This is a genomic window from Janthinobacterium sp. NFX145, assembly GCF_049810325.1.
Lineage (GTDB): Bacteria > Pseudomonadota > Gammaproteobacteria > Burkholderiales > Burkholderiaceae_D > Janthinobacterium > Janthinobacterium rivuli.
Window position 1 is genome coordinate 1,593,687 of the sequence record NZ_CP187360.1, and the last position, 115,343, is coordinate 1,709,029.

At 63.4% G+C, this 115,343-nt stretch carries 90 protein-coding genes and 1 tRNA gene (2 of these 91 cut by a window edge); 56 read left to right on the forward strand and 35 right to left on the reverse strand.

Translation table 11 applies throughout. The annotated features are described in order from the left end of the window. The 3 genes in view from ACPJXG_RS07125 to ACPJXG_RS07135 are tightly spaced (at most 21 nt apart) and all read left to right on the forward strand, a layout consistent with a single transcriptional unit that may run on beyond the window. Window positions 1–2,371 carry the 3' portion of a heavy metal translocating P-type ATPase gene (locus ACPJXG_RS07125; protein ID WP_425253798.1) on the forward strand. It extends 71 nt beyond the left edge of the window, so only the last 2,371 of its 2,442 coding nucleotides appear in the window; the start codon falls outside the window, past its left edge; it ends in the stop codon at window positions 2,369–2,371. A 1-nt stretch (window position 2,372) separates the two neighbouring features. After that, a complete protein-coding gene (gene cueR / locus ACPJXG_RS07130) occupies window positions 2,373–2,792 on the forward strand; it encodes a Cu(I)-responsive transcriptional regulator (protein WP_034750463.1) in 420 nt (139 codons plus the stop codon). 21 nt (window positions 2,793–2,813) lie between these two features. Next, entirely contained in the window at window positions 2,814–3,536 is a 723-nt protein-coding gene (locus tag ACPJXG_RS07135) for a glutathione S-transferase (protein WP_425253799.1), read from the forward strand. A 47-nt stretch (window positions 3,537–3,583) separates the two neighbouring features. Here ACPJXG_RS07135 and ACPJXG_RS07140 read toward each other — a convergent pair whose 3' ends face one another. From ACPJXG_RS07140 to ACPJXG_RS07155, 4 genes are all read right to left on the reverse strand, one after another. Continuing rightward, window positions 3,584–3,784 carry a heavy-metal-associated domain-containing protein gene (locus ACPJXG_RS07140; protein ID WP_034750458.1) on the reverse strand — a complete coding sequence of 67 codons (201 nt, stop codon included), beginning with the start codon at window positions 3,782–3,784 and terminating at the stop codon, window positions 3,584–3,586. Window positions 3,785–3,849: 65 nt separating this feature from the next. Further along, window positions 3,850–4,791: a bestrophin family protein gene (locus tag ACPJXG_RS07145; RefSeq protein WP_425253800.1), complete on the reverse strand. Its 942-nt coding sequence runs from the start codon at window positions 4,789–4,791 to the stop codon at window positions 3,850–3,852. Between the two features lie 256 nt (window positions 4,792–5,047). Next, on the reverse strand, window positions 5,048–5,506 hold the full coding sequence (gene yidD / locus ACPJXG_RS07150; protein WP_425254722.1) for a membrane protein insertion efficiency factor YidD: 459 nt from the start codon (window positions 5,504–5,506) through the stop codon (window positions 5,048–5,050). Window positions 5,507–5,518: 12 nt separating this feature from the next. After that, window positions 5,519–6,151 (reverse strand): site-2 protease family protein, encoded by a 633-nt coding sequence (locus ACPJXG_RS07155; protein ID WP_425253801.1) that lies wholly within the window; start codon window positions 6,149–6,151, stop codon window positions 5,519–5,521. A 340-nt stretch (window positions 6,152–6,491) separates the two neighbouring features. Here ACPJXG_RS07155 and ACPJXG_RS07160 point away from each other — a divergent pair, with 340 nt between their 5' ends. Beyond that, window positions 6,492–12,026: a DUF3320 domain-containing protein gene (locus ACPJXG_RS07160; protein WP_425253802.1), complete on the forward strand. Its 5,535-nt coding sequence runs from the start codon at window positions 6,492–6,494 to the stop codon at window positions 12,024–12,026. 95 nt (window positions 12,027–12,121) lie between these two features. Here the strand turns inward: ACPJXG_RS07160 and ACPJXG_RS07165 are convergent, their stop codons facing one another. From ACPJXG_RS07165 to ACPJXG_RS07205, 9 genes are all read right to left on the reverse strand, one after another. After that, complete coding sequence (locus ACPJXG_RS07165; protein WP_219307327.1) at window positions 12,122–13,939, reverse strand: PhoH family protein; 1,818 nt, start codon at window positions 13,937–13,939, stop codon at window positions 12,122–12,124. Window positions 13,940–14,228: 289 nt separating this feature from the next. After that, window positions 14,229–14,699, reverse strand: a complete 471-nt coding sequence (locus ACPJXG_RS07170) for a peroxiredoxin (protein WP_034785468.1) — start codon at window positions 14,697–14,699, stop codon at window positions 14,229–14,231. Window positions 14,700–14,774: 75 nt separating this feature from the next. Next, window positions 14,775–15,734, reverse strand: a complete 960-nt coding sequence (locus tag ACPJXG_RS07175; protein WP_035820990.1) for a polysaccharide deacetylase family protein — start codon at window positions 15,732–15,734, stop codon at window positions 14,775–14,777. Beyond that, window positions 15,734–16,786 (reverse strand): bifunctional UDP-4-keto-pentose/UDP-xylose synthase, encoded by a 1,053-nt coding sequence (locus ACPJXG_RS07180; RefSeq protein WP_035820989.1) that lies wholly within the window; start codon window positions 16,784–16,786, stop codon window positions 15,734–15,736. Before ACPJXG_RS07180 ends, ACPJXG_RS07175 begins: the two co-directional genes overlap by 1 nt. A 21-nt stretch (window positions 16,787–16,807) precedes the next feature. Next, a complete protein-coding gene (locus ACPJXG_RS07185) occupies window positions 16,808–17,725 on the reverse strand; it encodes a formyltransferase (protein WP_425253803.1) in 918 nt (305 codons plus the stop codon). Then, window positions 17,725–18,720 carry a glycosyltransferase gene (locus ACPJXG_RS07190; protein WP_425253804.1) on the reverse strand — a complete coding sequence of 332 codons (996 nt, stop codon included), beginning with the start codon at window positions 18,718–18,720 and terminating at the stop codon, window positions 17,725–17,727. Before ACPJXG_RS07190 ends, ACPJXG_RS07185 begins: the two co-directional genes overlap by 1 nt. An 11-nt stretch (window positions 18,721–18,731) precedes the next feature. Further along, a complete protein-coding gene (locus ACPJXG_RS07195) occupies window positions 18,732–19,868 on the reverse strand; it encodes a DegT/DnrJ/EryC1/StrS family aminotransferase (RefSeq protein ID WP_425253805.1) in 1,137 nt (378 codons plus the stop codon). A 205-nt stretch (window positions 19,869–20,073) separates the two neighbouring features. Next, window positions 20,074–21,747, reverse strand: a complete 1,674-nt coding sequence (locus ACPJXG_RS07200) for a glycosyltransferase family 39 protein (protein WP_425253806.1) — start codon at window positions 21,745–21,747, stop codon at window positions 20,074–20,076. Beyond that, the gene (locus ACPJXG_RS07205) at window positions 21,744–22,136 is read right to left on the reverse strand and encodes an Mth938-like domain-containing protein (RefSeq protein ID WP_176389577.1); all 393 of its coding nucleotides are present in this window, start codon (window positions 22,134–22,136) and stop codon (window positions 21,744–21,746) included. Before ACPJXG_RS07205 ends, ACPJXG_RS07200 begins: the two co-directional genes overlap by 4 nt. Window positions 22,137–22,559: 423 nt before the next feature. Between ACPJXG_RS07205 and ACPJXG_RS07210 the strand changes: the two genes are divergently transcribed. After that, complete coding sequence (locus tag ACPJXG_RS07210) at window positions 22,560–23,789, forward strand: pyridoxal phosphate-dependent aminotransferase (protein WP_034750427.1); 1,230 nt, start codon at window positions 22,560–22,562, stop codon at window positions 23,787–23,789. Window positions 23,790–23,862: 73 nt separating this feature from the next. Further along, window positions 23,863–25,185 (forward strand): homoserine dehydrogenase, encoded by a 1,323-nt coding sequence (locus ACPJXG_RS07215; protein WP_035820979.1) that lies wholly within the window; start codon window positions 23,863–23,865, stop codon window positions 25,183–25,185. A gap of 213 nt (window positions 25,186–25,398) precedes the next feature. Here ACPJXG_RS07215 and ACPJXG_RS07220 read toward each other — a convergent pair whose 3' ends face one another. Genes ACPJXG_RS07220 through ACPJXG_RS07230 form a run of 3 tightly spaced genes read right to left on the reverse strand, consistent with a single transcriptional unit; the run spans window position 25,399 to window position 28,004 of the window. After that, complete coding sequence (locus tag ACPJXG_RS07220) at window positions 25,399–25,749, reverse strand: ribonuclease E inhibitor RraB (protein WP_051958944.1); 351 nt, start codon at window positions 25,747–25,749, stop codon at window positions 25,399–25,401. A gap of 21 nt (window positions 25,750–25,770) precedes the next feature. After that, a complete protein-coding gene (locus ACPJXG_RS07225) occupies window positions 25,771–27,285 on the reverse strand; it encodes a sensor histidine kinase N-terminal domain-containing protein (RefSeq protein WP_425253807.1) in 1,515 nt (504 codons plus the stop codon). After that, on the reverse strand, window positions 27,282–28,004 hold the full coding sequence (locus ACPJXG_RS07230; protein WP_035827948.1) for a response regulator: 723 nt from the start codon (window positions 28,002–28,004) through the stop codon (window positions 27,282–27,284). Before ACPJXG_RS07230 ends, ACPJXG_RS07225 begins: the two co-directional genes overlap by 4 nt. A 214-nt stretch (window positions 28,005–28,218) precedes the next feature. Between ACPJXG_RS07230 and ACPJXG_RS07235 the strand changes: the two genes are divergently transcribed. The 27 genes from ACPJXG_RS07235 to ACPJXG_RS07365 all read left to right on the forward strand — a co-directional run bounded on the left by ACPJXG_RS07235 (window position 28,219) and on the right by ACPJXG_RS07365 (window position 53,709). Then, window positions 28,219–29,280 (forward strand): porin, encoded by a 1,062-nt coding sequence (locus ACPJXG_RS07235; protein WP_035820978.1) that lies wholly within the window; start codon window positions 28,219–28,221, stop codon window positions 29,278–29,280. A gap of 3 nt (window positions 29,281–29,283) precedes the next feature. After that, the gene (locus ACPJXG_RS07240; RefSeq protein WP_425253808.1) at window positions 29,284–30,279 is read left to right on the forward strand and encodes a tripartite tricarboxylate transporter substrate binding protein; all 996 of its coding nucleotides are present in this window, start codon (window positions 29,284–29,286) and stop codon (window positions 30,277–30,279) included. Between the two features lie 43 nt (window positions 30,280–30,322). Further along, a complete protein-coding gene (locus tag ACPJXG_RS07245) occupies window positions 30,323–31,420 on the forward strand; it encodes an ABC transporter substrate-binding protein (protein WP_176389579.1) in 1,098 nt (365 codons plus the stop codon). Window positions 31,421–31,489: 69 nt separating this feature from the next. Continuing rightward, window positions 31,490–33,280 (forward strand): ABC transporter permease, encoded by a 1,791-nt coding sequence (locus ACPJXG_RS07250; protein ID WP_035820976.1) that lies wholly within the window; start codon window positions 31,490–31,492, stop codon window positions 33,278–33,280. 33 nt (window positions 33,281–33,313) lie between these two features. Further along, on the forward strand, window positions 33,314–34,387 hold the full coding sequence (locus ACPJXG_RS07255) for an ABC transporter ATP-binding protein (protein ID WP_425253809.1): 1,074 nt from the start codon (window positions 33,314–33,316) through the stop codon (window positions 34,385–34,387). A 235-nt stretch (window positions 34,388–34,622) separates the two neighbouring features. Next, a complete protein-coding gene (locus tag ACPJXG_RS07260) occupies window positions 34,623–34,781 on the forward strand; it encodes an AbrB family transcriptional regulator (protein ID WP_081922538.1) in 159 nt (52 codons plus the stop codon). A 529-nt stretch (window positions 34,782–35,310) separates the two neighbouring features. Further along, window positions 35,311–36,072 carry a beta-ketoacyl synthase chain length factor gene (locus ACPJXG_RS07265; RefSeq protein ID WP_425253810.1) on the forward strand — a complete coding sequence of 254 codons (762 nt, stop codon included), beginning with the start codon at window positions 35,311–35,313 and terminating at the stop codon, window positions 36,070–36,072. Then, window positions 36,065–36,856, forward strand: coding sequence for a lysophospholipid acyltransferase family protein (locus ACPJXG_RS07270; RefSeq protein ID WP_425253811.1), 792 nt, complete (start codon window positions 36,065–36,067; stop codon window positions 36,854–36,856). The genes ACPJXG_RS07265 and ACPJXG_RS07270 overlap by 8 nt, the downstream gene beginning before the upstream one ends. Then, window positions 36,849–37,103, forward strand: a complete 255-nt coding sequence (locus ACPJXG_RS07275) for a phosphopantetheine-binding protein (protein ID WP_034750401.1) — start codon at window positions 36,849–36,851, stop codon at window positions 37,101–37,103. The genes ACPJXG_RS07270 and ACPJXG_RS07275 overlap by 8 nt, the downstream gene beginning before the upstream one ends. A gap of 20 nt (window positions 37,104–37,123) precedes the next feature. Continuing rightward, window positions 37,124–37,390, forward strand: a complete 267-nt coding sequence (locus ACPJXG_RS07280; protein ID WP_374106831.1) for an acyl carrier protein — start codon at window positions 37,124–37,126, stop codon at window positions 37,388–37,390. A gap of 3 nt (window positions 37,391–37,393) precedes the next feature. Continuing rightward, window positions 37,394–37,939: a hypothetical protein gene (locus tag ACPJXG_RS07285; RefSeq protein ID WP_425253812.1), complete on the forward strand. Its 546-nt coding sequence runs from the start codon at window positions 37,394–37,396 to the stop codon at window positions 37,937–37,939. Further along, a complete protein-coding gene (locus ACPJXG_RS07290) occupies window positions 37,932–39,764 on the forward strand; it encodes an AMP-binding protein (protein ID WP_425253813.1) in 1,833 nt (610 codons plus the stop codon). Before ACPJXG_RS07285 ends, ACPJXG_RS07290 begins: the two co-directional genes overlap by 8 nt. Further along, on the forward strand, window positions 39,758–40,846 hold the full coding sequence (locus ACPJXG_RS07295; RefSeq protein WP_035820965.1) for a class I SAM-dependent methyltransferase: 1,089 nt from the start codon (window positions 39,758–39,760) through the stop codon (window positions 40,844–40,846). Before ACPJXG_RS07290 ends, ACPJXG_RS07295 begins: the two co-directional genes overlap by 7 nt. Then, the gene (locus ACPJXG_RS07300; protein WP_278316648.1) at window positions 40,839–41,594 is read left to right on the forward strand and encodes a glycosyltransferase family 2 protein; all 756 of its coding nucleotides are present in this window, start codon (window positions 40,839–40,841) and stop codon (window positions 41,592–41,594) included. The genes ACPJXG_RS07295 and ACPJXG_RS07300 overlap by 8 nt, the downstream gene beginning before the upstream one ends. After that, window positions 41,591–42,562, forward strand: a complete 972-nt coding sequence (locus ACPJXG_RS07305) for an acyltransferase (RefSeq protein ID WP_425253814.1) — start codon at window positions 41,591–41,593, stop codon at window positions 42,560–42,562. Before ACPJXG_RS07300 ends, ACPJXG_RS07305 begins: the two co-directional genes overlap by 4 nt. Further along, on the forward strand, window positions 42,549–44,117 hold the full coding sequence (locus ACPJXG_RS07310) for an HAL/PAL/TAL family ammonia-lyase (protein WP_425253815.1): 1,569 nt from the start codon (window positions 42,549–42,551) through the stop codon (window positions 44,115–44,117). The genes ACPJXG_RS07305 and ACPJXG_RS07310 overlap by 14 nt, the downstream gene beginning before the upstream one ends. Continuing rightward, window positions 44,110–44,565 (forward strand): acyl-CoA thioesterase, encoded by a 456-nt coding sequence (locus ACPJXG_RS07315; RefSeq protein WP_035820961.1) that lies wholly within the window; start codon window positions 44,110–44,112, stop codon window positions 44,563–44,565. The genes ACPJXG_RS07310 and ACPJXG_RS07315 overlap by 8 nt, the downstream gene beginning before the upstream one ends. Continuing rightward, entirely contained in the window at window positions 44,562–45,173 is a 612-nt protein-coding gene (locus ACPJXG_RS07320) for a LolA family protein (protein WP_425253816.1), read from the forward strand. Before ACPJXG_RS07315 ends, ACPJXG_RS07320 begins: the two co-directional genes overlap by 4 nt. Before the next feature lie 5 nt (window positions 45,174–45,178). Further along, complete coding sequence (locus ACPJXG_RS07325; protein WP_425254723.1) at window positions 45,179–47,563, forward strand: MMPL family transporter; 2,385 nt, start codon at window positions 45,179–45,181, stop codon at window positions 47,561–47,563. Continuing rightward, window positions 47,563–48,117, forward strand: coding sequence for a DUF3261 domain-containing protein (locus ACPJXG_RS07330; RefSeq protein ID WP_402719032.1), 555 nt, complete (start codon window positions 47,563–47,565; stop codon window positions 48,115–48,117). The genes ACPJXG_RS07325 and ACPJXG_RS07330 overlap by 1 nt, the downstream gene beginning before the upstream one ends. After that, complete coding sequence (locus tag ACPJXG_RS07335) at window positions 48,118–49,308, forward strand: beta-ketoacyl-ACP synthase (RefSeq protein ID WP_425253817.1); 1,191 nt, start codon at window positions 48,118–48,120, stop codon at window positions 49,306–49,308. Then, window positions 49,305–49,778, forward strand: a complete 474-nt coding sequence (locus tag ACPJXG_RS07340; protein ID WP_035820954.1) for a hotdog family protein — start codon at window positions 49,305–49,307, stop codon at window positions 49,776–49,778. The genes ACPJXG_RS07335 and ACPJXG_RS07340 overlap by 4 nt, the downstream gene beginning before the upstream one ends. Then, complete coding sequence (gene fabG, locus ACPJXG_RS07345) at window positions 49,771–50,496, forward strand: 3-oxoacyl-ACP reductase FabG (RefSeq protein ID WP_425253818.1); 726 nt, start codon at window positions 49,771–49,773, stop codon at window positions 50,494–50,496. The genes ACPJXG_RS07340 and fabG overlap by 8 nt, the downstream gene beginning before the upstream one ends. After that, the gene (locus tag ACPJXG_RS07350) at window positions 50,493–51,725 is read left to right on the forward strand and encodes a beta-ketoacyl-ACP synthase (protein WP_425253819.1); all 1,233 of its coding nucleotides are present in this window, start codon (window positions 50,493–50,495) and stop codon (window positions 51,723–51,725) included. The genes fabG and ACPJXG_RS07350 overlap by 4 nt, the downstream gene beginning before the upstream one ends. 73 nt (window positions 51,726–51,798) lie before the next feature. Further along, the gene (locus tag ACPJXG_RS07355; protein ID WP_425253820.1) at window positions 51,799–52,248 is read left to right on the forward strand and encodes an excinuclease ATPase subunit; all 450 of its coding nucleotides are present in this window, start codon (window positions 51,799–51,801) and stop codon (window positions 52,246–52,248) included. Window positions 52,249–52,356: 108 nt separating this feature from the next. Then, window positions 52,357–52,953 (forward strand): hypothetical protein, encoded by a 597-nt coding sequence (locus ACPJXG_RS07360; RefSeq protein ID WP_425253821.1) that lies wholly within the window; start codon window positions 52,357–52,359, stop codon window positions 52,951–52,953. A gap of 132 nt (window positions 52,954–53,085) precedes the next feature. Then, window positions 53,086–53,709 (forward strand): 4'-phosphopantetheinyl transferase family protein, encoded by a 624-nt coding sequence (locus ACPJXG_RS07365; protein WP_425253822.1) that lies wholly within the window; start codon window positions 53,086–53,088, stop codon window positions 53,707–53,709. Here ACPJXG_RS07365 and ACPJXG_RS07370 read toward each other — a convergent pair. From ACPJXG_RS07370 to ACPJXG_RS07380, 3 genes are read right to left on the reverse strand one after another with little or no spacing between them, the layout of a single operon-like run. Then, on the reverse strand, window positions 53,706–54,491 hold the full coding sequence (locus ACPJXG_RS07370) for a DUF2145 domain-containing protein (protein WP_099403683.1): 786 nt from the start codon (window positions 54,489–54,491) through the stop codon (window positions 53,706–53,708). The genes ACPJXG_RS07365 and ACPJXG_RS07370 overlap by 4 nt on opposite strands. A 4-nt stretch (window positions 54,492–54,495) precedes the next feature. Beyond that, a complete protein-coding gene (locus tag ACPJXG_RS07375) occupies window positions 54,496–54,906 on the reverse strand; it encodes a hypothetical protein (protein WP_425253823.1) in 411 nt (136 codons plus the stop codon). 27 nt (window positions 54,907–54,933) lie between these two features. Continuing rightward, a complete protein-coding gene (locus ACPJXG_RS07380) occupies window positions 54,934–55,350 on the reverse strand; it encodes a hypothetical protein (RefSeq protein ID WP_051958932.1) in 417 nt (138 codons plus the stop codon). Window positions 55,351–55,500: 150 nt separating this feature from the next. Between ACPJXG_RS07380 and ACPJXG_RS07385 the strand changes: the two genes are divergently transcribed. Beyond that, window positions 55,501–56,244, forward strand: a complete 744-nt coding sequence (locus ACPJXG_RS07385) for a helix-turn-helix domain-containing protein (protein ID WP_425253824.1) — start codon at window positions 55,501–55,503, stop codon at window positions 56,242–56,244. A 37-nt stretch (window positions 56,245–56,281) separates the two neighbouring features. On the opposite strand, the gene ACPJXG_RS07390 is transcribed toward ACPJXG_RS07385, so the two are convergent. Next, window positions 56,282–57,742, reverse strand: a complete 1,461-nt coding sequence (locus ACPJXG_RS07390; RefSeq protein WP_425253825.1) for a DUF3999 family protein — start codon at window positions 57,740–57,742, stop codon at window positions 56,282–56,284. After that, complete coding sequence (locus ACPJXG_RS07395; RefSeq protein WP_425253826.1) at window positions 57,739–60,915, reverse strand: DUF2339 domain-containing protein; 3,177 nt, start codon at window positions 60,913–60,915, stop codon at window positions 57,739–57,741. The genes ACPJXG_RS07390 and ACPJXG_RS07395 overlap by 4 nt, the downstream gene beginning before the upstream one ends. Window positions 60,916–61,147: 232 nt before the next feature. Here ACPJXG_RS07395 and ACPJXG_RS07400 point away from each other — a divergent pair, with 232 nt between their 5' ends. Continuing rightward, window positions 61,148–63,034, forward strand: a complete 1,887-nt coding sequence (locus ACPJXG_RS07400; RefSeq protein ID WP_425253827.1) for an MFS transporter — start codon at window positions 61,148–61,150, stop codon at window positions 63,032–63,034. A gap of 3 nt (window positions 63,035–63,037) precedes the next feature. On the opposite strand, the gene ACPJXG_RS07405 is transcribed toward ACPJXG_RS07400, so the two are convergent. Both ACPJXG_RS07405 and ACPJXG_RS07410 read right to left on the reverse strand, forming a co-directional pair. Further along, on the reverse strand, window positions 63,038–64,579 hold the full coding sequence (locus ACPJXG_RS07405) for a hybrid sensor histidine kinase/response regulator (protein WP_425253828.1): 1,542 nt from the start codon (window positions 64,577–64,579) through the stop codon (window positions 63,038–63,040). Between the two features lie 8 nt (window positions 64,580–64,587). After that, complete coding sequence (locus ACPJXG_RS07410) at window positions 64,588–66,099, reverse strand: ATPase domain-containing protein (RefSeq protein WP_425253829.1); 1,512 nt, start codon at window positions 66,097–66,099, stop codon at window positions 64,588–64,590. Between the two features lie 445 nt (window positions 66,100–66,544). Between ACPJXG_RS07410 and ACPJXG_RS07415 the strand changes: the two genes are divergently transcribed. The 6 genes from ACPJXG_RS07415 to ACPJXG_RS07440 all read left to right on the forward strand — a co-directional run bounded on the left by ACPJXG_RS07415 (window position 66,545) and on the right by ACPJXG_RS07440 (window position 74,170). Further along, entirely contained in the window at window positions 66,545–67,771 is a 1,227-nt protein-coding gene (locus tag ACPJXG_RS07415) for an efflux RND transporter periplasmic adaptor subunit (protein WP_425253830.1), read from the forward strand. Between the two features lie 15 nt (window positions 67,772–67,786). After that, window positions 67,787–70,951, forward strand: a complete 3,165-nt coding sequence (locus ACPJXG_RS07420; protein WP_099380373.1) for an efflux RND transporter permease subunit — start codon at window positions 67,787–67,789, stop codon at window positions 70,949–70,951. A 1-nt stretch (window position 70,952) separates the two neighbouring features. Further along, window positions 70,953–72,401, forward strand: coding sequence for an AdeC/AdeK/OprM family multidrug efflux complex outer membrane factor (adeC, locus tag ACPJXG_RS07425; RefSeq protein ID WP_035820929.1), 1,449 nt, complete (start codon window positions 70,953–70,955; stop codon window positions 72,399–72,401). A 68-nt stretch (window positions 72,402–72,469) separates the two neighbouring features. After that, the gene (locus ACPJXG_RS07430) at window positions 72,470–73,084 is read left to right on the forward strand and encodes a TetR/AcrR family transcriptional regulator (RefSeq protein WP_035820927.1); all 615 of its coding nucleotides are present in this window, start codon (window positions 72,470–72,472) and stop codon (window positions 73,082–73,084) included. 102 nt (window positions 73,085–73,186) lie between these two features. Next, window positions 73,187–73,263: transfer RNA gene (locus ACPJXG_RS07435), tRNA-Pro, on the forward strand. Between the two features lie 373 nt (window positions 73,264–73,636). Beyond that, entirely contained in the window at window positions 73,637–74,170 is a 534-nt protein-coding gene (locus tag ACPJXG_RS07440) for a hypothetical protein (protein WP_425253831.1), read from the forward strand. A gap of 70 nt (window positions 74,171–74,240) precedes the next feature. Here ACPJXG_RS07440 and ACPJXG_RS07445 read toward each other — a convergent pair whose 3' ends face one another. Beyond that, window positions 74,241–74,411 (reverse strand): helix-turn-helix transcriptional regulator, encoded by a 171-nt coding sequence (locus ACPJXG_RS07445; protein ID WP_425253832.1) that lies wholly within the window; start codon window positions 74,409–74,411, stop codon window positions 74,241–74,243. Between the two features lie 212 nt (window positions 74,412–74,623). Here ACPJXG_RS07445 and ACPJXG_RS07450 point away from each other — a divergent pair, with 212 nt between their 5' ends. The 9 genes from ACPJXG_RS07450 to ACPJXG_RS07490 all read left to right on the forward strand — a co-directional run bounded on the left by ACPJXG_RS07450 (window position 74,624) and on the right by ACPJXG_RS07490 (window position 92,783). Continuing rightward, entirely contained in the window at window positions 74,624–75,094 is a 471-nt protein-coding gene (locus ACPJXG_RS07450; RefSeq protein ID WP_425253833.1) for a hypothetical protein, read from the forward strand. Between the two features lie 124 nt (window positions 75,095–75,218). Then, window positions 75,219–75,425 (forward strand): hypothetical protein, encoded by a 207-nt coding sequence (locus ACPJXG_RS07455; RefSeq protein ID WP_425253834.1) that lies wholly within the window; start codon window positions 75,219–75,221, stop codon window positions 75,423–75,425. A gap of 380 nt (window positions 75,426–75,805) precedes the next feature. Further along, window positions 75,806–76,972 (forward strand): efflux RND transporter periplasmic adaptor subunit, encoded by a 1,167-nt coding sequence (locus ACPJXG_RS07460; protein WP_425253835.1) that lies wholly within the window; start codon window positions 75,806–75,808, stop codon window positions 76,970–76,972. After that, complete coding sequence (locus ACPJXG_RS07465) at window positions 76,972–80,154, forward strand: efflux RND transporter permease subunit (RefSeq protein WP_425253836.1); 3,183 nt, start codon at window positions 76,972–76,974, stop codon at window positions 80,152–80,154. The genes ACPJXG_RS07460 and ACPJXG_RS07465 overlap by 1 nt, the downstream gene beginning before the upstream one ends. Further along, window positions 80,151–81,644 (forward strand): efflux transporter outer membrane subunit, encoded by a 1,494-nt coding sequence (locus tag ACPJXG_RS07470; RefSeq protein WP_425253837.1) that lies wholly within the window; start codon window positions 80,151–80,153, stop codon window positions 81,642–81,644. Before ACPJXG_RS07465 ends, ACPJXG_RS07470 begins: the two co-directional genes overlap by 4 nt. A gap of 147 nt (window positions 81,645–81,791) precedes the next feature. Continuing rightward, on the forward strand, window positions 81,792–83,201 hold the full coding sequence (locus tag ACPJXG_RS07475) for an MFS transporter (RefSeq protein WP_425253838.1): 1,410 nt from the start codon (window positions 81,792–81,794) through the stop codon (window positions 83,199–83,201). 190 nt (window positions 83,202–83,391) lie between these two features. Continuing rightward, window positions 83,392–85,404 (forward strand): S9 family peptidase, encoded by a 2,013-nt coding sequence (locus ACPJXG_RS07480; RefSeq protein ID WP_425253839.1) that lies wholly within the window; start codon window positions 83,392–83,394, stop codon window positions 85,402–85,404. A gap of 762 nt (window positions 85,405–86,166) precedes the next feature. Continuing rightward, window positions 86,167–92,322: a putative Ig domain-containing protein gene (locus ACPJXG_RS07485; protein ID WP_425253840.1), complete on the forward strand. Its 6,156-nt coding sequence runs from the start codon at window positions 86,167–86,169 to the stop codon at window positions 92,320–92,322. A 167-nt stretch (window positions 92,323–92,489) separates the two neighbouring features. Then, window positions 92,490–92,783 (forward strand): DUF6916 family protein, encoded by a 294-nt coding sequence (locus ACPJXG_RS07490; protein ID WP_425253841.1) that lies wholly within the window; start codon window positions 92,490–92,492, stop codon window positions 92,781–92,783. Window positions 92,784–92,853: 70 nt separating this feature from the next. On the opposite strand, the gene ACPJXG_RS07495 is transcribed toward ACPJXG_RS07490, so the two are convergent. From ACPJXG_RS07495 to ACPJXG_RS07505, 3 genes are read right to left on the reverse strand one after another with little or no spacing between them, the layout of a single operon-like run. After that, window positions 92,854–93,387 (reverse strand): phage tail protein, encoded by a 534-nt coding sequence (locus ACPJXG_RS07495; protein ID WP_425253842.1) that lies wholly within the window; start codon window positions 93,385–93,387, stop codon window positions 92,854–92,856. Between the two features lie 48 nt (window positions 93,388–93,435). Next, entirely contained in the window at window positions 93,436–93,969 is a 534-nt protein-coding gene (locus tag ACPJXG_RS07500; RefSeq protein WP_035820813.1) for a phage tail protein, read from the reverse strand. 30 nt (window positions 93,970–93,999) lie between these two features. Then, a complete protein-coding gene (locus ACPJXG_RS07505) occupies window positions 94,000–94,503 on the reverse strand; it encodes a phage tail protein (protein WP_235211714.1) in 504 nt (167 codons plus the stop codon). A gap of 544 nt (window positions 94,504–95,047) precedes the next feature. Between ACPJXG_RS07505 and ACPJXG_RS07510 the strand changes: the two genes are divergently transcribed. Continuing rightward, window positions 95,048–101,812, forward strand: a complete 6,765-nt coding sequence (locus ACPJXG_RS07510) for an IPT/TIG domain-containing protein (protein WP_425253843.1) — start codon at window positions 95,048–95,050, stop codon at window positions 101,810–101,812. Window positions 101,813–101,966: 154 nt separating this feature from the next. Further along, window positions 101,967–102,935 carry an IS1595 family transposase gene (locus tag ACPJXG_RS07515; RefSeq protein WP_035823467.1) on the forward strand — a complete coding sequence of 323 codons (969 nt, stop codon included), beginning with the start codon at window positions 101,967–101,969 and terminating at the stop codon, window positions 102,933–102,935. 276 nt (window positions 102,936–103,211) lie between these two features. Here ACPJXG_RS07515 and ACPJXG_RS07520 read toward each other — a convergent pair whose 3' ends face one another. The 8 genes from ACPJXG_RS07520 to ACPJXG_RS07555 all read right to left on the reverse strand — a co-directional run bounded on the left by ACPJXG_RS07520 (window position 103,212) and on the right by ACPJXG_RS07555 (window position 111,572). Further along, entirely contained in the window at window positions 103,212–103,832 is a 621-nt protein-coding gene (locus ACPJXG_RS07520) for a hypothetical protein (RefSeq protein ID WP_425253844.1), read from the reverse strand. A gap of 217 nt (window positions 103,833–104,049) precedes the next feature. Then, window positions 104,050–104,724: a hypothetical protein gene (locus ACPJXG_RS07525; protein ID WP_425253845.1), complete on the reverse strand. Its 675-nt coding sequence runs from the start codon at window positions 104,722–104,724 to the stop codon at window positions 104,050–104,052. A 273-nt stretch (window positions 104,725–104,997) separates the two neighbouring features. Beyond that, the gene (locus ACPJXG_RS07530) at window positions 104,998–107,076 is read right to left on the reverse strand and encodes a methyl-accepting chemotaxis protein (protein WP_425253846.1); all 2,079 of its coding nucleotides are present in this window, start codon (window positions 107,074–107,076) and stop codon (window positions 104,998–105,000) included. Between the two features lie 57 nt (window positions 107,077–107,133). Beyond that, window positions 107,134–107,928 (reverse strand): TorF family putative porin, encoded by a 795-nt coding sequence (locus ACPJXG_RS07535; protein ID WP_425253847.1) that lies wholly within the window; start codon window positions 107,926–107,928, stop codon window positions 107,134–107,136. A 239-nt stretch (window positions 107,929–108,167) separates the two neighbouring features. Beyond that, window positions 108,168–108,581 (reverse strand): hypothetical protein, encoded by a 414-nt coding sequence (locus ACPJXG_RS07540; RefSeq protein ID WP_425253848.1) that lies wholly within the window; start codon window positions 108,579–108,581, stop codon window positions 108,168–108,170. A 63-nt stretch (window positions 108,582–108,644) separates the two neighbouring features. Beyond that, window positions 108,645–109,664 carry a helix-turn-helix transcriptional regulator gene (locus tag ACPJXG_RS07545; protein ID WP_051958896.1) on the reverse strand — a complete coding sequence of 340 codons (1,020 nt, stop codon included), beginning with the start codon at window positions 109,662–109,664 and terminating at the stop codon, window positions 108,645–108,647. 81 nt (window positions 109,665–109,745) lie between these two features. After that, on the reverse strand, window positions 109,746–110,765 hold the full coding sequence (locus tag ACPJXG_RS07550) for a GGDEF domain-containing protein (protein ID WP_425253849.1): 1,020 nt from the start codon (window positions 110,763–110,765) through the stop codon (window positions 109,746–109,748). Between the two features lie 108 nt (window positions 110,766–110,873). Continuing rightward, a complete protein-coding gene (locus tag ACPJXG_RS07555; protein WP_402718997.1) occupies window positions 110,874–111,572 on the reverse strand; it encodes a FadR/GntR family transcriptional regulator in 699 nt (232 codons plus the stop codon). 152 nt (window positions 111,573–111,724) lie between these two features. Here ACPJXG_RS07555 and ACPJXG_RS07560 point away from each other — a divergent pair, with 152 nt between their 5' ends. From ACPJXG_RS07560 to ACPJXG_RS07575, 4 genes are all read left to right on the forward strand, one after another. Next, entirely contained in the window at window positions 111,725–112,516 is a 792-nt protein-coding gene (locus ACPJXG_RS07560) for a (Fe-S)-binding protein (RefSeq protein WP_425253850.1), read from the forward strand. Then, window positions 112,513–113,229, forward strand: a complete 717-nt coding sequence (locus ACPJXG_RS07565) for a LutC/YkgG family protein (protein WP_425253851.1) — start codon at window positions 112,513–112,515, stop codon at window positions 113,227–113,229. The genes ACPJXG_RS07560 and ACPJXG_RS07565 overlap by 4 nt, the downstream gene beginning before the upstream one ends. Then, the gene (locus tag ACPJXG_RS07570; RefSeq protein WP_425253852.1) at window positions 113,226–114,671 is read left to right on the forward strand and encodes a LutB/LldF family L-lactate oxidation iron-sulfur protein; all 1,446 of its coding nucleotides are present in this window, start codon (window positions 113,226–113,228) and stop codon (window positions 114,669–114,671) included. The genes ACPJXG_RS07565 and ACPJXG_RS07570 overlap by 4 nt, the downstream gene beginning before the upstream one ends. A gap of 93 nt (window positions 114,672–114,764) precedes the next feature. Further along, window positions 114,765–115,343 carry the 5' portion of a lactate permease LctP family transporter gene (locus tag ACPJXG_RS07575; RefSeq protein WP_425253853.1) on the forward strand. 1,128 nt of this gene lie beyond the right edge of the window, so the window shows 579 of its 1,707 coding nt (coding positions 1–579); the start codon lies at window positions 114,765–114,767; the stop codon falls past the right edge of the window.

Consider the following 115,343-nt stretch of genomic DNA (forward strand, 5'->3'; position numbering starts at 1 on the left):
GGCCATCGAAGGCATGACTTGTGGCTCGTGCGTGGGCCGCGTGGAAAAGGCCCTGGCCGCCGTGCCCGGCGTGACCCAGGCCAGCGTCAACCTGGCCACGGAAGTGGCCAAAATCACATCCGATACGCCGATTCCCCTGGCCACCTTGCAGGCGGCCGTGGAAAAGGCCGGCTACACGGTGGCGCAGCGCGAGATCGACTTGAACATCGCCGGCATGACGTGTGCCTCTTGCGTGGGCCGGGTGGAAAAAGCCTTGCTGAAAGTGCCAGGCGTGCTGGCGGCCAGCGTCAACCTGGCCACGGAAAGCGCGCGCATCAAGGTGACGGGCGGCCTGGAAGCAGGCACCCTGATCGCCGCCATCGACAAGGCCGGCTATGCAGCCACGGTGCCCGCTGCCAGCGCGGCCAGCGCGGCCAGCGCGCCCGCTGCCGCACCGAACCGCGACGGCATGAAAGTGGCGTTCGCGGCCGTGCTGGCTTTCCCCTTGATGCTGCCGATGCTGCTCGAGTGGGCCGGCATCCATTTGATGCTGCCCGGCTGGCTGCAATTCGCCCTGGCCACGCCGGTGCAGTTTTACTTTGGCGCGCGTTTCTACAAGGCAGGCTGGAAGGCGGCCCGCGCCGGCAGCGGCAATATGGATCTGCTGGTGGCCTTAGGCACGAGCGCCGCGTATGGCTTGTCCGTCTACCAATGGCTGACGGCGGGCGAAATGCTGCCGCACTTGTATTTCGAGGCATCGGCCGTCGTCATCACCCTGGTGCTGCTGGGAAAATGGCTGGAAAGCCGCGCCAAACGCCAGACGGCCTCGGCCATCCGCGCCCTGCAAGTCTTGCGTCCGGAATCGGCCCGCGTGCGCCGCGACGGCGTCGAAATCGACTTGCCCGTGGAACAAGTAAAAGTGGGCGACCTGGTGGTCATCCGTCCCGGCGAGCGGGTAGCCGTCGATGGCGTGGTGGTGGAAGGCGCCAGCCAGATCAATGAGTCCTTGATCACGGGCGAAAGCTTGCCGGTCGATAAGCATCCGGGCGACAAGGTCACGGGCGGCGCCATCAATGCTGACGGCTTGTTGCTGGTGCGCACGCAAGCCGTGGGCGGCGAGACGACCTTGTCGCGCATCATCCGTCTGGTGGAAGATGCGCAGGCGGCCAAGGCGCCGATCCAGCACCTGGTCGACAAGGTCAGCGCGATCTTTGTGCCCGTGGTGCTAGTGCTGGCGCTGCTGACCATGCTGGGCTGGTGGTTCGCCACTGGCGAACTGGAGAACGCCATTATCAATGCCGTGGCCGTGCTCGTCATCGCCTGCCCCTGCGCGCTGGGCCTGGCCACGCCGACGGCCATCATGGCCGGCACGGGCGTGGCTGCCCGCTACGGCATCCTGATCAAGGATGCGGAAGCGCTGGAAGTGGCGCACGCCGTCAATACCGTCGTGTTCGACAAGACGGGCACCCTGACGGTGGGCAAACCCGCGCTGGCGGCCCTGCATGCGCACGGCATCGACGATGCACGGCTGTTGCAGCTGGCCGCCAGCATCCAGCGTGGGAGCGAGCACAGCCTGGCGACGGCCGTGCTGGACGCGGCGGCCGCGCGCCACATCGAACCGTTGCCAGCCACGGGCCTGTCGGCCTTGCCGGGCCGCGGCTTGGCGGCCCACGTCGATGGCCTGGAATTGAAACTGGGCAGCACGCGCCTGATGCAGGAGTTGCACGTGGACATGACGCCGCTGGCGGCACAGGCCTTGTCGCTGGAAAACACGGGCAACACGATTTCGTGGCTGGCGTCGGGGTCGGAACTGCTGGGCTTGTTCGCCTTTTCCGACCAGGTCAAGCCGAACGCGCAGGCGGCCATTGCCCACTTGCACAGCCTCGGCATCCAGACGGTGATGTTGACCGGGGACAACCAGGGCAGCGCGGACGCCGTCGGCAAGCTGCTGGGCATCGACACGGTGGCGGCGAAAATGCTGCCGGCCGATAAAACCGCTAAAATTGTTGCGCTGAAAGGCGAGGGCGCGAAAGTGGCCATGGTGGGCGACGGCATCAACGATGCGCCCGCGCTGGCGGCCGCCGACGTGGGCATCGCCATGTCGACGGGCACGGACGTGGCCATGCATGCGGCCGGCATCACTCTGATGCGCGGCGATCCGGCCCTGGTGGCGGACGCCATCGATATCTCGCGCCGCACCTACAGCAAGATACGGCAGAATCTGTTCTGGGCATTCATTTATAACCTGATCGGCATTCCCTTGGCTGCCTTCGGCCTGCTCAACCCCATGGTGGCGGGCGCGGCGATGGCCTTCAGCTCCGTCAGCGTGATCAGTAATGCCCTGTTGCTGCGCCGCTGGAAAGCCCGCAGCGCGCATACCAAGGAGTCATAGGATGAATATCGGCCAGGCGGCAAGCGAGACGGGCGTATCGGCAAAAATGATACGCTACTATGAAAGCATTACTTTGTTAAAACCCAGCGCGCGCAGCGACGCCGGTTACCGCATCTACACGCCGAACGACTTGCACGCCCTGCGTTTCATCAAGCGCGGGCGGGGCCTGGGCTTTTCGCTGGAGCAGATCCGCGAGCTGCTGTCGCTGTGGCAAAACGACCAGCGCGCCAGCGCGGACGTGAAAGGCATCGCGCTGGCGCATGTCGCCGATTTGAATCAGCGCATCGCCGAACTGACGGAAATGCGCGATACCCTGGCGCACCTGGCGCAATCGTGCCATGGTGATGATAAGCCCGATTGCCCCATCCTGCAAAGCCTGGGGTTGGCCGGTGACAAGGAAGCGAAAGCATGTTGCCCTTGATGTAAGTCAACGGAGGTGCCTATGGCGTATGAACTGTACTATTGGCCCGCGATACAGGGGCGTGGCGAATTCATCCGTCTGGCCCTGGAAGAGGCGGGCGCCGACTACCGCGACGTCGCCCGCTTGCCTGAGCGCGAGGGGCAAGGCGTTCCCGCCATGCTGGCCTGCCTCGATGGCGGCAGCACGCCACAGGCCGCCTACGCGCCGCCCGTGCTGCGCGATGGCGATGTGCTGATCGGCCAGACGACGAATATCCTGTTGTATCTGGGCCGGCGCCTGGGCCTGGCGCCACGCGCGGAAAGCGGCCGTTTGTGGCTGAACCAGCTGCAACTGACGATGGCCGACTGGCTGACGGAAGTGCACGACACGCACCATCCGCTGTCGATGAATCAATATTACGAAGAGCAAAAACAGGCCGCTACGCTGCGCAGCGCGGATTTCCGCCAAACACGTTTACCCAAGTTTCTCGATTATTTCACGCAAGTGTTGCTGAACAGCCGCGGCCAGTATCTGGTGGGGGCCAGACTCACGTATGGCGACCTGTCGCTGTTCCAGATGCTGGCGGGCCTGCAGTATGCATTTCCGCAAGCCATGGCGCGTCTGGCGCCGCAGTATCCCGCCTTGTTTGCGCTGCACGATATGGTGGCGGCGCGGCCGAACATTGCCCGCTACCTGAAGTCAAAGCGCAGGATACCCTTCAACGAGGAAGGCATCTTCCGCCATTATCCCGAACTGGACGGATAAAAAAACAGCCGGCGCAAGGGCCGGCTGTCTTGTCGAAGCGACTGCTGTTATTGCGCGCTGGTAACGGGAAATCCCGCCTCCACGATGGCGGCGCTGATGGCGCCCAGTTCGGCCGGTGATTCCACCGTGACGCGCTTGCTGGCCAGGTCGATTTGCACTTGGGCTTGCGGATCGATGGCTTGCACCGCTTTCGTGACCGAGCCGACGCAATGGCCGCAGCTCATGTTTTCAACTTGTAACTGGTACATGGCAAGCACTCCTTGAATGGTTAAGTGTGTCCACTGTAATCCTTACCCCAATGGTAAGGTCAAGCTTAGTGCAGCAGAAAATCGTCAGCCTGCATGGGTGGCGGTATGTTCTCGTCCTGCAGGGATTCGCGCAAGCTGATGTCGATGGCGCGGCACATGGCCGACAGCGGCAGATCGTTGGCGTCTTCGCCGAACGGTTCCTCGATCTCGTCGCCCAGCGCATCGAGGCCAAAGAAGGTGTAGGCGACGATGGCGACGACGAAGGGCGTCATGAAACCGAGCGAATCGACGAGGCCGAAAGGCAGCAGGAAGCAGTACAGGTAGGCCGTGCGGTGCAGCAGCAGCGAATACGAAAACGGAATCGGCGTGCTGCGGATGCGTTCGCACGAAGCGCCCGCGCCCACCATGGCCGAGACCGTGTTATCGATCTGCGTGGCGAGGATGCTGTCGATGCGGCCTTGCCGGACGCAGTCGGCCAGGTCGTGGCCCATCTGCAGCATCAGGTAGTCGGACGGATTTGATGCCTTGCAGGCCGCGTCCCATTCGGCCGGACGCAGCAGCGGCTGCAGGTCGGCCGGCCCGCGCGTGTCGCGCAGCTGGTGGCGCAGGGCGTGGCAAAAGGCGATGGTGCGGTAAATCATGCGCACGCGCACGTCTTCCAGGCCCAGCCTGGCGTGGGCCGGCGTGTCGCTGCGTATCATCGTCTGGCACTGGCGCGAGAAATTCCGGCTGCGCAAGACCAGTTCGCCCCACAGCTTGCGCGCTTCCCAGTAGCGGTCGTAGGCGGCCGTGTTGCGAAAGCCCAGGAAGATGGCTAGCGGCAAGCCGATCAGGGTGAACGGGATGGTCGTGAGGATCACCTTGTGGTCGAACAGGGTGCCGTGGCACCAGGTGACGAGGGTGGCGATCAGGGTATTGACGATCAGCGTGGTGCGGATGCGCGGCAGGACGGAACCGCGCACCACGAGGAACAAGCGCAGCGCCGAAGGACGCTCGCGCACGATCATGCGGTGCTCCCTGTGGGGAGCTGGGTTGGCGGGGAACGGCGCGCCCGGTGATCGTTAAAAGGGGTAAGGCGGAGTGGCAATGGCCGGGAACAAAAAGCCCGCGAGGTATGCGGGCTGAGCAGGGTGAGCATGGGAAGCAGTGTAGGGGAGACGGCTTGAGTATAGGCCGCGGACCCGTTTCCAGCCAATTCACAGTGATAATGGGTATTATTCATTTCATGAATGAATATTTCATTTGTAATTTAAATTCATATAACTACTGAAATGACTGTTTCTTTTTTCGTCTGGGCCAGTCGCAATCGAGCAAGTCGCAAGGGGTGCAGGAGCAATGATGGCAGTCCGGCGTCGGGATGTCGCAATCGCAAAATCCCGCTTGGGCCAGATGTCTGCCGCTACGCCGTGCCTGCGGATGCAGCGCGCGATACTGGCGATGCCGTTCGCCGCAGGCGCGCAAGCGGCGCTGTAACAAGGGCAAGCCTGTACGCAAGCCGTGGCGCGCGATGACCTTGTAGCCATAGGCGGAACAGCTGTCGCGCCCCGTCAGCACGCGGTAGGCGCAGGAAAAACCTTTCCATGGCGACAGGTAGCGCTGGTAGGCGCGAATGGCCCACAGGGCCAGGCGTGTGCCGCAAGTGTCGAACGAGAAAATGCCAGCTCCTTTGCCGAGGGCGTCAAGACGGTGGTGCGAGCATACGACAAGTGTCCAAAAAATAATAGCGCCAGCGGCCTAGGCTGCCATGATTTTCCAGCCATACCAGCCGAATGCCGCCACCCACGCCAGCAAGATCGCCAGCCCCGGCAGCAGCAGCCACTTCACCGCCGCCTCTTCCCACGCCGCATACGGCTTGCCGCCGCGCATGATGGCCAGCAGCGCCTGTCCCCCGTTCAAGCCGGCAAACGGCAGCAGGTTGAAGGCGCACAGTTTCAACGAGAACAGGGCGAACACCAGTGCAAAGCCGTGCGTGCGCGCAAACGTTTCCCCATCACCCAGCAATTCCTGCGCCGTCGACAACGGCGCCAGCGCACCGTGGACGATCTGCCCGAAGGCAGCGACAAAGCGCTCCCAGCCCGACGCCCCCATGATACCCAGCGACAAGGCCAGCAGCACCCCCACGCCGCTCAATGGCAGCAGCACCTGCTTCCACAGCGGCTGGAAGTTATAGGCGTCAAGACAGGGATCGTCGTCATACAAAGTTTCCTCGCGCGTATCCTTCAGCACCACGTTGCCGGCCAGGGGCAGCAGCTTGACCTGGACCTTTCCCACGGCCAGCAGGGTAGGTCCCACGCCGTAGCTGATGCTGCGCACGGTAATGCCGAATGCGCGAGCGCACGCGGCCATGACGGAAATGTGGATGAGCATGAAGAGGGCCGTAGCTAGGAAGAATGGAATGGCTGGTGACATTGCTGATATTTTGAAGGGCAGGGCAGACATTAGAACATGCAAAAATAAATCAATACGCCCGATAGTCCGAAATTTATCCTTTGATGGATGTTGAAAATAACTTTAACCGTATCTGGTTGGCAACTATCTTTATTGACTTGACACAAATTCAGTACTATTCCGGCTGCTTTAAGCTTGTCTATGACCTTTAGGGAGTAAAGTTGTACGTGAAAATTCAGTAGTCCCAGATTAATGATGAAGTAGCGAGGCAATAATGAATGACTCGGATATAGTATCTCCAGCTTTTGCATCAGATTTTATGCAAGGCAGTCTGTCTGCAGACGCAAAACTTGAGCGCGCCCGTACGGAGTTGCTGGACCTGACTGCACGTAACCGCTTGCTGAATATTCCACGCTCATCTACTACCGCACGCACCATTGATGTGGTTGATGAGAAGTCGAGCGAGATATTTCGATTGATGGTATCCGAAAGTCGTCCATTTAACTTTTTGCCTGGGAGGGCTGCAAGCAAGATTGACCTTGATAATACGGATGCTAACGCTGATGAAATCGCGGAATTGGCGCCAGCCCATGATGACAGTGTCGACGCGCGCGGTGTTTTGAACCGGCATGCCGATACGCGCCTGCAAACCAGACTCACTGCCAAGGGGCTGCAGAAGCGCCTGCTTGACATGTATCTCGATGCACGTACCTTGGAGGAGGAGCAGGGCGTCAATATCTTGTTCTTGGCGCTCGGTACCTTGAAATGGCTCGATCCGTTGAATGCGAAGAATGTGCGATACGCGCCGCTGATCCTGATTCCCGTCAGCTTGGAAAGGGGCAACGCCGCAGAGCAATTCAAATTGAAATGGCGCCAGGAAGAGCATTCATCGAATCTGTCGCTGGAAGCCTTTCTGGAGCGCGTGCACCATTTAAAAATGCCCACATATGAAGCTGGCGATGAATTCGACCCCATGGCCTACATCGACGCCGTCAGGGATGCTGTGCAGTCGAAAGAGGGCTGGGTAGTAGATGCCGACGATATCGTGCTCGGTTTCTTTTCATTTTCCAAATTCCTGATGTACCGCGACCTCGACCCCGCCATGTGGCCGGAAGGCGGGCTGACGAATCAACCTTTGATGCGTGGTTTGTTATCCGATGGTTTTGCTGCGGGTGCATCAACCATTCCAGAAGACGCTAACCTGGACGATTATATTGCGCCGGCCGAGTTGTTGCATATCGTCGATTGCGACAGTTCGCAAACGCTGGCCGTGCACGATGTGCGCGCTGGCCGTAACTTGGTGATCCAAGGACCGCCGGGTACTGGCAAATCTCAAACCATTGCTAATGTCATCGCGTCGGCGATTGCCGATGGCAAGACGGTACTGTTCGTAGCGGAGAAAATGGCCGCCCTCGAGGTGGTCAAGCGGCGACTGGATCAAGCTGGCGTTGGCGATGCCTGTATTGAATTGCACAGTAATAAAGCTAACAAGAAAATGTTTCTCGATGAGCTGCGCCGTACGTCTGAACTAGGCTCACCCAAGGGGGATGCGGCCACCACCTTGAACAACCGATTGCTGCTGGCGCGCGATCAGCTCAACGCACACAGTGCACGCTTGCACCTGCGGCACTCGGTCGCTAAGCTCACGCCCTATCAAGTGATCGGCGAATTGAGCAAATTACGTCTGGAACATGTCAAGCCGGTGGACATCCGTTTACAGCAGCCTGAAAGCTGGTCGCCCGACGAGGTGCAGCAGCGCCTGGCAGTGGTTGAAGAGTTGGCGCAGCGCATCGTTGACATTGGCGAGCCGGGCGACCATCCATGGCGCGGCGTGGCGCTCAAAATGATACTTCCCAATGACGTGGAGCGCCTGGTGTCGCGTATCACGGCCATGCGTGCGCGCTGCAAGGAGCTTGCTGAACAACAGGCAGAGCTGGCCATGTCGCTCGATACGGTGGCACCGGCTGTGCTGCGCGACTTTACCTATTTGGTGGCGCTGGCGCGCGACGTTGCTGCGGCGCCCACGCTTGCCAACGAAGCCCTGCGGGCGCCAGAATGGAGCGAGCAGTCGAATGCCCTGATGGCTTTGATCGACGATGGCATCCAATTGCAACGTTTGCAGGCTGCTCTTGCGGGCGAAATCCATGCCGACGCGTGGGAGATTGAAGTGCTTGACTTGCGCCAGCAACTGGCCGGCTTGCCGCAGTACGCGAACGCACAGGCCTTCGAACGGGCGGTGGCCTTGCAAACGCTGTTTAGTAGGCTCGATGGCGAAGTTGCTTTGCTAAGCCGATTGCTCGGTGTCGATGCCGGCAGCCAAATGGCAAGCTACAGTGAGATCAACCGTTTGGTATTGACGGCACAGAAAGTGGCGACGGCACCTGATGTCAGTCCCGAGGTGTTTGTTTCGACAGTATGGGATCAAGGCGTGGAACAGGCTGCCGATCTGGCGCAATGCGTGGTGGCGCTGGAAGGCTTACAGGCGCGGCTGGAAGGAAAAATTAGCAGCGATGCCTGGCAGCTTGATCTGTCTGGGGCGCGCCAGACGTTGGCCGTCCACGGTGACAGCCTGCTGCGTTTCGTCAGCAGCGAGTGGCGCGCGGCTAGCAAGCAGGTCAAGGGCCTGTTGCGCAATCCGGACACAGCGCTGCCCGAACAGCTGGAAATTCTCGACCATCTGGGCGAAGCGAGAAAACTGCTGGAGCGGATTGAGTTAAGCAATACATTTGGCAGCGGTGCGTTTGGTGCCGACTGGAAGGGTGGCCAATCGCGCTCGGCGCCTTTGCTGGCGCTGGTGGAATGGATGCGCAGCTTGCGTGGCTTGGGAGCTCAGCCGCGAATTATTGCCAGCAAGTTGCCTGACCGCTCGGAAATTAGCCGTCGGGCTGCACTGCTGGAGAGCCTGCTGCAGCAAATCCGGCCTCTGTTAGACGCGATGTGGTTCAACGGCTGGAAAGACGAACCCGCTTTTCGTGAATGGGCTAGCGTGGAGGCCTCCGCCCTTGAGACTGTGGCCGGGCAAGTGTCTCGGCTTGCGTTTTGTCAGACCGGCTGCCAGGCTGTGATGCCACATGTACCGCTAGACCTTTCAGACAAGATTGCGCGCCTTGACTTGTTGATCGAAGCGCAGCAACTACACCGAGATATTGATGCGGGTAGCGAACTGGGCCGAGCTGCGTTTGGGGCGCATTGGCAGGGTTCATTGTCCGACTGGGAGAGTTTGCGCATCAGCACGGTGTGGATGGCGTCCAAGTCTAGACTGCGCCATATGGTTGCGCGCCACGATAATCGCGCCGCGCCGCTACATCGTGCGTTAGAGCTTGAAGCTGCGCAGGACAAGTTCGTGAGTGAACTCGACGAACTCTATAGCGAGTTATGTACCAATAACGACAAGCTGTTTCAGGTGCCGGCTATCTTGGATTTGCCCGCCTTTGCCTTGCTTGGACGTATGGCGGTGTGGATTGAATTTTCCGAAGAGTTGTCGAAGTGGGTGATCTACCGCGACCGCTGTTCCAAGGCGCGCCAGTTGGGTATCGGTGAAATTGTCACGCAACTGGAAGCTGGCACGCTGATTCCTAGGGATGCCATGCGCACGTTCACAATGGCGTATTTTGAAGCGCTTTTTGCTGATCAAGTACGCAGCGACGAGGCGCTAGCCCATTTTGACGGGCACCTCCATAGCCGCCTGGCGGCAGATTTTACGCAGATGGACCGCCAGCGCATTGCAGCATCCAGTCTGGAAGTGGTGCAAGCACACCACCGTCGCATCCCGCAGGGAGGCGGTGCGATCGGCCCCTTAGGGGTGCTGCGCGGCGAAATGGCCAAACGTAAGGGGCATATGCCGATACGCCGCTTGATGCAGCGCGCTGCACCCGCAATCCAGGCGCTCAAGCCGGTATTTATGATGAGTCCGCTATCGGTAGCCCAGTTCCTGCCTCCCGGGCAACTCAGTTTTGATTTGCTGGTGATGGACGAGGCCAGCCAGATCCAGCCTGTGGATGCGCTGGGGGCCATTGCACGCTCGCGTCAAGTGGTTGTGGTGGGTGACGAGCGGCAATTGCCACCAACCAAGTTCTTTTCCAAGATGACCAGCGCCGAGCCCGATGAAGACGGTGACGATGATGCACAAGTCTCCGATATTGAGAGCATCCTGGGGCTGTTTACTGCACGCGGCTTGCCGCAACGCATGCTGCGCTGGCATTACCGTAGCCGACATCAGTCCTTGATCGCTGTATCGAACAGCCAGTTCTATGAAAACAAGCTGTTTATCGTGCCCAGTCCCTACACCCAAGAGGCGGGCATGGGCTTGCAGTTTCATCACGTAGCTAACGGCGTATTTGATTCCGGCAACACTGGCACCAATGCGGAAGAGGCTAGGGTCATTGCCGGGGCTATTATCGATCATGCGCGCAACTCACCGGAACATTCGTTGGGCGTGGCGACTTTTTCGGTCAAGCAGCGGCGAGCCATCCAGGATGAACTGGAGTTATTACGCCGCGAGCATCAGGACGTGGAGCCCTTTTTTCAGCAGCATGCCAGCGAGCCGTTTTTCATCAAGAACCTGGAAAACGTGCAGGGCGACGAACGTGATGTGATTTTTATCTCGGTTGGCTACGGTCGCAACAAGCTTGGCTACATGGCCATGCGCTTCGGCCCACTGAGTGCAGAAGGTGGTGAGCGGCGCCTCAATGTGCTGATCAGTCGTGCCAAGCGCCGCTGCGAAGTGTTTGCCTCGATTACCGATGAAGATATCGATCTTGAACGTGCCAAAGGGCGGGGTGTAGTGGCTTTCAAGCTGTTCCTGCATTTCGCGCGCACAGGCAGGCTGGGCTTGTCGCGCGTATCTGGGCGCGAATATGACAGTCCGTTTGAAATACAGGTGGCCGATGCCGTTAAGGCCTGCGGGTACGAAGTCCATCCACAAGTCGGCATCGCCGGGTTTTTTATCGACCTGGGTATTGCCGACGCCCAGCATCCGGGCCGCTATCTGCTGGGCATCGAGTGCGATGGTGAGTCCTACCATAGCTCGCGCTCGGCGCGTGATCGCGATCGCTTGCGTCAGGCCGTGCTGGAAGACCATGGTTGGATCATCCACCGTATTTGGGGACTCGACTGGTTCCAGAGGCCCAATAATGAGTTGCAGCGCCTGCTGATGGCCATTGATGCAGCCAAGACCGAGCTGGCAGCGCGCGCTGAACTCCATGCGAAGCAGGAGCGCAAGCCGGGCGTGTCGGTAGTGACCGTGGAGCGAGAAGATCATGCCGAGATTGGATTGGAAAGGAATGGACAAAACAGGCCGGCGGCCTATGTCGAAGCGATCCCTGCCAAACCTGCCTATGCCGACGACTTGCATGAGATGCCGGTAGCGGCCTTGAGCGACTTAGTCAAGCAGATCGTTAGCCTGGAAGGTCCGGTGCATGTCGATGAAGTCGTGGTGCGCCTGCGTGCTGCGTGGGGCTTGAAACGGACCGGCGCGCGCATCCAGGCAGCGGTGGAGCGCGCCATTCATGCTGCTATACGCTTCGATGGCATGATCATGACGGAGCGTTTTTTGAGCATGGCCGATACCATCATCAGCATCCGTGACCGCGGCGCCGTTGTTTCCGACACCCTTCGTAAACCCGACATGTTGCCGCCGCAGGAAATCGACGTTGCAATCCTTGATACGCTACAGAAAAACTATGGCGCAGGATTGGTCGAAATTGCTCAGTACGTGGCGCGCCTGTTTGGTTTTAAGGCCACCAGCCCGCAGTTGCGCGACACCATCCGTGCTCGCATCGATGATCTACTGCTGCGCGGCTTGCTGCAGAAAAATGGTGAGGTGTTCGAGCTAAGACAGCAAGACAGCATATAAGCCTGTCAGTAAGAAAAAAGCCCCGCCTGCATTGCTGCAGCCGGGGCTTTCGAATGAATGGGCAGCTTGCGCCGCCCGCTATAAGTTACAGCACGTTACAGCACTTCGCTGGCGTGATCGGCCAGGCGCGAACGCTCGCCGCGGGCCAGGGTGACGTGGCCGCTGTGGGTCCAGCCCTTGAAGCGGTCGACCACGTAAGTCAGGCCGCTCGAGCCTTCCGTCAGGTACGGCGTGTCGATCTGCGCGATGTTGCCCAGGCACAGGATCTTCGTGCCGGGACCGGCGCGCGTGACGAGGGTCTTGACTTGTTTCGGCGTCAAGTTCTGGGCTTCATCAATGATGAGGAACTTGTTCACAAACGTGCGGCCGCGCATGAAGTTGAGCGACTTGATCTTGATGCGCGAGCGGATCAGGTCTTGCGTTGCCGCACGGCCCCATTCGCCGCCATCCGAGTCGGACTTGTTCAGCACTTCCAGGTTGTCGTCGAAGGCGCCCATCCATGGCGACATCTTTTCTTCTTCCGTGCCTGGCAGGAAACCGATGTCTTCGCCCACCGGCACCGTCACGCGGGTGACGATGATTTCATTGTAGAGCTTGGTTTCCAGCACTTGCGCCAGGCCGGCGGCCAGGGCCAGCAGGGTCTTGCCGGTACCGGCCTGGCCCAGCAGGGTGACGAAGTCGCATTCCGGATTCATCAGCAAGTTCAGCGCGAAGTTCTGCTCGCGGTTGCGCGCCGTCACGCCCCACACATTGTTCTTCGTGTGGCTGAAGTCGCGCAGGGTTTGCAGCACGGCCGTCTTGCCGTTGATCTGTTTTACCTGGCCGTAGAATGGCGTTTCGCCGTTTTTCGGTTCCAGGTAGATGAACTGGTTGACCAGCAAGGATGGGATGAACGGACCCGTCACGCGGTAGAACGTCGAGCTGTAGCCGTTCTTGCTTTCCTGCCAGGATTCCATGTCCTTGCCGTGCTTGTTCCAGAAGTCGTCCGGCAATTGCACGATGCCCGAGTACAGCAAGTCCGTGTCTTCCAGCACATGGTCGTTGAAGTAGTCTTCGGCCGGCAAGCCCAGGGCGCGCGCCTTGATGCGCATGTTGATGTCTTTCGACACCAGCACGACGGGACGGCCTTCCTGTTCCGCTTCCAGCGAACGCACGACGGCCAGGATCTGGTTGTCGGCCTTGCCCACTGGCAAGCCTGCCGGCAGGTCGGCGCTTTGCAGACGCGTCTGGAAGAACAAGCGGCCCTTGGCGTCTTTGTTGCCCAGCTTGGACAGCAGGATGCCGTGTTCGATGGCGTCGTCGTCCGTGTTGCTGATCAGGGCGTCGAGCGTGCGCGAAACCTGGCGTGCATTGCGCGCCACTTCCGTCATGCCCTTTTTATGGTTGTCCAGCTCTTCCAGGGTCATCATCGGCAGGTACACATCGTGTTCCTCGAAGCGGAACAGCGACGATGGGTCGTGCATCAGCACGTTCGTGTCGAGCACGAACAGTTTGCTGATGCCGCGCTGGTCGGCGGCGCGGCTGGCGGACGACTTGAGCTGCACTTCCACCGCCTTGTGCTTGGCCGGATGTGGCTGCTCGGCTTGCTTGACGGGCTTGATCGGCGTGACCTTGCCTTTTGCCGCCGGCCTGGCTTTCGCCCCAGGCGCGGCAACGACGGCAGGAGCGGCCGCAGGCACAGCAACGGCTGGCGCAGGCGCCGGCTTGGCGACCATCAGGGCCGCCACTTGCTTGATCTTCGTGGCCGCATTGCGGACCGGCTTGGCAACTTCGGCGATCGCCGCTTCAATGATCGGTGCAGCCACTTTCTTGGCTGCCGGGGTTTTGGTGGCCGGGCGCGCTGCGCCTGCGGTTGGGTAATCTTGGGTGGCCAGGATGGTGGCTGGCTTGCTCGGTAATTTTGGCAGTGGCATCAGGATCTCAATCAAAAAATTTCTGGAATGAATCGCCCATGGGCAGCCAGCTTCTGGCGGCACTTCTCATGGGGTGGATGCGGGGGAACAACAATGCTACAGGACGAGTAACTGCCGGAAGGCCGGCAGCATGGCCGGTCATGGACGCCATAGTCGGGCTGCAGGCCCGCCTGGCGGAGTGGATGGAGGCGCTTCGTTGACTCAAAATGGCGATAGGTACCGTGAACTGAACTGCGGTTGAACCAGGCTCGCTGGAAGCCGACAACGCGCATTGGATCAATATGGACGATCAATTCAGATGCGCTACGAATTCCAGCACTTCTTCCACGTGAGTTGCGACCTTCACGCCTCTCCATTCTTTCACCAATCGGCCCTGGGCGTCAATCACAAACGTGCTGCGCTCGACGCCACGAACCGTCTTGCCGTACATCTGTTTCATCTTCATGACGTTAAACAGCAGGCAAACGGCTTCGTCCGGGTCGGAAATGAGCTCGAATGGCAGCTCCAGCTTGGCTTTGAAGCTTTCGTGTGAGCGCAGGGAATCGCGGCTGATGCCGTAGATTTCCACGCCGGCAGCGACGAATTGCGAATACGCATCGCGGAAGGCGATGTTTTCCGTGGTGCAGCCAGGAGTGTTGTCCTTCGGATAGAAAAACAGCACCGTGGCCTTGGCCGGACGGCCCAGCAACTGAAAGGTCTTGCCGCTGGTCATGGCGGCGCTAAAGTCGGGTATGCTAACGAGGGATTGGCTATCAGCCACAGGTTCTCTCCTGAACGGTGATCATCAGCGCTGGTTTTTAATCTGGCAACGCATCCAGGTGCAACAATACAGCATTCAGGCCGCTTTGCCCTGCACAATCAGGCGTCCCGAACGGCCTGGCAACTCATCCCAGGTGACGGGACAAACGGGCAAGTCCGTATTTTTTATCTTTTCATAATAATCGCCCATCGCTGCAAACTGGTAGCCCTGGGTTTTCCAGCCAGCCAGCAGTTGTTCGAAAATGGGGGCGAGTTTCTGTCCTTCAAGTTCCGCATGCAAGGTATACACGTGATCGCGGGGATTATCCGCCGTCAGCGACAATATATGCGCGGCAACATTGCCGGTCGTGATCAGCTTGCCGTCGATTTCGCAGCCCAGCAATTCATCCAGGGTGGGCAGGGTGGTGGGCAATTGTACGCATTGCAGGATGGTGTTGCCGTTGCGCACGCGGTGCGGGCCATTGCTGGCATGCACCATGGCGCCGCGCGCGTCGAGCATGGCGCGGCCGTCGGAGGCAAAGCGGTAGCCGGCCGTGTCGTGTTCGACAAAGGCGCTGACATTCATTTGCCAGCCGGCCGCGCCGTGCGTGTGTGGCTTGGCGCCAAACACTTGCTCGTAGCGGTTGGCGGCCTTGCGCATCATGTTGATGGTCCAGGCGGCGTTGCGCTTGGCCACGTTGTCTTGCCACAGGGTGTGATCCCAGGTGTGGATGCCGCACTCGAAACCGGCATCGCGCACGGCGCGCAATTGCGCCGCGCATTGCTTGCCGATATCGGGTCCCGGCAGCAAAGTGCCGTACATCAATGTTTTCAAGCCGTAGTGTTCGACCACCGAGGTGCGCGAGACCTTGCTGAAAAAGCCCGGCTTCAAGGCGCGCCGCAGGGCCCAGCCCGTATGGTCGGGGCCCAGCGAGAACAGAAAAGTGGCCTTGGCCTGGTGCGCGGCCAGCATGCGCACCAGATTGCCCATGCCTTCACGGGTGCCGCGATAGGTATCGACGTCGATTTTCAGGGTCAGGAACGGCTTGCTCAACATTAATCCATCAGTGCTTTGGCTTGGGCTACCTGGCTGCGGTAGGCGTCGAAAATATTGCGCAGGGAATCGGCCATGGTGGTGGTCGGCGCCCAGCCCAGCTCTTCGCAGGTATTCGTGATTTTCGGCACGCGGTTTTGCACGTCCTGGTAGCCGGCGCCGTAGTAGGCGCCCGAGGTCGTTTCCACGATGTTCACGTGTTTCGCGCCTTCGGCGTATTCCGGATATTCGGCGGCCAGGGTCAGCATCATGCCGGCCAGGTCGCGGATCGAATAGTTATTGATCGGATTGCCAATGTTGTAAATCTTGCCGCTGGCGATGCCGTTCTTGTTGGCGATGATGCGCATCAGCGCATCGATGCCGTCGTCGATGTAGGTGAACGCGCGTTTCTGCGCGCCGCCGTCGACCAGCGAGATGTTTTCGCCGCGCACGATGTGGCCGAAGAATTGCGTCACCACGCGCGAGGAACCTTCTTTCGGCGTGTGGATCGAGTCCAGGCCCGCGCCGATCCAGTTGAACGGACGGAACAGGGTGAAGTTCAAACCTTCCATGCCGTAGCCCCAGATCACGCGGTCCATGAGTTGCTTGGCGTTCGAATAAATCCAGCGCGGCTTGTTGATCGGGCCGCAGATCAGTTCCGAGTTTTCCGGGTCGAATTCCTCGTCATGGCACATGCCATACACTTCCGAGGTCGACGGGAAGACCAGGTGCTTGCCGTACTTGGCGGCCGAGCGGACGATGGGCAGGTTGGCTTCGAAGTCCAGTTCGAAGACGCGCAGCGGCTGCTTGACGTAGGTCGACGGCGTGGCGATGGCCACCAGCGGCAGGATCACGTCGCACTTCTTGACGTGGTACTCGACCCATTCCTTGTTGATCGTGATGTCGCCTTCGAAGAAGTGCATGCGCGACTTGTAGTTGTCATCTTCCAGCAATTCCGTGATGCGGTCCGTGTTCATGTCCATGCCGTAGACATGCCAGTCGGTGGTTTCCAGGATGCGCTTGGACAGGTGGTGGCCGATGAAGCCGTTGACGCCTAAGATGAGGACTTTTTTCATGTGAGATTCTCTTGTGTGATATCAGTGTGTGCTGACGCGGGTGGTCAGACTTGCTTGCAATTGCTGAGCCGAAACCGGCTCCCCGGCAGCCCTCAGCGCGGAAATGGCCAGCATGCGGCCGTCTCCGCAGACGCCAAAGATGCAATTATCCACTACCGCCAAGCCAGGTGGCAAACTTCCTGCTGAAAGCTTGCTTAAACGGGCTTTTTCGATGATGTAAATGACATCGTTGACTTCGGTGAACGCGCCGGGATAGGGGGGCGCGACGGCCCGGTGCAGGTTGTATACCTGCTGCGCCGGTAACTTCCAGTCGATGCGGCCGTCTTCCGGCGTGCGTCCGCCAAAGTAGCCGCCCTGGCGCAAATCGTTGAGCTGGCGCGGCGCCGTGCCGTCCAGTAAGGCCGGCAGCACGTGCCACAAGGTTTGTTCCGCCGCCACGGTGACCTTGCCGAAGACTTCGAAGGCCGTGTCGTCGGGCAGGATGGGCACGGCCGTTTGCGCGACGATGGCGCCGGCATCGGGCTTGACCGTCATTTCATGCAGGGTGGCGCCCGTTTGCGGGGCGCCATGCAGCACGGCCCAGTTGACGGGCGCGCGGCCGCGGAACTGCGGCAGCAGCGAGCCGTGCATATTGTAGGCGGGCGCGACTTCCAGGATGCTGGCCGGCAGCATGTGGCGGTAGTAAAAGCTGAACAGCATGTCCGGTGCCGCTGCCTGCACCTGCGCCAGCAATTCGGGCGCGCGCGCGTCCGAAGGCGTGATGTACGGAATGCCTTCGGCCTGGCACAGGCTGGCGACGGATTCGAACCACAGGTTTTCCGTGGGGCTGTCTTCGTGCGTGACGACGAGGGCGATGTCGACGCCGCCGGCCAGCAGCACCTTGATGCAGCGCACGCCGACATTGTGGTAGCCGAAGACGACGGCGCGTGGGGCGCCCATCAGCGGCCCACCTGGCGCTTTTCCAGGCGCACATACGATGCCGCCTCGGCTTCCGCCTGGACCATGCCGTCCTGCAAGATGGTTTGCACCACGTAGCGGGGACGGGCGCGCACTTGCTGGAAGATGCGTCCCACGTATTCGCCCACCAGGCCGATGCCGAACAGGATCACGCCCATCAGGAAGAAGGCGATGGCGAACAGGGTAAACACGCCTTGCGCCTCGGCGCCGAACAGGAAGCGGCGCGCCAGCAGATAGATCACCAGCACGGCCGAACTGAAGGACAGCAGCATGCCCAGCATCGAAAAGATTTGCAGGGGTATCAGCGAAAAGCCCGTGACCAGGTCGAAATTGAGGCGGATCAGGCTATACAGCGAATATTTCGACTCGCCGGCCGAGCGTTCCTCGTGCTCGACGGTAATTTCCGTGGGCTTGCGGGCGAACGTGTAGGCCAGGGCGGGCACGAAGGTGTTGACCTCGGCGCACTGGTTGACCAGGTCGATCACGTTGCGGCCATACGCGCGCAGCATGTTGCCCTGATCGGTAATCTTGATATTCGTGATCTTTTCACGCAGACGATTCATCATCTTCGAGGCCAGGGTGCGCCAGGCGGAATCTTGCCGCTTGCGCCGGATCGAGCCCACGTAATCGTAGCCTTCGCGCATCTTCGCCACCAGGTTGCCGATTTCTTCGGGCGGGTTTTGCAGGTCGGCGTCGAGCGTGACCATGATCTGCCCGCGCGACGCTTCAAAACCGGCCAGGATGGCCATGTGCTGGCCATAATTACCGTTGAACAGGACGACGCGCGTGACGTCGGGGCGCTGGCGGAACTGTTCCGCCAGGATGGCCACCGAATTGTCGCGGCTGCCGTCGTTGATGAAGATGATCTCGTAGCTCGTCTGCAGGGCGTCGAGGGCCGGATACAGGCGGGCGAACAGGCTGGCCAGGCCATCCTGCTCGTTGTAGATTGGAATGATAATGGACAGTTCAGGTTTCATCGGCGCGCTGCTCATTTGATGAGTATGGATTTGACGGTGGCGACGGCGCGTTCCACGTCCTGTGTCGTCATGGCGTAGAACATCGGCAAGGTCACGGTCAGGCGGCCGATCTTTTCCGAGACGGGGAACATGCCCTCGGTAAAGCCGCGTTCGCGGTACATGGTAAACAGGTGGATCGGTGCGTAATGATAGCCCGTTCCCACGTTTTGCTGCGCCATTTGCTGCATGAAGTCAGCGCGCGTGCCGGGGCCATTATCGGGCAGGATGATCTGGAACAAATGCCAATTGCTGTTCTCAAAATCCTGCACCGGCAGCTGGGCGCCGCTCAGGGCTTCGAAGTCGCTGCCGAATTGCTCAAAGTAATGGCGCGCCAGCGCGCGGCGGTGGGCCGTGATCGCATCGACATTGGCGAACTGGCCCAGGCCGATGGCGGCCATGATGTCGCTCATGTTGTATTTGCCGCCCAGCACGTCGACGTCGATACCGTCGACGCCGCTGCGCGTGACGCCCTGCAGCCGGTATTTCTCGGCCAGCTTGGCTTCTTCCAGGTTGTTCAGGACCAGCGCACCGCCTTCGCCCGTGGTGATGTTCTTGTTGGCCTGGAAGCTGAACGAGACGAAGTCGCCAAACGCGCCGATGCGCTTGCCCTTCCAGGTGGAGCCGAACGCTTGCGCCGCGTCTTCCACGACGCGCAGCTTGTACTTGTCGGCAATCGCGTACAGGCGGTCCATGTCGACGGGCAAGCCGGACAGGTAGACGGGGATGATGGCTTTCGTGCGCGGGGTGATGGCCGCTTCCAGCTTGTCGAGGTCGATATTGCGCGTGACGGGGTCGATGTCGGCAAACACGGGCGTGGCGCCCACTTCGATGATGACGTTGGCCGTCGCTACCCACGACACGGGCGTGGTGATGACTTCGTCGCCGGGGCCTATGCCGGCGATGCGCAGCGCGATTTCCATGGTGCACGTGCCCGAATTGAAGGTGCGCACGGGACGCCCGCCGAAATACTCGGACAGCTGGGCTTCGAAGGCCTGCACTTTCGGGCCGCTGGTGATCCAGCCCGAGCGCAGCACGTCGCCGACGGCGGCGATGGTCGCTTCATCGATGGTGGGTTTGGAAAAGGGCAAAAAGGGCAGGGTAGAGGTCATGGGCGCAATTCTTGAATCTGTGTTGGGTCAGGGTATCGGCATCGCCGAGGCTGCCAGTGCCGTTAAAGGCGGCTGGCAGGCATGGCTATTTTATATCGTCAGTATGGCGGCACAGCCAGTTCAGCGGTGAAAAATCCAGCTGATGCGGGGGCGGGGCAGGCTGGCCGGGGGCGCGGTCCGTGCTGCCTCGCGCCCCGGTTAAACATTATTTGTTGGCAATGACCATGCGGCGCGCATCTTCGGCAATCACGCGCATGGGCACGCCACGCGCTTGCAATTCCTTGTAACGGTTCAGGCTGATAATGGCCATGCCCCGCACGCCGGCATGGGCATCGTTCGTCCATTGCGTGATGAAAGTCTCGATGTCCGGAATGGACAGCTCGGGCTGCTGTTTCAGGCCAAACGTGAACTCATCCCAGTAATCGACGAGGATCACGGGCCGCTGCAGGTAATACGTCAGCGACTGCTCATAGATGCCGACCGAATAGAGCTTGGTATCGGCCGTCAGTTCGGCCTGAATCTGCGGCAGCATGTCGGTGCCCGCGCGGTTCTGGCCATACAGTTCCGAGCCGGCCAGGATGCAGTGCGTGGCCAGGAAGCCGGCGCCGGCGATGGTCAGCACGGTCATGTCGCGGCGCAGCTGGCGCGCATGCAGCAAGGCCAGGGCGCCGCCGGCCAGGGCGAAGAAGCCGGCCGCCATCAGCCATGGCTGGTAACCCTTGAGCGCGACCAGGGCTTCCGCGTCGCGTGCGCTGGCCTTGCCGAAGGCGATCGGTCCGCCGATCAGGATGGCCGCGCCCAGCACGCACAGCAGGCCGGCGGCGAACAGGCGCTGGCGGCGCGAGGCCGATTCCAGATACAGCGCCACCAGCAGGGCCAGCGCCGGGAAGACGGGCACGATGTAGCCAGGCAGCTTCGAGGTTGAATAGCTGAAGAAGAAGAAAATGAAGACGGCCCAGATCAGCAGCATCAAGCGGGGCTGGAAGGCGCCATCCTGGCGCTTGAATGCGGCGGCCAGGCTTTGCGGCAGCACGCCTATCCAGGGCAGGATGCCGGGAATGAGCAGCACCAGGAAGTAGTACCAGGCGCCTTCGCGCTTGTGGCCCTTCATCAGGAAGCGCTGGAAGTGCTCATGGATGAAGAAGAAATGCGGCTGTTCCGGATTGCGCAGGGCGACCAGCACGAACCACGGCGTGGCGATGGCGAAGAACACCAGCAAGCCCTTGACCAGATGCAAGCGCGTCCAGATGCGCCAGTCGCGCGCGCACAGCGAATACAGCACCAGCACGCCGCCCGGCAGCACGATGCCGATCAGGCCCTTGGCCAGCACGGCCAGCGCCATGGCGGCCCAGCAGGCCAGCATCCAGTTGCGCCGCTCGTTCGCCGTGGCGTCGTCGCGCTGGGCGATCAGCAGGCTGCCCAGGGTGAGGGTCATCATGCCCGACAGGCCCATGTCCAGCGAATTGATCTGGCCGGAAGCGAGCCAGAACAGGCTCGACGCCAGCACCAGGCCAGCATACAGGCCCACGCGCGGGCCGAACACTTTTTTGCCCGCATACGCCGTCATGCACACGCCGATGATGCCGCACAGGCCAGTCCACAAACGCGCCTGCCATTCGCCCAGGCCGAAGGCGGCGAAGGTCAGCGCATTCATCCACGTTTGCAGCGGTGGCTTTTCAAAGTACTTGATGCCGTTCAGGCGCGTGGTGATCCAGTCGCCCGTGACGAACATTTCGCGCGCCATCTCGGCGTAGCGGCCCTCGTCGGGCGGTACCAGGGTACGGATACCCAGCGCATACAGGGTGACGACGATGAAGATGCCCAGCAGCGACCACATCAGCACCCGCGACGAGTGCAGCTCGTTGACGTTGATTTTCATGCGGCCTTGCCTGCGGCCGGGGCCAGGATCAGGGCCAGGGTGACCTTGCGGCCTTCGCCCATGAGGATATTGTAGGTGCGGCAGGCAGCCTGGCTATCCATGCATTCGACGCCGATGCGGCGCATGGTCAGCGCGGCCGTCAGTTTCGGATGCACGAAGCGCTGGCGCTCGCCCGTGCCGAGGATGACCACGTCGGGTGCGTCGGCCAGGATTTGCGCGAAATGCGCCTCCGTCAATTCTTCGAAACTGGTGACTTCCCACGCCCGCGGCGGTGTTTCCGGCATCACGATCAGGCTGTAGTTGTAGGGCTGGGCATTGATCTCGACGCCGTTTTCGTCATAGCCGGTGACAGTCTGGTATTGTTGGGTGCTGCTGGCGTGGAGTTTCATGGCGATATCGGGGCTGGTCGTGTCGGTTGATCGGTGCGCGCGCGGCCAAACTGCGTGCCGCGGCCAAGGGCGTAAGCATGCCATAAATGACAGAAAAGAGCGACTGAAAAGCAATATCCTTTCCAAATTGCAATGTTCGGCGCCACAGTGGCAATGCCTGCCTGCGCCATGGTAATGCTGCAAGATTAAGGGAAGATGAAGATGGCGCCCGCCCGATTGCCGTGCGGAGGCGCCGGCGTGGCAGAATCGGCGTCAAATGCTGGGGTTCGCCATGTTTAATTTGATAAAATGGCCTGTTTTCGGCGAGAATGGTTGTTTTCGCCTTGCAGTCTTTCGCAACGCAGTTTCACGGGTTCATAGTTCTGGCGCGGCTATCATGCTGCAAGTTCTGGTCACCGCGCCGCATCACGACAGGGATTTATTTTGCGACCGATTCAGAAATCGAATAAATTGGCGGACGTCTGCTACGACATCCGCGGCCCGGTCCTGGAAAAATCCAGGCAAATGGAAGAAGAAGGCCACAAGATCACCAAGCTCAATATCGGCAATCTGGCCGTATTCGGCTTCGATCCGCCCGACGAGATCGTGCGCGACATGATGCTCAATCTGCAGAACGCGGCCGGCTATACGGATTCGAAAGGCATGTTCGCGCCGCGCAAGGCCGTCATGCACTACACGCAGGGCAAGAATATCGCCGGCGTGACCATCGATGACATTTACCTGGGCAATGGCGCTTCCGAACTGATCGTCATGTCGATGAACGCGCTGCTCAACAGTGGCGACGAAGTGCTGGTGCCGGCGCCCGATTACCCGCTGTGGACGGCCGCCGTCAGCCTGTCGGGCGGCAATCCCGTGCACTATGTGTGCGACGAGCAGAACGAGTGGTATCCCGACATTGAGGACATGCGCCGCAAGATCACGCCGCAAACGAAAGCCATCGTCGTCATCAACCCGAACAATCCCACGGGCGCGCTGTATCCGGTTTCCGTGCTGCTGCAGATCGTCGAACTGGCGCGCCAGCACCAATTGATCATTTTCGCCGACGAGATCTACGACAAGGTGCTGTACGACGAAGCCGAGCACGTGTCGATCGCCTCGCTGGCCGACGACGTGCTGTTCATCACCATGAACGGCCTGTCGAAGAATTACCGCTCCTGCGGCTACCGTTCCGGCTGGATGGTGGTCTCGGGTGAAAAGCGCCACGCAAAAGATTACATCGAAGGCCTCAACATGCTGGCCTCGATGCGGCTATGCGCCAACGCGCCGGGGCAGTTTGCCATCCAGACGGCGCTTGGCGGCTACCAGAGCATACAAGACCTGGTGGGGCCCGGCGGGCGCCTGTTGAAACAGCGCGACCTGGCGCACAAGCTGCTGACCGATATTCCGGGCGTCACCTGTGTCAAGCCAAAGGCCGCGCTGTACATGTTCCCGCGCCTGGACCCGGAGATCTATCCGATCGCCGACGACCAGCAGTTTGCCTATGAATTACTGGCCGAAGCGAAGGTCTTGATCGTGCAGGGCACGGGCTTCAACTGGATCGCGCCCGACCATTTCCGCGTCGTCTTCCTGCCCAACTCCGATGACCTGACCGAGGCCATGGGGCGCATTGCGCGCTTCCTCGAAGGCTATCGCAAGCGTCACGGCCGGGGCTGAATCAGCCAGCAGCAATCTCGATCAACCTGGCGCCGCCCAAGGGGGCGCCACTTATGAGCAGTCAAGCACAACTATGAAATCCATCAAGATCGGCCTGCTGGGCCTGGGCAACGTCGGTTACGGCACGTTCAGCGTCCTGAAACGCAACCAGGAAGAAATCAAGCGCCGCGCGGGCCGCGGCATTGAAGTCGTCGCCGTCGCCGTGCGCGACGTGGCGCGCGCCGAAGCGCTCGTCGCCGGCGGCTGCAAGGTCGTCAACGACCCCTACCAGATCGTCAACGATCCCGAGATCGACATCGTCGTCGAACTGATCGGTGGCTACGACCTGTCGAAAACCCTGGTGATGCAGGCGATTGCCAACGGCAAGCACGTGGTCACGGCCAACAAGGCCCTGCTGGCCGTGCACGGCAACGAAATCTTCGCCGCCGCCCAGGACAAGGGCGTGATGGTGGCCTTCGAGGCGGCCGTCGCCGGCGGCATCCCCATCATCAAGGCGCTGCGCGAAGGCTTGACGGCCAACCGCATCGAATGGATCGCCGGCATCATCAACGGCACCACCAATTTCATCCTGTCCGAGATGCGCGACAAGGGCCTGGACTTTGCCACCGTGCTGAAACAGGCGCAGGAACTCGGTTACGCGGAAGCCGACCCCACCTTCGACATCGAGGGCGTCGACGCCGCGCACAAGGCCACCATCATGTCGGCCATCGCCTTCGGCATCCCGGTGCAGTTCGACAAGGCTTACGTGGAAGGCATCAGCAACCTCAATGCCGTCGACATCCGCTACGCCGAGCAGCTGGGCTACCGCATCAAGCTGCTCGGCATCACCAAGCGCGCCACCGTCAACGGCGTGGAAGGCATCGAGCTGCGCGTGCATCCGACCCTGATCCCGGCCAAGCGCCTGATCGCCAACGTGGAAGGCGCCATGAACGCGGTGCTCGTGCATGGCGACGCCGTCGGCGCCAGCCTGTATTCGGGCCGCGGCGCGGGCGCCGAGCCGACCGCTTCGTCGGTGATCGCCGACCTGGTCGACATCACGCGCCTGGCCACGGCCGACCCGGAACACCGCGTGCCGCACCTGGCGTTCCAGCCGAACGCGATGACCGATATCGCGATTCTGCCGATGTCGGAAATCACCACCAGCTACTACCTGCGCATGCACGTGGCCGACCAGCCGGGCGTGCTGGCCGACCTGACGCGCATCCTGGCCGAACGCGGCATCTCGATCGACGCCATGCTGCAAAAAGAGCCGGCCGAAGGCGAGACGCATACGGACATCATCATGCTGACGCACCAGACGCAGGAAAAGAACGTCACGGCCGCCATCGAGAAGATGGAAGCCCTCAACAGCGTGGTGGGCACGGTCACCAAGATCCGCCTGGAAAACCTCAGCTGAGCGTTTGCAGCGATCCATGCAAAACGGCGCCCGCGGGCGCCGTTTTTTTATGCGTGATGTTGCCGGATGACGGCGCCCACGTCCATGTGGTCATGGCAAGTAGGTCGGATTAGTGCGGCAAGGCCGCACGTAATCCGACAACATTGTTGGCATGGCCGATGGTGCTGTCGGATTACGGCCCTTCGGACCTAATCCGACCTACGCCTACACCGCTCAAGGTGCGGCGACGGGGCCCACGTCCATGCCGTCATAGCTGGCCAGCTGGTTTTCCTGCGCAAACACCATCAGTTCGCCATTGCGCGCGTGCAGGCTGTCGACGCCATGCACTTCGGCCTTTTCCACGTGCAGTACCCACACTGGCGGTGCCGCCGGATCGTCGAGTTCCGGCTGATACAGCTCCACCGGGCGGTAGCCCTGCAGCGCCAGCAGGGTAGCGGCCTGCTCCAGCGGTTCGGAGGTCGGGTTGGTGAAGTAATAGCCCCACAGCAGCGGCTGGGACAGGTCCCACGGCGCGTTCTCGGCGATATTGGCAAACAGTTCGGTTACATCTTCTTTGGTCATCATGGCGCTGCCTTCCTTAAAATCTCAGGACGCGATCTTAGCATCGACTGGCGCCGGGGCGAAATACACGCCGACTTTCAGTCCATGTCCATTCGCCGCCGTCGCCAGTTCCAGGCGCGCGCCGTGCAGGGCCGCGATGTCGCGCACGATGGCCAGGCCCAGGCCGGCGCCGCCCGGATTGCTCTCCAGCGCCGAGCCGACCCGGTAGAACGGCGTGAACACGCGTTCGCGTTCCGCGGGCGGGATGCCGGCGCCGCTGTCTTCCACTTCCAGCAGCGTTTCGTCTCCACGGCCGCCCGCGCGCACGCGCAGGATCACGCTGCCGCCCTGCGGCGTGTAGCGCAGGGCGTTGTCGACCAGGTTGGCCACCAGTTCATGCAGCAGCAGGGCCTGGCCATGCACGGGCGCTTCGTCGGGCGCTTCCAGCGACAGGTCGATATTTTTGCCGACGGCGGCCATGGCCATCTCCAGCCCAACCTGCTGCGCCACATCGCGCAAGGACACCGTGTCCATCGCCAGGTTCTCGCCGCCATGCTCGATGCGCGCCAGGGTCAGCAGGCGGTTGGCCAGCAGCACGGTCGAATCGGTGGTGACGGCGATCGAGCGCACGATGTCGCGTAGGGCTGCGATGTCCGGCGGCGCGCCCGCCTGGCGGTCGCATTCGCGCATGGCCAGTTCGGCCTGGGTTTTCAGCACAGTCAACGGCGTGCGCAGCTGGTGCGAGGCATCGGCGATGAAGCGGCGCTGGCTGGCGATCAGCTGCTGCAGGCGCGACATGGAGCCGTTCATGGCGCTTACCAGCGGACGCATTTCCTTGTGCACCAGCGTGGGATCGACGTCGGACAGGTCGGACAGGGTGCGCGTCTCGACTTCCGTTTTCAATCGCATCAGCGGGCGCAGCACCAGGCGCACGGCAAACCACACGAGGGCGCCCATCACCAGTATCATTGCGGCCTGCCAGATCAGGGTATCGAACAGGATCTGGTTCGACAGGCCGCGCCGCGCGTCCAGGGTCTCGGCCACCTGGATCAGAGCGATGCCGCGCATCGAGTCGTCATACACGGGCTGCAGCAGGGCGGCGATGCGGATCGGCTTGCCGTGGTAGTCGGCGTGGTAGAAGCGCACCAGGGCCGGATAATTCTGCGAGCGGGGCACGTTTTTCGGCACGGGCGGCAAGTCGCCATAGCCCGACACCAGCTCGCCATTGATGCCCGTCACCTTGTAGTAGATGCGGCCCAGGGTGTCGGTCTCGAAGCTGTCGAGCGCCACGTAGGGTACTTCGGCCACCACTTTGCCGTTGACGATGGAGACTCTTTCGGCCAGCGCCCGCGTCGACGCCAGCAGGGAGCGGTCGTAGGCCATGTCGGCCGCGTCGAGCGCATTGCGGTAGACAAAAACGGCATCGAGCAGCACCAGCATCACCAGCGGGATGAGCAGCCAGCGCAGCAGCTGGCTGCGCAGACTGCCCAGCGGCCGGCCCTGCGCCCGGCGCCGGCGCAGGCGTTCCAGCAGGGGCGGGCGTGGGGCGCGCTCGGTCATTTTGGCGCGGCCGGCGCCATCGCGCTGCGCGGCTGCAGCAGGTAGCCGATGCCGCGCAGGGTGGTGATGACGGCGCCGTCGGGCGATCCGCTTTCCACGCCGTTCTCGAGTTTCTTGCGCACGCGGTGGATGTACAGTTCGATGGCGTCGAGGTTGGCGTCGTCGGCCAGCGCGAAGACTTCGTCGAACAGCTTTTCCTTCGACACGGCGCGCCCCGAGCGCGTGATCAGCGCTTCGAGCACCGCGTGTTCGCGCGGCGTCAGCGCCAGCGCCGCGCCGCCATAGCTGAACATGCGCGTGACGGTGTCGAAACTGAGGGCGCCGCAGGTGTGCACAAGGGCTTCGTTGCCCTGGCTGCGTCGCAGCAGGGCTTTTACGCGCGCTTCCAGTTCGGCCAGTTCGAACGGTTTGGCCATGTAGTCGTCCGCGCCCAGGTTCAGGCCCTGTACTTTTTCATCGAGGCCGCCGCGCGCCGTGAGTATCATGACGGGAGTCTTGCCGCGCGTGCCGCCGCGCGCGCGCAGGCGGCGCAGCACGTCCAGGCCATCCATCTTCGGCAGGGTCAGGTCGAGCAGCACCAAAGAATATTCCTGCGTATGCAGCAGGGCGTCGGCATCGGCGCCGTTGTGGGCGGTCTCCACCGTCAGGTGCGCGTCGCGCAGGGCCTTTGCCAGCCAGTGCGACAGCTCCAGATGGTCTTCCACTAGTAATATGCGCATGGTCTCCGCCATTCGTTTGAAACGATACAGTGTAAGCCTGCTGGCGCCGCGCCGACAGGGGCGGCGATGAATAAGTTTGTCCTCCTTGTGGCTGGCGGACGACACCTGTCAGTCTGAAAGCGAATTGAAAGGATCACGATCATATAGTGTGATCCTGATTCATGAAATTGATCAGGCATATCACCAATAACTATATCTAAGGGAGACACTTTACATGAAGAAAACCGCATTCTCGCTGGCCGCCATGGCGGTACTCGCCGCAGCCGGCAGCGCCCACGCCCAGTCGAACGTCACCCTGTACGGCCGCCTGGATGCCGGCATCAGCAACACCAGCAACGCCGGTCCGAACAAAAGCTCGATGACGCAAGTGAGCTCCGGCGGCATGAACACCTCGCGCTGGGGCATCCTGGGCAGCGAAGACCTGGGTGGCGGCCTGAAAGCCGTCTTCAATCTGGAAGGCGGCATCCTGGTCGACACGGGCGCGGCCGACGGCGCGCTGTTCAAGCGCCAGGCCAACGTGGGCCTGGAAGGCGCGTTTGGCCGCGTCGTGCTGGGCCGCTCGTTCACCACCGTGTACGATTTCGTGCTGCCGTTCGATCCGATGGCGTATGCGCCGTTCTACTCGTGGGCCACCTCGGCCAACGCGACGGGGCCGAGCAAATACGGCATGACGACGGCCTTCGACAACATGGTCAAGTACTCGGGCAAGACGGGCGGCTTCAGCTACGGCGCATCGTACGGTTTCGGTGAACAGTCGACGGGCAATTCGGACAGCGCCAAACTGTCCACGGCCGTCACCTACAAGACCGGTCCGGTCAGCCTGCTGGCCACGTATGAACAGGTCAACGGCAACACCATCGCCGGCGGCGCGCGCGACAAGACCACCGTCTACCACCTGGGCGCCATGTATGACGACGGCCCGTGGAAAGTGCAGGCGGCGGCGCGCGACTACAAGCTCGATCCTGCGGCAGCCGGCAAGGCCGACGTGCGCGGCACCCTGTACTGGGGCGGCGTCAGCTACAAGACCACGCCGGTCGTCACCCTGACGGGCGTGATCTACTACCAGGACGTGAAAAACGTGGCCGCCAACCTCAATGCCGATCCGATCATGTACGTGGCGCGCGTGCGCTATGCCCTGTCCAAGCGCACCGACCTGTACGTGGCCGGCGCCTATGCCAAGGCCAAGCACAACCAGCTGGTCAGCCTGTCGCGTGACGACGCCGGTTTCGGCGACACGCAGCGCGGCCTGATCGCCGGCATCCAGCACCGCTTTTAAGGCATGAGCATGCTGCGCACCGTGTTCCTGTCGTTGCTGCTGTCGTCCGCGCCGCTGCCCGCGCTGGCGGCAACGGCCGCGCCTGAAGTCGACTGCGTGGTGCCGTCCAAGCCGGGCGGCGCCATGGACCTGACCTGCAAGCTGGCGCAGAAAGGGCTGCTGCAGCCCGATCCGGCGGCGGCAGCGCCGTTCGCGTCGTCGGTGCGCATCAGCTATCTGCCGGGCGGCATCGGCGCGGTGGCGTGGCGCTCGATGGGGTCGCAGCGCCGGCGTGCCGAAGCCAACACCCTGGTGGTGTTTTCGGGCGGCTCGCTGCTGAACCTGGCGCAAGGCAAGTTCGGCAACGCCAAGACGGGCGATGTGCGCTGGGTGGCGGCGCTGGGCGCCGACTACGGCATGATCGCCGTGCGCAGCGACTCGCCCTACAAGAGCCTGGCCGACCTGATCGCCGCGCTCAAGCGCCACCCCGAGAAGGTGCTGATCGGCGTGTCCGGCACCATCGGCAGCCAGGACTGGGTGAAGATGGCGCTGGTGGCGCGCCGGGCCGGCATCGACCCGAAAGTGCTGCGCTTCGTGGCGCTGGAAGGCGGCGGCGAGATCTTCACGGCGATGCAGGCCAACTACGTGCAGGTGATGTCGGGCGACACGTCGGAAGCGACCCTGAACGCGGGCGACAGCCATGCGCGCGTGCTGGCGGTGCTGTCGGAAAAGCGCTTGCCCGGCGTGCTGGCCAGCGTGCCGACGGCGCGTGAGCAGGGCGTCGACGTGGTCTGGCCCATCATCCGCGGCCTGTGGATGGGGCCGCAAGTGCCGGAGCAGGATTACCAGCGCTGGGTGGCCACGTTCGACCGTGCGATGGCCACGCCGCAGTTTGCCCAGTGGCGCACGCAATCGGGCATGTATCCGTTCGCGCTGACGGGCGACAAATTGACGCAGTACGTAAACCAGGCAGTCGAACGCTACTCCAGGCAGGCGGCCGAACTGGGCCTGATGCGCTGAGTCCCATAGCAAACCATACAACAATCACAGACGGAGACAAACCATGCAAACCAAAACCATTCTCGCCATCGCCCTGGCCGCCGCTTTCGCGGGTAGCACCGGCGCCGCTTTCGCGCAGGTGCCGGCAGGTTATCCGGCCGATTACCAGAAGATCATCGACGCGGCCAAGAAGGAAGGCAAGGTGGTGATCTACAGCGCCACCGACAGCAAGGCCGCCGCACCGCTGATCAAGGATTTCAGCGCCCTGTATCCCGGCATCTCGGTCGAATACAACGACATGAATTCGACGGAAGTGTACAACCGCTTCATTTCCGAAGTGGCCGCCGGCGGCAACACGGCCGACGTGATGTGGTCGTCGGCGATGGACTTGCAGATGCGCCTGGCCTCCGATGGCTACGCCCTGAAATACAAGTCGGTCGAAGCGGGCAAGATTCCCGGCTGGGCCATGTGGGACGACCAGGCTTACGGCACCACGTTCGAGCCTGCCGCCATCGTCTACAACAAGCGTTTGCTCGATCCGAAGGAAGTGCCGAAGAACCACGACGACTTCGTCAAGCTGATCGCCACGCCGAAATTCAAGGACAAGGTCACCACCTACGACATCGAAAAGTCGGGCGTGGGCTTCATGTTCATGTCGCAGGACGCGAAGGAATATCCGCAGTTCCTGGCGCTGCAAAACGCGTTTGGCACGGCCAAGGTGCGCGTGCAGTCGTCGACGGGCACCATGATGGAGCGCATTTCGTCGGGCGAAAACCTGATCGGCTACAACGTGCTGGGCTCCTACGCCCTGGTGCGCGCCAAGACCGATCCGTCGATTGGCGTGGTGCTGCCCAAGGATTACACCCTGATCCTGTCGCGCGTGCAGTTCATCAACAAGAACGCGAAGAACGTCAACGCCAGCAAGCTGTGGCTCGACTACATCCTGTCGCACCGCGGCCAGACCATCATCGCGAACGGCGCCAAGCTGTTCGCCATCCGCGCCGACGTCACGGGCGAGACCACCTCGGCGGACCTGATCAAGGAAATCGGCGCGGCCAATGTCAAGCCGGTGCCCGTGCATCCGATCATCCTGCAATTCCTGGGACCAGCCAAGCGCATGGCCTTCTTGAAGCAATGGAAAGAAACAGCCGGCAAAAAATAACGCCGTCCTGGCCGTCCGCAGGCGCGTGCCCGCGGACGGATGCCGTACCCTTCATTCATTGGATTCATCATGCAAACTGCTATCTTGCCGCTGCCTGCACGGTCGCGCTCTCCCTTGTCGCGCCTGAACTGGCCGCGCGGCGTGGTCGTGGCGATCACCATGGTCGCCATTTTCCTGCCGCTGTTCCTGATTTTTTACCAGAGCTTTTTGAACGCGCCGTTTTTCATGCCGGTGCGCGAATTCGGCTTTGATTCCTATCGTTTCATCTTCGATGATCCCGATTTCTCGATGGCCTTCAAGAATGGCCTGATGCTTGCCTGCGGCCTGACCGTGATCGCCGTGCCGCTGGGCGGCATGCTGGCCTTCCTGATGGTGCGCACGGATTTGCCTGGCCGCGGCTGGGTGGCGCCGATGCTGCTGGTGCCGATCTTTGTCTCGCCGATGGTGATGGGCTTTGGCTACGTCGTGTCGATGGGACCCGTGGGCTTTTACTCGGTCTGGGCCAAGGAGCTGTTCGGCTTCGTGCCCTGGAATATTTATTCCTTCACCAGCATCGTCATCATCGCCGGCCTGACGCACGTGCCGCACGTCTACCTGTATGCCTCGTCAGCCCTGAAAAGCCTGGGTTCGGACGTGGAAGAGGCGGCCCGCGTGGCCGGCGCTTCGCCGGTGCAGGTCATGCTCAACGTGTCGCTGCCGATGATCATGCCGGCGCTGGCGTATGCGGGCGTGCTGGTGTTCTTCCTCGGCTTCGAAGTATTCGGCCTGGTGCTGGTGCTCGGCGATCCGGAAGGCCATCTGGTGCTGCCGACCTATCTGTACAAGCTGACGAATAAACTCGGCACGCCGTCGTACCACCTGATGGCCGCCGTCGCCGTCTGCCTGGTGATGGTGACCATGCCGCTGGTGATGATACAGCGCTGGCTGCTCAAGTCCGCCAACAAATATGTGTCGATCAAGGGCAAGGGCGCGCGCAGCAAGGCCATGCCGCTGGGCCGCTGGAAGTGGCTGGCGTTTGCCTTGCTGGCCGGCTGGCTGATCTTCACCATCATCCTGCCTTTGAGCGGCATCGTGCTGCGCTCCTTCGTGCAGTACTGGGGCGAAGGCGTGCACCTGGCCGACGTATTGACCCTGCAGCACTTCCGCGACATTTTCGACCAGCCATCGCTGGTGCGCGGCATCGTCAACACCATCCTGATCGGCGTCGTCGGCGGCGCGCTGGCCGTGGGCTGCTACAGCTTCATCGCGCTGGCCATGCACCGCAAACAGGACGGCATCACGCGCCTGCTCGATTACAGCGTGCTGGTGCCGCGCGCCGTGCCGGGTTTGCTGGCCGGCTTGTCGTTCCTGTGGGTGTTCCTGTTCGTGCCGGCCTGGCTCGACGGCATATTGAAAGGCATGGACAACGGCGTGGCCCTGTGGCTGAGCGGTCATGTGATCCCCGTGCTGCGCGAAGTGCGCTCGACGATCTTCGCCCTATGGCTCGCGTATTCGGTGGTGTGGATGGCCTACGGCATGCGTTTGATTTCCACGGCGCTGCTGCAAGTGGGACCGGAGCTGGAAGAGGCGGCGCGCGCCGTCGGCGCCAACCGTGGCCAGGTGACACGCGACGTGACCCTGCCGCTGATCAAATACGGCTTGCTGGGCGCCTGGCTGATGGTGTTCCTGATCTTCGAACGCGAATATTCGACGGGCGTGTACCTGCTCTCGCCGGGCACGGAAGTGATCGGCGCCATGCTGGTGTCGCTGTGGGCGGGAGGCTCGACCGACCTGGTGGCGGCGCTGTCCTTCATCAATATCACCCTGGTGGCCATCGGCCTGGGCATCGCGCTGCGCTTCGGCGTCAAGTTACACAACTGAGTTGCATAACTAAGAATAGACTGAGACCACATCATGAATGAATTGACCGTCAATGAGCTGTACCTGGACTACGGCACCGGCGCTTCCGCCAACCAGATACTGAAGGGTGTCTCGATGCACCTGAAAAAAGGCGAAGTGGTCGCCCTGCTGGGGCCTTCGGGCAGCGGCAAGACCACCTTGCTGCGCGCCGTCGCCGGCCTGGAAAGCCCGAAGGCGGGCACCATCCAGATCGGCGAGCGCAATGTTTTCGATGGCGCGAAGCATTTCGAGATGGCGGCCGAGCACCGCAACCTGGGACTGGTGTTCCAGTCGTACGCGCTGTGGCCGCACAAGACCGTCTTCGACAACGTCGCCTACGGCCTCAAATTGCGCAAGATGGGCAGCACGGAAATCGCCGCGCGCATCAAGGAAGTGCTGACGCAACTGGGCCTGGGTCACCTGGGCGAACGCTATCCGCACCAGCTGTCCGGCGGCCAGCAGCAGCGCGTGGCGATCGCCCGCGCGCTGGTGTACAACCCGCCCGTGATCCTGCTCGACGAACCGCTGTCGAACCTGGATGCCAAGCTGCGCGAGGAAGCACGCGCCTTCCTGCGCGAACTGATCGTGCGCCTGGGCCTGTCCGCGCTGATGGTGACGCATGACCAGGGCGAGGCGATGGCGATCTCGGACCGCATCCTGCTGCTGAATAACGGCAAGATCGAGCAGCAGGGCACGCCGCAAAGCATGTATGAAACGCCGGACACCCTGTTCACGGCCGAATTCATGGGCAGTAACAACCGCCTGCCCGGCAAGGTGGTGCAGCGCGAAGGCAATCAGGTGCGCCTGCTGGTCGATGGCGCCTCCATGCAGGGCGTGGCGCGCGGCGCCAACGTGGGCACGGAGGTGACCACCATGATCCGCGTCGAGGAAGTCAAGATCAGTGCCACGCAGGTCGACAACGCCATCGAGTTGCCGCTGCTGACGTGCATGTACCTGGGCGACCGCTGGGAATGCCTGTTCGAGCGCGGCGGCGCCGAAAACATCAGCCTGCGCGCCTATTCGCGCCACAAGCTCGAAGCGGGCAAGTACTGGCTGCACATGCCGGCCGATAAGCTCTGGGTGTTTTAACGTTGGCGAGGTGGCCATGCTGGCGCACAGTATATTGCCCTTCCTGTGCGGCACTGGTCACCGGATTGGCGGGCGCCACCATCTGTTGCGCCTGCCCGGATTGATGATCGCACGGACTCCCTGTTCATCGTCATCGCCCTGGCCCTGGATACATGCTTTGGCCTCGCCTTCCTGCATACTGCTCCCCGCTACATGGCCGGCGCGGCTCGGTGCAGCTTCTTGATGCTGCTGGTCGCTGCCCTTCGGGTTGGCCTTGTCGCACTGGCAGGGCATCCATCCCTGCAAGGCCATCCTGGCCACCTCGTCCGATGGCGTCGCCAATATGTCGCTGACAGCCAAGACCCTGCATATGGGCGCGCCCATCGTCACGGCGTTTCATGTTTTTTCATGCTGATATGCAAAGCCGCCAGAGTTGAATCGGCCGGCTGGAACTGGCATAAAGCAAACGCTCTGTATCGTCCTTGCCGCGTACCCGCTTTAAGCCATGCGTGGGTAATATGTGGCTGCCCGTTTTTCCAGGGCATTTCATCCTGGCGGCGCACTGGCCAGTCATGCCCGGCGACCGTATTTTCCGCGCCATTGCGCCATGTTGAGTGTGTTATCTAAAAACAACGCTCCACTTTGTGGTATGCGCACCTTGTTTTGATCATGGATAAAAAAACACCCGTTCCGAGAATGCCGGCGGTTTGCCGGAGAATGCTTATTCTCCCATTGAAAATAATCGATGTGAGTGTTGCAAATAGTAACTAAAGTGAGGTCAAACTTTAAAAGATGGATTTTGTATTTGCATTTAAAAAGTTGCTCCACGGCCATTTATTTTAGTTATTTTTACTTCCTTCGTTTATAATTTGAAAAGAACGCCGGCGAGGCTTTTTGCGCAGTTTTGACGTGAGTTCGCCTTTTTTGAGCTCAGGGATATGCATATGCGCACCGACGGTGTCCGTTTTTCAATTGTCAGACATGCCGCATGGGCGCCAGGCCTGGAAACGCCGCAGCAATGGCGCGCGTGGGCGCAAAGCATCTTGCCCGTCGCACCGATTGCTGCTGCTGGCGAGCCGGGCGTGCGTGCGATGACGCCGATGCTGCGCCGCCGCGCCGGTCAGCTGGGCAAGATGGCGCTCGAAGTGGCGTACGCCTGCCTCGGCGAACAGCGTGATATTCCGCTTGTCTTTTGTTCCCGCCATGGCGAGGTGGCGCGCGCCGTCGAACTGTTGTCGGCGCTGGCCCAGGGCGAACCCCTGTCGCCGACGGCATTTGGCATGGCCGTGCACAATGCCAGCGCAGGCCTGTTTTCCATCGCCCGCGCCGATACGGCGAATCAGCTGGCCATCGCTGCCGGTGCGGCCAGCCTCGAAGCCGCGGTGATCGAGGCGTGCGGCTTGCTGGCCGATGGCGCGGCACAGGTATTGCTGGTGCTGGCGGAGTGTCCCTTGCCGGTGCCATTCGAAGCTTTTGAAGACTGCCATGAGCAGTCGCATGCGTTTGCCTGGCTGCTGCAGGCCGAGGCTACCCCTGGCACCGCTTTCAGCCTGATGTGGCGCGTCCGCGGCAGTGATGACGCGTTGGCGGTGGCCGACGGCGCCATGCCGGGCAGCCTGGCCGTATTGCGATTCATGCTCGGCGAGGCTCGCACGTTCGAGCATGCGGCCAACCGCCAGGCATGGTGCTGGAGCCGTCATGCATAGGCTGAAGGCTGTCCGTACCGGCCTATCGATAGGCTGGCGTACCATCGCGACCGCGCTCAGTTTTGCCGCCTTCGGCCTCGGTGGCTTGCTGCTGCGCGTGCTGGTGTTTCCCGTGCTGCAGATGCTGGTGTGGCGGCGCGAGACGCGCATTGCCTGCGCGCGCACCATCATCCGCTGGAGTTTTCGCTTGTACATCGGACTGATGCGTTTTCTCGGTGTACTGCGCTACGACTTGCACGGTCTCGACAAGCTGGAACGCGGCGGCTTGCTGATCCTGGCCAATCATCCGACCCTGATCGACACGATTTTCCTGATGGCGTATGTCAAGCAGGCCGATTGCATCGTCAAGTCCGATTTGTGGAATAACCCGTTTACGGGCGGTCCCGTGCGCGCGGCAGGCTATATCAATAACACGGGCGGCGCCGAACTGGTGGACGCCTGCCTGGCATCGCTGGAGCGCGGCAATAACCTGATCATTTTCCCGGAAGGCACGCGCACGCCATGCAGTGGCGAGGTCGTGCTGAAGCGGGGCGCGGCGAATATCGCCGTGCGCGGCCGCCGCGACGTGACGCCCGTGCTGATCCGTTGCCTGCCCAGGACTCTGGGCAAGGGCGAAGCATGGTGGCGCGTGCCGGCCCGCCGTGCGCATTTCGAGATCGCCGTGCAGGACGATCTGGCGATCGGCGAGTTTACCGGCGGTGGGGCCAGCGACGTGATGGCGGCGCGTACCTTGACCACTCATTTGCAACATTACTTTAGCGGGAAACAGGAACAACATGCTTGAACAAGAAGTGAAGGAACTGATCATCGAGGCGCTGCAACTGGAAGACGTGAGCGCTGCCGATATCGATACGGATGCGCCCCTGTTTGTCGAGGGCCTGGGACTCGATTCGATCGATGCGCTGGAACTGGGCGTCGCCCTGCAAAAAAAATACGGCATTTCCCTGTCGGCCGATTCGGCCGATACGCGCCGCCACTTTGCCTCGGTACGGGCGCTGGCGGCCATGGTTGACACTCACAGAAAGAAGTAAGGAGCAGCAAAATGGTAGATATGAGCGCAATGAGCCGCGATGAATTGTACGCATGGGTGGTGCAGCTGCTGGCCGAAATGTTTGAGCTCGACCCGGCGGCGCTGACGCCGCAGTCGAATCTGTATGCCGAACTCGATATCGACAGCATCGACGCGGTCGACCTGGCGGTCAAGCTGAAGCAGCTGACGGGCAAGCGCCTGCAGCCGGAAGTGTTCAAGACCATCCGCACGATCGACGATGTGGTCGAGGCGCTGCGCGCGATGTCGGTGTCGGAACAGGCGGCATAACGCGTGCTGCTCAATGCCGTCGCGTTGCTGCTGACCGTACTGTATCCGTTGGCGATCTGGTTCGGTCACGGCCAGGTCGAGCCGCGCTGGCTGGCGCTGTTGCTGTTGCTGGCCGCCGCCTGCCGCCTGCCCGCGCTGAAGCTGCAGCGCGCCGCGCGCTGGTCGGTGGCCGCCGCGCTGCTGCTGGCCGCCATCTCCCTGTGGAGCAACCTGCTGCTGCCGCTGAAACTGTATCCGGTACTGGTCAACGTCGTCTTGCTGGCCACCTTCGGCTACAGCTTGTGGGCGCCACCGTCGGTGGTGGAACGCCTGGCGCGCTTGCGCGAGAAGGATTTTCCGCCCGCCGCCGTGCGCTATACGCGCCGCGTGACGCAAGTCTGGTGCGTTTTTTTTATCGTCAATGGCACTATCGCGCTGGGTACGGCACTGTGGGCCAGCGAAGCCGTCTGGTCACTGTACACGGGCGTCATCGCCTATGTCCTGATGGCCCTGTTATTTGGCGGCGAGTATCTCGTCCGTCTGCGTTTTAAGCGTTTGCACCATGCCTGAATCTTCCCTGCCACAAGCTACTCTGCCTGACGCACATCCGCCGATTTCCCCGCTGGCGCGCCTTGCGCTGTTCATGCATGGCCGCCCGCCGGCCATGCCCGTGGGCTGGCGCGATGGCGCGGTGCTCGATTACGCGCACTTTGCGGCGCGCATGTCCGCCTGGGCCGGCTTGCTGGAAGGCCAGGCAGGCCGCCATTTCGCCCTGTACCTGGACGACAGCATCGAGTTTGGCGCCGCCTTGCTGGGCGCCTGGCAAGCGGGCAAGACCGTCTGGCTGCCGGCCGATACGCTGCCGGCCAGCTGCGCTTCGCTGGCTACGTCCGTCGATGGTTTCCTGGGGCAGTTCCCGGCAGCGCATGCGCCGCTGCCGCCGCCATCAGACAGCCTGGCCGAGCGTGCGTGGACGCAACTCGCCGACGATTTCCCGGCGCTGGTGGTGTACACCTCGGGCAGTACGGGCGCGGCGCAAGCTATCCCGAAAAAGCTCTCGCAGCTGGCCAGCGAGGTGGCCACGCTGGAGCAGCTGTTTGGTGTACACGCCGATGGTGCGGCCGTCGTCGCCACCGTCTCGCACCAGCATATCTACGGCTTGCTGTTCAAGGTCCTGTGGCCGCTGGCGGCCGGGCGTGCCGTGCATGCGCACAGCTTGGACTACCCGGAACAGCTGGCTGCCTTGCTGGCGCGCGGTCCGTGCGTGCTGGCCGCCAGCCCCGCGCACCTGAAACGCCTGCCGGAACACATCGACTGGTCCGGCGCCCGCGCGCAGTTGCGGGCCGTGTTTTCTTCGGGCGGGCCGCTGGCCCTGGACAGCGCGCTGGCTGCGGGACATTTGCTGGGCCGCGTGCCGCGCGAAATCTTTGGCAGCTCGGAGACCGGCGGCGTAGCCTGGCGCCAGCGCATGCCGGAGCGCCCTGACGACGAGAGCTGGCAGGGTTTTCCCGGCGTCGACTGGCGCCTGATGGCTGACGGCGCGCTGGAAGTGCGTTCGGCGCACCTGGCCGACGATGGCTGGCTATGTTTGGCCGACCGCGCGCGCGAAACGGCGCCAGGACGCTTCCAGCTGCTGGGACGCAGCGACCGCATCGTGAAGATCGAAGAAAAACGCATTTCCCTCAATGCCATCGAAGCGGCATTGCTGGCCACGCCGCTGGTGCTGGACGCGCGCGTGCTGCTGTGCGATGCGCCGGCCGGCGAGCGTCAGAAGGTGGCCGCCTTTGTCGTCTGCAGCGCCGCTGGCCGGGCGCTGCTCGATGCCGAAGGCAAGCTGGCCCTGAACCGCCGGCTACAAACGGCGCTGGGCGGGCAGGTCGACGCCATTGCCATGCCGCGCCGCTGGCGCTACCTGGAACAATTGCCCATCAATGCGCAGGGCAAGACGACGCAGGCGCTGTTGCTGGCATTGCTCGAGAAACCCCGCTTGCCGCATGCGCGGCTGATCGAGCGCTCGGCCGACGGCGAAACGCCACGGTTGCTGTTCCAGCTGCGCGTGCCGGCGAATCTGTTCTATTTTGACGGCCATTTCACGGGCGCGCCCTTGCTGCCCGGCGTGGTGCAAGTGGAGTGGGCGCTGCACTTCGCGCGCCAGCACCTGGACCTGCCCGCGCGGTTCCGCGCCATGCATGCGCTGAAATTCCAGCAGCCGGTGCTGCCGGACCGGCCGGTGCGGCTGGCGCTGGAATACGACGCGCTCAAGGCCAGCCTGCAATTTCGTTATCTGTCGGACGCCGGCCAGCATGCCAGCGGCCGCATCCTGTTTCACCCGAATGCCGCTGCCGTTCCCGATGGCGGCACCGATACACCCACTCCAGCAGCGAGCGCATGTTAGATAAAAAATTCTCACCCGAACGCCAGACCGCCTTTGCCGCCCGTTTCGAGGCGCAAAAAATCGCTTTCGGTCCCGTCGTCTTTCAATGCGTGCGCTATGCCTGGAAGCGCGGCATGCTGCAGGCATTGGCCGACACAGGCCACAGCGGCTTGAGCGTGGCCGAGATGGCCGCCAGCGGCCGCTGGACGGAATATGCGCTGAAGGTGGCGCTCGAATCGTGCCTGTCGGCCGGCGTCGTCTCGCTGCGTGACGGCGCGTATGTGCTCGATAAAGTCGGTTTTTGCATGCTGACCGACAGCATCACCCAGGTCAACCTCGACTTCATGCATGACGTTTGCTACCAGGGCTTGTTCGACCTGGACCGTTCGCTCGACGCCGAGCAGCCGCTGGGACTGGCCGCGCTGGGCGAATGGCCTACCCTGTACCAGGGCCTGTCTGCCCTGTCGGAGCCGGCCAAGGGCAGCTGGTTCGCCTTTGACCACCATTATTCGGATACCTCGTTCCCCGAGATATTCCCGGACGTCTTTGCCACGGCGCCGCGCCGCATCATGGACATCGGCGCCAATACGGGCAAGTTCGCCAGTGCGGCGCTGGCCTACCATGCGGGCGTGGAACTGCACCTGGTCGACCTGGAGCGCCAGTTGGCGGTGGCCGACCAGACTCTCACCGATGCCGGCGTGCGCGAGCGGGCGCATTTGCACGCCTGCGACCTGCTCGACGACGCGGCGCCCCTCCCGGCCGGCATGGACCTGATATGGATGAGCCAATTTCTCAGCTGTTTCAGCGAGCCTGCCATCGCCAGCATCCTGCGCCGCGTGGCGCTGGCGCTGGGGCCGAACGGGCAGGTGCTGATCATGGATACCTTCTGGGATCGCCAGCAGTACGATATCGCCGCCTACTGCCTGATTAACACTTCGCCATACTTCACGGCCATGGCCAGCGGTAACAGCAAGATTTACCAGAGCACCGATTACATCCGCCTGGCGCAAGCTGCCGGCCTGGAGTTGTTGACCACGCGCGACGGTATTGGCTATTGCCATTCGCTGCTGCGCTTTGGCCGCGCCGGAGCGCACAGTGACTGAAGTGCGTTTTCAACCGTGCATCGTGATTCCCGTGTTCAATCATGAACACGCGATCGGCGCTGTGGTGCAGCGCCTGCTGCCGCATGGCGTGCCGCTGATCCTTGTCGACGACGGCAGCTTTGACGCCGGCGCGCGCACCCTGGATGCGCTGGCCGCCGCGCATCCTTCGCGCGTGACCCTGCTGCGCCATGCGCACAACCAGGGCAAGGGTGGGGCGGTGCTGACGGGCTGCCGCCACGCGCATGCGCACGGCTACAGCCATGCGCTGCAGATCGATGCCGACGGCCAGCATGAAACGGACGATGTGCCGCGCTTCCTGGCGCAGGCGCAAGCCACGCCGGCGGCCGTGGTGGTTGGCTACCCCGTGTACGACGCTTCGGTACCCAGGGCGCGCTACTACGGCCGCTATGCGACGCACGTCTGGGTATGGATCAATACCCTGTCGCTGCAGATTCGCGACTCCATGTGCGGCTTTCGCGTCTATCCGCTGGCGTCTTTCATGGCGTTGGCAGAGAAGTGCCAGCTGGGACAGCGCATGAATTTCGACACCGATGTGCTGGTGCGCCTGTACTGGGATGGTTTGTCGATGGCGAATCTGCCCACGCGCGTCGGTTACCCCAGCGACGGCGTCTCGCATTTTGAGCTGTGGCGCGACAACGTGCTCATTTCGCGCATGCACGCGCGTCTGTTTTTCGGCATGCTGTGGCGCGCACCGCGCCTGCTGGCCCGCCACTGGCGCGCGCGATGACGGCGGCACCGCAGCCGTCGCGCGGACACTGGTCCGGCTTCAATGAAGTCAGCTTCGTGGCCGGCATGCGCCTGCTGTTCTGGATCTGCCGCGTCTTCGGCCGCTGGCCTTTTCGCATCGTGCTGTACCCGGTGCTGGCGTGGTACGTGCTGACCAAACCGCGTGCGCGCCGCGTGTCGCGCAGCTACTTGCGCCGCGTCGCGGCCTGCGGCGGCCCGGCAAACCTGAGCGTGCTGCGGCACTTCGCCACGTTTGCCGAAACCATCCTCGACAAGATGCTGCTATGGGGCGGCTTGTACGACACGCGCAGCGTGAGCCTGCACGGCGTCGATGGCGACGATGGCGTCAACCGCTGCCTGGACGAGGGGCGCGGCGCCTTGCTGATCTGCGCCCACCTGGGCAACCTGGATTTGTGCCGCGTGCTCTCGCAGCGCAATGCGCGCCTGAAACTGACGGTGCTCGTGCACACGCGCCATGCGCAGGCGTTCAACCGCATGCTCGAGCGCCTCAATCCGGACAGCCAGCTCAATCTGATGCAGGTGACGGAAATCACGCCTGCCACGGCCATGCTGCTGGCGGAAAAGGTGGCGCAAGGCGAGTTCGTGGTGATCGCCGGCGACCGCGTTCCCGTCTCGCCGCAGCCGCGCGTGGCGGTGGCGCCGTTCCTGGGCCAGCCGGCCGCCTTTCCGATCGGCCCGTATGTGCTGGCCAGCGTGCTGCAATGCCCGGTGTATCTGCTGTTTTCCATGCGCATCGGCCAACGCTCGGAAGTGCATTTCGAACTGTTCCGCGAGTCGCTGCACCTGCCGCGCAAGGCACGCGAGGCGATGCTGGCCGAACTGGCGGCCGCCTATGCGGTGCGCCTGCAATACCACTGCCTGCGCGCGCCGCTCGAATGGTTCAATTTCTACGATTTTTGGCAACTCCCCGATACTTCAAGACTGGATACTCCCGATGCAACTCGCTGACCTGAAAAACACCCGGCGCGCCGTCCGCTTCGACCGCGAGCGGTTGCGCATCGAAGACATTACCGATATCGCGCATGGCCGGGCCAGCGCCGAACTGTCCAGCGACCCCGTCTTTCTGGCGGCGATCGCGCGCGGCGCCGACTTTCTCGACCGCCTGCTGCGCGAGGATGGCACGATCTATGGCGTGACCACTGGTTACGGCGATTCGTGCACGGTGACCGTGCCGCCGGAACTGGTGGCCGAACTGCCGCACCACCTGTACACCTATCACGGCTGCGGCCTGGGCGAATTCTTCACGCCGGCGCAGACGCGCGCCATCATGGCCACGCGCCTGGCGTCGCTCTCCAAGGGGTACTCCGGCGTCAGCGTGGAACTGCTGGCGCAGATCGCGCGCCTGCTCGATGCGGGCCTGCTGCCGCTGATCCCGTCCGAAGGCTCGGTCGGCGCCAGCGGCGACCTGACGCCGCTGTCGTATCTGGCGGCCGTATTGTGCGGCGAACGCGAAGTGTGGCGCGACGGGGTACAGGTGGCGGCCGAACAGGCGCTGCGCGAAGCGGGCATCACGCCGCTGCGCCTGCGTCCTAAGGAAGGCCTGGCGATCATGAACGGTACGGCCGTCATGACGGCGCTGGCCTGTCTCGCGTATGAGCGCGCCGAATACCTGACGCGCCTGACGACACGCATCACGGCCATGGCCTCGTTTGCGCTCGACGGCAACGCGCACCATTTCGATGAAACCCTGTTCTCCGTCAAGCCGCATCCCGGCATGCAGCAGGTGGCGGCCTGGCTGCGCGCCGATTTGCCCACCGATTCCTGGGAGCGTAATGGCAAACGGCTGCAGGACCGCTACTCGATCCGCTGTGCGCCGCACGTGATCGGCGTGCTGGCCGACGCCTTGCCGTGGCTGCGTTCGTCGATCGAGAATGAACTCAATAGCGCCAACGACAACCCGATCATCGACGCCGAAGGCGAGCGCGTGCTGCATGGCGGCCATTTCTACGGCGGCCATATCGCCTTCGCCATGGACAGCATGAAAAATACGGTGGCCAACCTGGCCGACTTGCTGGACCGCCAGATGGCTTTGCTGGTCGACAGCCGCTACAACCAGGGCTTGCCGGCCAACCTGTCTGGCGCCACAGGGCCGCGCGCGGCCATCAACCACGGCCTGAAGGCGCTGCAGATCAGCGCCTCCGCCTGGACGGCCGAAGCACTGAAGCTGACCATGCCGGCGTCCGTGTTTTCACGCTCGACGGAATGCCACAACCAGGACAAGGTCAGCATGGGCACCATCGCCGCGCGCGACTGCCTGCGCGTGCTGGAACTGTGCGAGCAGGTGGCCGCGGCCTTGCTGATTACCGTGCGCCAGGGCGTCTGGCTGCGCTGCAAGGTCAATCCCGACGTGCCGCCGCAAGCGGCGCTGGCGGCGATGCTGGAGGCGCTGGCCGCCGATATCGCGCCCGTCGAGGAAGACCGCCGCCTCGATCCGGAACTGCGCGTGCTGCTCGAACGTATGCGCGCCCAGGCGTGGCCGTTGTACGGAGCCGGGCATGACTGAGACGCATAAAGTGCGCGGCAAGAAGGCCACGCCCAGCCGCTGGCACGCCGAGGTGGAGATGCAGGTGCAGTTCTTCGACCTGGACCCGATGGAGATCGTCTGGCATGGCCGCTACGTGAAATACCTGGAAGTGGTGCGCTGCGCGCTGCTCGACAGCATCGGCTACAACTACGTCGACATGAAAGCCTCCGGCTATGCCTGGCCCGTGATCGACATGCACTTGCGCTATGTGGCGCCAGCCACCTTCGGCCAGCGCCTGACCTTGCGCGCCGACCTGGTGGAGTGGGAAGACCGCTTGAAGATCGAGTACCTGGTCAGCGACAGCGTGACGGGCAAGCGCCTGAACCGCGCCAGCACGACGCAGGTGGCCGTCGATATCGCCAGCGGCGAGATGTGCTTTGCCTCGCCGCCGATACTGTTTGAAAAATTGGGATTGAAGGCCGTATGAAAAGACAATTCAAAGTTCTGCTGGCAGGCCTGTGCCTGATGGCGATGGTGCCGCTGCACGCGGCCGCGCCCGTGGCAAAGATCGAGGCCATGCTGGCCAAGCCGCAGCAGCTATGCGGCCGCTTCGACCAGAGCAAGCAGCTGGCCGGCATGAAGAAGGCACTGGCGTCGAATGGCCGCTTTTGCGTGGTGGCCGGTAAAGGCGTCTTGTGGCGCACCTTGCAGCCGTTTCCGAATACCCTGCGCCTGACGCGTGACGAGATCGTGCATTTCCAGGGCGAGCGCGTGGCCATGCGCCTGGATGCGAAGACGGAGCCCGTGGTCAAGATGATCAACAGCGTGCTGTTTTCGCTGCTGGCCGGCGACCTGGCGCAACTCGATACGCTGTTTGAAGTGGACGGCAGCATCGATGGCGGCTCCTGGCAGGTGGCACTGAAGGCGCGCCAGCCGGCGCTGGCCAAGGCCATCGGCAGCATCCGCCTCGATGGCGGCGCCTTCGTGAAAAACATCAGCATCAGCGAAGCGAGCGGCGACCGCACGAGCATCGTGTTTTCAGCGATAGAAACGGGACCGTCCGCCATCACGGCGCAAGAGGCGGCCCTGTTTTGAACGCATTGACGAAGCGTGGCCGCAACGCCGGGCGCCTGCTGGCCATCGCCTGGGCGCTGGTGGTGGCGCTGCTGCTCGCGCATAACGCCTATCTGTGGCTGGGCAAGCGCATCGCGCCCGAAACCGACATTCTTGCCTTGCTGCCGGTGCAGGAGCGCGACCCTGTGCTGCAGGCATCGTTTACGCACATGGTCGACGCGGCGCAGCAGCGCGTGGCGGTGCTGGTCGGCGCGGCCGAATGGAGCGATGCGAAGCGCGCGGCTGACGCCTACGGCGCCGTGCTGGCGCGCCACGCGGGCCTGTTCCAGTCCACGCCGCTCGACGAGCAGACGCAGAACGACTGGCTGGCCCTGTTCCAGCAGCACCGATTGACCCTGCTGACGGCGCCGCAGGAAACGCAGCTGCGCCAGGAAACGCCCGCATTCTGGCGCGATTCGGCGTTGAGTCAGCTCTACAGTCCTTTCGGCGGGCCGAAGCTGGGCGCCTGGCAGGATGATCCTTTCGGCCTGTTCAGCGGCTGGGTGCAGGAACGCGCGCAGGAAACCCCCGTGCGGCCGCGCGACGGCCATTTGTTCGTCGCTGACGGCGAACGCCAGTATGTGCTGCTGCCGCTGACCTTGCGCCTGCCCGCCTTTTCGCTGGGCGCGCAGGAAAGCGCGCTGCCCGTGCTGGCACAAGCCGAGGCGGCGGCGCGGCAAGCCGTGGCCGGCGCGGACATCATCAGCGCCGGCGTGATCCTGCATGCGGCTGCCGCCAGCAGCCAGGCGGCGGGCGAGATGTCGACCATCGGCCTGGGCTCTTTGGCCGGCATCATCCTGCTGACGTGGCTGACCTTCCGCTCGGTCAAGCCGATTGCGCTGATCCTGCTGTCGATCGGCATCGGCTGCCTGGGTTCCCTGTCCGTGTGCTGGCTGCTGTTCGGTAAAGTCCACCTGATGACCCTGGTGTTTGGCGCCAGTCTGATCGGCGTGGCGCAGGATTACGGCATTTACTTTCTATGCAACCGCCTGGGCGCCGATCCGGCGCTCGATTCGCGCGCCTTGCTGCGCCGTTTGCTGCCGGGCCTGTGCCTGACCCTGCTGGCGGCCGTCATCGGCTACATGGGCCTGGCGCTGACGCCATTCCCCGGCCTGCGCCACATGGCCGTGTTTTCTGCCCTGGGGCTGGTGTTTGCCTGGCTGACGGTGGTGTTCTGGTTCCCCGCGCTGATAGGCGGCGGCACCCTGAAAAGCGGCGTCCTGGTCGCGCGCTATGGCGCGGCGCGCGCGCGCTGGCCGCTGTTGCGGGCCAACCGCGCCACCCTGGCTGGCGGCGTGCTGTTCGCCGTGTTTGCCGTCTTCGGCATCAGCCGCCTGGGCGTCAACGACGATATCCGCCTGCTGCAAACGCCGCCCGCGCACCTGATACGCGACCAGATCAAATTGAGCAAGCTGCTGGACGGACCCACGCCGGTGCAGTTCTACCTGGTGCGCGGCGGCAGCGCGGAAGTGGTACTGCAGCGCGAGGAAGCGTTGAAACAGCGGCTCCTGCCGCTGATCGCGCAAAAGCACATCAGCGGCGTCCAGGCCATGTCGAACTGGGTGCCATCGCTGCGGACGCAGGCGGCGCGCCGGGCCTTGCTCGACACGGCCATCCTGCGGCCGGGCGCAGCGCTCGACTTGCTGGCGCAGTCCGTCGATGAAGGTCCCAAGTGGGCCGGCAAGGTACGCGCGCAGTTGGCGCAAGCCGGTGCGCCGCTGTCGATCGATGCCTTCCTGAAGGTGCCGGCCAGCGAGCCGTGGCGCCATCTGTGGCTGGGCAAGGTCGAAGGCGGCTATGCCTCCATCGTCGCCTTGCGCGGCATGCAGTATGCGGCCATTCCCCTGCTGGCGAAGGCGGGCGAGGGCATGTCTGGGGTGCAGTGGGTCGACAAAGTCAGTGAAATTTCTTCGGTGCTGGGCCGCTACCGCGTCTACATGGGCGCCGTGGTGCTGGGTGCCTATCTGGTGGTGTTCGGCTTGCTGCTGCCCCGTTACCGGCGCCGCACCTGGCGCGTGCTGGCGCCGACGGCGCTGGCCAGCGTGGCGGCCCTGGCCTTGCTCGGTTATTTGAACCTGCCGCTGCAGCTGTTCCACGTGCTGGCGCTGATGCTGTTGCTGGGCGTGGGCGTCGATTACGGCATCTTCATGCAGGAGCATCCGGATCGCCGCAACAATACGCCGTGGCTGGCCGTGGGCTTGTCGGCGGCCAACACCATTCTGTCTTTCGGCTTGCTGGCCCTGAGCAAGACGGCCGCCTTGCAGGCATTCGGCCTGACCATGCTGATCGGCACGGCGCTGGTATGGCTGCTGTCGCCGTGCTTTGCCACAGCCGATCCTCGTAGCGCGGCCGATGCCGCAGGAGAAATCTGATGTTTTTGCGTTGTCAACGATGGGCGCCGGCACTGCTGCTGGCACTGGCCGGCTGCGCCAGCACGCCTCCTTCGGCACCGGCGCGCCTGGGCCTGAAACTGGCGCCGGCCGCGCTGGGCGCCACGGTCAGCGTGCAGCAGCACCTGGTCGTCGAACGGGCAGGGCGCATCGACGAACTCGATGCGGCGCTGGAAGTGGAACCGTCGCACCTGGATCTGGTGGGACTGGCGTTCGGCCAGCGCGTGCTGTCGCTGCATTACGACGGCAAGGAGATGACGTCGTGGCGCCACCTGATGCTGCCGGCACAGGTGCGCGCGGAAGACGTGCTGGAAGACATGCAGCTGACCCTGTGGCCGCGCGAAGCCATCGCGCAAGCCTTGCCCGCCGGCTGGCGCATCGAGGACAGCGGCTTGCGCCGCACCCTGTTCCTGCATGACGAGGCGGTGACGGTGATCGACTACAGCGCCATGCCGCGCTGGAGCGGCACGGTGGTGCTCGACAACCTGCGCTACCGCTATCGCCTGACGATACAGAACGCCCCGGAAGGAAGCTGAATGACTGGCTTGACCGTGTATTTGAATGACTGCGGCATCGTCTGCGCGCTGGGTGCCAGCCGCGACGAGGTGCGCGCGCGCCTGTTTGCCGCGCACAGCGGCGTGCTGCCCGTAGATACCTACACGCCGGGGCGCATGCTGCCCTTGGGCGTGGTCGATGCGGCCCTGCCATCGGTGGCGCAGCACGGCATCGCCGCGCGCAGCCGCAACAACCGGATGGCGCTGGCGGCGCTGGCGCAGATCCGCCCGGCCGTGGAACAGGCCATCGCCTGCTACGGCGCGGACCGCGTGGCCGTGGTGCTCGGCACCAGCACGTCGGGCATCGCCGAGACGGAAGGCGCGATCGGACAGCATGTGGCGGGCGACGGCTTGCCGGACGCCTTTCATTATGGGCAGCAGGAGATGGCGTCGCCGGCCCTGATGCTGGCCGAGGAACTGGGCATCGACGGCCCGGCGCTCGTGCATTCGAGCGCCTGTTCATCGAGCGCCAAGGCGATGGTCAGCGCGGCGCGCCTGATCCGCATGGGCTTGTGCGACGCCGTTCTGACGGGCGGCGTCGATACCCTGTGCGGCTTTACCGTGGCCGGTTTTTCCGCGCTGGCATCCGTCAGCGAACGGCGCTGCAATCCGCTGGGCGCGGGCCGCGACGGCATCAATATCGGCGAGGGCGCGGCCCTGTTCCTGATGACGGCGCAGCCGGCCGCAGTGGCCTTGCGCGGCTGGGGCGAATCGTCCGATGGCCACCATATGTCGGCGCCCGATCCCGCAGGCGGCGGCGCGCGTCTGGCTATTGGCCAGGCCCTGGCGCGCGCGGGCATCACGGCGGCGCAAGTCGACTACGTGAATTTGCACGGTACGGCCACGCCGCAGAACGATGCGATGGAAGCGCGCGTGGTGTCCGACCTGTTCGGCGCCACGGCGATGGTCAGTTCCACCAAGCCGCTGACGGGCCATGCGCTGGGCGCGGCGGCCGCCATCGAGGCCGCCCTGTGCTGGCTGGCGATGCAGGACGATAACGCCGAGGGCCTGCTGCCGCCGCACCTGTGGGATGGCGTGCGGGATGAATCCCTGCCGCCGCTGCGCCTGGCTTTGCCCGGTGCGCGCCTGGGGCGTCCGCTCGACTGGGCGCTGAGCAACTCGTTTGCCTTCGGTGGCTCGAACGCCGCTCTGCTGTTCGGGAGGGGAGCATGAGTTTTCCTCCTATCCGCGAGCTGGTGCCCCATTCCGGCGCCATGGTGCTGCTCGACCGGGTGTTGTCGGCCGATGCGGAAAACCTGTGCGCCGAAGTCACCATCCATGCCGGCAGCGTGTTGTATGACGCGACGTCGGCCGGTGTGGGCAGCTGGGTCGGCATCGAATACATGGCGCAGGCGATCGCCGCGCACGCGGGCTACCTGGCGCGGCTGGCCGGCGCGCCCGTGAAGATCGGTTTTTTGCTGGGGGCGCGGCGCTACGAAGCGCAGCTGCCCCTGTTTGTGGATGGCAGCGTGCTGCAGGTGCATGTGCAGCAGGCCTTGCAGGGCGAGAATGGACTGGGCGCGTTCGAGTGCCGTATCGAGATGGCGGGCGCCGTGCTGGCGCAGGCGACGATCACGGTATTTCAGCCCGAGGATGCAAAGCAATTTCTGCAGGAGAGTATGAATGGAGCGCAGCATGAGTAAAAGTATATTGGTGACGGGCTCGTCGCGCGGCATCGGCAAGGCCATCGCCTTGCGGCTGGCGCGCGACGGTTTTGACGTGGTGCTGCATTGCCGCAGCGCGCGCGGCGAAGCCGACGCGGTGGCGCAGCAGGTGCGGGCGCTTGGGCGCGCGGCGCGCGTGCTGCAATTCGATATCGGCGACCGTGCCGCGGCAGCTGCCGCGCTGGAAGCGGACATCGCCGAACATGGTTGCTATTACGGCGTTGTGTGCAACGCCGGCGTGGCGCGCGACAATGCGTTTCCCGCCATGTCGGGCGAGGACTGGGACATCGTCCTGCAAACCAACCTCGATGGTTTCTACAATGTGCTTAACCCGCTGGTGATGCCGATGGTACAGCGCCGCAAGCCGGGGCGCATCGTCACCATGGCGTCCGTTTCTGGCCTGATCGGCAACCGCGGGCAAGTCAATTACAGCGCCGCCAAGGCCGGCATCATCGGCGCGACCAAGGCGCTGGCGCTGGAACTGGCCAAGCGCGCCATCACGGTCAATTGCGTGGCGCCGGGCCTGATCGAGACGGACATGATCAGCGAGGTGCCGCTCGACGAAGCGCTGAAGATGATCCCCGCGCGCCGCGTCGGCACGCCGGAAGAAGTGGCCGCCGCCGTGAGTTTCCTCGTCGGCGAGGAAGCGGGCTACATCACGCGCCAGGTCATTTCCGTAAATGGGGGCATGGCATGAGCCGTCGGGTAGTCGTCACCGGCATGGCCGGCATCAGCCCGATCGGCAATGACTGGCCAGCCATCCGCCAGCGCCTGGGCGAGTACCGCAATGCCATCGTGCGCATGGGGGAATGGGCCGATTACGAAGGCTTGAATACGCAGCTGGGCGCGCCGGCCGCGCCGTTCGCGCTGACGGACCGCTACAACCGCAAGGCCGTGCGCAGCATGGGGCGCATCGCGCTGATGGCCACGCGCGCCAGCGAACTGGCGCTCGAACATGCTGGCCTGTCCGGGCACCCCGTGGTGAAAAGCGGACAGATGGGCATTTCCTTCGGTTCGTCGGCGGGCACGCCCAGCGCCATCGGCGACTTTGGCCGCATGATGGAAGAGCGCACCACCAAGGGCATCAACGCCACCACCTACATCAAGATGATGGCGCACACGGCGCCCGTGAATATCGGCGTGTTTTTCGGTGTCACGGGCCGGGTGATTACCACCTCGAGCGCCTGCACCTCGGGCAGCCAGGGCATCGGCTACGCCTACGAGGCGATCGCCGGCGGCAAGCAGCTGGCGATGATCGCCGGCGGCGCCGAAGAACTGTGCGCCACCGAGGCGGCCGTCTTCGACACCCTGTTCGCCACCAGTACGCGCAACGACGCAGGCGACACGACGCCGCGCCCGTTCGACGCCAGCCGCGATGGCCTGGTGATCGGCGAAGGCGCCGGTTGCCTGATCCTCGAAGAATTCGAGCATGCGCAGGCGCGCGGCGCCGCCATCCACGCCGAGCTGGTGGGCTTCGGCACCAACAGCGACGGCTGCCACGTGACCCAGCCGAACGCCGCCACCATGCGCCAGGCGATGCTGCTGGCGCTGGCCGACGCGGGACTGCAGCCATCCGATATCGGCTACATCAATGCGCATGGCACCGGTACGCAGCAGGGCGACATCGCTGAATCGCAAGCCACGTTCGAGGTGTTTGGCGACCGCACGCCTATCAGTTCGCTGAAAAGCTACATGGGCCACACCCTGGGTGCCTGCGGCGCGCTGGAAGCGTGGATCAGCATCGAGATGATGCGCGAGGGCTGGTTCGCCCCCACCATCAACTTGCAGCAGGTCGACCCGCAGTGCGCGCCGCTCGACTACATCGCCGGCGAAGGCAGGGCGATTGAAACCGAGTACGTCATGTCGAACAACTTTGCCTTTGGCGGCATCAATACGTCGCTGATCTTCAAGCGTTACCGGCCGTGAAGCCAGCTTGTGCTGGCGCAAGTGGCAAGTGTGGTTCCTTTTTTACTATCTTTAACTTATCGAGGAAAGCAGCATGAAAAAAATGATGATCCTGGCGGCGCTGAGCGCGGCGCTGACGGTTGTCTTGCCGGCACAGGCGGGCGATACCAAACACATGATGCCGATCGCCAATGCGATGTCTGCCAACGATGCCCAGGCCCGCCTTGGCGATACCGTCAAATTCTATTTTGGTGACCAGGCAACACCCCCGATTGCCACGCGCATCAGCAGCGACAAGACCAGTCAGAAAACCAATGGCGTCGGCAAGTCCGCAGAAACCTCGTGTAACTGGGCTTTCCTGTCGGCCATGCTGGCGCTGCAAAAGCGCGCGCAGTCGGTGGGCGCCGATGCCGTCGTCAATATCGTCAGCAATTACAAGAACATCGAAAATTCCAGCGCCACGCAATTCGAGTGCCATGAAGGCACGATGATGACGGGCGTGGCCTTGAAGGGCGAGTTCGTGAAGTTGAATGTAGGCAAGTAAGTAGCAGTAGCAGGAAGCAACAGGGAAGTCCACCCCGTCGGTAACCGGCGCAATCAGATGTAGTGATCGCGTCCGGGAGCCACTCCAATAAAAAAGTAGAAAGAGAATATGCAAAAAGTATCGAAAACTGTCGTCCTGGCCAGCGCGTTGCTGGCATTGACCATGTTGCAAGGCTGCGCCACGCGCATCAAGGCATCGTCGACGGCCAATCCGCCGCCGAGCGAGGCTTTCTCGTCGTTTGGCCGCATTGAAGTCAAGTCAACAGTCTTTGCCGAGGGCTACAAGGGCAACCAGGCCGCCATGGCGAAAATCGACGAGAATATCCGCAAGGACCTGGCCGAATCGTTGACCAGCTGGAATGCCGCCCCGGCCAATGGCCGCGTGTTGATCATCGAGCCTATCGTCGAAGAAATCCAGTTCAAGAGCGGCGCCAAGCGCGTATTCCTGGGCCCATTGGCCGGCAGCTCGGGCGTGCGCATGCGCGTCATGATTCGCGATAACAAGGGTGCGCTGGTTGCGACGCCGGAGTTCTTCCAGCGCGCGGATGCCATGGCGGCCGGATTCACGTTCGGCGTGCACGACAACCTGATGCTCACGCGGATTGCCAACTTGACCAGCGCGTATATCAAGGCCAACTATGTACGTGCCGAAGGCGGCCCGACTGGCGCCGATAATAAGGCGATTGAAGCGCCGATGACGAACTAAGACGGATATGGCGCACAAGCGCCTGCAGGTCTGCTAAGAATGGCAGCGACGGGCAACCGCGCCGCCATTTTTTTTGTCGCTTGCATGTTGCTAATTGTGGCAGACTGCGCCTTTGCCTATCCAGACCTTGTCATGCCACCAGCCTTGCCCAGTAACGGCGCCAGCATCTGCCTGCTCGATATTCGCACAATCGCTGTTGCGCAGCTCCGTCAGTATGAAACGTGGCTGGGTCCGGCGGAAGCGGCCCGGTACGCAGGCTTTGTGCGGCCGCTGCGCCGGCGCCAGTTCCTGCTGGGACGCGCGCTGCTGCGTGCAAGCATGGGGGAAATGCTGGAAGTGGCGCCTGAGTCCATCGCGCTGGAAGAAAGACCAGGTCAGGCGCCGCGGCTGCTGGCGCCCGCTGGCGGTCCCTATTTCAGTATTTCGCACAGCGGCCACTGGGTCGCTTGCGCATTGAGCGGAACCACGCGGCTGGGGCTCGATATTGAGCTGCGCGATTCTGGCCGAGACGTGCTGGCGCTGGCGCGTCAGGCGTTTGGCGCGGCCGTGGCGGCGGATCTGGAAAAGCTGCCACAGGAGGAGCGCCGCCAGGCGTTTTACCAGCGCTGGAGCGAGGCGGAGGCGCGCTACAAGCTGGGCATGGACGCGGGCGCTTGCGTGACCTTGGCGCATGCCGAGCTGTCCATCGTGTTGTGCAGCGCCGCGCCGCTGACACGCGCGCCCGTCTTGCTATTGTCTGGCCTGGCGCCAGACTAATTCCCCCGCACCACGATTTCCTGCACCTTCGGTTCGCGCTGGCGCATGAAGCGCACGATGGAATCGACGCTGACGACGTCGATCTGGCGCGTCATGCGGCGCTCGAACGGGTGATCGTCAAAAGCGATATTCGCGCGGAACATGCGCGCGCCCAGGCGCGTGGCGGCGGGTATGCTCAGCGTTTGCGGCGCGTAGCTGGCGCTGCGCAGCCAGGCTTGCGCTTCGGCGCGCGTTTCGATCTTGCCAGGCTCGTTGCCGGCAGCAGCCAGGATTTCCAGCACCCACTGGTTGGAGTTCTGGTATTTGGTGGAAAACGGGTAGGCCAGCATATTGTAGTGCGGCTCATGCATACGCTTGGGCGTGCTCGACGTCAGCAGGCGCGCCAGTTGCTGCTGCGTATCCTGGCCGGGAATCAGGATCAGGGATTCATACATGAACACATCATCCATGAAGAAATTTCCCAAGCCTTCATTGAACAGCGACGATTGCGCCGTGCCGCATTCGTTGAGTTCATGCACCACCAGCCAGCGCCCTTTCGGGTGGTCGCGCCAGGCCAGGGCCACGTGCGAATAACGCAAATTGTACTTCGACAGGTCCTGGCCGACGCGCGCCACCAGGGCCACTTGCGCGCCTGAGCCATCGAGCGCCTGCAAGGTTTTTTGCGCCAGGTCCATCGACTTGACGAGCGTGGTGGCGTCGGTGGGTTTTTCCTCGCACGAGCGTCCCGCATGGGCGGTGCCGGCCAGGGCCAGGCTGATGAGAATGGCAGTCAGGCGTTTCATGGGTTCACGCTTTCGAATGGTGGAGGATGGCATTGCCTGCCGCATTCGGCACATAGGCGATGGCCTTGCCCGACAGCACCAGCATGTGCCCCGTCGAGACGGCCACCACCTGAACCACCGTGCCGGCTGCCAGCGACAGGCCCTGCGCGGCTTGCTTGCCCAGCTTGACCGATACCGTGGCCGCTTTCGAGGCGCCCCTGGCTGTGCTTTTGAGCACGACGACGCTGCCGTCGGCCACGTCTTCCACCGTGTCGATGACGATTTCACCGGCGGCGGCCAGCACGGACATGGAGCCGATCAGCACGATGGCCGACGCTGTGCTGGCGTTGTCGGAGGCCCTGCTGGCATCGGAATTGGCGGCCTGCGATGTCAGGCTGACGGCGCACAGCAAGGTCATGGCGAGTAAGTGTTTCATGGATGTCCTGTTCTTCTTGATGGGGGCTTACACTTGGGAATGATGCAGCAGTGCCTTGCCCAGTTCATTCGGGATGAAGGCGATGGCCTTGCCGGACAGCACCAGCATGTGGCCAGTGGACATCGCCACCACGCTGACCACCGTGCCGGCGGCCAGTGACAGGCCCTTGGCCGCTTGTGTGCTCATCTGTATCGACGCGCCACCGGCCTCGGACGCGCCCTTGAGCACGATGACGATGCCTTCGCCTACCGTCTCCACGCTGGCAACGATGATCTGTCCGGAGGCGACCAGCATCGACATGGAACCGGCCACCACGATAGCGGAACCCTGGCTCAGGTTTTGCGATCCTTTCGACAGGTTTTCCGAGACGGCCGCATGGGCCGAACCCGCCATGGAAGCGGCCAGCAGCGACAAGGACAAGCAGATGGGTAGCAAGCGTTTCATGGATGTCTCCTTCTTGATATGCCTGATTGGCAGAGGCATGATTGTCGACGGCAGCATTTCGGTCAATCAAAACGCTACTCGTAGTGGTCAGTCATACTCATGGTATTACTTTTTGATACTATATTGGCTTGTAGTAATTAAAGGATCGCCATGCCCCAGACCCACGCCTTGATCGAAGCCCTGAAACGCCTGTTGAAAGCGCGCTCCGTCACGTATGCCGAACTGGCGCAGCGCATCGGCATGTCCGAAGCCAGCGTCAAGCGCATGTTTTCGCAGAAGCAATTCACGCTGCAGCGGCTGGACCAGATCCTGGTCGCCATCGGCAGCGATTTCCAGCAACTGGCGCAGGCCGTACATGCGGCGCAGGCCACGCCGACCCTGATCACGGGGCTGACGTATGCGCAAGAGAAGGAAATCATCGACGATCCCAGGCTGTTCGTGGTGGCCGTCTCCGCCTTGAACCTGCTGCCGCTGGAACAGATCATCGCCATCTACGACATCAGCGAGGCGCAAGCCGTGAAATACCTGCTGCGTCTCGACAAGATCGGTTTTCTGGAACTGCTGCCGAATAACCGGGTCAAACTGCTGGTGGCGCGCACGTTTGCATGGATACCGAACGGTCCTATCCACACGTATTTCAAAAAGGAAGCCTATGGCGACTATTTGAACTCGCAGTTCGATGGTGAGACGGAATTGCTGCGCCTGGTGAACGTGATGCTGTCGAAAAAATCCACGGCGGCCTTGCTCGAACGCCTGAAGCAAGTGGCCGTGGAATTCTCGCAGCAGCACCAGGAAGACGCGCGCCTGCCTGGCGATGAGCGCCTGGCCATCAGCTTCATGCTGGCGGCGCGGCCGTGGATGCCGCGGACGTTCAAGGCACTGCTGCGGCAGTGAGTCGGCGCGTGCCGCGTTCAGACGGTTAAGGTTAAGGTTAATGTTCCTGCTCCTGCTTGTCGGCACTGCCATGTTCCGCTTTCATCTGCGACAGCAAACGCCAGGCAAAAAAGCCCAGCACGGCCACGCCCAGCAGCAGTGCGGCCCACAGCGCGGCCAGGCGCCACGGCGCCCCGTCCTTTGTGACGGGTGCTGGCGCCTCTACGCCCCCGTTGGGTTTGAGCGGACCGGCGCTGGCAGTCTTGAGCACCAGCAGTTCGTCCGCCCTGAAGCCGGGCGCCACCTGCGCCAGCGGTTGCGCAACGGCGGCGGCGTTGCTGTTGCCGAATGCCAGCTGATAGGGCGGCTTGCCGCTGGCCAGGAAAACGACGGTGGCCGGTGTCCAGCCCAGGCGCAAGGAGGGCGCATTGGCTGCGGGGACAGGATGTTCCGTGGAGGTCTGCAGCACCCATTCGTTTGTTTGCGTCACGGGCATGGCCAGGTCGCCCGAGATCCTTTCTTTGCCATCGAGGCCGATGCGGTAAAACGTGGTGCTCAGCAGGGGATCGAAATAGGCGCCTTGCGCGGGACGCGCCTGGTGGCGCAGGTGCAGCCGGTGCCGGGGAACATAGCTGTTCTGGCGATACACGCCCAGGGTTACGGGCAGTACCGTATTGGTCTGTGTCAATTGCAGGGCGATGCTGTCGGCGGGAATGGCGAGAGGAGTGGCGTAGCGCCATTCATTTGCCTGCTTGCCGGGCGCGCCTTGCAGCACGACGCTGGCGCGCGGTGGGGGGATGTCCGTTTCGCTGACGGCTTGCGCCGTAATCGCCGCAAAGGCCAGCGGTTCGCCTGCTTGCCAGCTCAGGCGCGCATAGCGAAAAGCGCGCGGCGCAAAGGCGATGCTGTCGTTGGCCAGGGTTTGCGTGTCGCTGTTGCTGAGCCAATTCAGGGTGGTGGTGCCGATGGCGTCCCATTGTTTCAGGTCGTCGCTTACTTCCAGCAACACTTGCGCACTGTAATTGTCCGTGCGGGGCGGTGGCGTGAAGCGCAAGGCGGCGATGCGCTTGTCTTGCGTTTGCCTGCCCAGATCGAGGATCAGCGCTTGCAGCGCCGCCGTCGCCGTGGCCGTGCCGGCGCGTGCGCTGACCGACAGCAAGCGGCCATCGTCGGCCGTGCGGATATCGATGCCTTGCAAGCCGTCGCCAGTTGCCGGCGCGCCCGTCAGCGGGAAAATGCGCACTGGAATGGCTGTCCGCTGCGTCGCCGATTGCGCGGGCGGCGCGCCGATGGCATAGGCCAGGCGCTTGCCGTCGGCGTCGAATAACCGAACGTCGGCCAGGTTGGCCGAGCTGGCGTGCAGGTAGACTTCCCTGGGCAATGTTAGCTGCACGACGCCGGCGCCGGCCGGCGAGTGGATGGGCATGCTCCAGGCATAGTCCTGTGGCCGGTCCTGGCCAGGCGCGGCCAGCGCGGCGCCTGCCATCAGCAGGCTGCAGCAGATCAATGTGGCTTTCATGCGGCTCCTTGTTGCGGTTCGGCTGGCGCTGGCGCGGCAGCCTTGGGGAAGGGCGCCAGGTAGCCGATCAAGACCATCAGCAAGCCGACACCGACAAACGAGATGATGCGTTCGATGCCGCCCACGTTGGACAGGTCGATCAGAAACAGTTTCACGACTACCAGCCCCAGCAGCACGGCGCCCATGCTCCATTGCTGGCGCCGCTGCTGGCGCGCCGCGTGGCGCATCAGCAGCAGGGCCGTGACGCTCCACACGAGCGACAGCATCGCTTGCACGAACTGCGAGGCCAGCATGGCGTCAAAGGTATATGGCACGCCCAGGTAATGCGACACGGTGCGCAGCAGCATCAGGTTGAACCAGCCATACAGCAAGCACGCGGCCACGACTGGCAGGCGCGTTTGCCACACGGCGGGCAGCGGGATCTGGCCGGCCGGGAATAAACGGTAGCTGGCAATGGCCAGCAGGACGGCAAAGCCCGTGCTCAGGTCCAGCGGATTGAGCAGCGGAAAATAGGGCAGCGGGGCCATGGCGCCATCGTCGAAAATGTTCCATGCGGCGATCAAGAGCAGCGACCATGCCGCCGCCAGCGGGATCAGATAACGCTGGTACCAGTCTGCAATCGGCGCCACTGGCCAGGCGTTCGCTCGGCAGCGGCGGATCAGCAAGGCCAGTACCAGCATCATGCTCCACGCCGGCAAGTAGCGGGCCCAGGCAGGGCTGACCTTGTCTTCATGCTGTGCCAGCCAGGCGCTGACATGCATGGCGCCAACCGGCCACAGCATCAGCCAGGGCGCGCTAGTGCGCAGCGTATGCAACAGGCGCTGCGCCCGCACGTCGAGTTGCCAGCCCGCCTGCGGCCAGGCCCGCAGCAGGTATTCGCCGGCCGCCAGGGCGCTGGCCAGGGCCAGCCAGCTCAAGCCCGTCGGCAGGTAATCGCGCAGGTACAGCGCCAGCAGCATGTTGACGCTCCACAAGCCCAGGCCGAGCCAGGCGGCGACGGTGAACCAGCGCAGCTGCGGCCAATCGAGGCGCCGCGCCAGGAGGGCGAACGCGGGCGTCGTGACGGATACGGCGATCAGGTACAGGGCCAGCCAGTGCTCGCCCGCGTGCGGCTGCATCGTCAGGTCGCCGTCGATCAGGCGCAGCAGCCAGCTGGTGAAGGGCACGAGGATGGCGGCAAACCACAGCAAGCCGCTCCACACCAGCAGGGGACGCGCTACCAGGGCCGGCAGTTCGTCGCCGCCGCGCGCGCGCAGCGCAAGGAAGCGGGCGCTGGCGAAGGCGGCGGCGCCCAGCAGCAGCGCGCTGAGGAAGGAGCCGTCGAACAGGCTGGCCGGGTGCTGGTCCCAGGCCCAGCTGGCGCGGCTGAGCATGACCATGCCGGCCAGCACCTGCACGGCCAGCAGCAGGGCGCGCGGCGCATGCCATTGTTCGCGCCGCGCCAGCGCCGCCAGCAGGGCTGCCACTGCCAGCGCGCTGACGGTGAGCAGGTTCAATTGCGTGGCGGCATCCGTGCGCAGCAGGATTTCGGTCCAGATGCCGCCCAGCAGCCAGACCGTGGCGGCCGTCAGGAACAGCACGGACAGGCTGCGCATGAACTCCGGGTGCAAGTGACTGCCGTGGCGGCGGAAATTGTAGGCCATCACCAGCGCGGCGGCAGCCAGCAGCGTGCAGCCGAGCCAGATGTTGGCGTCCAGGGCCGCTGCCGTATTGAGTTCTTGCATGGCGCCGAGGAAAGCCAGCCAGGCGGCCCCCTGCACCAGCAGACCGAAGACCCAGGCCAGCGTCTGGCGCTGGCGCAAGCCGACCCAGACGATGCCCGCGCCTTCCAGCGCCCAGGCGGCGGAGGTCCAGCGGCCATCTAATGCAAACGGAATGGCCAGGGTGCCGAAGACGATGCCCAGCGCCAGGAAGGCTTCGGCCAGCAGTTTGAAGCCGTTCCTGCGCCACAGCGCCACGGCCAGTCCCGTGTAGGTCAAGCCGGCAAGCAGCGCGGAAAACGCCAGGCCGAGGTCAAAGTGCCGCACCAGGCCGTATTGCAGGCCCATGGCTGCCAGCGGCGTGCCGAACACGAGCGTGCCATCCACGTAATGCTTGAGGCGCGGCGCCTGGCGCGCGCAGTAGGCAATCGCGATGCCGATATAGAACAGCACGAACAGGATCAAAAACAGCTGCGTCGACAGGTAGTGCTCGGGCGTGTAGCGCAGCAGGCCCCAGGTGGTGGCGACGACAAAGGTAAAGCCAAAGCTCAGCACATTCAGCACGCGCCAGGCGCGTTTCAGGGCGATGGCGAAGACGCCCGCGTTGAGCAGCGCGTAATAGCTGAACAGGCCGATATGATTGCCGCTGCCCGTCGACACGAGCAGAGGCACGGCAAAGCCGCCGATGATACCGAAAACGGCCAGCCAGACGGCGTTTTGCAGCACCGCCAGCAAACACGTGAATGCCGTCAGCACGAACAGCACGGCAAATGCCATGCCGGCCGGAATCAGTTCATACAGGCGGAAGGCGCCAAACGTCACCAGCATCAATATCGCCAGCGCCGTGCCCTGCAGCGGCAGGCTGATGCCGGGACGGCTGATGCGGATGCGCCAGGCCCAGGCCAGCAGGGCGATGTCGGCCAGCGCGATGCCGGCCAGGCGCAGCTCGATGGGCAGCGTGACCTGCGCCGACACGTATTTGAGCAGGAAGCTGACGCCGAGGAAGAGGATCAGCAAGCCCAGCTTGGCGACCAGGTTGCCCGTGAACAGCCAGTTCTTCGCCCTGGCAACGAGACCGTTCGGGTGCGCGATCCAGGAAGGGGTGTTGGGGACGGCAGGGGCGGACTTTGGGGGAACTGGCGGGGCAGGCGGAACTGGTTTCGGCGGCACGGGTGCGGCTGGCGCGGGGGGGGCTGCCGGCGCGGCCTTCGCCACTTCGGCCACCTTGATCGCAGCGGCTTGGGGCGCGGGTGGGGGCGCCGGCGCGGCCACTGGCGCCACGCTGGCAGACGCGGCCGCTGGTGCTTCGGCGCGCCCTTCCAGCGTGTGCAGGCGTGCCTGCACGCTGTCGACGTCCTTGCGCAGGCGCGCCGTCAGCAATTCCAGATCGGCCACTTTCCTGCGGTATTGCAGCACCTGCACGAAGGCGGTGATCAGCAAGCCAAATATGATCAGCGATATCAATCCAAACATGGGGCAGCTTTCCTGGATGGTCAGGGCGAAGGCGCCCGATGTATGCGCACATTACCTTATTATCAAGAAAAAGGCGTTTTTTGTTGTGCCATGGAAGTAGTAGGGTGCGGCGCCAGCATGGCGCGGCGCGGCGCTTTACGTATTGATGCCAAGCAAGATGACGACATTCAGATTGTCGTGCGCAAGATAGTGCTGTATTTTAGCAATTCCTTAATTGCCCGTTCCCCATGCCATGAGTCAAAGCAGCCAGTTTTCCTTATTGTCGCAGCGCCGTTTCGGGCCCTTCTTCTGGACCCAGTTCTTTGGCGCCTTCAACGACAATCTGTTCAAGACGGCCCTGATGGTGATCCTCGCCTACGATGCGCTGAGCTGGACCACGCTCGACCCGTCCACCATCACCAACCTGATCCCAGGCCTGTTCATTTTGCCGTATGTCGTGTTTTCGGCCACGGCGGGCCAGCTGGCCGACAAATTTGAAAAGGCGGGCCTGGCCCGCTTCGTGAAATGGATGGAACTGGCCATCATGGCCGTGGCCGCCGCTGGCTGGATGACGCACACCCTGTGGCTGCTGGTGGCCGCCGTGGTGGGCATGGGCGTGCATTCGACCCTGTTCGGTCCCGTCAAGTATGCCTACCTGCCGCAGCAGCTGAAACCCGAGGAATTGGTCGGTGGCAATGGCCTGATCGAGATGGGGACGTTTGTCGGCATCTTGTTGGGCGAAATCCTCGGCGCCGTCCTGATCGTGCACAAGCCGCTGGGCGTGGAGCTGGTGGCCGGCGCGACCATCGCCGTGGCCGTGTTCGGCCTGATCGCCAGCTACCGCGTGCCGCGCACGCCGGCGCCCGAGCCGGACTTGAAGGTGAGTTTGAATTTTGTCGCCGAATCGTTCCGCAACCTGAATTTTTCGCGCAAGAACCGTCCCGTCTTCCTGGCCATGCTGGGCAACTCCTGGTTCTGGTTTTACGGCGCCCTGATCCTGGCCCAGTTCCCCGTGTATTCCAAGGATTTCCTGCATGGCGACCATAGCGTGTTCGTGCTGCTGCTGACCGTGTTTTCCGTCGGCATCGGCACGGGTTCGCTGCTGTGCGAACGCCTGTCCGGCCACAAGATCGAAATCGGCCTGGTGCCGTTCGGCTCCATCGGCCTGTCGCTGTTCGGCATCGACCTGTATTTCGCCAACAATGCGTATGCGAATACGCAAGTGGTCGACGCGCTGGCGTTCGTCAGCCAGGCGGGCGTGCCGCGCATTCTGATCGACATCGTCATGATCGGCGTCTTCGGCGGCTTCTTCATCGTGCCCCTGTTCGCCCTGATCCAGACGCGTTGCGACCCGAAACACATTTCGCGCACGATCGCCGGCATGAATATCCTGAACGCGCTGTTCATGGTGGCGGCGGCCGGCGTGGCCATCGTGCTGCTGGGGCAAGGGTTTACGATTCCGCAGCTGTTCCTCGTCACAGCCATTTTGAATGCGCTGGTGGCCGCCTACATCTTCTCGCTGGTGCCGGAATTCCTCATGCGTTTCCTGGCGTGGATATTGATCCAGACCGTGCACAGGGTCAAAGTCGTGGATGGCGAGCGTATCCCGACGGAAGGGGCGGCCGTGCTGGTGTGCAACCACGTCAGCTATGTGGACGCCATCGTCATCATGGCGGCCAGCCCCCGCCCCATCCGTTTCGTCATGGACCACCGCATCTTCAAAATGCCGCTGATGGGCTGGATATTCCGCACGGCCAAGGCGATTCCCATCGCGCCGGCCAAGGAAGATCCTTTCCTGATGGAAAAAGCGTTTATCGATATCGCGCAAGCGCTGCATGAGGGCGAACTCGTGTGCATCTTCCCGGAAGGCAAGCTGACGCGCACCGGCCAGATCAGCGAATTCAAGGGCGGCATTGCGAAGATAGTCGAGCGCAGCAAGGTGCCCGTGATTCCGCTGGCGCTGCGCGGCTTGTGGGGGCATCTGTTGAGCCATCGCAACGGCCATTTGTTCGAGCGCGCCTTCAAGGCGGGCTTGCGCTCGCGTTTGTCGCTGGCCGTGGGCATGCCCGTGGCGCCCGAGGCCGCCACGCCGGAGTTGCTGCAACAGAAAGTGCAGGAATTGCGCGGCAAGTGGAAATAAGCGCTATTGCGTCTGCGTAGCCGCACCTGCCTGCCGCGCGAGGTGTGCGCGGAGCAGGGCGGCAATGGCGTCGAAATCCACCGGTTTCGTCAGGTGGTGGTCGAAGCCCGCTTGCTCGGTCCGAGCGCGGGCGTCAACCTGGCCCCAGCCCGTCAGGGCGATCAGCAGTACGTCGCGCCCCTGCGCGCGCTGGCGTATCTGACGCGCCGCTTCATAACCATCCATGTCCGGCATGCCCAGGTCCATCACCACCAGTTGCGGCCACGCCATCTCGACGGCAGCCAGCGCCTGCACGCCGCCATACGCGACCTTGGCGGCATAGCCTTCGAGTTGGAACAGGCTTTGCAAGGAATCGGCGGCATCGAGGTTGTCGTCCACCACCAGTACTTGCACGGGCTCGCTTGCGCCGGTGGGGGACTCCTGGACGGCAGCCGGCGGCATGACGGCCGGGGCGTCGCTGGCGCTGGCCGGCAAGCTGACGATGAAGCAGCTGCCGCGGCCGGGGCCGTCGCTGTAGGCGTCGATGCTGCCGCCATGCATCTCGGCAAATTGACGCGCCAGGCTGAGGCCGATACCCAGGCCGCTGGCCATCTGGCCTTCCACCGTACGCCCCTGTTCGAACATGGAAAAGATGCGCGCGATGGCGTCCGGTTCGATGCCGATGCCATTGTCTTCGATCATCACCTGCAGCAGGCCCTGTGCCAGGCGCACCGTGATGTGGATGTGCCCGCCGTCCGGCGTAAACTTCACGGCATTCAACACCAGATTGGCAAAGATCTGCACCACCCTGGCATAGTCGGCGTGCAGCGTGATGGGCAGCGGCGGCAACGCCTGCGTGATGCTGATGTGCCGGCTGTCGGCGGCGGCCTGGCACAGTTCCATCACATGGTCGAGCACTTGTTGTAATTCAATATTCTCGCGCTGCAGCAGTATCTTGCCGCTGGTGATGCGCGCCACGTTGAGCAAGTCATCCACCAGCCGCGTCAGGTGCGTCACCTGGCGCTCGATCACGCCGCTCACTTTGCCGATCTGCTCCGATGCCGGGTACAGGTGCTTGAGCAGGGCCACCGAAGTCTTGATGGGCGCCAGCGGATTGCGCAGTTCATGTCCGAGGCTGGCAAGAAATTCGTCCTTGCGCCGCTGCGTCTCGCGCACCTGGTACTGGCGCTGGCGCGCGCGCAGCATGGCATGGGCCGAGGTGATCAGTGTCAGTATGTGCACGGGGCGTTCCAGCAGGGTCAGGTTGCCCAGGGTGGCGACGGCTTGCTGCAAGGGCAGCGAATCGAGTCCCGCGTGCGTCAGCAGGAGGATGGGCAAATCGGACCAGTCCGGCTGCTGGCGGGCGTAGGCGTCGAGCACGGCGTAGGCGCCAGCGTGCAAGGCCTCGTCCACCGTCAGCACGCCGCCGGCGCCCAGCGCCAGCTGCTCGGCCAGCTCGCCGGCGGAGCGGCAGGCGTGGCTGGCGATGGCTTCGCCGGCGAGTACCCTGGTGGCCAGGGCGGCGTCCTGGCCACCAGGCGCGTAAATCAGGATGCGCTGCTCCATGGCAGTTCCTAGGGGAAGGGCGTGCCGCCGATGGTGGGCAAGCCCGACAGGATGCCGTGAAAGCCGGCCAGGGCCGGGCCGATGCGGATGCCCTGCGGGCTGATCTCGAAGCGGCGGATGCTGCGCTCGTGCGCGCTGCCGCGCTTCTTGAACACGGAAATGGCTTGCCGCACCTCGCCTTCCGTTTCGTAGTAGCGCAGCATGATGACGCTGTCGGCCAGGTAGCTGGCGTCGGCCGCCGTCGTCATCGAGGTGCCCAGCATGTTTTGCTGCACCCCGACGAGCAGGGTGGCCACGCCGCGCTGGCTCAGGTAATTGAGCAGTTCATGCAGATAGGTGCTCTGGAAGCGTTCATCGGGCACCGCATGCATGTAGCCGTTCAGGCTATCGATGACGATGACCCGCGCGCCCCTTTCTGCCGCGTCGACGACGGCCTGGGCGAATTCTCCCGGGGCCAGCTCGGCCGGATCGATTTGCTGTGCGCTCAGCAGGCCGGAGTCGAGCGCCGCCTGCAGGCGCATGCCGACGCCGTCGGCGCGGTTCAGCAGCTTGCTGCGCGCTTCCTCGAACAGGAACATGGCGCACGGTTCGCCGCGCGTTGTTGCCGCGTGCACGAATTGCGCCGCCAGGGTGGACTTGCCGCTGCCGGCCGGGCCGGAAATGAGCGTGCTCATGCCTTCTTCCAGGCCGCCGCCTGTCATGATGTCGAGTTCGGGTACGCCGCTCGACAGGTGCTGATGGCCGCCATCGCGGCGCGTGTCGGCCGCCACCAGGCGCGGATAGACGACCAGGCCGTCACGGGCGATCTTGTAGTCATGCGTGCCGCTGCGAAACGGCACGCCCCGGTATTTCACCACCCGCACGCGGCGCCGGTCATTGCCATAGTCCTGATTTTGCAGCTCCAGCGAAATGACGCAGTGAGCCACGCTACGCACTTGCAAGCCGTCGTCCAGCGCGGAACGGTCATCGATCAGCAGGGTAGTGCAGTGCCGGCTGGCCAGGTATTGTTTCAACGCCACCACCTGGCGCCGGTAGCGCAGCGGGTTTTCCGCCAGCAATTGCAGTTCGGACAGCGAATCGAGCACGAGGCGGGCAGGGCGATGCTTTTCGATGGCGGCGAGGATGCGCTGGTTGGTCGAGGCCAGTTCGATTTCAGACGGGTGGAAGATGCTGTACTGGCGCTCGGGGTCGAGGATGTCGTCGCTGGGCGCCACTTCTTCGATGGCGATGCCGGCCAGATCCCAGCCATGCGACAGGGCCGCGCCGCGCAGCTCGATCTCGGATTCCGCCAGGGCGATATACAGCACCGGCACGCCGTTGCGCGCCCCTTCGGCCAGAAATTGCAGCGCCAGGGTGGTCTTGCCCGTGCCGGGCACGCCTTCGACCAGGTACAGGCGTTCGGCCAGCAAGCCGCCATCGAGTATGGCGTCGAGGCCGGCGACGCCTGTCGACAGCAGTGGCGGCGCCACCGGGCTGCGTGCGCCATCCTGCTGTCTTGTATGTCGCTCCTGTGCTGTCATCGTTGCGCCCCCGCTTTGCCACGCTGTGGTCACGTGTTGGTCACGCGTTGCTCAATATACTAGCGCGTCCGCCGCGGCATGTCTTTTCGATACCATTGGTAAATATTTATGGTGGCCGGGCGTGTAGGCGCCAGGCAGTGTTGTGCGCGCGATCAAGGCTTCAGCAAAGAACGCATTACCCTGCTACAGTATTCATTCAATCCAACTTTCCGCATTGCCGTTTTGCCGCCGCCCGCCAGCTCCCTGTTCGAACTGGCTGACGTGCAGACGCTGTCGCTGTCTTCATTTTATTGCTTCATTGATAATTTAATTCGCTTGATAGTTACTATGTTTCAATTGTAACGATGCTTGACGATTTTAGAATGATCGTTCATTCTTTGATCTGCGTTAATAAATTTAGTCATTTCTAACGACACTAGCCAGCTTCTTTTTCAGAAAGTCCAAGATGCAACCAACCTTTTCCCTGACGTCGCCGCGTACGAGCGGCGCTATTGCCGTTCTGTGCGCCACTGTAATCATGGCCGGCTGCAGTAAAAAACAGGAAGCACCTCACGCGCAGCAAGCGCCACAGGTGGTCGTGTTTACTGTTAATCCGGCCGCGTTGCCGATGAGCGCCGAATTGCCCGGCCGTACGAATGCCTACCAGGTCGCCGATGTGCGCCCGCAAGTCGGTGGCTTGATCCAGAAGCGCCTGTTCGTCGAAGGCAGCGATGTGAAAGCGGGCACGGCCCTGTACCAGATCGATTCCGCCACCTACCAGGCGGCCGCCAATTCGGCCAAGGCCGCGCTGTCGAAAGCCAAGGCCAACTTGCTGACGGCCGGCCCGAAAGCGTCGCGCTACAAGGAACTGGTTGCCATCGAAGGCGTAAGCCGCCAGGAATACGATGATGCCGTCGCCGCGTTCGAGCAAGCCAAGGCAGACGTCGAGTCCGCCACTGCGGCGCTGGAATCGGCGAACATCAACCTGCGCTACAGCACCGTGACGGCGCCGATCAGCGGCCGCACCAGCCGCTCGACCGTGACGGCCGGCGCGCTGGTCACGGCGGGCCAGGCCGAAGCCCTGACCACGGTGCAACAACTCGATCCGATCTACGTCGACGTGACCCAGTCGAGCACGGATTTGCTGCGCCTGAAGCGCCAGATGGCCGACGGCTCGCTGAAAAAAGTCGGCGAAGGCCAGGCTAAGGTTGACTTGCTCCTGCCGGACGGCAGCAAGTACAGCGAATCGGGCAAGCTGCAGTTTTCTGGCGTGAGCGTCGATCCGACCACCGGCAACGTGGTCTTGCGCGCGCTGTTCCCGAACCCGAAAGGCGAATTGCTGCCAGGCATGTACGTACGTGCTCAGCTGGAAACGGGCGTCGATGAAAAAGCCATCACCGTGCCGCAAGTGGGCGTGACGCGCAACCAGAAGGGCCAGGCAACGGCCCTGATCCTGAACAAGGAAAACAAGGTCGAGCAACGCGTGCTGACTACCAGCGGCACCGTCGGCACCAACTGGCTGGTGACGTCCGGCCTGGCCGCAGGCGACCGCGTGATCGTGGAAGGCTTGCAAAAAGTCAAGCCAGGCGCACCCGCCGTTGCCGTACCGGCCAAGGCCGACGCTGCTCCTGCGCCTGCTCCTGCGCCTGCCGCTGCCGCTTCTGCCGCAGCATCGGCTGCCAGCGCCCACTAATTCAGGAGAATATTAATGGCCCGTTTTTTCATTGACCGCCCGATCTTTGCCTGGGTGGTCGCGATCGTCATCATGCTTGCCGGCGTGATTTCGATCCTCAGCCTGCCGATCGCGCAGTACCCGAGCATTGCCCCGCCGTCGATTTCGATCAGCGGCTCCTACCCTGGCGCCTCCGCCAAGACCGTGGAAGACGCGGTCACCCAGGTCATCGAACAAAAGATGAAGGGCATCGACGGCTTGCGTTACATGTCCTCGTCGAGCGATGCGACTGGCGGCATCAGCATTACGCTGACGTTTACCAGCGGCACCAATCCCGACATCGCCCAGGTGCAGGTACAGAACAAGCTGCAGCTGGCCACGCCACTGCTGCCGACGGCTGTCACGCAACAGGGTCTCGTCGTGTCGAAAGCGACGAAGAACTTCCTGATGGTGTTCGGCTTCATTTCCGAAAACGGCAAGATGGACCAGACCGACTTGAGCGATTATGTCGCCGCCAACGTCGTCGATCCGCTCAGCCGCGTGCCGGGCGTGGGCGACGTGACGCTGTTCGGTTCGCAGTACGCGATGCGCATCTGGCTCAATCCGGCCAAGCTGCAAAGTTTCAACCTGACCCCGGCGGACGTGATCACGGCCGTGCAGGCGCAGAATGCGGAAGTGTCGGCCGGTGAGCTGGGCGGCACGCCGTCCATCAAGGGCCAGCAGCTGAACGCTACCGTGTCGGCGCAAAGCCGCTTGCAAACGGTGGAACAATTCGGCGCCATCTTGCTGAAAACCACGACCGACGGCGCCATGGTGCACCTGAAGGATGTGGCCAGCATGGAACTGGGCCGCGAGAACTACAACACCGTGGCCCGCTACAACGGCCATGCGGCCACCGGCGTGGCGATCAAGCTGGCGACGGGCGCCAACGCGCTCGATACGGCCAACGCGGCGAAAGCCATGCTGGGCAACCTGAGCAAGCAATTCCCTGAAGGCATGAGCTACCAGGTGGCGTTCGACACGACCCCGTTCGTGAAACTGTCCATCGAAGAAGTGGTCAAGACCCTGGTCGAAGCCGTCATCCTGGTGTTCCTGGTGATGTATCTGTTCCTGCAGAACTTCCGCGCCACCCTGATCCCGACCATGGCCGTGCCGGTCGTGCTGCTCGGTACCTTCGGCATCCTGAACGCGTTCGGCTATTCGATCAATACGCTCACCATGTTCGCCATGGTGCTGGCCATCGGCTTGCTGGTCGATGATGCGATCGTGGTGGTGGAAAACGTCGAGCGCGTGATGAGCGAAGAGGGCTTGTCGCCGCTGGAAGCGACGCGCAAGTCCATGACGCAGATCACGGGCGCGCTGGTCGGTATCGCCATGGTGCTGTCGGCCGTGTTCGTGCCGATGGCCTTCTTCGGCGGTTCGACGGGCGTGATTTACCGCCAGTTCTCGATCACGATTGTCTCGTCAATGGTGTTGTCCGTCATCGTCGCGCTGGTGTTTACGCCAGCCCTGTGCGCCACCTTGCTCAAACCGGTCGAAAAAGGCCATCACGCGACCAACAAGGGTTTCTTCGGCTGGTTCAACCGCAGCTTCGACAGCAGCAGCAACAAATACCAGGGCATGGTCGGCAGCATGATCCGCCACCGCGCCCGTTCGATGCTGTTGTACGTGCTGTTGCTGGCCGGCCTGGTGTTCGTCTTCATGCGCCTGCCGACCTCCTTCCTGCCGGAAGAAGACCAGGGCATCCTGTTTACGCAGATTCAATTGCCGACGGGCGCCACGCAAGAGCGCACCCTGAAAGTGATCGAGCAGGTCGAAGACCACTTCATGAACAGCGAGAAAGACAACGTCGCTTCCGTGTTTGCCGTCGCCGGTTTCAGCTTCGGCGGTAACGGCCAGAATACGGGTATCGCCTTCGTGCGCCTGAAAGACTGGTCGCTGCGCAAGGATGTGGCGCAAAAAGCGCCGGCAGTTGCCGGTCGCGCCATGGGCAAGTTGTTGCAGATCAAGGATGCGATGGTGTTTACGTTCGCACCGCCTGCCGTGCTGGAACTGGGTAACGCCACCGGTTTCGACATGCAGCTGCAGGATATCGGCGGTGTCGGCCATGACGCCCTGATGGCGGCGCGTAACCAGTTGCTGGGCATGGCGTCGCAGAATCCGGCCATGGTGGGCGTACGCCCGAACGGCCAGGAAGATACGCCGCAGTACAAGATCGACATTGACCAGCAAAAAGCGACCGCGCTGGGCTTGCAGATCTCGGAAATCAACCGCGTGCTGAGCGTCGGCTGGGGTAGTTCGTATGTGAACGACTTCCTCGACCGTGGCCGCGTGAAGAAAGTGTTCATCCAGGGCGACGCCAGTTCGCGCATGCTGCCGGAAGACTTGAACAAATGGTTCGTGCGCAATACCGCTGGCCAGATGGTGCCGTTCTCGGCCTTCGCCACCGGCAAGTGGATTTACGCGTCGCCACGCCTGGAACGCTACAACGGCTTGCCGTCGGTAGAGATCCTGGGTACGCCGGCGCCGGGCCAGAGCACGGGCGCCGCCATGAACGCGATGGAAGAAATGGTCGCCAAGCTGCCGCCTGGCATCGGCTTCAGCTGGACCGGCGTGTCGCTGGAAGAGCGCGAATCCGGTTCGCAGACGCCGCAGCTGTATGCGCTGTCGCTGCTGATCGTGTTCCTGTGCCTGGCCGCGCTGTATGAAAGCTGGTCGATTCCGTTCTCCGTGCTGCTGGTGGTACCGCTGGGCGTGATCGGCGCCGTGCTGGGCACCTGGTTCTTCGGCCTGTCGAACGACGTGTACTTCCAGGTGGGCTTGCTCACGGTGGTGGGCCTGTCGGCGAAGAATGCGATTCTGATCGTTGAGTTTGCCAAGGAAATGCAGGAATCGGGCATGTCGCTGCTGGACGCGACCTTGCATGCGGTGCGTCTGCGTCTGCGTCCGATTCTGATGACCTCGATTGCCTTCGGCCTGGGCGTGTTGCCACTGGCCATTTCCAGCGGCGCCGGTTCCGGCAGCCAGAACGCCATCGGTATCGGCGTGCTGGGCGGCATGTTGACGGCCACGTTCCTCGGTATCTTCTTCGTGCCGGTGTTCTTCGTGCTGGTGCGCGGCTTCTTCTCGAAGCCGGACGCGCCCGCCACGCCGGCGACGCCTGGCTCGCCAGCCGTCACGCTTTCTAAGGATGCGCATTAATATGAAAAAAACGCTACTCTCCATGGCGGCACTGGCCTTGCTGGCCGGTTGCAGCCTGGCTCCCACGTACGAGCGTCCGGCAGCGCCGGCGCCCACGGCGTGGCCGACCGGTCCTTCCTACAAGGCCGACACGGCCGCCGCCGACGCCAAGCCGGTGGCGGACGTCGCCTGGCGCGAGTTCTTTGCCGATGCGCGTTTGCGCCAGGTACTGGAACTGGCGCTGGCCAACAACCGCGACCTGCGCGTCTCGATCCTGAACATCGAGAAGGCGCGCGCCACCTACGGCATCGAACGCGCCGCGCTGATCCCGACCCTGTCGGCGTCCGGTGGCCAGTCGGCCACGCGCATCTCGAAAAACCAGAGCGCCACGGGCGAAGCGTCCATCAATCGCCAGTACACGGCGAACCTGGGCGTGTCGGCCTACGAGCTGGACTTCTTCGGCCGCGTGCGCAGCCTGTCCGACAGCGCGCTGGAGCAATACCTGGGCACGGAAGAAGCGCGCCGTGCACAGCAGATCAGTCTGGTGGCCGAAGTGGCCAGCACCTATCTGAACCTGGTGGCTGACCAGCAGCGCCTGCGCGTGGCGCAAGATACCTTGAAGAGCCAGCAGTCGTCGTATGACCTGGCCGTGCGCCGCTTCAGTGCCGGTGCGACTTCCGGCCTGGATAAGTACGATGCCCAGACCAGCGTCGAGTCGGCCCGTTCCGACGTGGCCGTCTACACGAGCCAGGTTGCGCTCGACCAGAACGCGCTGGTCCTGCTGGTGGGCGGCCCTGTGCCGGCCGACCTGCTGCCGCCAGCCGAGTTCGGCGCCGTGACGGCGCTGGCGGACATTCCGTCCGGCGTACCGTCGGATGTGCTGCAACGCCGTCCCGACGTGCTGGCGGCCGAGCGCACCTTGCGCGCGGCCAATGCCAACATCGGCGCGGCGCGCGCGGCCTTCTTCCCGCGCATTTCGCTGACGGCCACGGCGGGTTCGGTCAGCGACAACCTGTCCGGCCTGTTCAAGGCGGGCAGCGGCACTTGGAGTTTCTTGCCGCAGATCAGCTTGCCGATCTTCGATGGCGGCGTGAACCGCGCCAACCTCGATATCGCCAAGGTGCAGCGTGAAATCTCCGTGGCGCAATACGAAAAAGCGATCCAGATCGCCTTCCGTGAAGTGTCCGATGCGCTGGCCCAGCGCGGCACCATCGACGAGCGCCTGCAATCGCAGGTCTCGCTGGTCGAGGCGTCGACGAAGAGCTACACCATCCACGACGCGCGTTACAAGCAGGGCGCCGAGTCCTACCTGAACGCCCTGGTGGCCCAGCGCGCGCTGTACACGGCGCAGCAAAGCCTGATCACGGCGCGCCTGGCCAAGTCGACCAACCTGGTGACCTTGTACAAGGTGCTGGGCGGCGGTTGGCAACCTGAGCAGACAGCCGTCGCGGCGGCTGGCGGCGCCCAATAATCACGGGGACGCCGACGCCGGCCTTGCCCTTGTCCGCAGGGGCAGGGCCGGCGCGCTACTGGAAAATCATGAACCAAGTTGAAAAGAAGCATCCGGATCCCGAGCGCGCCAACACGCGGCGCAAGCAGGTGCTCGATGCGGCCGAAAGCTGCTTCAGCCGCCGCGGCTTCCACGGCGCCAGCATGGCCGAGATCTCGAAAGCGGCCGGCATGAGCGCGGGCCACATCTATAATTATTTTGACAGCAAGGATGCGATCATCGCCGCCTTCGTCCTGAAGAATATGGAGCGTGTCACCAACCTGATGCAGGATCTGGCGCAGCGCGAAGATCCGCTGCAGGCCGTGATCGACAATGCTGGCGAGCATGTGCTGGAAAGCCTGGACCCGAAAACGTGGGTGATGCCGCTGGAGATTTTTGCCGAAGCATCGCGCAATCCCGTGATTGCTGAAATGCTGCATTGCGCGGACGTGCGCTCGCGCAAGCTGTTTCTCTCCATCATCCGGGATGCGCGCATCAAGCGCGGCTTGCCGGCGGACGAAGAGATGCTGGAAGGGCGGCTCAATACCATGATCGCCATGTACCAAGGCTTGCCCGTGCGGGCGGTGCACAATCCCGACATGAAGGTCGAACCCCTGATCGCCGGTTTCCGCATCGTCCTGACGGCGCTGCTGCTGAACGAATAGGGCACCTGGACGGGCCATGCAAAAAAGTTTGCGCAGTTCGATATGAATCATGCGCAAAGCATGGCAAAAACCTAAAAGCCTCTGCTATAATTCCCACCTCGTCGGGGCGTAGCGCAGCCTGGTAGCGTACATGCATGGGGTGCATGGGGTCGGAAGTTCGAATCTTCTCGCCCCGACCATTAGATTCAAGGACTTAGGCCACTCTTCGGAGTGGCCTTTTTCTTTTCTGGCCGTATTGGTAAGAAATTTGGTAAGAAAAATCCGTATCTTTGGGTGGATTGCATTAGACGGTAATAGACAATTTACGTGACATTTTGTTAGATTTTTTATTGATAATATTTCATATAATCAAGTTATCCAGCATGTTTTGCCGGGAGCGCATAACAATACTGTTCGTGCGATTAAATTTGATAAGGTATAGAATATGGCAACCAGAGTGCCAACTTCGCCTCCGCCGCGACCAACACCACAGGCACCTCCAGGGACTGAGCAGCGGAGTCATGTGCCGAGGCCTGCCACTGCTCCGCCGCCGCCACCTCAGAAAAAATAGCTATGTCTGATTCCGATTCCGTCGCTGATCCAAGTTTTAAGTACTTATGGGAGCGGCGCGCTGCTATACAGTTGCGATCCCTAGCAAATCGAATGTATTTCCAGGAACGGCAACGCATCTTTGAAATGCGAGAAGGCATTATTAAAGTAATTTCAATACTGGCGGGCTCGCTCGCATTCGCAAAGGTGGCCGATCCTACTGTGATCGCATGGTGCGCCTTCGTGATTACAGCAAGTACAGCCGCGTCGCTCGTGTTCGGTTTTGGTGCCAAGGCGCGAGATAGTGCGAAACGGAATTCGGAATGGGCCCTTCTTGAAAGAGATATTGAGCTTGCTGGTCAGCGTGATTTCACTGAGGATCACCTCTCTAAATGGGCCGCCCGCTGCAACGAAATTGAAGCAGGAGAGTCTGCGCCTCATCCTGGGCTCTGGGAGAAATGCTATCAGCGTGCGTGCGAAGCCCTAGGGCAAACACCATGCGGCGATTCGAAGTTGCCGTTCTGGTATCGCTACCTTCCACCGCTTATAATTCACTAGCCGCCGAAGATTTGGCCCGCTCTATGCGGGCTTTTTAGTTCGTTGCCCCATGAGCGGGTAAGTAGATTCTTCATTCGGTTGATTTTTGGCCTGTTGTACGGCGCGCCGCATCGATTTGAGCCTGCTGCCAAGCCTTAATTTCGGCCGCATCCCAGGCCACCGAGTTTAGACCAATCGCGAACTGCTTCGGTAATGTACCGGCCTTGATTGCATTGTAGGTCGATGCATTTTCCGGTGGCATTCAGCACCTACGGCATACGCATGAATTTTTTCACTTCGCTCATATTGCTCATTTTTCACGTTCAGTTGATTTCAGTATTCTGATCAGGTCGACCTGGCGCGCCTGAACGAAAGCCCGCCTCCTTGCTGATGCGGGATTTTTTTATAACAAGGTTGTTGATATCCATTTTTTATTATAGTGTTAAATCTCCATTAACTTTTTCGGAGGGATTTATGCTGGAATATCAAATTGGCGATATGGGGGAAATTAATGGCTGGGCTACGGAGGTTGATTATCACGCAGGGCAGCTGCACAACAGCTTAACTAAAAATCCTGACCAAGATGAAAATTTTCGTCAAGTTCTAGAGATTTCGAGCGACGAGGATCGCGGCTTTGACATATTCGTGAATGCCCATCACCGTAGGTTTTTGCTGAAATATCGCCATGTCATTCGCGATCAAGATGGGCGTGCGGCGTTATTCGGTGGATATCAGCTGTTTGAGTTTGAACAAGCTTATTTGAGTCAGGATAGGCTGGTAGCGACACCAATTTTGTCGTTTGACATCGACCCGAATGGAAGTGTCGAGATTAATGGTAAGCATTTGTCTTGCTCTCCGAATCCCATATATGCAGCTCAGGATCGACAGAACTTCAAGAAACAGATTTTGTTTGCCATTCAACGTTCTCTTGTAACCCAAGAATAAGTACATTTGGCAGTTTTGATTTTAAGCCTGGCGCAGCATTGCGACCAGGCTTTTTACATTCTGCTCTTTACCTTTAGCCGTTGACCTCAATTACGCGTCAGCGGCCTTTTATTTGAGGTGTTCGATGAACCCGCGCCATTATCGAGAGCTGATCGTCCGCGCTGTGGGCGAGGCCGACGGCAAGACGCTTGGCCTCATCGTCGAGCATGTGGTCGATGCCGAGCGCGCCAAAGAGATCCTGCGCGCCAGTGGCTACGGCGTGGCTGGGATGAGCCGCAGCGCAACCGCAGCCCTGGTACCGCAGGCGCAGCCAACTGAAAGCAATCCATAAACAACCTGATGACCGTGCACATGCTCGACCCGCAACTGATTGCACTACTGGTTATGCCGCTGAACTGTGTGTCGTTCGAGCTGCGCTGCGCTGCGCTACGCTGTTGGTGATGGGCCCGGCCCTGATCGTTGTCGTGCGCAACTGGATGCCGGGCCTGTTCGACAGCGCGCGCGCCGTCGCCGTGCTGCACGGCAGCGACCCGGCGCTGGGCGGCCATACGCGCCAGGGAAATATCGACACGGTGCACATCACCGCACCGCTCCCCCCAACCCCCACATTCATAAAAAAGCTTGACCTTCCAAGTGTGTCAGGTCGGATAAAGGCAATGGGAGTTGTTTCAGCTCAACAAAACCATGTCGACTCCAGTCGCGAAAGGCACAATGATGAAAGTCACACCAATAATCCTGATCCCCGCAGTGCTGGTCACCGCGCTTGCCGTCAGCGGATGCAAGCAGACGGCAGCGCCTGCCGCTGCGGCCAAGCCGCCCGGCGTTCCCGTTGCCGAAGTGGTCGTTCGCCAGGCAACACCGTACGTCGAGTTCAACGGCTCGCTGACCGCCATCAAGCGGGTTGAATTGCGCCCGCAGGTGGCCGGTTACCTGCAGGACGTGAGCGTGCCGGAAGGCCGCTTTGTCGAGAAGGGCAGCAAGCTCTTCGTGATCGATCCGCGCGTGTTCCAGGCGGCGGTGCATGCCGCCACGGCGCGCCTGCGCGAGGCTGAGGCGGCATCGATGCTGGCGCAGACCGAGCATGCACGCGCCGAACAGCTGTTCGCCACGAAGATCGTCGCGCGCGACCGTCTCGACGTGGCGACGGCAGCGCTGCATGCGGGCAAGGCACAGGTCGACGCCGCCAGGGCCGCGCTCGACGGCGCGCAGCTGGAGCTCGGTTTCACGCGCGTCACGGCGCCGATCAGCGGACGAGTCGGCCAAGTCCTCGTCACCGAGGGCAACTACGTCGCCAGCGGCGTGACGCCCCTGACGACGATCGTTTCCATCGATCCCCTGCACGTCTATTTCGATGTCGATGAACGCACCTATCTGCGCTCGCTCGCCGCCGGCCGCGCCAGCGCCACTGCGCGTGGGGCGCAGGCCGCCAAGGTGATGGTGGCGCTGGCCACGGACAAGACATATGTACGTCCCGGCCGTGTCGATTTCCTTGCCAACGCCGCCGACCGCGGCACGGGAACGGTGCGCGTCCGCGCCGTGGTCGACAACCCCGATGGGAAACTGACGCCCGGCCTGTTTGCCAAGGTCAGGCTGGAGACGGGGGCGCAGCAAGCCAGGGTGCTGGTGTCCGATCAATCGATAGGCACGGACCAGGGGCGCCGCTATGTGCTGGTGGTCGGCAAAGGCGACAAGACGGAGTTCCGGCCCGTCGAGCTTGGCCCGATGGTCGACGGTTTGCGCGTGATCGAACAGGGGCTGCAGCCCGGCGAGCGCATCGTCGTCAAGGGCCTCGTGCGCCCGGGCATGCAGGTGACGCCGCAGCCGGCCGGCATTGACGGCACGCCCATCGCCGTGCCGAAAACATCGGGAGCCGCGTAATGTCTTTCCCACGTTTCTTCATCGACCGCCCGATCTTTGCCATCGTCCTTTCGGTCCTGATGGTGCTCGCCGGCATCGTTGCTTTCTTCCAGATGCCGCTCAGCGAGTATCCTGCCGTGACGCCGCCGACCGTGCAGGTCAGCGCCGCCTATCCTGGCGCCAATCCCAAGGTGATCGCCGAAACGGTGGCGGCGCCGCTCGAGCAGGCCATCACCGGGGTCGAGGGCATGCAGTACATGTCGTCGCAATCGGCAACCGACGGCCGCATGACCCTGACCGTCACTTTCGCGCAGGGAACGAATGCCGACATGGCGCAGATACAGGTGCAGAACCGAGTCGCGCGCGCGCTGCCGCGTTTGCCTGAAGAAGTACAGCGCCAGGGCGTCGTCACGCAGAAAACCTCGCCGGACATCCTGATGGTGGTGCACCTGCTGTCGCCCGACAAGCGCTACGATCCCCTGTACATATCGAATTACGCCTACCTGCAGGTGCGCGACGAGCTGTCGCGCATCCCCGGCATCAGCGACGTCCTCGTCTGGGGCGCGGGCGAATACAGCATGCGGCTGTGGCTCGATCCGAACCTGATCGCCGCACGCGGCCTGACGGCCGGCGAGGTGATTGCCGCCGTGCGCGAACAGAACGTGCAGGTGGCCGCCGGTTCCGTCGGCCAGTCGCCCGATTCCAGCGCCGCCTTCCAGGTGACGGTCAACACGCTCGGACGCTTGACCGACGAGGAACAGTTCGGCGACATCATCATCCGCACGGGCGCCGAAGGCCAGGTGACGCGTTTGCGCGACGTGGCCCGCATCGAGATGGGCGCCGACGCGTATGCGCTGCGCAGCCTGCTGGACGGCGAGCCGGCCGTCGCCTTGCAAATCATTCAAAGCCCCGGCGCCAATGCGCTCGACGTTGCGCAGGCGGTACGCGACACCATGCAGCGGCTGGAGGAAAATTTCCCGGCCGGACTGAGTTCGCGCATCGCCTATGACCCGACGGTCTTTGTGCGTGCCTCGCTGGAATCGGTGGCAACGACCTTGCTGGAGGCGATCATTCTCGTCGTCATCGTGGTGGTGCTGTTCCTGCGCAACTGGCGCGCCTCGCTGATCCCCCTGATGGCGGTGCCGGTGTCGCTGATCGGCACCTTCGCCGTCATGCACCTGATGGGCTTTTCGCTCAATACCCTGTCCCTGTTTGGCCTGGTGCTGTCGATCGGCATCGTCGTCGATGACGCCATCGTGGTGGTCGAGAACGTCGAGCGCCACATCGAAAATGGTGAAGAGCCCAGGCAAGCGGCAAGGCGCGCCATGGACGAGGTCACGGGCCCCATCATCGCGATCACCTCGGTACTTGCCGCCGTGTTCATTCCGACCGCCTTCCTGAGCGGCTTGCAGGGCGAGTTCTACCGCCAGTTCGCGCTGACGATCGCCATCTCGACCATATTGTCGGCCGTCAATTCGCTCACGCTCAGCCCGGCGCTTGCCGGTATTCTGCTCAAGCCAGGCAAGGCCAAGGCCGGGGCCGTGCATGATCCGCGCAGCCTGCGTGGGCGCGCCGAGCGCCTGTTGCAGATGCTGGGCCGGCCGTTTCAGCGCGCGCCGGATGCGTATGGCAACACCGTGCGCAAAGTCGTCAGGGTCAGCGGTGTGGCCTTGCTGGTGTACGGCGGCCTGCTCGCGCTGACCTTCTTCGGCTTCAAGGCCGTGCCACCGGGCTTTGTGCCGATGCAGGACAAATACTATCTGGTCGCGATCGCCCAGCTGCCCAACTCGTCATCGCTGGACCGGACCGACGCGGTCGCCAAGCAGATGTCGAAGATTGCGCTGGCCGAGCCTGGCGTTGAAAGCGTCGTTGCCTTCCCCGGCTTGTCGATCAACGGCTTCGTCAACGTGCCGAACGCGGCCGTCATGTTCGTCATGCTCGACCCGTTCAAGGACCGCACGACGCCCGACCTCACGGCGAGCGCGATCGCCGCGCGCCTGCAGGCGAAATTCGCCGGCATTCCCGACGGTTTCCTGGGCGTGTTCCCGCCGCCGCCAGTGCCCGGCCTTGGCGCGACGGGCGGCTTCAAGATGCTGGTCGAGGACCGCGGCAGCGCCGGGCTCGATGCCCTGGTGCAGCAGACGCATATCCTGATGACCAAGGCAAGCGAGTCGGGACAGGTGGCCGGACTCATGACCAGCCTGGACGTCAATGCCCCGCAGCTCGAGGTCGCCATCGACCGTACCCAGGTCAAGAGCCAGGGCGTGCGCCTGGCCGACGTGTTCGAGTCGCTGCAGATCTATCTCGGTTCCCTCTACGTCAATGACTTCAACCGCTTTGGTCGGACCTACAAGGTAACGGCCCAGGCCGATGCGGAGCATCGCATGCAGGCCGAGGCCATCGGCCGCTTGCAGGTACGCAATGCGGCCGGCGACATGCTGCCCTTGTCATCGTTTGTCACCGTCACGCCAAGTTCCGGCCCGGACCGCGTGGTTCACTACAATGGCTATCCCGCGGCCGACATTTCGGGTGGCGCGATGCCAGGCGTCAGTTCGGGGCAGGCCGTGGCGGTCATGGAACGCATTGCCAAAGAGGTGCTGCCTGAAGGCATGAGCTTTGAATGGACCGACCTTACCTACCAGCAAAAGCTGGCCGGCGATTCGGCGCTGTTCATCTTCCCGCTGTGCGTGCTGCTCGCCTATCTCATTCTTGCCGCGCAGTACAACAGCTGGCTGCTGCCGCTGGCCGTCCTGCTGATCGTGCCGATGTGTTTGCTGAGCGCGATCATCGGCGTGTGGCTGGCGGGAGGCGACAACAACATCTTTGTGCAGATCGGGCTGATCGTGCTTGTTGGATTGGCTGCCAAGAACGCCATCCTCATTGTCGAGTTCGCACGTAGCCAGGAAATGGAAGGGGCCAGCGCGCTCGATGCCGTCATCGAGGCTTGCCGGTTGCGGCTGCGGCCCATCCTGATGACCTCGCTCGCTTTCATCGCCGGCGTCGTGCCGCTGGTGTTCGCCAGTGGCGCCGGCTCCGAGATGCGCCAGGCCATGGGCATCGCGGTGTTCGCCGGCATGCTGGGCGTGACACTGTTCGGCTTGTTCCTCACGCCCGTGTTTTATGTGGTGATGCGCGCCCTGGCGGCCCGCTTCGAGCGCCACACGCCAACTCCCAAGACCAGCATGAACAGGAGCACGACATGAATCGCCCGTATCAAACAATTGTAGTTTCATTGAGTGGGCTCACCTTGCTGGCCGGCTGCGCGGTCGGCCCCGATTATGCGCCGCCGTTGCCGCCGCCGCTGTCCGCATCGCAGTTTTCCGGCAGCTTGGGCCAGAGCCACGCCGGTATCGTGCCGGGCGCGGTCGAGGTGGAGTGGTGGCGCAGCTTCGACGATCCGGTGCTCGTCACCCTGATCCAGCGGGCCCTGGCGGCGAACCATGACGTTGGCATCGCTGCCGCCCGGCTCGCGCAGGCAAAAGCCCTGCTGCGCGAAGACAGGCAAGGCTTCCTGCCGCAAGGCGGCGCCGCGCTCGGGTATGAGAAGCGCCGCTTGAGCAAGGCCGAGACGCTGCCCGGCCAGCCGCGTCACAGCGAAAGCTATCGCGGCGCCGTCGACGCTTCCTGGGAGATCGACCTGTTCGGCCGAGTGCGGCGCTCCGTGGAGGCGGGCCAGGCGCAGGCGGGCTCGCGCGAAGCCTTGCTGCGCGGCGTGCAGGCGGGCGTGGCCGCCACGGTGGCGGCTACCTGGTTCGAGCTGGGCGGCATCGAGGCTGAACTCGCTGTCGTTGCCAGCATCGTGCAAAGCCAGCGCGACAGCCTGGCGCTGGTCGAGCGCATGCTGAGCGCAGGCTCTGCCAGCGAGTTCGACCGCCTTCGCGCCGAGGCCTTGCTGCGCTCGGTGGAGGTGGCCGCGCCCGAGCTGGAGCGCCGCCGCGCGGCCTCCGTCAACGCGCTGGCGGTCCTGCTTGGTGAAGTGCCGCAGACGTTCAGCCTTCCCGCCGCCCCGCCGGCAAGTGACGCGCTGACGGTGCGGGCGATTGCCGTGGGCGACCCTGCCGGGCTGCTCGCGCGGCGCGCCGATATTGCGGCGGCCGAGCGCAACCTGGCTGCCGCGACCGCCCGCATCGGGGTGGAGACGGCCGGCCTGTATCCCGAGGTCCAGGTAACGGGTTCCATCGGACTGGTTGCGGGCAGCCTCGATGCCATGGGCGACGCTGGCATGCAGTCGAGCTTGCTTGGCCCCGTGATTCGCTGGAATCTGCTCGATACGGGGCGCGTGCGCGCCCGCATCGCCGCCAGCGAGGCGCGCACCCGGGAGGCCCTGCTTGTCTATGACCAGACCGTTCTGCGCGCACTGCAGGAAACGGATGATGCCTTCAAAGCCCATGGCACCGCAGGCAGCACGCTTGGGCTGCGGCTGATGGAGGCGGCGGCAAATCGCGAGGCTGCGCATCTTGCCAGGCTACAGTTTTCCGCAGGCGCAGGCCTCTACCTGGAGGTGCTCGAAGCGGAGCGCGCCGACTTTGCCAGCCGGCGTGCGCTGGCCGTCGCGCGCACCAACCAGCGGCTTGCCGTTGTCAGCATCTATAAGGCGCTGGGTGGCGGCTGGGAGATTTGCGCGCAGGCAAGCTACGACTGTGATGGCGCCGGGTCGCTTCCGCGGACGACGCAACTCGCCGGCAGGCCGTGACCTGACTGCGTCCGAGCAGCATGCCGGGCCAGCCCTGTTGATACACGGCGGCCCGGGTCTTGCGCCTTTTGCTTGACCATCCCTGCGTTGTAAGCCAAATACTCCATATCAATCGCAATACGCGGGAAATTGATCTGGAGAACGCCAATGCAACAATTTATACCTGATCCGAAAAGATGGGCTGCTCTGGCCTTGCTGTGCGCCGCGCAGTTCATCGTGATCCTCGATACGTCCATCATCGGTGTGGCACTGCCCGCCATGCAGCGGGACCTCGGCTTCAGCGCCAGCGGGCTGAGCTGGATCTTCAATGCCTATGTCATCGCCTTTGGCGGCCTGCTGCTGTTGGGCGGACGGCTGGGTGACCTGCTTGGCGCCCGCCGCATTTTTACGGGCGGATTTGCCATACTGACCGCCGCTTCGCTGCTGGCCGGGCTGGCACACAGCCAGGAAATGCTGCTTGCCGGCCGCGCACTGCAGGGCGTGGGCGCCGCATTGATCGCGCCGTCCGCACTGACGATCATCATGCGCCTTTTCGGGCATGACGGCGCGGAACTGGGCAAAGCATTCGGCTTCTGGGGGGCGGCAGCTGCCGCAGGCGGCTCGGCCGGCGTGTTTCTGGGCGGCGTGATTACCGAATGGATGGCGTGGCAGTGGACTTTCCTGATTAACGTGCCGCTCGGCCTGCTCGTGCTGGCCCTGATTCCAGCCGTGCTCCGCAAGTCTGCGCGCAGCAGCGGGGCCATCGACTGGTTTGGCGCGATCAGCGTGACTGGCGCGCTGGTCGGCCTGGTGTATGCCATCGTCACCATCGAATCTGCCGGATTTGGCTCTGTGCCGATCTTGCCGATATCGGCCGGACTGTTCGCCGTCTTCCTGATCAGCCAGTTCGTGCGACGCGAACCGCTGCTTCCCTTGGGCATCTTCAAGGCGCGGAACTTGGCAGCAGGCAATGTTGTGATGGCGCTGCTTGGCGCTGCCTGGATCCCGCTCTGGTTCTTCCTGAACCTGTATCTGCAGCAAATTCTTGGTCTGTCGGCGCTCGCCAGCGGCCTGGCCCTCCTGCCCATGACCATGACGATCATGGTCGTGATGGTGGGATTTTCCGGCAAGCTGATTGGACGGTTTGGCGTCAAGTCCAACCTTGTGCTTGGCTTGTTCCTGATGGCTGGCGCACTGCTCATGTTTGCGAAGCTTCCGCTGAACGGCTCCTATGTGACGCACGTTCTCCCGGCCTCCATGCTGGCCGCCCTGGGGATGGCCCTGGCGTATATTCCGACGACGATGACAGGCATGGCCGGCGCCAGGCCTGAGGAAACAGGTCTCGCTTCAGGCCTGATCAATACGAGCTACCAGATCGGCTCTGCCATCGGTCTCGCCATCATGGTTGTGCTCTCGACCTCCGGCATTGGCCACGGCACCGGGCACACCGCCGAAGGCATGCTGGCGGGTTTCCAGGCGGCGTTCCTGGGAGCTGGTGTCGCCGCTGGCCTGGCCGCGTTCGCGGCACTGGTCTTCGTTGGATCTGCTGGTCCGCAACGCGAGGTAGCCGCGGGCTAGCGCGGCTTCAGCGAACGCACATGCACGGCATGCATCATCGGCCGTGCATTTCATCGCCCGTTTCCGCCATCCTGTCCCCGGATTTCCGTCTCCTGTCGCTGTAGTCAACCTGGCAATACGGGTTTGGCCTATGATTTGCTGGCACGTGCACGTGTGACGTTTCCATTCATCCATCAACCATGAGGTGTCCATGATTCGCTATGTCCTGCCTGTCCTGTTGTTCGCCGGCGCACTGCCGGCGCACGCCCAAGCCCCCGTCAAGGAAACGCCGCTGATCGAGCGGGCCAAGCTGTTCGGCAATCCCAGCAAGTCCGGTGGCAAGCTCAGTCCCGACGGGCGGTGGCTGTCGTGGATCGCGCCGCGCGATGGCGTGCTCAATGTGTGGGTGGCGCCGGCCAATGATCTGGCGCAGGCGCGCCCGCTGACGGAAGAAAAGGTGCGGCCCATCCGCAGCAGCTTCTGGTCGCCCGATTCGACAACCTTGCTGTTCATCCAGGACAAGGGCGGCGATGAAAACTTCCTGCTGTACGGCGTGAACGTGGCGAGCGGCAAGCAGATCAATTACACGCCGTTCGAGAAGACGCGCGTGCGGATCGTGCAAATCAGCAGCAAGGTGAAGGACCGCATCCTCGTCGGCATCAACAACCGCGATGCGCGCTGGCACGACGTGCACAGCCTGGACCTGGCCAGCGGCAAGCTGACCCTGGTGCAGCAGAACGATGGCTATGGCGGCTATGTCGCCGATGAGCTGCTCAACTTGCGCATTGCCAGCAAGGCGCGCACCGATGGCGGCATGCAGTATTTCCGCCTGAGCGATGGCAAGGTCGAGAGCACGCCGCTGGCCGAAGTGGGCCTGGAAGATGCGCAGACGACGTCGCCGCTGGGCTTTACGGTCGACGGCAAGACCCTGTACTGGACCGATTCGCGCGGCCGCAATACTTCGGCGCTGCTGGCGCAGGACGTGGCCAGCGGCAAGACCACGGTGGTGGCGCAAGACCCGCGCACGGATATCGCCGATGCGTTGTACGACACGCGCACGGGCAAGGTGCAAGCCTATACGGTCAATTACCTGCAGCAGGAATATCTGCCGCTGACGGACGAGCTGAAAGCCGACCTGGTTTTCCTGAAGAAAAATACGAAGGGCCAGTTCACGGTGACGTCGCGCACGGATGCCGACGATAAATGGCTGGTGGCAGTCGACGCCGTCACGGCGCCGCCATCGAGCTGGCTGTACGAGCGCAAAACCAAAAAGCTCACGCGTCTGTATGTGACGCGTCCGGAACTGGAAGGCGCGCCGCTGGTGCCCATGCATGCGCAGCAAATCAAGGCGCGCGACGGCCTGACCCTGGTGTCGTATCTGACCTTGCCGCAGGCGTCGAAGGCGACGGCCGGCGGCAAGGCCACGCAGGCCGTGCCGATGGTGCTGCTGGTGCACGGCGGCCCGTGGGCGCGCGACACCTATGGCTACAATGGTTATCATCAGTGGCTGGCCAACCGCGGCTACGCCGTGCTGTCGGTGAACTTCCGCGGTTCGACGGGCTTCGGCAAGCAGTTCATCTCGGCCGGCGACCTGCAATGGGGCCGCAAGATGCATGACGACTTGCTCGACGCCGTGCAATGGGCGGTGCAGAGCGGCGTGACCACGGCCGACAAGGTGGCCATCATGGGCGGCTCGTATGGCGGCTACGCCACCCTGGCCGGCATGGCGTTCACGCCGACGACGTTTGCCTGTGGTGTCGACATCGTCGGCCCGTCGAACCTGTTCACCCTGCTGCAAACCATCCCGCCGTACTGGGAAGCGGGCAAGCAGCAGTTCTACAAGCGCATGGGCGACCCGACGACGGAAGAGGGCAAGGCGCTGCTCAAGGAACGTTCGCCGCTGAACTTTGCGCAGAACATCCAGCGCCCGCTGCTGATCGGTCAGGGCGCGAACGACCCGCGAGTCAACGTGGCTGAATCGGACCAGATCGTGGCGGCCATGGCGGCGAAGAATATCCCCGTCACGTATGTGCTGTTCCCGGACGAAGGCCATGGCTTTGCCCGGCCCGTCAACAACATCGCTTTCAATGCGGTGACGGAAAACTTCCTGGGGCAATGCCTGTCTGGCCGCGCCGAGCCGATCGGCGCCACCCTGAAGGCGTCCACCGCGCAGGTCAAGCACGGCGCCGAGTTTGCGCCGGGGTTGAAGGAAGCGCTGCAGTAAAGGTGCTGTGCAAGCGGCGGCCGCCCATGCGCGGCCCCGCTTGCCATGCAAAATCCCGCATACCGATGGCGAGGCCGGGCATGTTGGTCGGGTGGCTAGCGACATGACAGCCTCCCGAGCCCCCGGCCACACGTAGAATCCACCGTCCACCCTGTCCGTCCGAAACGGCAGCGGCTCCCGAAACGATAGGCGCGCGCCGCGCGCATCCGCTAATTCACGTCGTGTGTTGGCGGCGTCGTCACATATCTCACACAGCAGGGGAAAGCAGGCTTGCCAGTGCCGAGCGGGGGGCGCTCTACCCTTCAGCGCCGCGCAAATAGCGCGTCAGGGCATCGCTGCCAGCCACACGCTCCGCTCGGAAGCAGTGCTTGAAACGGTGTTATTTTTTCAAAACACTTGTCAAATGAGACATAAATGAGACAGTTTTTAATGGAATTTGATTTTTCTTAAAGACAGTGGCCTTTAGCATTACCTTATCGTTGCTTTTTATGCCACTTATAGTAGGATGCATTGATCAAAAGCAAGTCTCATAATCCTGGTAAACCTTTTCTGCATGCTGACTGGCGGCTGAAAAATCGGTGTGAATGTTTGTCAAGGTGTGCGGCTATTCGGGCAAGGTTCAGTCCCAAAAAAATGTATGAAGGAAGACAAATGTTTCTAAATTTCACGAAATTTGGATGGATATCCACGCCTGTGCGGGGTGTCGATGGCTGCATTGCCGGAGCCCATGGCGCGCCGCCTGCCCAAGGCCTGGCGCCGTCAATGCTGATGTATCTGGCGGGAACTTTGCTATTTGTCTTGCTGTCCCTTTTTTCCAGCCAGGCTTCCGCCGCCAGCACCTGCCCGAGCCCGCGCGCCGTCAGCGTCGTCGCGGGGGGAGAGTATTACGAGGATTACACCAATGCGCCTTGTTCCCAGTTCGGCCTGACGGGAACCCTGGTGGCGCCGCTGTATGGCACGCTGGAAGATTCGAATGCCACGAATGCCGTGCGCTACCGGAATACCAATCTCAGCGCGACTTCGGACACGTTTACCGTCAGGGATGATGTGGGGCAGCCCATCGTCTACAACGTCACGATCACCTCGGCCATCGTGCTGGCGCCGGCCACCCTGCCGAATGCCACGGTGGCCCAAGCTTACTCTACGACAACCTTTACATCGACGGGTGGCGCGGCGCCATACACTTACGCCATCAGCGCTGGCGCCTTGCCGGCTGGCATGAGCTTGAGTGGTGGCGGTGTGCTGTCGGGTACGCCGACGGCGGGCGGCACCTTCAACTTCACCGTGCGCGCCACCGACTCGCTGGCCATCAATGGCACGCGCCCGTATACGCTGACGGTCTCCGCGCCCACCATCGCCATCTTGCCGACGACCCTGCCGGCAATGACATCCGGTGTCGCCTACAGCCAGACGATAGCTGCCAGCGGCGGCACCGGCACGTACACCTATGCCAGAACGGCCGGCAGCCTGCCCGCAGGCTTGACCCTGGCATCGAACGGCACCCTGTCCGGCACGCCCACGGCGGCCGGGGCCTATAGTTTTACTGTCACCGCGACCGACAGCAGTACCGGCGCCGGCCCCTATTCGGGCGCGCGCGCCTATTCCGGCACGGTAGCGCCCGGTGCGCCGACGGCCGGCGCCGCCAGCGCCACGGTGGCTTACGGCAGCAGCGCCAACCCGATCACCCTGAACCTGAGCGGCGGTGCGGCGACGTCGGTGGCCATCAGCTCCAGCGCCTTGCATGGCACGGCGACGGCCAGCGGCACCAGCATTACCTATACGCCGACGGCAGGCTACGGCGGGCCGGACAGCTTTACCTACACGGCCAGCAACGGCATCGGCACCTCGGCGCCGGCCACCGTGACGATCACGGTTGCCAGCCCCACCATCGTCCTTGCACCGAGCACCGTGCCGGCGGCAACCGTCGCGCTAGCCTACAGCCAGACTGTGACGGCCGCGAACGGCACGGGTCCCTACACTTACGCCATCAGCGCCGGCTCCCTGCCGGCCGGACTCAGCCTGAATACGGCTACCGGTACGCTGTCTGGTACGCCGACGGCCGGCGGCGTGTTTAACTTTACCGTGCGCGCCACGGACAGTTCGACGGGCGACGGTCCGTACGTGGGCGCGCGCGCCTACTCGCTGACGGTGGCGTCGCCGACGCTCGGCGTCGCCCCGTCGACCCTGCCGGTGCCGACAGTGGGCGTGGCCTACAGCCAGGGCATTACCGCCAGCGGCGGCACGGCAGCGTACAGCTATGCCGTCACCGCCGGCAGCGTGCCTGCGGGCTTGACCCTGGCGGCGAACGGTACCTTGTCCGGCACGCCCACAACTGCTGGCGCCTACAGCTTTACGGTCACCGCGACCGACAGCAGTGGCGGCGCCGGACCTTATACGGGGGCGCGTGCGTATTCCGGCACGGTGGCTGCTGGTGCGCCCGTTGCCGCTAATGTCAGCGCCACGGTGGCCTACGGCAGCAGCGCCAACCCGATTACCCTGAACCTGGGCGGCGGTGCGGCAACATCGGTAGCGGTGGCGTCCGCCGCCAGCCATGGCACGGCGACATCCAACGGCACCAGCATTACCTATACGCCGACGGCCGGCTACGGCGGACCGGACAGCTTTACCTATACGGCCAGCAACGGCGTGGGTACCTCGGCGCCGGCCACCGTGACGATCACGGTTGGCGGACCCACCATCACGATTACGCCAAGCACCGTGCCCGCGGCAACTGTGGGGACGGCCTATAGCGAGAGCGTGACTGCCGCGAACGGCGCCGCGCCTTACACGTATGCGATCAGCGCTGGCGCCTTGCCGTCCGGGGTGAGCCTGAATACGTCCACAGGTTTGCTCTCGGGCACGCCGACGGCGGCAGGCACGTTCAATTTCACCGTGCGCGCCGAGGACAGTTCGGCGGGCAGCGGCCCGTATGCCGGTGCGCGTGCTTATTCGCTGACGGTAGCGGCACCGGTGATCAGCATCGCGCCGGCGACCCTGCCGGCCATGACGGCAGGCGTCGCTTTCAGCCAGGCTATCACCGCCACGGGCGGCACGCCAGCCTATAACTATGCCGTTACCGCCGGCAGCCTGCCCACCGGCTTGACCCTGGCGGCGGACGGCACCCTGTCCGGCACGCCGGCGGCAGCGGGCGCTTACAGCGTCACCATTACCACCACCGACAGCAGCACCGGCGCAGGCGCTCCCTTCTCTGGCTCACGCGCCTATTCCGGCAGCGTGGCACCGGGTGCGCCCATTGCCGGCAATGTCAGCGCCACGGTAGCCTACGGCAGCAGCGCCAACCCGGTCACCTTGAGCCTGAGCGGCGGCGCGGCAACTTCGGTGGCCGTGGCATCCGCCGCCAGCCATGGCACGGCGACGGCCAGCGGCACCAGCATCACCTATACGCCGACGCCAGGCTACGGCGGGCCGGACAGCTTTACCTACACGGCCAGCAACGGCATCGGCACCTCGACGGCGGCCACCGTGACGATCACCGTGGGCACGCCGACGGTGACGATTGTGCAAACCAGCGTAGCTGCTGGAACAGTCGGCGCGGCTTACAGCCAGACCCTGACGGCTGCAAATGGTCTGGCACCATACACCTACGCGATCAGCGCCGGCGCCTTGCCGGCCGGCGTGAGCCTGTCCAGTGCCGGTCTGCTGGCGGGCACGCCGACGGCCGGCGGTACCTTCAACTTCACCGTGCGCGCCACGGACAGTTCGACGGGCAGCGGCCCCTATGCCGGCGCGCGGGCTTATTCGCTGACGGTGGCGTCGCCAACGATCAGTGTTGCGCCGTCGACCCTGCCGGCAATGACGGCCGGCGTCGCTTTCAGCCAGGCCATCACCGCCACGGGCGGCACGGCAGCGTACAGCTATGCCGTCACCACCGGCAGCCTGCCTGCGGGCCTGAGCCTGGCGGCGAACGGCACCCTGTCGGGCACGCCGACGACGGCCGGTGCCTACAGCTTCAGCATCACCGCCACAGACAGCAGCACCGGCAGCGGACCATATACAAACGTCCATGCCTATTCCGGCACGGTGGCGATCGCCGTGCCTGTCGCTGGCGCCGTGACCACCACGGTGGCTTACGGCAGCAGCGCCAATCCGATCACCCTGAACCTGGGCGGCGGCGCGGCGGTCTCGGTGGCCGTGGCAGCGGTACCCGCGCACGGCACGGCGACGGCCAGCGGCACCAGCATCACCTACACGCCGACGCCAGGTTACAGCGGCAGCGACAGCTTTAGCTACACGGCCACGAATGGCAGCGGCACGTCCGCTCCCGGCACCGTGACGGTCACCGTGGGCGCGCCGACGGTCAGCCTGACCCCGGCCAGCTTGCCCAACCCGACGGCGGAAGCGGCCTACAGCACGACCCTGGCGGCAACGGGCGGCACTGCCCCATACAGCTATGCCGTGGTGGGCAACTTGCCTGTGGGCCTGAGTCTGAACACGGCCACCGGCGTGCTGTCCGGCACGACGAATGTGGCGGGCAGCTTCCCGTTCAGCATCAAGGTCACGGACAGCAGCACGGGCTTGGGCGCGCCATTTAGCGCGACCAACAGCTATACCCTGGCCGTGGCGGCGCCAGTCCTGACACTGACGCCGGCCAGCCTGGCGGCGATCCGCGCCGGCGACGCGTATAGCCAGCAGTTCACGGCTGGCGGCGGCGTTGCGCCCTACGTCTACTCCTTGAGCGGCGGCGCCTTGCCGACCGGCCTGCTGCTCAATGCGGCGACGGGTATCGTCAGCGGCACGCCGACCGTGGCGGGCAGCTTTGCCTTTACCTTGCAAGCGAAGGATGCGCACCAGTTCACGGTGCAGCAGGCGCTGACCCTGCAGGTGAACCAGGCGCCGCCGCCGGTGCCGAATGAAACGGCGACCACCTCGTCCAACCAGGAAGTGAGCCTGACGATTGCGTCCACGGATGGCAGCCCGATCACGGCAGTGACCATCGTCACGCCGCCGCAGCACGGCACCGTCACGGTGGTGTCGAGCGGCGCGGCGGGCGGCGGCAGCGGCCGCTCTTTCAAGGTGACGTATGTGCCGAATGCGAACTACTTCGGCCCTGACGCCTTCAGCTACACGGCGACGGGTCCGGGCGGCACGTCCGCGCCGGCCACGGTCAGCCTGACGGTGGCGCCGCAGCCGGTGCCGGTGCCGGTCGCCAAGACGGCGACGGTGCTGGCCGGCACGCCGGTGACCTTGAACGTGACGCAAGGCGCCACGGGTGGGCCGTTCACGGCGGTGGCGATTACCACGCAGCCGGCCAGCGGCACGGCGGTGGTCAATGGCATGGACATCGTCTACACGCCAGGCATCAACACCAGCGGCGAGATCCGCATCGTCTACACCGTGTCGAACGCCTTCGGCACCTCGGCGCCGGTGACGTCGACGATAGCCGTCAATCCGATGCCGCAGGTACTCAGCCAGAGCGCCACGGTGGTGGCCGGCCTGACGGTCACCGTCGACCTGACGGCGGGCGCCACGGGCGGCCCGTTCACGGCGGCGAATGTCCTGAGCGTGGCGCCGGCGGAAGCGGGCAAGGCGGTGGTGCGTGATGTCGGCACGACCGGCAAGCCGTCGTACCAGCTGAGCTTTGCGGCCTCGGGCAAGTTCGCCGGCGCGGCCGTCGTCAGCTACACCCTGAGCAATGCGTACGCCACCTCGAAGCCGGGCGTGGTGAACGTGACGGTGACGGCGCGGCGCGATCCGTCCGTCGATCCGGAAGTGATCGGCCTGCAGGCGGCGCAAGCGGATGCGGCGCGGCGCTTCGCCAGCGCGCAGCTGTCGAACTTCACGCAGCGCCTGGAAAGCCTGCATGGCGATGGCTGGGGACGTTCAAACTTTGGCCTGAGCCTGACGCCGCCGAACGACAGCGGCAATCCGACGGCGGCGCTGGCGCGCTGGCAGGCGGACGAAGCGGACCGCGTGTTCGGCACGGCCGTGAAACCGTTCATGCGCAAGGCCGCCTTGCGTCAGGTTGACACGGGTTTCAGCAGCGAGCGGCAGCAGGTGGACGTCAGTGGCGCCACCAGCGGTTTACCGGACATGCCGCAAAAACCGGACACGCAGAAGCAGGCGTTATCCTTGTGGCTCGGTGGCGCGGTGGACTTCGGTCAGCACTATGTGAATGGCCGCGAGACGGGCTTCCGCTTCCGCACGAATGGTGTCAGCGTGGGGGGCGATTACCGCCTCAGCGACCTGGCCACCCTGGGCGTGGGCGCCGGTTTCAGCCATGACCGCAGCGACGTGGGGCAGAACGGCAGCCGCAGCACGGCCGACAGCGCCGTGGCGGCCGTGTATGGCAGCCTGCGTCCGAGCAAGGGCGTCTTCCTTGACGGCGTGCTCGGCTACGGCACCTTGCAGTACGACGCCTCGCGCTACCTGTCCGATGGCAGCGGTTTCGCCACGGGCGAGCGCGACGGCAAGCAGGTGTTTGGCGCCCTTGTCGGCGGTATCGAGATGCGCCAGGAAACCTGGATGTGGTCGCCGTATGGCCGCGTGGAACTGATGTCGGCCAAGCTTGATCCGTACACAGAAAAGGCGGCGGGCATCAACGCCCTCAGTTACTTCAAGCAGACCGTGCGTTCGCGCATCGGCGCGCTCGGTGTGCGGGCCGAGGGCATCTATGTGGGCGGCCTGGGCACATGGTTCCCGCGCGCGCGGCTTGAGTACCGGCACCAGTTCCAGGGCGCCGACGATGCGCGCCTGGCGTATGCCGACCTGGCGGCGGACGGCCCCGTGTACGTGATCCGCACAGTGCCGCAGCAGACGGGCAACTGGACGGCGGGGCTGGGCGTGAAACTGCTGCTGTCGAACGGCATGACGATCACCCTGGACTACAACAGCAATCTGAACATCGATAGCGGGCGGACCCAGTCGGTGATGTTCGGCATCGCCATGCCGCTCAAGTAGGGCTGCGCATCAAGGAAGTGACGCCACGGGGCGGGAGCGGCTTGCTCCCGCCCCGTGGCGCATGTGGGGGCTGGTTTTTTCATGTCATTGCCGTGCCAGGGCGGCAATGATTCCATTAGAATCAGGCATCGTCTTGACCACACTGCTTACGGAATGGAATGCCTGGAATGATGAATGTCCTGACCCTCGAACATTTTGCCGCGCGCATCAATGAGACGTTTATTGCGGCCAGTGACGGCAATGCCGCCTTTGTCCTGAAAGAAGTGCAGCCGCTGCCCTCAGCGACCTTGGAGGGCTTGATGCGCAAGCCGTTCAGCCTGTTGTTTCATCATAGCTCGCCCATCCTGTTCAATCAGAAAATCTTCCAGATGCAGCATGCGGCGTTTGGCGAGGTGGGGATCTTTCTGGTGCCGGTGGCGCGCGACAGCCACGGTTTTCTGTACCAGGCCGTATTCAACTGAGGCCGGTATGGGGAGTAGGGAAGGGCAAGGCGGGCGCCGCGATGGCGCCGCCTGCCTGAATTAATCCAACTTAGTCAAACGATGGAAACTCGCCTTGCAGGGCGATGCAGAAATTCAACGCCAGCATCGGCTGGCGGTTTTCGTGCGCCTGTCCGCCACCGGCACTACCGATCGTGGCCGGGGACAGCGATACATTGGGTGGCGTTGCCGGCACGAACGCGGACGTGCCGCCAAGCGCAATCAAGCCATCGCCCGGAAGCGGGGTGTTGTGCTGCAGGGCGGCGGTGGGCTGGCGGTACACATTGAGTTGATGGCTGTGGTTCGGCATCTCCGTGGCGTTCAACGTGACACTGTTGGTGCCGAAGGTTTCGCCCATCACGCGCGGCGTCAGGCCTGGTCCTTGTCCCTGGCTGCAGGGCGCGCGTCCCGTGAAGTTGGGCAACTGGAAGGTGGTGGTGCCATTGCCGCCATACTGCGTGCCGATCAAGGAAAACAGCGCGCTGTATTGCTGGATTTGCAGGGTGGCGCCATTGCAGCTGGCCCATCCGTAGGGTGTGAAATTGAAGCCGAAGACTTGTATCTCGCCAAGGTATGGTGATGTCACGGTAGGTTCTCCTGATCGATTTTATGGGCTGCGCTTGCGTGCCGGCTGTTATTGCTGGGATGGGAAAATGCCTGCCCATGCGATGCAAAATGAGGCCGTCAGGGTTGGCATGGTGTTCTCGTGCGGCAGGTTGCCGCCTGTCGCGCCCGTGGCGGCCGGTGCCAGTGCATAGGCGGTCAGGCCGGTCAGGTCGCTCGTGTACATCTTGTCGTTGTTCGACGGGGCCGTCAGCATCAAGTTGGTCGCCGGCACGTTCGCCGTTGCCAGGGTGCTGTTCACATTGAACGGGTGCGTATGCAAAGGCAGCTGGGTCGGCAGCAGGGTCACCGATTCGCTGCCGCTGCGTTGTCCGATCACGCGGTTGCTCAGGCCGGGGCCGGTTCCCATGTGCACGGGAACCTGGCCGCGCAGGTCGGGCACGGCAAAGGTGGTGACGCCGTCGCCGCCGTAGGTGGTCCCCAGCAGAACGTACAGTACTTCGTATTCGGAGATCGGTTTCAGGCTGCCGTCGCAGGCGAACCAGCCGCTGGGAATACGCGGAAAGGAAAACAGGCGAATTTCGCCGACATAGGGTGTGGTCATGACTATGCTCCGTAAGAAGTGGCTGATTCGTTAGTTGCGCGACGGGAAGATACCGTTCAAGGCGATATTGAAGTTGATGACCGAGAACGGCTGCATATTGGGATGCGCCTGGTTGCCACCGGCCAACGCCAGGGTCTGGCCGGACAGGGTGACTTGCGGTCCGGCCGAACCGTAGATGGATTCCGCGCCACTGCCGCCAAACACGGTATTCGTGGGATTTTTCGAGGTGCCGGGCGTCGTCACCGCATTGGCCGCATGCGTGTGCGGCGGAATTTGGGTCGGTAGCAAGGTGACAGTCTCCTGCCCCGCCCGCGTGCCGGTCTGATAAGGCGCGGGTTGCCAGGAACCATCCACCGAACTGCCAGCTCCCACAGGAGTACAGCCTTGCAAATTAGGCAAGGCAAAGGTGGTGCTGCCATTCCCCCCGTAAGCGGTGCCCAGCAGCGAAAACAGCGCCTGATTCTGCGCAATAGGCAGCATTTGCCCGTTACATGCTGCAAAGCCACGCGGCGCAAAATTGAAGCCGCCCATCATGATTTGTCCTAGGTACACATCAGCCATCATCGTTCTCCCACGGTTGGAATAGCATTAAATTACAAATGGGAAATATTTTCCATTTGTAATCAATCTTGCGTTTTGAAAAACCCTTTTTGTTATAGTTACTTTATTGAAATCTCGGAGTAGCATACGTTGTCATATGGCAAGCGTCAACACCTGTTGGCACTCTGGAAGAGCTCGTAATTAGCATCGCTGGCGGCCTGAAATCACCCTCATTTTTGTCTGAATTTCGTCTGAAAAACTCTGTATTGGAGAAACTATGTTGCGTACTTGCAACGATATTATTGGCCGCCCGGCACATTTTTTCCTGCGTTCTTTTTTTGTGGGGAACCAGGGACGAATGCCAAACCGTGCCGCGGACAGGCCGCCAGTCTCGGGCCTTTTCGTGCACTGGTTCGCTTCGCTGTGCCTGGTGATGCTGGGACTTGTCGCAGGTCCTGCACAGGCGGATCCGGGTGATCCGAGCACGAAATGTACTCCCAATCAGAGAAGTTTTACCGTCGCATCAGGAGCCCCCTATGTGATTGATTTGTCTGACTGTAGCGAATTTGGCCTGACGGACAATGGCGCGACGGCGTTGCACGGCACGATTACCGGGCTCGTGGGTAACGGTACCGGCATTGCGACCTATATCAATAATGGCGACGGGGCCTTGTCCGACAGCTTTGTTCTGTGGGACGAGGACAGCAAGGCCGTGACTTTCACGGTGACTGTCTTGCCTCCCGCGGCAGCCTTTACCGTTTCGCCGGCCGGTTTGACGCCACCCGTGATCGGCGTGCCGTACAGCCAGGCCATGTCGGCGAGCGGTGGCGTGGCTCCCTACACTTACGCGCCTGACTCGGGAACCTGGCCGCCTGGCATCAGCGTATCGTCGAGCGGCGTGATTTCCGGTACCGTGACGGCGACCGGCGCCTATGTGTTCAGCGTCAAGGTCACCGATTCGACCCCAGGCACGCCGCAAGTGGTCATCAAGAACTATTCCGTGTCGATCGCCATACCGATCTTGTCCATCACGCCCACCACCCTGACGGCGGGAGGTCTGGCGACGCCCTACAGCCAGCAGATGTCGACCGCGAATGGCACCGCGCCCTATACCTATGTGGTGGAATCGGGTGCCTTGCCCACGGGCCTGAACATGTCGAGTAGCGGCCTGATTTCGGGCACGCCCACCGCCCTGGGCACCTATAACTTTGTGATCAAATCCACCGATGTCACGGGCGGCAACGGACCGTACAACACGTCCAGAAGCTATTCCCTGGTGATCAACGCCCAGCCGCCGCCGACCATCACTGGCGTGACGCCGGCGTCCGGCCCAGCCTCTGGCGGCACGGCCGTCACCATTACCGGTACCGGCTTTACGGGCGTCACGGCGCTGAAGTTTGGCGCCAACAATGGCGTCGCCGTCACCGTCGTCAATGCCACGACCATGACCGCCACCTCACCAGCGGGCAGTGCCGGCACCGTGAACGTGACCGTCACCGCCAGCGGCGGTACCAGCGCCACCGGCGCCGCCAACCAGTTCACGTATATTCCTGCGCCAACGGTCACCAGCATTTCGCCCACGGCAGGTCCTACCGCTGGCGGCGGCAGCGTCATCATCACGGGCACGGGCTTTACCGGCGCCACGGCGGTGACCTTTGGCGCGACTCCCGCCACCGGCTTCACCGTCAACAGCGCCACGCAGATCACGGCCACGGCGCCAGCTGGCAGCAGCGGCACGGTCGACGTGCGCGTCACGACGACGGGCGGCACCAGCGCCACCAGCGCGGCGGACCAGTTTACTTTTGTGGCCGCACCGACGGTGACGAGCATTTCGCCCACGGCCGGCCCGGCTACGGGCGGCAGCACCGTCATCATCACCGGCACGGGTTTCAGCACGACGACAGCGGTGACCTTCGGCGCCACATCGGCCATCGGCTTTACGGTCAACAGCGCCACGCAGATCACGGCGACGGCACCCGCCGGCACGGGTACGGTGGACGTGCGCGTCACTTCGCTCGGCGGCACCAGCGCCACCAGCGCCGCCGATCAATTTACCTTTGTGGCAGCGCCGGTGGTGAGCAGCATTTCGCCCACTTCGGGCCCTACGACCGGCGGCACCACCGTCATCATCACGGGGTCGAATTTCAGCGGCACGACAGCCGTGACGTTTGGCGCCACATTGGCCAGCGGCTTTACGGTCAATAGCGCCACGCAGATCACGGCGACGGCGCCCGTGGGCAGCGCAGGCACGGTCGACGTGCGCGTCACTTCGGCCGGCGGCACCAGCGCCACGAGTGCCAACGATCAATTTACCTACGTGGCGGTGCCGACGGTCAGCAGCATTTCTCCGACGGCGGGTCCCGCCAGCGGCGGCACCACGGTCATTATCACCGGTTCGAATTTTAGCGGCACGACGGCGGTGACCTTCGGCGCCACGTCGGCGGCCGGCTTTACCGTCAACAGCGCCACGCAGATCACGGCGACGGCGCCAAGCGGCACGGGCACGGTGGACGTGCGCGTCACCACGACGGGCGGCACCAGCGCCACCAGCGCGGCGGACCAGTACACCTTTGTCGCGGCGCCGGCAGTGACGAGCATTTCACCGACGGCGGGTCCTTCTACGGGCGGCACCACGGTCGTCATCAGTGGTTCGAATTTCAGCGGCACGACGGCGGTGACGTTTGGCGCCACATCGGCCGCCGGCTTTACCGTCAACAGCGCCTCGCAGATCACGGCGACGGCGCCAGCCGGCACGGGTACCGTGGATGTGCGCATCACCACGACTGGCGGCACCAGCGCCACCAGTGCGGCCGACCAGTTCACGTATGTGGCCGCACCGGCCGTGAGCGGTATTTCGCCGGGCACGGGGCCGGCTACCGGCGGCACCACGGTCATCATCACCGGCGCGAATTTCAGCGGCGCGACTGCCGTGACGTTCGGCGCCACGTCGGCTGCCGGCTTCACCGTCAACAGCGCCTCGCAGATCACGGCGACGGCGCCCGCCGGGACGGGCACGGTGGATGTGCGCGTGACCACGGTCGGTGGTACCAGCGCCACCGGCGCGGCCGATCAGTTCACTTATTTCGGTGCGCCAGTTGCGGGCGCCGTCAGCGCCTCGGTGGCCTATGGCAGCAGCGCCAACCCGATCACCTTGAGCCTGAGCGGCGGCGCGGCAACTTCCGTGGCCATCGCCACTGGCGCCTCGCACGGCACGGCCAGTGCCAGCGGCACCAGCATCACCTACACGCCGACGCCAGGTTATGGCGGGCCTGACAGCTTCACTTACACCGCCACCAATATCGTCGGCACCTCGGCACCGGCGACCGTGACGATCACGGTCGGCGCGCCCACCCTGACGCTGGCGCCAGGCACCGTGCCCGTGGCAGGCGCAGGTGTGGCCTACAGCCTGAGCGTGAGCGCCGCGAACGGCGCCGCGCCCTATACCTACACGATCAGTGCGGGTGCCTTGCCTGCCGGCATAACCTTGTCCGGCGCGGGCCTGCTGTCGGGCACGCCGACGGCGGTGGGTACCTTCAACTTCACCGTGCTTGCCACGGACAGTTCGACGGGCAGCGGCCCGTACACCGGTTCGCGCGCCTACGCGCTGACGGTGGCGTCGCCAGCGATCAGCGTTGCGCCGTCGACCCTGCCGACCATGACGGCCGGCGTCGCCTTCAGCCAGGCCATCACCGCCACGGGCGGCACGCCAGCCTATAACTATGCCGTTTCCGCTGGCAGCCTGCCTGCGGGCCTGAGCCTGGCGGCGAACGGCACCCTGTCGGGCACGCCGACGACGGCAGGCGCCTATAGCTTCACCGTCAGCGCCACCGACAGCAGCACCGGCGCAGGCGCGCCGTTCTCGGGCGCACTCGCGTATTCCGGCACGGTGGCGATCGCCGTGCCCGTCGCTGGCGCCGTGACCACCACGGTGGCTTACGGCAGCAGCGCCAATCCGGTGACCCTGAATCTGGGCGGCGGCGCGGCAAGCTCGGTGGCCGTGGCAGCGGCGCCCGCGCACGGCACGGCGACGGCCAGCGGCACCAGCATCACCTACACGCCGACGCCCGGCTACAGCGGTAGCGACAGCTTTAGCTACACGGCCACGAATGGCAGCGGCACGTCCGCTCCCGGCACCGTGACGGTCGCCGTGGGCGCGCCGACGGTCAGCCTGGCCCCGGCCAGCTTGCCCAACCCGACGGCGGAAGCGGCTTACAGCACGACCCTGGCGGCGACGGGCGGCACGGCGCCGTATACATTCAGCGTGACCAGCGGCAGCCTGCCGGCCGGCCTGAGCCTGAACACGGCCACCGGCGTGCTGTCCGGCACGACGAATGTGGCGGGCAGCTTTACATTCAGCATCAAGGTCACGGACAGCAGCACGGGCACGGGCGCGCCATTCAGCACGAGCAAGAGCTATACCGTGGCCGTTGCCGCACCGACTATTGCCATCACGCCAGCCACCTTGCCGGCGGCGAGCGTGGCCACGGCATACAGTCGTCAACTGACGGCCAGCGGCGGCGTTGCTCCGTATGCCTACACGCTGTCGAGCGGCAGCCTGCCGGCTGGCCTGACCTTGAACGCCAGCGGTTTGCTCAGCGGCACGCCAACGTCGGCCGGCAGTTTTACCTTGACGGTGCAGGCGGCCGATGCGCACCTGTTTAACGGTGCGCAAAGCTATACCCTGGTTGTTGCCTCGGCCACGGTCAGCCTGACCCCGGCCAGCCTGCCCAACCCGACGGCGGAAGCGGCCTACAGCACGACCCTGGCGGCAACGGGCGGCACGGCGCCATACAGCTATGCCGTGGTGGGCACCTTGCCTGTGGGCCTGAGTCTGAACACGGCCACCGGCGTGCTGTCCGGCACGACGAATGTGGCGGGCAGCTTCCCGTTCAGCATCAAGGTCACGGACAGCAGCACGGGCTTGGGCGCGCCATTCAGCGCGACCAACAGCTATACCCTGGCCGTGGCGGCGCCGGTATTGACACTGACGCCGGCCAGCCTGGCGGCGATCCGCGCCGGCGACGCGTATAGCCAGCAATTCACGGCTGGCGGCGGCGTTGCGCCCTACGTCTACTCCGTGAGCGGCGGCACCTTGCCGACCGGCCTGGTGCTCAATGCGGCGACGGGTATCGTCAGCGGCACGCCGACCGTGGCGGGCAGCTTTGCCTTTACCTTGCAAGCGAAGGATGCGCATCAGTTCACGGTGCAGCAGGCGCTGACACTGCAGGTGAACCAGGCGCCGCCGCCGGTGCCGAATGAAACGGCGACCACCTCGTCCAACCAGGAAGTGAGCCTGACCATCGCTTCCACGGATGGCAGCCCGATCACGGCAGTGACCATCGTCACGCCGCCGCAGCACGGCACCGTCACGGTGGTGTCGAGCGGCGCGGCGGGCGGCGGCAGCGGCCGCTCTTTCAAGGTGACGTATGTGCCGAATGCGAACTACTTCGGCCCGGACGCCTTCAGCTACACGGCGACGGGTCCGGGCGGCACGTCCGCGCCCGCCACGGTCAGCCTGACGGTGGCACCGCAGCCGGTGCCGGTGCCGGTCGCCAAGACGGCGACGGTATTGGCCGGCACGCCGGTGACCTTGAACGTGACGCAAGGCGCCACGGGCGGGCCGTTCACGGCGGTGGCCATCACCACGCAGCCGGCCAGCGGCACGGCGGTGGTCAATGGCCTGGACATCGTCTACACGCCAGGCATCAACACCAGCGGCGAGATCCGCATCGGTTACACCGTGTCGAACGCCTTCGGCACCTCGGCGCCGGTGACGTCGACGATAGCCGTCAATCCGATGCCGCAGGTACTCAGCCAGAGCGCCACGGTGGTGGCCGGTCTGACGGTCACTGTCGACCTGACGGCGGGTGCCACGGGTGGCCCGTTCACGGCGGCCAATGTCCTGAGCGTGGCGCCGGCGGAAGCCGGCAAGGTGGTGGTGCGCGATGTCGGCACGGCCGGCAAGCCGTCGTACCAGCTGAGCTTTGCGGCCTCGGGCAAGTTCGCCGGCGCGGCCGTGGTCAGCTACACCCTGAGCAATGCGTATGCGACCTCGAAACCGGGCGTGGTGAACGTGACCGTGACGGCGCGGCGCGACCCGTCGGTCGATCCGGAAGTGATCGGCCTGCAGGCGGCGCAAGCCGATGCGGCGCGGCGCTTCGCCAGCGCGCAGCTGTCGAACTTCACGCAGCGCCTGGAAAGCCTGCATGGCGATGGCTGGGGACGTTCGAACTTTGGCCTGAGCCTGACGCCGCCGAACGACAGCGGCAATCCGACGGCGGCGCTGGCGCGCTGGCAGGCGGACGAAGCGGACCGCGTGTTCGGCACGGCCGTGAAACCGTTCATGCGCAAGGCGGCCTTGCGCCAGTCCGACACGGGTTTCAGCAGCGAGCGGCAGCAGGTGGACGTCAGTGGCGCCACCAGCGGCTTGCCCGACATGCCGCAAAAGCCGGACACGCAGAAGCAGGCGTTGTCGCTGTGGCTCGGTGGTGCGGTGGACTTCGGCCAGCACTATGTGAATGGCCGCGAGACGGGCTTCCGCTTCCGCACGAATGGTGTCAGCGTGGGTGGCGATTACCGCCTCAGCGACCTGGCCACCCTGGGCGTGGGCGCCGGTTTCAGCCATGACCGCAGCGACGTGGGCCAGAACGGCAGCCGCAGCACGGCCGACAGCGCCGTGGCGGCCGTGTATGGCAGCCTGCGTCCGAGCAAGGGCGTCTTCCTCGACGGCGTGCTCGGCTACGGCACCCTGCAATACGACGCCTCGCGTTACCTGAGCGACGGCAGCGGTTTCGCCACGGGTGAACGCGACGGCAAGCAGGTGTTCGGCGCCCTTGTCGGCGGTATCGAGATGCGCCAGGAAACCTGGATGTGGTCGCCGTATGGCCGCGTGGAACTGATGTCGGCCAAGCTCGATCCGTACACGGAGAAGGCGGCGGGCATCAACGCGCTGAGCTACTTCAAGCAGACCGTGCGTTCGCGCATCGGCGCGCTCGGTGTGCGGGCCGAGGGCATCTATGTGGGCGGTCTGGGCACGTGGTTCCCGCGCGCGCGGCTCGAGTACCGGCACCAGTTCCAGGGCGCCGACGATGCGCGCCTGGCGTATGCCGACCTGGCGGCCGATGGCCCCGTGTACGTGATCCGCACGGTGCCGCAGCAGACGGGCAACTGGACGGCGGGGCTGGGCGTGAAACTGCTGCTGTCGAATGGCATGACGATCACCCTGGACTACAACAGCAATCTGAACATCGATAGCGGACGGACCCAGTCGGTGATGTTCGGCATTGCCATGCCGCTCAAGTAGTCAACTAGCCCTCAGGCTAGACCTGATCGCCGGCCCGGAGTCAATCCGGTCCGGCGATTTTTTTGGCTCTGTCATCGGCAACTAGGGGAAATTCTGGAATCTTCCCTGGACTGTGCTGTCTGACTCTGCATATCAATCACGCAGGGAGCAGATCATGCGGCCAGCCGAATGGATCACCTTGATTGCGCAGTTTGCTCAGTTGAGCCAGCGTCAGCGGCAAGCAAGCATTGCCCTGCTGTGTGGCAGCGCGCCACACGACGCGACCATCGCGCTGCTGGAAAGTGTGGTCCAGCCGCGATTGGCCTGTCCCGCTTGCCATTCAGAGCACCTGCATCGGCACGGTCATGCGCACGGCTTGCAGCGCTACCGCTGCGTGCCTTGCGGACGCACCTTCAATGCGCTCACCGGCACGCCGTTGGCCCGCTTGCGCCATAAATCGCTGTGGCTCGATTACGCCGATTGTCTGCTGGCATCGGATTCCGTACGCAAGGCGGCTAGCCAACTGGGCGTGCACCGCAACACCACGTTTCGCTGGCGCCACAGGTTTTTATCGCTGGCAAAGACGGACCGGCCGCATGGCCTGCATGGCATCGCCGAGGCCGACGAGTTATATCTACTGGAGTCGGAAAAGGGATCGCGGCATCTGACGCGTCCGGCCCGCCGCCGGGGCGGCCATGCCCACAAACGCGGCATATCGAGTGAGCAGGTCTGCATCCTGATAGCGCGCGACCGCACGGGCCAGACCCTGGACTTCGTCACAGGCAAAGGGGCATTGACGAAAGCGCAGCTGCATCATTGCCTGTTACCCGTTATCGACAAGGACGTCTTGTTGGTCACCGATGGCCATGCCGCCTATCGGGCTTTTTCCAGGGAAGCGGGCATCAGTCATCAGGCCGTCAACTTGCGCGCCGGCATCCGCGTGCAGGGCGCCGCCCATGTGCAGAACGTCAATGCCTATCACAGCCGTTTGCGGCAATGGCTGGGTCCGTTTCATGGCGTGGCGACGCGCTACCTGCCGAACTACCTGGGATGGCGCTGGATACTCGACGCCAGGCGTATCCGCTCACCGGAAACGTTATTGAAAGCAACGCTGGGCGCATTCCCACATTTGACGGTGACATAGCCATTTTTTTTGCCGGCGCGCCGTCACAGTGTCGAGGGATGGTCTTGCGCGCCGGCGACGATATCGCGGCACAGGGCCGGCGCCCAGCGTCGTTCCAAGCCGGGCAGCAGGGCGTCCAGTGCAGCGTGGGAGGGCAGGGGAAGGGTGTGGTGCGGGATGGCAAGCGCCTGTTTTTTTTAACAGGGTAGCTTTGTATTTTTGCAATGTCTGTTTGATTTTGCACAGACAGCTGCTCTCGGCCACGAGTCCAGGACGTGGCCGCAGCAGCTCATGCGCTTATTTTTTTACGTAGTGCATGTCCAGCACATACACGCCCTTGTCCAGCACCACCGAGTACAGGTCGTTGCCGCGCAAGGACAGGCCGCCGGGGACGCTTAGCGCCGGTTGCATGCCTTCATCCCACATGCACGATTCGCCATTGTCCACATCGACGCACCATTGCTGCTGGTTTGCTCGCAGCACATATTTCACGGTGGTGCCGCTGCGCTGGAAGGCATAGGCCGGAACCGACGAGGTGAACTTATCGACGCGCAAGCTCGTTGCCGCCGCATTTTCCGCCAGCTTGATCAGCATATCGGCTGTACCGTCCGGCTTGCCGGTGATCTTCGCGCTCATGCCGTCCGTCGCGATCACGGGGCCGGAGCAATCGGCCTTGAAGTAGGTTTCGCCGGTTGGCGTCAGTTCCAGCGAGCCGCTGCCGTCGTTCTTGAGCGCGATGACGAGCATTTGACGGTCGTGATCGTCGCAAGCCGATTGCCACGTGCCGATATACGCGGCCAGCGGCGAGGTGGTGCCGGAATCGCCGGCAAGCTGCTGCGTGGAACCGCCGCCGCCACCGCCGCAGCCCGTCAGGAGTGCCGCGGCCGAGCCGGCCAATACTGCCAATAATGTTTTCATTCAAAGTCCTTTTTATCCGGCAGCGGTGCGTGCCGTCAACGCGGCCTGATTATAGGAGTATTAATAAGGGGAAAATCTCACCAAATCTATCGCTGAATTGATTTTGATCAAGTCGCGACAATGCGCTGAAATGGTTTGATGGACTGAAGGGGAAATGTGATGTAGCTGCTACGCATTGCGCCGACCGTGCGGCGCAATGGCTAATTCTTGGCTGATTTTATTGTTTTACATAGCGCATATCGAGCACATAAGCACCGTCTTTTTCCATTACGGTAAACAATTCGTTACCGCGCAGATAAAAGCCGCCCTTGCCACTTACTGCCGTTTGTACGCCGGTATCCGGAATGTCCGTGGTGTTGCCATTGCCATCATTGATGTGCCAATGAGGTTTGCCATTCAGCATCACGGTGGTGACGGCCGGACCCGTAATCTGGACGGTGTGGGCTGGAAGCGACGATACGACCTTGTCGATGCGGATGTCCGAAGCCGGGCTGTCCGCCGTCAGCTTGAGCTGAATATTGCCTGCGCCATCTGGCGTCGCGGTAATCTTTTCACTCGTGGTTTCCGTAAATTGCACGGGGCCGCTGCAATCGGAAGTGGCGAAGGTTTCGCCGTAGGTCGACATTTCCAAAGCGCCGCTGCCATCGCCTTTGAGGGCGACGACGAGGCGCTGGCGGTATTGGTCGTCACAAGCGGGTTGCCAAGTGCCAACATAAGCGGCCAGTGCCGGCGGAGGCGGGGGCGCGACCACCACTGGCGGAACGGGAACGACTACATCACCGCTGGCGCCATTCGCACCGCTATTCGCACCGCTATTGCCATCGCTGCCACCACCGCAGCCGGTCAATACCACCGTGCCCGATACCATTAATAATGCCAGTACTTTTTTCATGCGTTATTCCTATCAATCTTCAACCGGCTGAAAGCGTGCCGTATGCGCGGCGATATTATAAAGTACATGCGCATCTTATTTTTCTGCAATCTGAAATGGGCCGCAATAAATGGGCCGCAATACTTGTATTGAAAGTGCGGCCATTGAATGGCGGGGCGGAGAAACAGGCGGGTGCCGCGCATGGTAATGCGTGAGGCAGGTATGGAGATGGCAGATTATGAAACGCGTGCCGGCGCCTGAGCATGGCGCCGGCCGAAGCCGGAAATGTCCGGCTTAAAACTCTTCCCAGTCATCACCTGCCGGCGCCTTGGCGGGCGCGTGCTGTGTTGCTTGCGGCTTGGCAACATTCAGGCGCTTGGCTGGCGTCGGTGTTTTGGGCGTCGCGGCGCGCGGCGCGGCCGTTGCTGCTGCCAGCGCTGGCTGGCGCGTCTGCTCGCCCAACTTGAAGACGCTGACTACCTCGGCCAGATGGCTGGCCTGGTCTTGCAGGCTTTCGGCGGCCGCTGCCGCTTCCTCGACGAGGGCCGCGTTTTGCTGCGTCACGCCATCCATTTGCGCCAGCGCCTGGTTGACCTGAGCGATGCCGTCGCTCTGCTCGCTGGTGGCGACGCTGATGTCGGCCATGATGACGGTGACCTTGCGCACGCTGTCGACCACTTGCTCCATGGTGGCGCCCGCCTCATCGACGAGCTTGCTGCCAGCGGCCACCTTGCCGACGGAATCGTCGATCAGCAGCTTGATTTCCTTGGCCGCCGCGGCCGAGCGTTGTGCCAGGTTGCGCACTTCCGTGGCGACGACAGCGAAACCGCGGCCCTGTTCGCCCGCGCGCGCCGCTTCCACGGCCGCGTTCAGCGCCAGGATATTCGTCTGGAAGGCGATGCCGTCGATGACGCTGATGATGTCGACGATCTTGTTGGACGAGTCGTTAATCGACGTCATCGTTGCTATCACCTTGCCGACCACTTCGCCGCTCTTTTGCGCCACGCTGGAGGCGGAAGCGGCCAGTTGATTGGCCTGGCGTGCATGGTCGGCGTTTTCCTTGACCGTGCCCGTCAGTTCTTCCACCGAGGCGGCCGTTTCTTCCAGCGAGCTGGCTTGCTGTTCCGTGCGGGCCGACAGGTCGTTATTGCCTTGCGCAATTTCCGCGCTGGCACGGGCCACATTGTCGGCACTGGCCTGCACTTGCAGCAGCACGGCGTGGATCTTTTCCACGAAGGCGTTGAAACCCTTGCCGATGACGGCCAGTTCATCCGTGCCCTTGACTTCCAGCTTGACGCGCAGGTCGGCGTCGCCGCTGGACAGGTCCGTCATGGTGCGGCCCAGGGTGCGCAGGGGGCGCGTCAGCTGGTTGACGACGAGGATCAAAATACCGGCCGTGGCCGCCGCGCACAGCAGGGCGACGATCAGCGTGTAAATCATCAGGTCGCGCGCCGAGGCGGTGGCCACGCTTTTCGGGAAATTCAGTTCCACGCTCCACGGCGTGATGTCGGGGTGGATCTGCAGCGGCTGCAGCAAGTGGATGTAGCCCTTGTCGTCCTCGTATTCATACGCCTGGCCCTGGCGCACCTTTTCCAGGCCGGCGGCCGGCACGTCGTCCGCCTTCTTGCCCAGCCGTTCAGGCGCGGGATGGCTGGCGTACAGGCCGCCGTTCGAGATCAGGGCCAGCTTGCCGCCTTCGATCACTTTCAGGTCGGCCAGGATTTTCGCCAGGCGCGTGAGCATAAAGTCGGCGCTGGCCGTGCCCTTGAAGCTGCCGTCGATCATGATGGGCGCCACCAGCGAGGCCATCAGCACATCCTTGCCATCGACGGGGTAGATGTACGGTTCCGTAAAGTAAGTCTTGCCCGTGCGCTTGGGCACGTCGTACCAGTCGTTGGCGCCCGGTTTCGGGTCGAAGACGATGGGTTCGACTTGCAGCTTGCCGCCGGCACCGCGTGTCCAGTAGGGCATGAAGCGGCCGCTGGCGTCGTAGTTCGGTTTCTGGTTGGCGAAATCCGCATCCTTGCCGTCGAGCGCGTTCGGCTCCCACGTCACGGCCGAACCCAGCAAGTCTTCCGAGCTGGTCAACGTCGCCTTGGTCAGTTCATTGATCTGCTCGCGCTGCAGGGGCAGGCTGGCGCTTTTGGTGCCGCGCATGGCGCCGGCCAGGCTGGACACGCTGGACAGGTTGCTGGCGATGCGCGCCTGCAGCGCGCCGGCCACTTCGCGCGCCGACGTGCGCGCCAGTTCCAGTGCTGCCGCTTCGGCGCTGGCGCTGCTCTTGTAGCCGATCACGGCCGCCGTGACGCCGAGGCTGAGGATGGCGAGCGCGGTGGCGGCGACGCAGATTTTACTGTTCAGTGATAGTTGCATGAGGCTGTTCCTTGATGGGGATAGATATCGGTATCTCGGGCGTCGCGGGTAGCGCGCCTAGAAAGTTTTGCTGACGGCCAGCACGAAGCTGGCCGCGGCCGGGTTCGAGGTGTCGAACTGGCCGGCCGCATTCGGGATGCCCAGGGTGTAATGGTCGTAGGCGTCGCTGGCGCCCCAGGCGCGCGTGACGGCGGCGCTGGCGCTCCAGCCGCCGTCGAAGGTTTTGGTGACGCCCACCTTGGCATCGCGCCAGTTCCATATCGCATTGCCCGTACCCGCCACCTGGCCGTTGCCGGCGTGCAGGTTCAAGGTCCAGGCATTTCCCAGGTCGACATTCGCGCCCACGTCCAGGTAGCCCGTGCCGCGCGCATTGGTGATGCCGAAAAAGTCGCGCGTGACGGTATGGTTGTACTTGGCGTACAGCATGCGGTAGGTCAGGCCCAGCGACAGTTCGCCATAGTCGTATTTCACGCCCGTGGCGCGGTAGATGGCGCCCGGATATTTGTAATAGTAGGCCAGCACGCTGTAGCCGAGTTCGCCCAGCGTGCCGCCGTAGCCGCCGTACAAGTCCCATTCGATCGTCGCATCCTGAATGTAGCGGTCGCTGACGGTGGAAGCCCACGTGCCCAGCGACCAGCCGCTCGGGTGCGCGTAGTCGGCACCCGCCTGCAGGGCCGGCTTGCCCCAGGTCTGGCGAAAGCCGCGCGAAATGTATTGCGTGGTGAGGCTGGCATTGGCGCTGAAGGTGGCGGCAGGGCTGTCCGTGGTCTGGGCCTGCACGGGCAGGGCGGCTGCCAGCAGGAAGGCGCAGCCCAGCAACGATGAGGCGGGAAAATGGTGGTGCGATGGCATGGCAGTCAGCTCCGTATTTGCTGGCAGCGGCCGTTCAGGCGCGTTGCCCTGATGGTTGCAATAAAAATGCGGAATGGACTTTTATGGAGGCAAGGCGGCTTGCGGGCATGTTCGTCTGACCATGCACACATTCTCACCAAACGTAACTGAAAGGATAGGGGCTAGGACTAGTGGAAGTCAATAAAGTTGCGCGGCGGAAAGCGTAAGTTGTTGTTTCCTGGCACTTTTTCATGCGCCTGTCATATTGCTGGTGCGCCACGGCTGGCTGAATGTTGCAAGCTGGCCAGCAGGCCAGGCAGAGCCGCATGTAAGGCCTGCAGGTCGCCAGCATCCAGCTCGGCCTGCATTTCCACCTGGCCCGAGGGTTGGCCCCAGACGACCTGTGCGCTGAGCCGCGCGCCCGACGCGAGTCCGGTGACGCTGACCAGCAGGGCGACTTCTTCCGGGGCATCTTCGGACACTGCTTCGAGCAGGCAAGAAATGCCGAAATGATAATCCTGGAAGGCGCTGGCCGTGCCGCTGGAAAAGGCGAAGACGGAGGCGAGCGCCTGTGGTGCAGCGGCCGCAAGTGACGGCAGGGCGGCGCGAAACAGGGGCAGCAAGTCGTTTTCCAGCTGGTGTACCAGCGGATGAGTGTGGCTGAGGACGGTCATGGGCGGATGAAAGGAGTGGCGGCGCGCGATGGTAGCAGTTTTCGCCGCCGCCGGGGTCCATCGTCAGGCGGCGTAGCGGCTGGCCATGCTGGCGATGGTGTTTTTCATCTGGTCGCGCAGCGCGGCGGGCGCCAGCACTTCCACTCCATCGCCAAGGCCCAGCAACCACCATTGCAGTTCGCGCGTGCTGGGCACGGTGGCGGTCAGGTGCAGCGAGCCATCGGCGCGTTCCTGCAATTGCTGGTCCGCGCTCAGCGGCGTCTCGTACAGGTGCTCGCCGCTGCGACGGGCAAACACGGCTTCGAGCAGCAGCGGTTCGCCATCGCGGATGCCCATGGCACCCGAAGCAATATACGCATCGATGTCAAAGCCCGGCTGCGCGCGCGCGGAAAGGTAAAGCATTTCCGCCTGCTGCACGCGGTGCAGGACCAGGGTGCGCACGTCGTTGTAGTCGGCGAACAGGCAGACCAGGTAGAGCAACTGGCCGCGCTGCACGATGGCCAGCGGATGGACGGCGTCATAGCTGACGGGATTGTCGTTGTCGCGCTTCTTGTAGCTCAGCTTGAGCTGGCGGTTTTGCATCAGCGCTTCATATACGGTGCGCTGGCAAGCTTCGTCGATGTCGGGCGCCAGCAGCCGCTGCATGGGGGCGATGACACGTATCTTGCCCAGCCAGGCGGACGCGCTGGCGCGCTCGCTGGCCGCGTTCAGGGTCTGGCGCGCCGCGCTGAAATACGGCTGCATGCTGTCGAGCGTGGACGGCGGCAAGGCATGGCGCATGTGCTGTTCCATCAGGGCCAGGGTCAGCGCTGCCGGCGTCGACAGGCCCGGCATGTCCATGCGGGCCGCATTTTCCATCCAGCACCAGCCAAACGGCTTGCTGTCGACTGGATTGGTCAGCGGGAAAATCTCGGCCAGGTCGAGCAAGTCGCGCTGGATGGTGCGGATGCCGATGGCAAAGTCGATGGCCTTGAGCTTGTCGTGCAATTCGGCGACGGTGATGGTGCGTGGCGCCGGCGGTATCAGGCGCAGCATTTGCCATTGGCGCATGATGGTGGAAGGGCGGGGCGCGTGTTCAGACATGGTGGTTCCGTTCTCTTCAGTGGCAGGATGTGTACTGATAAGTACACAAGTTAACGAATGGTAACATTGATTCGATGGCAATTACAGGGTGTCCAGCATGGCTGCCCTGACGCAATTGCGCCCCGCGTGCTTGGCCTGGTACAGCAGGCGGTCGGCGGCATTGACCAGGGTGGGGGCGCCGGGCGCGGGGCTGCCGGGCGTACACGCGAGCGAGGCGACGCCGAAGCTGGCCGTCGTCCCGATGTGCTGTGCCAGGCCGTCGCGCAGGCGTTCGGCCAGGCGCACGCCGCCAGCCAGGTCCGTTTCAGGCAGGATCAGCAGGAATTCCTCGCCGCCGTGGCGCACCACGCTGTCGATGCCACGGCGCGTGGCGTTGCCGAGCAGGGCGGCAAAGTTGCGCAGCGCGGCATCGCCCGCAGCATGGCCGTGGGCGTCGTTGATGCGCTTGAAGTGGTCGAGATCGCACAGGATGGCCGTCAGGCACAGGCCATGGCGTTGTGAGCGGGCAAGTTCGGCGCCCAGCAAGTGCTCGTCGAGGTAGCGGCGGTTGTAGCAGCCGGTCAGGTGGTCGCGCACGGCCTGTTCGGCGAGGATGGCGTGTTGCAGGACCTGCGCGCGGCGCTGGCGCTGCTGGCCATGGCTGGTGCACAGGCCGGTCAGGTTGAGCAGCAGCAAGGTGGCGGCGTTGCCGGCTTGAAAGTTATCCTGCAGGCCGAGCCAGGCCAGGCTTGCCACGATGGCCAGGCCGGCGCCGGCCAGCAGGTGCCGCGTGACGCCGGCATAGGGCGCGACGAGCAGGATGCAAAAGGCGGTCGCGTGCCAGTCGGCGTCGGCGTCGCGCAGTGCATAGCAGAGCAGGAATACGAGCAGGTCCAGCGCCAGCAGCGCGGTGCCGGAGGCGGCGCTGCCAGGCTGTGCTGCGGGTGCGCGCAAGGCCCGCAGCAGCATGGCGAGGATAAGCAGGCAGCAGGCCAGGCCCAGCGGCCAGCCGGCGGGCGGCAGCAGCGCGACGGCAAAGCTGGCGCTGGCGCCGGCATGCAGCGCCAGCAAGGGAAGCGGCGCCGGCTTGCGGAGATCGTCAGTTGCATGGTGCAAATGCATGGAAACCTGTCGGATAGCGAATCGGGATCCCATTCTTGCCCGGCCCTGCGACAAGCCGCGACGCATTGCCCACCATCCTGCGTATTGGATTGGTCCTACCAGTGGCCCTTATTCGTCGCTGGTGACGCGCGTGCGCACGAAATCGATGTGGCCTTGCATGGCCGTGCGCGCCTCTTCCGGCTGGCTGGCGCAGATCGCTACGCACAGGGTGCGGTGCTGCGACAGCAGTTGCAGCGAGGTGGCCTCGTCCTGCTGGCGCAAGCCCGTGCCATTGATGGTGATGTGTTCGCGCAGCATGCCGATGATGCTGGTGTGCAAATGCAAAAACATGGTGTTGTGCGACGCCTGCGCGATGACTTCATGCAGGCGGGCATCGGCCTGCGCCTCGCCGTGCTTGTCGTCGCTGGCGCGCGCCTGTTCCAGCTCGGCCAGCAAGGCCATGATCTGCGCGCGCTCGTCGCCGCTGGCCCGCTGCGCCGCAAAGTAGGCCGTCGCCCCTTCCAGCACGCGGCGAAATTCCAGGATGTCGTCGCGCAGGGCGGGGTGGTCGGCCACCAGCTGGCTCCACGGCGACGCCATGCCGGTGCGCAATTGATCCGTCACGAACACGCCGGCGCCGCGCCGGCTGCGCACCAGGCCCCGCGCCGCCAGCCGCTGCACGGCTTCGCGCACGGTATTGCGCGAAACCGCATATTGCTGCGCCAGCAGGCGTTCGGCCGGCAGTTGCGCGCCCGCAGGCAAGCTGCCGTCCAGCAGGGCCGTTTCCAGCCGGCGCATCACCATCTCGACCCTGCCCCGCGTTTGCATGCCTGTCGCCATCGCTGTCTTCCGGTGTTGTTTTAAAGTGGTCCGAGCAATTTGAAGTGGCTCGCGGAAGCTGGAATTATGCGTGAACCGGTCATTCTTAACAACACACAGCGGCGCCGCAGCAACACACAGAGCGCCGGGGAGACACACTCATGCAGCCAGACCCGCGCCAGCCACGCCGCTATCCACCCGCACCGCTCCAGGTGTACCTGTTCGCCACCTGCCTGGTCGACCTGTTCGTGCCGCAGGCGGGGCTCGACGCGGTGCGTCTGCTGGAACGGGAAGGCTTGCTGGTGCACTATCCGCGCGGCCAGAGCTGCTGCGGCCAGCCTGCCTACAGCAGCGGCAACCCGGAACAGGCGCGTGCCGTGGCCCGCGCCCAGCTCGACCTGTTTGCGCAGCCGTGGCCCGTGATCGTGCCGTCCGGTTCCTGCGCCGGCATGATGCGCCACCACTGGCCGCAGCTGTTCCACGACGACCCCGTCGCCGGCCCCAAGGCGCTTGAACTGGCCGAACGCGTGTATGAGCTGAGCGAGTTTCTCGTCTGCGTGCTGCAGCTCGACCTGGCCGGCCTGGCTGCCGCCGGGCAGGCCGATGAAAACGTGGTGCTGCACACCTCGTGCGGGGCGCGCCGCGAGATGGGCACGCGCCTGCACGGCGTGGCCCTGGTCGACGCCTTGCCCGGCGTGACGCGCATCGAACACCAGCGCGAATCGGAATGCTGCGGCTTTGGCGGCACGTTTTCATTAAAACATCCGGATATTTCCGGCGCCATGGTCAGCGACAAGATCGCCTCGGCCTGCGCCACGGGCTGCGACCGGCTCGTTTCGGCCGACTGCGGCTGCCTGCTCAATATTGGCCACGCCGCGCAGCACCAGGGCGCGCCGCTGCCCGTCGAACACATGGCCAGCTTCCTGTGGCGCCGTACGGGAGGCGCGGCATGAGCGCGATCCTGACCGCCCGCGAACGCATGCTGGGGCGCTTGCGCGCCGCGGCTCCCACCGCGCCCGAGACGGTGGATGTCATCGATACGGCCATCGACCAGCACTATCTGGCGCGCCGTGCCGCCGCGCCGCAGTCGCCGCGCCAGCAGCTCGACGCCATGCAGGCAGCCCTGCGCGCCTCGCACGCGCAGGTCGACTGCGTCAGTAGCGATGCCTGGCCGGCCCTGCTGGCGCAGCGCCTCGGTGAACACGGCGTGCGCCGTTTGCTGCTCGATGCCGGCAGCGCCGAAGGGCAGGCCTTGCGCGCCGCCTTGCCCGCTGGCGTGGAAACGCTGTCCTTTGAGCGCCCGCTGGCGCAGTGGAAGGGTGAGTTGTTTGACACCGTCGACGCGGGGTTCACCGTCGCGCGATCCGGCATCGCCGCCACGGGCACCCTGGTCATCGCGCCCGACGCGGCCACGCCGCGCACGGTGTCGCTGGCGCCACCGCTGCACATTTGCCTTGTCTATACCAGCACCTTGCACGCGGACTTGCATGCGGCGGCGCGCGCCGAGCGCTGGGCAGACGGCATGCCGGCCAACCTGGTGCTGGTGTCCGGTCCCTCGAAAACGTCGGATATCCAGCAAACGCTGGCCTATGGCGCGCACGGCCCGCGCTGGCTGTGGGTGCTGATGATCGATGATTTATCTGCCCATGAAGGAGGCCAGCCATGAACGCCAAGCCCCTGCAATTCGTCAAGCCGGCCGACTTCCATGCGCGCGCCCGCGCCGCGCTGGACGACCCGAAACTGCGCCAGAGTTTTCGCGGCGCCATGGATTTTTTACAGGACAAGCGCAAGACGCAATTCCCCGATGGCGACGAGCTGGAACGCCTGCGCGACATCGGCGCAGCCGTGCGCCAGCACGCGCTGGCGCACCTGCCCGATTTGCTGGTGCAGCTGGAAGACAGGCTGACGGCGGCTGGCGTGCAGGTGCACTGGGCCGAGGATGGCGAGCAGGCCAACGCCATCATCCACGCCATTGCGCAGCGTAATCAGGCGACGCGCTTCATCAAGGGCAAGTCGATGGCCAGCGAGGAAATCGAGCTCAATCACTACCTGGAAGCGCGCGGCATGACGTGTTTGGAATCGGACATGGGCGAGTACATCGTGCAACTGGCCGGCGAAAAACCGTCGCACATCGTCATGCCGGCCATTCACAAGACCAAGGCAGACATCGCCGGCCTGTTCGCCGAGCACATTCCCGATGCGCCCTACACGGAAGACGTCGACAGCCTGATCCAGACGGGGCGGCGCGCCCTGCGCCAGGCCTTTGTCGAGGCGGACATCGGCCTGTCGGGCGTGAACTTCGCGGCGGCCGATACGGGCACCCTGTGGCTGGTGGAAAACGAAGGCAATGGCCGGCTGACGACCTCCGTGCCGGAGGTGCACATCGCCATCATGGGCATGGAAAAAGTCGTGGCCAAGCTCGAACATATCGTGCCGCTGTCCAGCCTCTTGACGCGCTCGGCCACGGGCCAGGCCATCACCACGTATTTCAACCTGATTTCCGGCCCGCGCCGCGCCGGTGAGCTGGATGGCCCGCGCGAAGTGCACCTGGTCTTGCTCGACAACGGCCGCAGCCAGGCTTACGCCGACGAGCAACTGCGCGCCACCCTGCAGTGCATCCGCTGCGGCGCCTGCATGAACCACTGTCCCGTCTATACGCGTATCGGCGGCCACGCCTATGGCACCACGTATCCGGGACCGATCGGCAAGATCATTTCGCCCCACTTGCTGGGACTGGCTGCGACGGCGGACCTGGCCACCGCGTCGAGCCTGTGCGGCGCCTGCGGCGAAGTGTGCCCCGTGCGCATTCCGATTCCGCAGCTGCTGGTGCGCCTGCGTACGGAGGCGAACCGCAATCCGAACGAGGAAGTGGCGCATCCGCTGCGCGGCCAGGGTGCCAAGTTCAGCCGCGGCGAAAGCCTGATCTGGCGTTTCTGGAGCGGCGCCTTCGCGCGCCCCGCCAGCTACCGTTTGTTCCGCTGGGCCGCCACGCGCCTGCGCCTGCTGACGCCGCGCGCTCAGCTGGGTTGGACGCAGCACCGCAAGCCCTTGACGCCGGCGCCGCGCAGCCTGGCCGACTTGCTCAATGCACGGGGGCAGGAAGAATAGCGCCGCTCCGCCATACCGCAAAAAACACGCTACACACAATTACATCAAAAGCCGTTTTTTCAATCAACCCGCATCCACCGGAGGAGACCCGACATGCAAACCTGGACCCAACTTTATACACCGCTCGGCAGCTTGTGGCTGTCGTCGCTGGCGGCAGCCGTGCCCATCATTTTCTTCTTTATCGCGCTTGCGGCGCTGCGTATCAAGGGACACGTGGCGGCGGCCGTCACCCTGGCGCTGGCGCTGGCCGTCGCCATCTTCGCCTACGGCATGCCCGTGCCGCAGGCGCTGGCGGCGGCCGGCTACGGTTTTGCGTACGGCTTGTGGCCGATCGCCTGGATCATCGTCACGGCCGTCTTCCTGTATAAAATCGTCGTGAAAACAGGGCAGATCGAGATCATCCGCGCCTCCGTGCTGTCGGTCACGGACGACCAGCGCCTGCAGGTGCTCTTGATCGGTTTTGCCTTCGGCGCCTTCCTGGAAGGGGCGGCCGGTTTTGGCGCGCCCGTGGCGATCACGTCGGCCCTGCTGGTGGGCCTGGGTTTCAACCCGCTGTATGCGGCAGGCCTGTGCCTGATCGCCAACACGGCGCCCGTGGCCTTTGGCGCCATGGGCATCCCCATCATCGTGGCGGGCCAGGTGACGGGCATCGACCCCTTCCTGATCGGCGCC

What these genes read in the sequence shown, in the direction of transcription:
- ACPJXG_RS07570 (WP_425253852.1), top strand. Translation starts at nt 113,226, where the DNA reads ATGAACGCCAAGCCCCTGCAATTCGTCAAGCCGGCCGACTTCCATGCG.
- ACPJXG_RS07160 (WP_425253802.1), top strand. Translation starts at nt 6,492, where the DNA reads ATGCAAGGCAGTCTGTCTGCAGACGCAAAACTTGAGCGCGCCCGTACG.
- ACPJXG_RS07530 (WP_425253846.1), bottom strand. Translation starts at nt 107,076, where the DNA reads ATGCAACTATCACTGAACAGTAAAATCTGCGTCGCCGCCACCGCGCTC.
- cueR (WP_034750463.1), top strand. Translation starts at nt 2,373, where the DNA reads ATGAATATCGGCCAGGCGGCAAGCGAGACGGGCGTATCGGCAAAAATG.
- ACPJXG_RS07505 (WP_235211714.1), bottom strand. Translation starts at nt 94,503, where the DNA reads ATGATGGGCGGCTTCAATTTTGCGCCGCGTGGCTTTGCAGCATGTAAC.
- ACPJXG_RS07290 (WP_425253813.1), top strand. Translation starts at nt 37,932, where the DNA reads ATGCCTGAATCTTCCCTGCCACAAGCTACTCTGCCTGACGCACATCCG.
- ACPJXG_RS07385 (WP_425253824.1), top strand. Translation starts at nt 55,501, where the DNA reads ATGCCCCAGACCCACGCCTTGATCGAAGCCCTGAAACGCCTGTTGAAA.
- ACPJXG_RS07305 (WP_425253814.1), top strand. Translation starts at nt 41,591, where the DNA reads ATGACGGCGGCACCGCAGCCGTCGCGCGGACACTGGTCCGGCTTCAAT.
- ACPJXG_RS07515 (WP_035823467.1), top strand. Translation starts at nt 101,967, where the DNA reads ATGCGGCCAGCCGAATGGATCACCTTGATTGCGCAGTTTGCTCAGTTG.
- ACPJXG_RS07470 (WP_425253837.1), top strand. Translation starts at nt 80,151, where the DNA reads ATGAATCGCCCGTATCAAACAATTGTAGTTTCATTGAGTGGGCTCACC.
- ACPJXG_RS07265 (WP_425253810.1), top strand. Translation starts at nt 35,311, where the DNA reads ATGCGCACCGACGGTGTCCGTTTTTCAATTGTCAGACATGCCGCATGG.
- ACPJXG_RS07365 (WP_425253822.1), top strand. Translation starts at nt 53,086, where the DNA reads ATGCCACCAGCCTTGCCCAGTAACGGCGCCAGCATCTGCCTGCTCGAT.
- ACPJXG_RS07220 (WP_051958944.1), bottom strand. Translation starts at nt 25,749, where the DNA reads ATGATGACCAAAGAAGATGTAACCGAACTGTTTGCCAATATCGCCGAG.
- ACPJXG_RS07460 (WP_425253835.1), top strand. Translation starts at nt 75,806, where the DNA reads ATGATGAAAGTCACACCAATAATCCTGATCCCCGCAGTGCTGGTCACC.
- ACPJXG_RS07190 (WP_425253804.1), bottom strand. Translation starts at nt 18,720, where the DNA reads ATGAAACCTGAACTGTCCATTATCATTCCAATCTACAACGAGCAGGAT.
- ACPJXG_RS07445 (WP_425253832.1), bottom strand. Translation starts at nt 74,411, where the DNA reads ATGCCACCGGAAAATGCATCGACCTACAATGCAATCAAGGCCGGTACA.
- fabG (WP_425253818.1), top strand. Translation starts at nt 49,771, where the DNA reads ATGAGTAAAAGTATATTGGTGACGGGCTCGTCGCGCGGCATCGGCAAG.
- ACPJXG_RS07565 (WP_425253851.1), top strand. Translation starts at nt 112,513, where the DNA reads ATGAGCGCGATCCTGACCGCCCGCGAACGCATGCTGGGGCGCTTGCGC.
- ACPJXG_RS07455 (WP_425253834.1), top strand. Translation starts at nt 75,219, where the DNA reads ATGAACCCGCGCCATTATCGAGAGCTGATCGTCCGCGCTGTGGGCGAG.
- ACPJXG_RS07235 (WP_035820978.1), top strand. Translation starts at nt 28,219, where the DNA reads ATGAAGAAAACCGCATTCTCGCTGGCCGCCATGGCGGTACTCGCCGCA.
- ACPJXG_RS07295 (WP_035820965.1), top strand. Translation starts at nt 39,758, where the DNA reads ATGTTAGATAAAAAATTCTCACCCGAACGCCAGACCGCCTTTGCCGCC.
- ACPJXG_RS07490 (WP_425253841.1), top strand. Translation starts at nt 92,490, where the DNA reads ATGATGAATGTCCTGACCCTCGAACATTTTGCCGCGCGCATCAATGAG.
- ACPJXG_RS07280 (WP_374106831.1), top strand. Translation starts at nt 37,124, where the DNA reads ATGAGCGCAATGAGCCGCGATGAATTGTACGCATGGGTGGTGCAGCTG.
- ACPJXG_RS07230 (WP_035827948.1), bottom strand. Translation starts at nt 28,004, where the DNA reads ATGCGCATATTACTAGTGGAAGACCATCTGGAGCTGTCGCACTGGCTG.
- ACPJXG_RS07250 (WP_035820976.1), top strand. Translation starts at nt 31,490, where the DNA reads ATGCAAACTGCTATCTTGCCGCTGCCTGCACGGTCGCGCTCTCCCTTG.
- ACPJXG_RS07215 (WP_035820979.1), top strand. Translation starts at nt 23,863, where the DNA reads ATGAAATCCATCAAGATCGGCCTGCTGGGCCTGGGCAACGTCGGTTAC.
- ACPJXG_RS07395 (WP_425253826.1), bottom strand. Translation starts at nt 60,915, where the DNA reads ATGTTTGGATTGATATCGCTGATCATATTTGGCTTGCTGATCACCGCC.
- ACPJXG_RS07225 (WP_425253807.1), bottom strand. Translation starts at nt 27,285, where the DNA reads ATGACCGAGCGCGCCCCACGCCCGCCCCTGCTGGAACGCCTGCGCCGG.
- ACPJXG_RS07255 (WP_425253809.1), top strand. Translation starts at nt 33,314, where the DNA reads ATGAATGAATTGACCGTCAATGAGCTGTACCTGGACTACGGCACCGGC.
- ACPJXG_RS07165 (WP_219307327.1), bottom strand. Translation starts at nt 13,939, where the DNA reads ATGCCACTGCCAAAATTACCGAGCAAGCCAGCCACCATCCTGGCCACC.
- ACPJXG_RS07310 (WP_425253815.1), top strand. Translation starts at nt 42,549, where the DNA reads ATGCAACTCGCTGACCTGAAAAACACCCGGCGCGCCGTCCGCTTCGAC.
- ACPJXG_RS07535 (WP_425253847.1), bottom strand. Translation starts at nt 107,928, where the DNA reads ATGCCATCGCACCACCATTTTCCCGCCTCATCGTTGCTGGGCTGCGCC.
- ACPJXG_RS07275 (WP_034750401.1), top strand. Translation starts at nt 36,849, where the DNA reads ATGCTTGAACAAGAAGTGAAGGAACTGATCATCGAGGCGCTGCAACTG.
- ACPJXG_RS07155 (WP_425253801.1), bottom strand. Translation starts at nt 6,151, where the DNA reads ATGCTCATCCACATTTCCGTCATGGCCGCGTGCGCTCGCGCATTCGGC.
- ACPJXG_RS07525 (WP_425253845.1), bottom strand. Translation starts at nt 104,724, where the DNA reads ATGAAAAAAGTACTGGCATTATTAATGGTATCGGGCACGGTGGTATTG.
- ACPJXG_RS07390 (WP_425253825.1), bottom strand. Translation starts at nt 57,742, where the DNA reads ATGAAAGCCACATTGATCTGCTGCAGCCTGCTGATGGCAGGCGCCGCG.
- ACPJXG_RS07415 (WP_425253830.1), top strand. Translation starts at nt 66,545, where the DNA reads ATGCAACCAACCTTTTCCCTGACGTCGCCGCGTACGAGCGGCGCTATT.
- ACPJXG_RS07420 (WP_099380373.1), top strand. Translation starts at nt 67,787, where the DNA reads ATGGCCCGTTTTTTCATTGACCGCCCGATCTTTGCCTGGGTGGTCGCG.
- ACPJXG_RS07410 (WP_425253829.1), bottom strand. Translation starts at nt 66,099, where the DNA reads ATGACAGCACAGGAGCGACATACAAGACAGCAGGATGGCGCACGCAGC.
- ACPJXG_RS07480 (WP_425253839.1), top strand. Translation starts at nt 83,392, where the DNA reads ATGATTCGCTATGTCCTGCCTGTCCTGTTGTTCGCCGGCGCACTGCCG.
- ACPJXG_RS07540 (WP_425253848.1), bottom strand. Translation starts at nt 108,581, where the DNA reads ATGACCGTCCTCAGCCACACTCATCCGCTGGTACACCAGCTGGAAAAC.
- ACPJXG_RS07245 (WP_176389579.1), top strand. Translation starts at nt 30,323, where the DNA reads ATGCAAACCAAAACCATTCTCGCCATCGCCCTGGCCGCCGCTTTCGCG.
- ACPJXG_RS07330 (WP_402719032.1), top strand. Translation starts at nt 47,563, where the DNA reads ATGTTTTTGCGTTGTCAACGATGGGCGCCGGCACTGCTGCTGGCACTG.
- ACPJXG_RS07200 (WP_425253806.1), bottom strand. Translation starts at nt 21,747, where the DNA reads ATGAAAATCAACGTCAACGAGCTGCACTCGTCGCGGGTGCTGATGTGG.
- ACPJXG_RS07180 (WP_035820989.1), bottom strand. Translation starts at nt 16,786, where the DNA reads ATGAAAAAAGTCCTCATCTTAGGCGTCAACGGCTTCATCGGCCACCAC.
- ACPJXG_RS07145 (WP_425253800.1), bottom strand. Translation starts at nt 4,791, where the DNA reads ATGATCGTGCGCGAGCGTCCTTCGGCGCTGCGCTTGTTCCTCGTGGTG.
- ACPJXG_RS07340 (WP_035820954.1), top strand. Translation starts at nt 49,305, where the DNA reads ATGAGTTTTCCTCCTATCCGCGAGCTGGTGCCCCATTCCGGCGCCATG.
- ACPJXG_RS07475 (WP_425253838.1), top strand. Translation starts at nt 81,792, where the DNA reads ATGCAACAATTTATACCTGATCCGAAAAGATGGGCTGCTCTGGCCTTG.
- ACPJXG_RS07560 (WP_425253850.1), top strand. Translation starts at nt 111,725, where the DNA reads ATGCAGCCAGACCCGCGCCAGCCACGCCGCTATCCACCCGCACCGCTC.
- ACPJXG_RS07360 (WP_425253821.1), top strand. Translation starts at nt 52,357, where the DNA reads ATGCAAAAAGTATCGAAAACTGTCGTCCTGGCCAGCGCGTTGCTGGCA.
- ACPJXG_RS07550 (WP_425253849.1), bottom strand. Translation starts at nt 110,765, where the DNA reads ATGCATTTGCACCATGCAACTGACGATCTCCGCAAGCCGGCGCCGCTT.
- ACPJXG_RS07240 (WP_425253808.1), top strand. Translation starts at nt 29,284, where the DNA reads ATGAGCATGCTGCGCACCGTGTTCCTGTCGTTGCTGCTGTCGTCCGCG.
- ACPJXG_RS07375 (WP_425253823.1), bottom strand. Translation starts at nt 54,906, where the DNA reads ATGAAACACTTACTCGCCATGACCTTGCTGTGCGCCGTCAGCCTGACA.
- ACPJXG_RS07440 (WP_425253831.1), top strand. Translation starts at nt 73,637, where the DNA reads ATGTCTGATTCCGATTCCGTCGCTGATCCAAGTTTTAAGTACTTATGG.
- ACPJXG_RS07430 (WP_035820927.1), top strand. Translation starts at nt 72,470, where the DNA reads ATGAACCAAGTTGAAAAGAAGCATCCGGATCCCGAGCGCGCCAACACG.
- ACPJXG_RS07135 (WP_425253799.1), top strand. Translation starts at nt 2,814, where the DNA reads ATGGCGTATGAACTGTACTATTGGCCCGCGATACAGGGGCGTGGCGAA.
- ACPJXG_RS07270 (WP_425253811.1), top strand. Translation starts at nt 36,065, where the DNA reads ATGCATAGGCTGAAGGCTGTCCGTACCGGCCTATCGATAGGCTGGCGT.
- ACPJXG_RS07140 (WP_034750458.1), bottom strand. Translation starts at nt 3,784, where the DNA reads ATGTACCAGTTACAAGTTGAAAACATGAGCTGCGGCCATTGCGTCGGC.
- ACPJXG_RS07315 (WP_035820961.1), top strand. Translation starts at nt 44,110, where the DNA reads ATGACTGAGACGCATAAAGTGCGCGGCAAGAAGGCCACGCCCAGCCGC.
- ACPJXG_RS07335 (WP_425253817.1), top strand. Translation starts at nt 48,118, where the DNA reads ATGACTGGCTTGACCGTGTATTTGAATGACTGCGGCATCGTCTGCGCG.
- ACPJXG_RS07400 (WP_425253827.1), top strand. Translation starts at nt 61,148, where the DNA reads ATGAGTCAAAGCAGCCAGTTTTCCTTATTGTCGCAGCGCCGTTTCGGG.
- ACPJXG_RS07350 (WP_425253819.1), top strand. Translation starts at nt 50,493, where the DNA reads ATGAGCCGTCGGGTAGTCGTCACCGGCATGGCCGGCATCAGCCCGATC.
- ACPJXG_RS07545 (WP_051958896.1), bottom strand. Translation starts at nt 109,664, where the DNA reads ATGTCTGAACACGCGCCCCGCCCTTCCACCATCATGCGCCAATGGCAA.
- ACPJXG_RS07185 (WP_425253803.1), bottom strand. Translation starts at nt 17,725, where the DNA reads ATGGGCGCCCCACGCGCCGTCGTCTTCGGCTACCACAATGTCGGCGTG.
- ACPJXG_RS07555 (WP_402718997.1), bottom strand. Translation starts at nt 111,572, where the DNA reads ATGCAAACGCGGGGCAGGGTCGAGATGGTGATGCGCCGGCTGGAAACG.
- ACPJXG_RS07500 (WP_035820813.1), bottom strand. Translation starts at nt 93,969, where the DNA reads ATGACCACACCCTATGTCGGCGAAATTCGCCTGTTTTCCTTTCCGCGT.
- ACPJXG_RS07205 (WP_176389577.1), bottom strand. Translation starts at nt 22,136, where the DNA reads ATGAAACTCCACGCCAGCAGCACCCAACAATACCAGACTGTCACCGGC.
- adeC (WP_035820929.1), top strand. Translation starts at nt 70,953, where the DNA reads ATGAAAAAAACGCTACTCTCCATGGCGGCACTGGCCTTGCTGGCCGGT.
- ACPJXG_RS07465 (WP_425253836.1), top strand. Translation starts at nt 76,972, where the DNA reads ATGTCTTTCCCACGTTTCTTCATCGACCGCCCGATCTTTGCCATCGTC.
- ACPJXG_RS07380 (WP_051958932.1), bottom strand. Translation starts at nt 55,350, where the DNA reads ATGAAACGCTTGCTACCCATCTGCTTGTCCTTGTCGCTGCTGGCCGCT.
- ACPJXG_RS07405 (WP_425253828.1), bottom strand. Translation starts at nt 64,579, where the DNA reads ATGGAGCAGCGCATCCTGATTTACGCGCCTGGTGGCCAGGACGCCGCC.
- ACPJXG_RS07370 (WP_099403683.1), bottom strand. Translation starts at nt 54,491, where the DNA reads ATGAAACGCCTGACTGCCATTCTCATCAGCCTGGCCCTGGCCGGCACC.
- ACPJXG_RS07195 (WP_425253805.1), bottom strand. Translation starts at nt 19,868, where the DNA reads ATGACCTCTACCCTGCCCTTTTTGCCCTTTTCCAAACCCACCATCGAT.
- ACPJXG_RS07355 (WP_425253820.1), top strand. Translation starts at nt 51,799, where the DNA reads ATGAAAAAAATGATGATCCTGGCGGCGCTGAGCGCGGCGCTGACGGTT.
- ACPJXG_RS07175 (WP_035820990.1), bottom strand. Translation starts at nt 15,734, where the DNA reads ATGTTGAGCAAGCCGTTCCTGACCCTGAAAATCGACGTCGATACCTAT.
- ACPJXG_RS07485 (WP_425253840.1), top strand. Translation starts at nt 86,167, where the DNA reads ATGCTGATGTATCTGGCGGGAACTTTGCTATTTGTCTTGCTGTCCCTT.
- ACPJXG_RS07450 (WP_425253833.1), top strand. Translation starts at nt 74,624, where the DNA reads ATGCTGGAATATCAAATTGGCGATATGGGGGAAATTAATGGCTGGGCT.
- ACPJXG_RS07320 (WP_425253816.1), top strand. Translation starts at nt 44,562, where the DNA reads ATGAAAAGACAATTCAAAGTTCTGCTGGCAGGCCTGTGCCTGATGGCG.
- ACPJXG_RS07520 (WP_425253844.1), bottom strand. Translation starts at nt 103,832, where the DNA reads ATGAAAACATTATTGGCAGTATTGGCCGGCTCGGCCGCGGCACTCCTG.